The sequence below is a fragment of the Chenggangzhangella methanolivorans genome (assembly GCF_042648545.1).
GTDB lineage: Bacteria > Pseudomonadota > Alphaproteobacteria > Rhizobiales > Methylopilaceae > Methylopila > Methylopila methanolivorans.
Window position 1 is genome coordinate 101,991 of record NZ_JBHRXS010000016.1, and the last position, 92,276, is coordinate 194,266.

91 protein-coding genes and 2 pseudogenes are annotated in these 92,276 nt (G+C 68.7%); 55 read left to right on the top strand and 38 right to left on the bottom strand.

Features of this window, described 5'->3' with window-relative positions:
* Nucleotides 1-206, bottom strand: a pseudogene (locus tag ACFOWB_RS22435) (uracil-DNA glycosylase); the annotation flags it as partial.
* A 269-nt stretch (nucleotides 207-475) separates the two neighbouring features.
* Between ACFOWB_RS22435 and ACFOWB_RS22440 the strand changes: the two are divergent.
* From ACFOWB_RS22440 to ACFOWB_RS22460, 5 genes are all read left to right on the top strand, one after another.
* Nucleotides 476-2,548 carry a hypothetical protein gene (locus ACFOWB_RS22440; protein ID WP_378149487.1) on the top strand — a complete coding sequence of 691 codons (2,073 nt, stop codon included), beginning with the start codon at nucleotides 476-478 and terminating at the stop codon, nucleotides 2,546-2,548.
* A 53-nt stretch (nucleotides 2,549-2,601) separates the two neighbouring features.
* Nucleotides 2,602-2,994, top strand: a complete 393-nt coding sequence (locus tag ACFOWB_RS22445) for a hypothetical protein (protein WP_261404572.1) — start codon at nucleotides 2,602-2,604, stop codon at nucleotides 2,992-2,994.
* A 133-nt stretch (nucleotides 2,995-3,127) separates the two neighbouring features.
* The gene (locus ACFOWB_RS22450; RefSeq protein ID WP_261404573.1) at nucleotides 3,128-4,798 is read left to right on the top strand and encodes an electron transfer flavoprotein-ubiquinone oxidoreductase; all 1,671 of its coding nucleotides are present in this window, start codon (nucleotides 3,128-3,130) and stop codon (nucleotides 4,796-4,798) included.
* A gap of 142 nt (nucleotides 4,799-4,940) precedes the next feature.
* Nucleotides 4,941-6,308 (top strand): antiviral reverse transcriptase Drt5, encoded by a 1,368-nt coding sequence (gene drt5, locus ACFOWB_RS22455; protein ID WP_378149834.1) that lies wholly within the window; start codon nucleotides 4,941-4,943, stop codon nucleotides 6,306-6,308.
* 129 nt (nucleotides 6,309-6,437) lie between these two features.
* A complete protein-coding gene (locus ACFOWB_RS22460) occupies nucleotides 6,438-7,085 on the top strand; it encodes a hypothetical protein (RefSeq protein WP_261404575.1) in 648 nt (215 codons plus the stop codon).
* An 80-nt stretch (nucleotides 7,086-7,165) separates the two neighbouring features.
* Here the strand turns inward: ACFOWB_RS22460 and ACFOWB_RS22465 are convergent, their stop codons facing one another.
* Nucleotides 7,166-7,468 (bottom strand): hypothetical protein, encoded by a 303-nt coding sequence (locus tag ACFOWB_RS22465; protein ID WP_261404576.1) that lies wholly within the window; start codon nucleotides 7,466-7,468, stop codon nucleotides 7,166-7,168.
* A 297-nt stretch (nucleotides 7,469-7,765) separates the two neighbouring features.
* Here ACFOWB_RS22465 and ACFOWB_RS22470 point away from each other — a divergent pair, with 297 nt between their 5' ends.
* From ACFOWB_RS22470 to ACFOWB_RS22485, 4 genes are all read left to right on the top strand, one after another.
* The gene (locus ACFOWB_RS22470; protein ID WP_378149490.1) at nucleotides 7,766-8,245 is read left to right on the top strand and encodes a DUF3617 domain-containing protein; all 480 of its coding nucleotides are present in this window, start codon (nucleotides 7,766-7,768) and stop codon (nucleotides 8,243-8,245) included.
* Between the two features lie 119 nt (nucleotides 8,246-8,364).
* Nucleotides 8,365-9,597, top strand: a complete 1,233-nt coding sequence (locus ACFOWB_RS22475; protein ID WP_378149492.1) for a hypothetical protein — start codon at nucleotides 8,365-8,367, stop codon at nucleotides 9,595-9,597.
* A gap of 100 nt (nucleotides 9,598-9,697) precedes the next feature.
* Nucleotides 9,698-10,588 (top strand): hypothetical protein, encoded by an 891-nt coding sequence (locus ACFOWB_RS22480; protein ID WP_378149494.1) that lies wholly within the window; start codon nucleotides 9,698-9,700, stop codon nucleotides 10,586-10,588.
* A 200-nt stretch (nucleotides 10,589-10,788) separates the two neighbouring features.
* Nucleotides 10,789-11,214 carry a hypothetical protein gene (locus ACFOWB_RS22485; protein ID WP_378149496.1) on the top strand — a complete coding sequence of 142 codons (426 nt, stop codon included), beginning with the start codon at nucleotides 10,789-10,791 and terminating at the stop codon, nucleotides 11,212-11,214.
* A 3-nt stretch (nucleotides 11,215-11,217) separates the two neighbouring features.
* On the opposite strand, the gene proC is transcribed toward ACFOWB_RS22485, so the two are convergent.
* From proC to ACFOWB_RS22510, 5 genes are all read right to left on the bottom strand, one after another.
* A complete protein-coding gene (proC, locus tag ACFOWB_RS22490; RefSeq protein WP_378149498.1) occupies nucleotides 11,218-12,057 on the bottom strand; it encodes a pyrroline-5-carboxylate reductase in 840 nt (279 codons plus the stop codon).
* A gap of 30 nt (nucleotides 12,058-12,087) precedes the next feature.
* Nucleotides 12,088-12,588, bottom strand: a complete 501-nt coding sequence (locus tag ACFOWB_RS22495; protein WP_378149500.1) for a type III secretion system chaperone family protein — start codon at nucleotides 12,586-12,588, stop codon at nucleotides 12,088-12,090.
* Nucleotides 12,589-12,826: 238 nt separating this feature from the next.
* Entirely contained in the window at nucleotides 12,827-13,162 is a 336-nt protein-coding gene (locus ACFOWB_RS22500) for an accessory factor UbiK family protein (RefSeq protein ID WP_378149502.1), read from the bottom strand.
* Between the two features lie 120 nt (nucleotides 13,163-13,282).
* Complete coding sequence (locus tag ACFOWB_RS22505) at nucleotides 13,283-14,716, bottom strand: sensor histidine kinase (protein WP_378149504.1); 1,434 nt, start codon at nucleotides 14,714-14,716, stop codon at nucleotides 13,283-13,285.
* Between the two features lie 2 nt (nucleotides 14,717-14,718).
* The gene (locus ACFOWB_RS22510; RefSeq protein WP_378149506.1) at nucleotides 14,719-15,375 is read right to left on the bottom strand and encodes a response regulator transcription factor; all 657 of its coding nucleotides are present in this window, start codon (nucleotides 15,373-15,375) and stop codon (nucleotides 14,719-14,721) included.
* 198 nt (nucleotides 15,376-15,573) lie between these two features.
* On the opposite strand from ACFOWB_RS22510, the gene ACFOWB_RS22515 reads away from it, so the two are divergent.
* Nucleotides 15,574-16,002 (top strand): hypothetical protein, encoded by a 429-nt coding sequence (locus ACFOWB_RS22515; protein WP_261404584.1) that lies wholly within the window; start codon nucleotides 15,574-15,576, stop codon nucleotides 16,000-16,002.
* A gap of 52 nt (nucleotides 16,003-16,054) precedes the next feature.
* Here ACFOWB_RS22515 and maiA read toward each other — a convergent pair whose 3' ends face one another.
* On the bottom strand, nucleotides 16,055-16,720 hold the full coding sequence (maiA, locus tag ACFOWB_RS22520; RefSeq protein ID WP_261404585.1) for a maleylacetoacetate isomerase: 666 nt from the start codon (nucleotides 16,718-16,720) through the stop codon (nucleotides 16,055-16,057).
* A 195-nt stretch (nucleotides 16,721-16,915) separates the two neighbouring features.
* Here maiA and ACFOWB_RS22525 point away from each other — a divergent pair, with 195 nt between their 5' ends.
* From ACFOWB_RS22525 to ACFOWB_RS22545, 5 genes are all read left to right on the top strand, one after another.
* Nucleotides 16,916-17,146 carry a hypothetical protein gene (locus tag ACFOWB_RS22525; protein ID WP_261404586.1) on the top strand — a complete coding sequence of 77 codons (231 nt, stop codon included), beginning with the start codon at nucleotides 16,916-16,918 and terminating at the stop codon, nucleotides 17,144-17,146.
* Nucleotides 17,147-17,305: 159 nt separating this feature from the next.
* Nucleotides 17,306-18,130 (top strand): prolipoprotein diacylglyceryl transferase, encoded by an 825-nt coding sequence (lgt, locus tag ACFOWB_RS22530; protein ID WP_261404587.1) that lies wholly within the window; start codon nucleotides 17,306-17,308, stop codon nucleotides 18,128-18,130.
* Nucleotides 18,127-19,218 carry a class I SAM-dependent methyltransferase gene (locus ACFOWB_RS22535; protein ID WP_261404588.1) on the top strand — a complete coding sequence of 364 codons (1,092 nt, stop codon included), beginning with the start codon at nucleotides 18,127-18,129 and terminating at the stop codon, nucleotides 19,216-19,218. Before lgt ends, ACFOWB_RS22535 begins: the two co-directional genes overlap by 4 nt.
* An 11-nt stretch (nucleotides 19,219-19,229) precedes the next feature.
* Nucleotides 19,230-20,030, top strand: coding sequence for a peptidoglycan editing factor PgeF (gene pgeF / locus ACFOWB_RS22540; protein WP_261404589.1), 801 nt, complete (start codon nucleotides 19,230-19,232; stop codon nucleotides 20,028-20,030).
* Between the two features lie 255 nt (nucleotides 20,031-20,285).
* Nucleotides 20,286-21,218: a ribose-phosphate pyrophosphokinase gene (locus tag ACFOWB_RS22545; protein WP_261404590.1), complete on the top strand. Its 933-nt coding sequence runs from the start codon at nucleotides 20,286-20,288 to the stop codon at nucleotides 21,216-21,218.
* 7 nt (nucleotides 21,219-21,225) lie between these two features.
* On the opposite strand, the gene ACFOWB_RS22550 is transcribed toward ACFOWB_RS22545, so the two are convergent.
* Nucleotides 21,226-23,289 (bottom strand): putative bifunctional diguanylate cyclase/phosphodiesterase, encoded by a 2,064-nt coding sequence (locus ACFOWB_RS22550; protein WP_261404591.1) that lies wholly within the window; start codon nucleotides 23,287-23,289, stop codon nucleotides 21,226-21,228.
* Between the two features lie 271 nt (nucleotides 23,290-23,560).
* On the opposite strand from ACFOWB_RS22550, the gene ACFOWB_RS22555 reads away from it, so the two are divergent.
* Nucleotides 23,561-24,799 carry a glutamate carboxypeptidase gene (locus tag ACFOWB_RS22555; RefSeq protein WP_378149511.1) on the top strand — a complete coding sequence of 413 codons (1,239 nt, stop codon included), beginning with the start codon at nucleotides 23,561-23,563 and terminating at the stop codon, nucleotides 24,797-24,799.
* 6 nt (nucleotides 24,800-24,805) lie between these two features.
* Here ACFOWB_RS22555 and ACFOWB_RS22560 read toward each other — a convergent pair.
* Nucleotides 24,806-25,713 (bottom strand): annotated as a pseudogene (locus ACFOWB_RS22560) (LysR family transcriptional regulator).
* Nucleotides 25,714-25,807: 94 nt separating this feature from the next.
* Between ACFOWB_RS22560 and ACFOWB_RS22565 the strand changes: the two are divergent.
* The 8 genes from ACFOWB_RS22565 (at nucleotide 25,808) to ACFOWB_RS22600 (ending at nucleotide 31,146) form a co-directional block, all read left to right on the top strand.
* Nucleotides 25,808-26,680 (top strand): aldo/keto reductase family oxidoreductase, encoded by an 873-nt coding sequence (locus ACFOWB_RS22565; protein WP_261404593.1) that lies wholly within the window; start codon nucleotides 25,808-25,810, stop codon nucleotides 26,678-26,680.
* Between the two features lie 145 nt (nucleotides 26,681-26,825).
* Nucleotides 26,826-27,548, top strand: a complete 723-nt coding sequence (locus ACFOWB_RS22570) for a 50S ribosomal protein L25/general stress protein Ctc (protein WP_261404594.1) — start codon at nucleotides 26,826-26,828, stop codon at nucleotides 27,546-27,548.
* A 27-nt stretch (nucleotides 27,549-27,575) separates the two neighbouring features.
* Nucleotides 27,576-28,184, top strand: coding sequence for an aminoacyl-tRNA hydrolase (gene pth / locus ACFOWB_RS22575; protein ID WP_261404595.1), 609 nt, complete (start codon nucleotides 27,576-27,578; stop codon nucleotides 28,182-28,184).
* Between the two features lie 43 nt (nucleotides 28,185-28,227).
* On the top strand, nucleotides 28,228-28,527 hold the full coding sequence (locus ACFOWB_RS22580; RefSeq protein WP_261404596.1) for a hypothetical protein: 300 nt from the start codon (nucleotides 28,228-28,230) through the stop codon (nucleotides 28,525-28,527).
* Nucleotides 28,460-28,900 (top strand): PIN domain-containing protein, encoded by a 441-nt coding sequence (locus ACFOWB_RS22585; protein ID WP_378149515.1) that lies wholly within the window; start codon nucleotides 28,460-28,462, stop codon nucleotides 28,898-28,900. Before ACFOWB_RS22580 ends, ACFOWB_RS22585 begins: the two co-directional genes overlap by 68 nt.
* A 14-nt stretch (nucleotides 28,901-28,914) precedes the next feature.
* On the top strand, nucleotides 28,915-30,012 hold the full coding sequence (ychF, locus tag ACFOWB_RS22590) for a redox-regulated ATPase YchF (protein ID WP_261404599.1): 1,098 nt from the start codon (nucleotides 28,915-28,917) through the stop codon (nucleotides 30,010-30,012).
* Between the two features lie 199 nt (nucleotides 30,013-30,211).
* Nucleotides 30,212-30,670 (top strand): MaoC family dehydratase, encoded by a 459-nt coding sequence (locus ACFOWB_RS22595; protein ID WP_378149517.1) that lies wholly within the window; start codon nucleotides 30,212-30,214, stop codon nucleotides 30,668-30,670.
* The gene (locus ACFOWB_RS22600; RefSeq protein WP_378149520.1) at nucleotides 30,670-31,146 is read left to right on the top strand and encodes a MaoC family dehydratase; all 477 of its coding nucleotides are present in this window, start codon (nucleotides 30,670-30,672) and stop codon (nucleotides 31,144-31,146) included. Before ACFOWB_RS22595 ends, ACFOWB_RS22600 begins: the two co-directional genes overlap by 1 nt.
* 7 nt (nucleotides 31,147-31,153) lie before the next feature.
* Here ACFOWB_RS22600 and ACFOWB_RS22605 read toward each other — a convergent pair whose 3' ends face one another.
* From ACFOWB_RS22605 to petA, 4 genes are all read right to left on the bottom strand, one after another.
* Complete coding sequence (locus tag ACFOWB_RS22605; RefSeq protein ID WP_378149522.1) at nucleotides 31,154-32,041, bottom strand: S-methyl-5'-thioadenosine phosphorylase; 888 nt, start codon at nucleotides 32,039-32,041, stop codon at nucleotides 31,154-31,156.
* A 100-nt stretch (nucleotides 32,042-32,141) separates the two neighbouring features.
* A complete protein-coding gene (locus ACFOWB_RS22610) occupies nucleotides 32,142-33,008 on the bottom strand; it encodes a cytochrome c1 (RefSeq protein WP_378149525.1) in 867 nt (288 codons plus the stop codon).
* Nucleotides 33,005-34,291, bottom strand: coding sequence for a cytochrome b (locus ACFOWB_RS22615; RefSeq protein ID WP_378149527.1), 1,287 nt, complete (start codon nucleotides 34,289-34,291; stop codon nucleotides 33,005-33,007). Before ACFOWB_RS22615 ends, ACFOWB_RS22610 begins: the two co-directional genes overlap by 4 nt.
* A 46-nt stretch (nucleotides 34,292-34,337) precedes the next feature.
* Nucleotides 34,338-34,901, bottom strand: a complete 564-nt coding sequence (gene petA, locus ACFOWB_RS22620) for a ubiquinol-cytochrome c reductase iron-sulfur subunit (RefSeq protein ID WP_378149529.1) — start codon at nucleotides 34,899-34,901, stop codon at nucleotides 34,338-34,340.
* A gap of 205 nt (nucleotides 34,902-35,106) precedes the next feature.
* Between petA and ACFOWB_RS22625 the strand changes: the two genes are divergently transcribed.
* Genes ACFOWB_RS22625 through ACFOWB_RS22635 form a run of 3 tightly spaced genes read left to right on the top strand, consistent with a single transcriptional unit; the run spans nucleotide 35,107 to nucleotide 37,089 of the window.
* The gene (locus tag ACFOWB_RS22625) at nucleotides 35,107-35,580 is read left to right on the top strand and encodes a tRNA (cytidine(34)-2'-O)-methyltransferase (RefSeq protein WP_378149836.1); all 474 of its coding nucleotides are present in this window, start codon (nucleotides 35,107-35,109) and stop codon (nucleotides 35,578-35,580) included.
* A 32-nt stretch (nucleotides 35,581-35,612) separates the two neighbouring features.
* The gene (gene hemF, locus ACFOWB_RS22630; protein ID WP_378149531.1) at nucleotides 35,613-36,491 is read left to right on the top strand and encodes an oxygen-dependent coproporphyrinogen oxidase; all 879 of its coding nucleotides are present in this window, start codon (nucleotides 35,613-35,615) and stop codon (nucleotides 36,489-36,491) included.
* A gap of 10 nt (nucleotides 36,492-36,501) precedes the next feature.
* Nucleotides 36,502-37,089, top strand: coding sequence for a glutathione S-transferase family protein (locus ACFOWB_RS22635; RefSeq protein ID WP_378149533.1), 588 nt, complete (start codon nucleotides 36,502-36,504; stop codon nucleotides 37,087-37,089).
* 12 nt (nucleotides 37,090-37,101) lie between these two features.
* Here ACFOWB_RS22635 and ACFOWB_RS22640 read toward each other — a convergent pair whose 3' ends face one another.
* From ACFOWB_RS22640 to ACFOWB_RS22655, 4 genes are read right to left on the bottom strand one after another with little or no spacing between them, the layout of a single operon-like run.
* On the bottom strand, nucleotides 37,102-38,352 hold the full coding sequence (locus tag ACFOWB_RS22640) for a CCA tRNA nucleotidyltransferase (protein ID WP_378149535.1): 1,251 nt from the start codon (nucleotides 38,350-38,352) through the stop codon (nucleotides 37,102-37,104).
* Nucleotides 38,349-38,624 (bottom strand): DUF6111 family protein, encoded by a 276-nt coding sequence (locus ACFOWB_RS22645; RefSeq protein ID WP_261404603.1) that lies wholly within the window; start codon nucleotides 38,622-38,624, stop codon nucleotides 38,349-38,351. Before ACFOWB_RS22645 ends, ACFOWB_RS22640 begins: the two co-directional genes overlap by 4 nt.
* On the bottom strand, nucleotides 38,621-39,250 hold the full coding sequence (locus ACFOWB_RS22650) for an NUDIX hydrolase (protein WP_378149538.1): 630 nt from the start codon (nucleotides 39,248-39,250) through the stop codon (nucleotides 38,621-38,623). The genes ACFOWB_RS22645 and ACFOWB_RS22650 overlap by 4 nt, the downstream gene beginning before the upstream one ends.
* Nucleotides 39,247-39,783 (bottom strand): DUF1285 domain-containing protein, encoded by a 537-nt coding sequence (locus ACFOWB_RS22655; RefSeq protein ID WP_261405677.1) that lies wholly within the window; start codon nucleotides 39,781-39,783, stop codon nucleotides 39,247-39,249. Before ACFOWB_RS22655 ends, ACFOWB_RS22650 begins: the two co-directional genes overlap by 4 nt.
* Before the next feature lie 270 nt (nucleotides 39,784-40,053).
* Here ACFOWB_RS22655 and ACFOWB_RS22660 point away from each other — a divergent pair, with 270 nt between their 5' ends.
* The 6 genes from ACFOWB_RS22660 (at nucleotide 40,054) to ACFOWB_RS22685 (ending at nucleotide 48,212) form a co-directional block, all read left to right on the top strand.
* Nucleotides 40,054-41,058: an AAA family ATPase gene (locus ACFOWB_RS22660; RefSeq protein ID WP_378149540.1), complete on the top strand. Its 1,005-nt coding sequence runs from the start codon at nucleotides 40,054-40,056 to the stop codon at nucleotides 41,056-41,058.
* 5 nt (nucleotides 41,059-41,063) lie between these two features.
* Nucleotides 41,064-41,975, top strand: coding sequence for a DUF58 domain-containing protein (locus tag ACFOWB_RS22665; RefSeq protein ID WP_378149542.1), 912 nt, complete (start codon nucleotides 41,064-41,066; stop codon nucleotides 41,973-41,975).
* Entirely contained in the window at nucleotides 41,972-44,851 is a 2,880-nt protein-coding gene (locus ACFOWB_RS22670) for a DUF4159 domain-containing protein (RefSeq protein ID WP_378149544.1), read from the top strand. Before ACFOWB_RS22665 ends, ACFOWB_RS22670 begins: the two co-directional genes overlap by 4 nt.
* Nucleotides 44,851-46,926, top strand: coding sequence for a hypothetical protein (locus ACFOWB_RS22675; RefSeq protein WP_378149546.1), 2,076 nt, complete (start codon nucleotides 44,851-44,853; stop codon nucleotides 46,924-46,926). Before ACFOWB_RS22670 ends, ACFOWB_RS22675 begins: the two co-directional genes overlap by 1 nt.
* Nucleotides 46,927-47,162: 236 nt before the next feature.
* Nucleotides 47,163-47,837 carry a MarC family protein gene (locus tag ACFOWB_RS22680; protein ID WP_261404604.1) on the top strand — a complete coding sequence of 225 codons (675 nt, stop codon included), beginning with the start codon at nucleotides 47,163-47,165 and terminating at the stop codon, nucleotides 47,835-47,837.
* Nucleotides 47,838-47,885: 48 nt separating this feature from the next.
* Complete coding sequence (locus ACFOWB_RS22685; RefSeq protein WP_261404605.1) at nucleotides 47,886-48,212, top strand: hypothetical protein; 327 nt, start codon at nucleotides 47,886-47,888, stop codon at nucleotides 48,210-48,212.
* Nucleotides 48,213-48,216: 4 nt separating this feature from the next.
* Here ACFOWB_RS22685 and ACFOWB_RS22690 read toward each other — a convergent pair whose 3' ends face one another.
* The gene (locus ACFOWB_RS22690; RefSeq protein WP_261404606.1) at nucleotides 48,217-48,717 is read right to left on the bottom strand and encodes a GNAT family N-acetyltransferase; all 501 of its coding nucleotides are present in this window, start codon (nucleotides 48,715-48,717) and stop codon (nucleotides 48,217-48,219) included.
* 237 nt (nucleotides 48,718-48,954) lie between these two features.
* Nucleotides 48,955-49,317, bottom strand: coding sequence for a tudor domain-containing protein (locus ACFOWB_RS22695; RefSeq protein ID WP_261404607.1), 363 nt, complete (start codon nucleotides 49,315-49,317; stop codon nucleotides 48,955-48,957).
* A gap of 168 nt (nucleotides 49,318-49,485) precedes the next feature.
* Between ACFOWB_RS22695 and ACFOWB_RS22700 the strand changes: the two genes are divergently transcribed.
* On the top strand, nucleotides 49,486-50,466 hold the full coding sequence (locus tag ACFOWB_RS22700; protein ID WP_378149550.1) for a glutathione S-transferase family protein: 981 nt from the start codon (nucleotides 49,486-49,488) through the stop codon (nucleotides 50,464-50,466).
* Nucleotides 50,467-50,603: 137 nt separating this feature from the next.
* Here the strand turns inward: ACFOWB_RS22700 and ACFOWB_RS22705 are convergent, their stop codons facing one another.
* Nucleotides 50,604-51,062, bottom strand: coding sequence for an NUDIX domain-containing protein (locus ACFOWB_RS22705; protein WP_261404608.1), 459 nt, complete (start codon nucleotides 51,060-51,062; stop codon nucleotides 50,604-50,606).
* 99 nt (nucleotides 51,063-51,161) lie between these two features.
* Between ACFOWB_RS22705 and ACFOWB_RS22710 the strand changes: the two genes are divergently transcribed.
* Nucleotides 51,162-52,043, top strand: coding sequence for a metallophosphoesterase family protein (locus tag ACFOWB_RS22710; protein ID WP_378149553.1), 882 nt, complete (start codon nucleotides 51,162-51,164; stop codon nucleotides 52,041-52,043).
* Nucleotides 52,044-52,188: 145 nt separating this feature from the next.
* Here ACFOWB_RS22710 and ACFOWB_RS22715 read toward each other — a convergent pair whose 3' ends face one another.
* From ACFOWB_RS22715 to ACFOWB_RS22740, 6 genes are all read right to left on the bottom strand, one after another.
* Nucleotides 52,189-52,857, bottom strand: coding sequence for a hypothetical protein (locus ACFOWB_RS22715; RefSeq protein ID WP_378149555.1), 669 nt, complete (start codon nucleotides 52,855-52,857; stop codon nucleotides 52,189-52,191).
* Nucleotides 52,858-52,900: 43 nt separating this feature from the next.
* On the bottom strand, nucleotides 52,901-56,443 hold the full coding sequence (pyc, locus tag ACFOWB_RS22720; protein WP_378149557.1) for a pyruvate carboxylase: 3,543 nt from the start codon (nucleotides 56,441-56,443) through the stop codon (nucleotides 52,901-52,903).
* Nucleotides 56,444-56,627: 184 nt separating this feature from the next.
* The gene (locus ACFOWB_RS22725; protein WP_261404609.1) at nucleotides 56,628-57,215 is read right to left on the bottom strand and encodes an SCO family protein; all 588 of its coding nucleotides are present in this window, start codon (nucleotides 57,213-57,215) and stop codon (nucleotides 56,628-56,630) included.
* Entirely contained in the window at nucleotides 57,215-59,125 is a 1,911-nt protein-coding gene (locus ACFOWB_RS22730) for an RICIN domain-containing protein (RefSeq protein ID WP_378149559.1), read from the bottom strand. Before ACFOWB_RS22730 ends, ACFOWB_RS22725 begins: the two co-directional genes overlap by 1 nt.
* Before the next feature lie 122 nt (nucleotides 59,126-59,247).
* Complete coding sequence (locus ACFOWB_RS22735; protein ID WP_378149561.1) at nucleotides 59,248-60,525, bottom strand: OpgC family protein; 1,278 nt, start codon at nucleotides 60,523-60,525, stop codon at nucleotides 59,248-59,250.
* 90 nt (nucleotides 60,526-60,615) lie between these two features.
* Complete coding sequence (locus ACFOWB_RS22740) at nucleotides 60,616-62,007, bottom strand: MFS transporter (RefSeq protein WP_378149838.1); 1,392 nt, start codon at nucleotides 62,005-62,007, stop codon at nucleotides 60,616-60,618.
* 266 nt (nucleotides 62,008-62,273) lie between these two features.
* Between ACFOWB_RS22740 and ACFOWB_RS22745 the strand changes: the two genes are divergently transcribed.
* Complete coding sequence (locus ACFOWB_RS22745; RefSeq protein WP_261404613.1) at nucleotides 62,274-63,782, top strand: hypothetical protein; 1,509 nt, start codon at nucleotides 62,274-62,276, stop codon at nucleotides 63,780-63,782.
* Between the two features lie 77 nt (nucleotides 63,783-63,859).
* Here ACFOWB_RS22745 and galE read toward each other — a convergent pair whose 3' ends face one another.
* Together galE and ACFOWB_RS22755 are read right to left on the bottom strand one after the other, a co-directional pair.
* The gene (gene galE / locus ACFOWB_RS22750) at nucleotides 63,860-64,852 is read right to left on the bottom strand and encodes a UDP-glucose 4-epimerase GalE (protein WP_261404614.1); all 993 of its coding nucleotides are present in this window, start codon (nucleotides 64,850-64,852) and stop codon (nucleotides 63,860-63,862) included.
* An 82-nt stretch (nucleotides 64,853-64,934) separates the two neighbouring features.
* Entirely contained in the window at nucleotides 64,935-65,663 is a 729-nt protein-coding gene (locus ACFOWB_RS22755; protein WP_261404615.1) for a Crp/Fnr family transcriptional regulator, read from the bottom strand.
* A gap of 121 nt (nucleotides 65,664-65,784) precedes the next feature.
* Here ACFOWB_RS22755 and ACFOWB_RS22760 point away from each other — a divergent pair, with 121 nt between their 5' ends.
* The 9 genes from ACFOWB_RS22760 (at nucleotide 65,785) to ACFOWB_RS22800 (ending at nucleotide 73,569) form a co-directional block, all read left to right on the top strand.
* Nucleotides 65,785-66,426 carry a hypothetical protein gene (locus ACFOWB_RS22760; RefSeq protein WP_261404616.1) on the top strand — a complete coding sequence of 214 codons (642 nt, stop codon included), beginning with the start codon at nucleotides 65,785-65,787 and terminating at the stop codon, nucleotides 66,424-66,426.
* Between the two features lie 111 nt (nucleotides 66,427-66,537).
* On the top strand, nucleotides 66,538-67,335 hold the full coding sequence (locus ACFOWB_RS22765; protein WP_261404617.1) for a response regulator: 798 nt from the start codon (nucleotides 66,538-66,540) through the stop codon (nucleotides 67,333-67,335).
* 121 nt (nucleotides 67,336-67,456) lie between these two features.
* On the top strand, nucleotides 67,457-68,023 hold the full coding sequence (locus tag ACFOWB_RS22770) for a Dps family protein (RefSeq protein WP_378149565.1): 567 nt from the start codon (nucleotides 67,457-67,459) through the stop codon (nucleotides 68,021-68,023).
* A gap of 123 nt (nucleotides 68,024-68,146) precedes the next feature.
* On the top strand, nucleotides 68,147-68,380 hold the full coding sequence (locus ACFOWB_RS22775) for a hypothetical protein (RefSeq protein WP_261404619.1): 234 nt from the start codon (nucleotides 68,147-68,149) through the stop codon (nucleotides 68,378-68,380).
* Nucleotides 68,381-68,572: 192 nt separating this feature from the next.
* Nucleotides 68,573-68,770 carry a NepR family anti-sigma factor gene (locus ACFOWB_RS22780; RefSeq protein WP_261404620.1) on the top strand — a complete coding sequence of 66 codons (198 nt, stop codon included), beginning with the start codon at nucleotides 68,573-68,575 and terminating at the stop codon, nucleotides 68,768-68,770.
* Nucleotides 68,767-69,330, top strand: coding sequence for a sigma-70 family RNA polymerase sigma factor (locus tag ACFOWB_RS22785; RefSeq protein WP_261404621.1), 564 nt, complete (start codon nucleotides 68,767-68,769; stop codon nucleotides 69,328-69,330). Before ACFOWB_RS22780 ends, ACFOWB_RS22785 begins: the two co-directional genes overlap by 4 nt.
* Nucleotides 69,331-69,348: 18 nt before the next feature.
* The gene (locus tag ACFOWB_RS22790) at nucleotides 69,349-70,716 is read left to right on the top strand and encodes a sensor histidine kinase (protein ID WP_261404622.1); all 1,368 of its coding nucleotides are present in this window, start codon (nucleotides 69,349-69,351) and stop codon (nucleotides 70,714-70,716) included.
* 73 nt (nucleotides 70,717-70,789) lie between these two features.
* Nucleotides 70,790-72,604: an ABC-F family ATP-binding cassette domain-containing protein gene (locus ACFOWB_RS22795; RefSeq protein WP_378149568.1), complete on the top strand. Its 1,815-nt coding sequence runs from the start codon at nucleotides 70,790-70,792 to the stop codon at nucleotides 72,602-72,604.
* Nucleotides 72,605-72,765: 161 nt separating this feature from the next.
* Complete coding sequence (locus ACFOWB_RS22800) at nucleotides 72,766-73,569, top strand: TrmH family RNA methyltransferase (protein WP_261405679.1); 804 nt, start codon at nucleotides 72,766-72,768, stop codon at nucleotides 73,567-73,569.
* Nucleotides 73,570-73,636: 67 nt separating this feature from the next.
* Here ACFOWB_RS22800 and ACFOWB_RS22805 read toward each other — a convergent pair whose 3' ends face one another.
* Both ACFOWB_RS22805 and ACFOWB_RS22810 read right to left on the bottom strand, forming a co-directional pair.
* Complete coding sequence (locus tag ACFOWB_RS22805; RefSeq protein ID WP_261404623.1) at nucleotides 73,637-74,419, bottom strand: S1 family peptidase; 783 nt, start codon at nucleotides 74,417-74,419, stop codon at nucleotides 73,637-73,639.
* A 150-nt stretch (nucleotides 74,420-74,569) separates the two neighbouring features.
* Nucleotides 74,570-75,331, bottom strand: a complete 762-nt coding sequence (locus ACFOWB_RS22810; protein WP_261404624.1) for a S1 family peptidase — start codon at nucleotides 75,329-75,331, stop codon at nucleotides 74,570-74,572.
* A gap of 225 nt (nucleotides 75,332-75,556) precedes the next feature.
* On the opposite strand from ACFOWB_RS22810, the gene tolQ reads away from it, so the two are divergent.
* The 4 genes from tolQ (at nucleotide 75,557) to tolB (ending at nucleotide 79,438) form a co-directional block, all read left to right on the top strand.
* Nucleotides 75,557-76,234, top strand: a complete 678-nt coding sequence (tolQ, locus tag ACFOWB_RS22815) for a protein TolQ (protein WP_261404625.1) — start codon at nucleotides 75,557-75,559, stop codon at nucleotides 76,232-76,234.
* Nucleotides 76,235-76,238: 4 nt separating this feature from the next.
* Complete coding sequence (gene tolR / locus ACFOWB_RS22820; protein WP_378149571.1) at nucleotides 76,239-76,688, top strand: protein TolR; 450 nt, start codon at nucleotides 76,239-76,241, stop codon at nucleotides 76,686-76,688.
* Nucleotides 76,689-76,692: 4 nt separating this feature from the next.
* Entirely contained in the window at nucleotides 76,693-77,952 is a 1,260-nt protein-coding gene (tolA, locus tag ACFOWB_RS22825) for a cell envelope integrity protein TolA (protein ID WP_378149574.1), read from the top strand.
* A gap of 232 nt (nucleotides 77,953-78,184) precedes the next feature.
* Entirely contained in the window at nucleotides 78,185-79,438 is a 1,254-nt protein-coding gene (gene tolB / locus ACFOWB_RS22830; RefSeq protein WP_378149841.1) for a Tol-Pal system beta propeller repeat protein TolB, read from the top strand.
* Between the two features lie 202 nt (nucleotides 79,439-79,640).
* Here the strand turns inward: tolB and ACFOWB_RS22835 are convergent, their stop codons facing one another.
* Nucleotides 79,641-80,027 (bottom strand): DUF1801 domain-containing protein, encoded by a 387-nt coding sequence (locus ACFOWB_RS22835; RefSeq protein ID WP_378149576.1) that lies wholly within the window; start codon nucleotides 80,025-80,027, stop codon nucleotides 79,641-79,643.
* A 25-nt stretch (nucleotides 80,028-80,052) separates the two neighbouring features.
* Entirely contained in the window at nucleotides 80,053-80,334 is a 282-nt protein-coding gene (locus tag ACFOWB_RS22840) for a hypothetical protein (protein WP_261404626.1), read from the bottom strand.
* A gap of 228 nt (nucleotides 80,335-80,562) precedes the next feature.
* On the opposite strand from ACFOWB_RS22840, the gene pal reads away from it, so the two are divergent.
* The 6 genes from pal (at nucleotide 80,563) to ACFOWB_RS22870 (ending at nucleotide 87,331) form a co-directional block, all read left to right on the top strand.
* Entirely contained in the window at nucleotides 80,563-81,069 is a 507-nt protein-coding gene (pal, locus tag ACFOWB_RS22845; RefSeq protein ID WP_261404627.1) for a peptidoglycan-associated lipoprotein Pal, read from the top strand.
* 124 nt (nucleotides 81,070-81,193) lie between these two features.
* Nucleotides 81,194-82,279, top strand: coding sequence for a tol-pal system protein YbgF (gene ybgF / locus ACFOWB_RS22850; protein ID WP_378149579.1), 1,086 nt, complete (start codon nucleotides 81,194-81,196; stop codon nucleotides 82,277-82,279).
* A 28-nt stretch (nucleotides 82,280-82,307) separates the two neighbouring features.
* Nucleotides 82,308-83,378, top strand: a complete 1,071-nt coding sequence (tilS, locus tag ACFOWB_RS22855; protein WP_261404629.1) for a tRNA lysidine(34) synthetase TilS — start codon at nucleotides 82,308-82,310, stop codon at nucleotides 83,376-83,378.
* 124 nt (nucleotides 83,379-83,502) lie between these two features.
* Complete coding sequence (locus ACFOWB_RS22860; protein WP_261404630.1) at nucleotides 83,503-84,021, top strand: copper chaperone PCu(A)C; 519 nt, start codon at nucleotides 83,503-83,505, stop codon at nucleotides 84,019-84,021.
* 55 nt (nucleotides 84,022-84,076) lie between these two features.
* Nucleotides 84,077-85,909 carry a DNA helicase RecQ gene (recQ, locus tag ACFOWB_RS22865; RefSeq protein WP_261404631.1) on the top strand — a complete coding sequence of 611 codons (1,833 nt, stop codon included), beginning with the start codon at nucleotides 84,077-84,079 and terminating at the stop codon, nucleotides 85,907-85,909.
* A 96-nt stretch (nucleotides 85,910-86,005) separates the two neighbouring features.
* Nucleotides 86,006-87,331: a calcium-binding protein gene (locus ACFOWB_RS22870; RefSeq protein ID WP_261404632.1), complete on the top strand. Its 1,326-nt coding sequence runs from the start codon at nucleotides 86,006-86,008 to the stop codon at nucleotides 87,329-87,331.
* A 30-nt stretch (nucleotides 87,332-87,361) separates the two neighbouring features.
* Here the strand turns inward: ACFOWB_RS22870 and ybgC are convergent, their stop codons facing one another.
* The 5 genes from ybgC to ACFOWB_RS22895 all read right to left on the bottom strand — a co-directional run bounded on the left by ybgC (nucleotide 87,362) and on the right by ACFOWB_RS22895 (nucleotide 91,582).
* Nucleotides 87,362-87,802 carry a tol-pal system-associated acyl-CoA thioesterase gene (gene ybgC, locus ACFOWB_RS22875; protein ID WP_261404633.1) on the bottom strand — a complete coding sequence of 147 codons (441 nt, stop codon included), beginning with the start codon at nucleotides 87,800-87,802 and terminating at the stop codon, nucleotides 87,362-87,364.
* Entirely contained in the window at nucleotides 87,799-88,842 is a 1,044-nt protein-coding gene (ruvB, locus tag ACFOWB_RS22880; protein ID WP_261404634.1) for a Holliday junction branch migration DNA helicase RuvB, read from the bottom strand. The genes ybgC and ruvB overlap by 4 nt, the downstream gene beginning before the upstream one ends.
* 85 nt (nucleotides 88,843-88,927) lie before the next feature.
* Nucleotides 88,928-89,551 (bottom strand): Holliday junction branch migration protein RuvA, encoded by a 624-nt coding sequence (gene ruvA, locus ACFOWB_RS22885; RefSeq protein WP_261404635.1) that lies wholly within the window; start codon nucleotides 89,549-89,551, stop codon nucleotides 88,928-88,930.
* 199 nt (nucleotides 89,552-89,750) lie between these two features.
* A complete protein-coding gene (gene ruvC / locus ACFOWB_RS22890) occupies nucleotides 89,751-90,269 on the bottom strand; it encodes a crossover junction endodeoxyribonuclease RuvC (RefSeq protein WP_261404636.1) in 519 nt (172 codons plus the stop codon).
* A 65-nt stretch (nucleotides 90,270-90,334) separates the two neighbouring features.
* On the bottom strand, nucleotides 90,335-91,582 hold the full coding sequence (locus tag ACFOWB_RS22895) for an Hsp70 family protein (RefSeq protein ID WP_378149586.1): 1,248 nt from the start codon (nucleotides 91,580-91,582) through the stop codon (nucleotides 90,335-90,337).
* Between the last annotated feature and the right edge of the window lie 694 nt (nucleotides 91,583-92,276).

Here is a 92,276-nt window from a genome sequence, read left to right on the forward strand (position 1 = left end):
GCCAGCAGCGCTGCGGGGGACGCGGGCGGCCGCCGATCGGCCGCGCGGTCGAGCTCGGGCGCGCGCGCCGGACGCGCCGCGGCGGCGCGGGCCGCGGTCTCGGCGTAGCGGTCCTGCGGGTCGTCCTCGAGCGCGACGTCGACGCCCATGGCGATGTGCCATTCGAGCAGCGCGCGGGCTTCGTCTGTGGAAAGCGAAGGCGGCATGGCGACGAGCTTATCGCGTCGCGGGTCTTAAGTCGCGGCGCCCGAGCCGCGCGGGATGAAAAGCCGCGCAGGATGACGGATCGGACGCGAGGTAACGCATAGCCGTTCGACTTTCGCGCATAGGTATTCGTACCAAGATGCGCGCCGCTCTCCTCCCAAGATAGCAATCTCTGATCTCACACACGCAGGGAGTCGCCGGATCTGTTCGCAAGTCGGGACGGCTTCGGCGTTCCGATCTGCCGGCGACCGGGACTTCGGGGAGCAAGCAGATGACGGCGTTCAGACTGTCCATCGCGATGGCGGCGCTTGCGGCGCTCGCAGGCGCGGCCTCGGCCCAAACGCCCGGAACCATCCCGGCCGAGCCTCTCCGGATCGCGCCCGAGCCCCCTCGCCCGGCCTATCTCGACGACACGCCGACCGGCCTCAAGACCTTCTACCGCGCCTACGGCAAGTATCAGCTCTCCGTCGACGCCGCAGGCAAGGCCGCGACCGTCAAGAACAAGATCAACGTCAACAAGCCGTCCTCCAACGCCCGCGTGGAGAAGGCCTATCTGATGTCGGCGACCTACAACTACGCGCGCCTCGCCAACGGCAGCGTCCAGATCGAGGGCCGCAACGTCACCTGGTTCGCCACCCAGCTCAACGACGCGCCGGGCTATCCGGGCTTCTTCCAGTCCGGCCTTGCTGACGTCACCAGCATCGTGAAGGCGAAGATCGATGCGGCGCCGGCCGGCAAGATCACGCTCGCGCTCAAGGAGAAGCTGTTCGAGTCGCAATCGAGCGGCATCGACGGCGAGACGCTGGTGGTGGTGTTCAGCACCCCGAGCGATCCCAAGCCGCGCACCATCGCGCTGCTGTTCGGCGGCCAGCGGGTCGGCGGCGACACCTACGAGATCATCCTCGACCGCCCGATCAATCCGGCATCGTCGGGCGCGCGCGCCGAGATGGGGCTCGGCATCTCGTACTCCTACCAGCTCTCCGGCGTGCAGCAGTACAGCACGATCGAGGTCAACGGACAGCGCGTGACGAGCGCCGCGGGCGGGCAGGACGACGGATCCCCCGGCAACGTGTCGAACGGCGGCCTCATCACCGCCGGCGGCCTCGGCGACAAGCCGAAGAACCCGGGCTCGCCCTTCTCCGGGCCGAGCAAGCCCCGCAGCGACGACGAGCGCTATTCGCTGCTGCCCTTCATCAGCCGCACCGACACGCGCATCCGCGTCGACACCGTCAATCCGTCGGGCGACGACAACATCTTCTTCGCCTGGTTCGACCTGTCGACAGACGCCGCCATCGACGGCGACGAGGACGGCGACGGCCTGATGGACAGTTGGGAGACCAATGGCTACGACCACGACGGCGACGGCCGCATCGACGTCGACCTGCCGGCGCTCGGCGCGGACCCGAAGCGCAAGGACCTGTTCATCGCCTACGCCTGGATGACGGCCGGCCCCAGCGAACGCCTCTCGCACGAGCCGAGCCAGGCCGTGCTCGACGAGGTCAGCGCCGCCTTCGACCGCGCGCCTGTGCCGAACCCCAACGGCCGAAACGGCGTCAAGGTGCACTGGAAGAACACCGGCAGCGTCGCCCATGACGACGACCTCAACCCGGTCTGGGACGAGTTCGACGCCCTGATGGCGCCCAAGCTCACCGCCGCCCAGCGCAAGATCTACCGGCGCATGCTGAACGGCCACGCCTACAGCAACGGCGGCTCGAGCGGCCTCGCCCGCGGCATCCCGGCGAGCGACTTCATCGAGACGCTCGGGCGGTTCTCCTCCAACCCCGGCACCTTCGCGCAGCGCGCCGGCACCATCATGCACGAGCTCGGCCACACGCTCGGCCTGCGCCACGGCGGCGTCGACCACGAGAACTACAAGCCCAACCACCTGTCGGTGATGAGCTATCTCAACCAGTTCGACTGGGTGCTGAAGGACGGCGGGCCGCTGCTCGACTACGACCGCTTCAGCTTCTCCGACCTCAACGAGGGCGCGCTGAACGAGGGCGCGGGCCTCGACGCCACGGCGGGCGACGTCGCGCTGTCGGGCTACGGCGTGCGCTGGGTCCGCAGCGGCTTCATTCGCCAGAAGAACAACGCGGCGGGCTCGAACGTCGACTGGAACATCAACGGCTCGATCGAGAACCCCATCTCGGCCGACATCAACAACACCGGCACGGTCTCGACGCTGCGCGGCGGCTTCGTGGAATGGTCGAACCTCATCTTCGCCGCCGGCAGCGTGGGCGCCGGCGCCGACCCGCGCGCGAGCTTCCTCGCCGACCCGCAGACCGACCTCAAGGAAATGACCGAAGAGGACTATCTGCAGATGAAGAGCAAGCGCGGCAAGTGACGCCAAACCGCTCCGGGGGCGCCGGCCGACCGGCCGCCCCCGGAGCCCCCTACATGAGAACAGCCGCGCTCGTCCTCTTCTGCGCGGCGCTCGCGGGCCCGGCCAGGGCCGAGGGCCTCTCGGCCGGCGGCATGACCGCCGACCAGCACGAGCGCCAGACGCCCCAGCCGCCGCGCGACCTCGTCGCGGCTCGCCTTGGCGACGGTTCGGTCGAGATCCGCTGGCGCCCGCCCCCTCCCCCGCCCGGCGGCCCGCTGATGTATGAGCGGTCGTTCTCCGCCTACCGGGTCTACCGGCTCGACGGCGGCGGCGGCCGGCGCCTCGTCGCCGAGACGCGCGAGCTCCGCGCGGTCGACCCGGCGCCGCCCGCGGGCGCGAGCTATGTCGTCGTGACGCTGCAGCCATCAGGGCGCGAGGGCGCCCGCCCCGACGCCGTCGCGCCCTGACGGCGAGGCGCGTCCAGCGTCCGGCGTCCGCCGATCGGCCAACTCGCTTCGAGGCAATTTATCGCTAGTTTACGCCCTTCGCGGATGCGAACGGTTCCAGACCGCGCGAAAACGCCCAAGCTTGAGCACAGACATGACCGACGCCGAGACGACGCCCGAAGCCCTGCCCGAACGCGAAGGCATGGACTACGACGTCGTGGTGGTGGGGGCCGGCCCCGCGGGCCTTGCGGCCGCCATCCGCCTCAAGCAGCTCGACGAGACCCTGACCGTCGTGGTGCTGGAGAAGGGCTCGGAGGTCGGCGCGCATATTCTCTCGGGCGCGGTCATCGACCCCAAGGGCCTCGACGCCCTCATCCCGGACTGGCGCGAGGAGGCGGACTTCACGCGCACCGAGGTGAAGGACGACGTCTTCCTCTACCTCACAGAACAGGGCTCGATCCGCCTGCCGAATTTCGGCATGCCCAAGCTCATGTCGAACCACGGGGCCTATGTGGTCTCGTTGGGCGACGTCTGCCGCTGGCTCGGCGCCAAGGCCGAGGCGCTCGGCGTCGAGATCTATCCGGGCTTCGCCGCGAACGAAATCCTCTACGGCGAGGCCGGCGAGGTCGTCGGCGTCGCGACCGGCGACATGGGCGTGAACCGCGACGGGACGCCCGGCCCCAACTTCACCCGCGGCATGGAGCTTCGCGGAAAGTATGTCGTGTTCGGCGAGGGCGCGCGCGGGCAGCTCACCAAGCAGCTCATCGAAAAGTTTTCGCTCGCCGAGGGCCGCGACCCCCAGAAGTTCGGCATCGGCCTGAAGGAGCTCTGGCAGGTCGCGCCCGAAAAGCACCAGCCGGGCCGCGTCCAGCACAGCTTCGGCTGGCCGCTCGACGACAAGACCGGCGGCGGCTCGTTCCTCTACCACTTCGGCGACAATCTGGTGGCGGTCGGCTTCGTGCTGCACCTCAACTACCAGAACCCCTGGCTCTCGCCCTTCGACGAGTTCCAGCGCTTCAAGACGCATCCGGCGATCCGCGGCGTGTTCGAGGGCGGAAAGCGTCTCTCCTACGGCGCGCGCGCCATCACCGAGGGCGGGTTCCAGTCGGTGCCGAAGCTCGTCTTCCCGGGCGGGGCGCTCGTCGGCTGCGGCGCGGGCTTCATCAACGTGCCGCGCATCAAGGGCAGCCACAACGCGGTGCTGACCGGCAAGCTCGCGGCCGAGCACATCGTCGAGGCGCTCAAAGCCGGCCGGGCCGGCGACGAGCTTTCGTCCTACGACGCCGCCTGGCGCGACGGCGCGGTCGGCGCGGATCTTCGCCCCGTGCGCAACGTCAAGCCGCTGTGGTCGCGCTACGGCACGCGGCTCGGCGTCATGCTGGGCGGACTGTCGATGTGGGCCGAGCAGTTCGGGATCTCGCTGTTCGGCACGCTCAGCCACGACAAGCCGGATTACAAGGCGACGAAGCCCGCCAAGGACTTCCAGAAGATCGCCTATCCCAAGCCCGACGGCGTGCTGACGTTCGACAAGCTCTCTTCGGTGTTCCTGTCCAACACCAACCACGAGGAGCACCAGCCCGTGCATCTTCGGGTCAAGGATATGGGGCTCCAGAAGTCATCCGAGCACGACGTCTTCGGCGGCCTCTCGGCGCGCTACTGCCCGGCGGGCGTCTATGAGTGGCTGGAGGACGGCCCGGAGCCGAAGTACCAGATCAACGCGCAGAACTGCGTGCATTGCAAGACCTGCGACATCAAGGACCCGAACCAGAACATCGTCTGGGTCGCGCCCGAGGGCGGCGGCGGGCCGAATTACTCAGGGATGTGATAACTTGCGAAGATCCACGTAGCTGAGAGATTTCATGACTGATTTCAAATCATTCTATGCAGACGATCATCACCGCACGCTGTTTCCGATGCAGTGTAATCGCTTTTTGCTAGAGAACGGGCAAGATTAAATTTCTCAATTTATTGATAAATGCGTTGACCAGTCGATTCCTGAAGTTTCATTTCTACCACAGACCAGGGTTTATGCAGGAAAACCAAATCTACATTTAAGAAGAACTGTCAAACTTGATCCGGTTGCGGAATTTTTTATTTATAAGATAGTTTACAATAATAGATCGCGATTTCGCCAACCTCATACTAAGAATCGAAAACATTTTGGTTATCGTTTTTCAGAGGGAACTCCAATAAATCCATCTCAATCATACGCAGGCTTCAAGGGCGCAATCGCTGATAACGTAAAAAAGTACAAGCATTACATTGCATGCGACGTCGCTTCGTTCTTTAATTCTATTTATCATCATGATATCGTTTCATGGATGGCCGACATAGGTGCTGAAGAAAAAGATTTTATGTCATTGGGGCAATTTCTTCGCGAGATTAACTCGGGCCGCTCGATCGATTGCCTTCCTCAAGGTCTTTACCCTACGAAAATGATTGGAAATGATTTTCTGAGATTTATAGACAACTTTCATGGCTTAAAATCAGAAGTAATGATACGATTTATGGACGATATGTACCTATTTGATGATAACGAAAAGAATATTACTTCAGACTTTTTGTTAATTCAGAAACTTCTTGGCGACAAAGGACTCTCTTTAAACCCGAATAAGACGTTTAGGGCTGGAGATCACGGTGACTTTTCAGCCGAAGTCGACGAAGTAAAGCGAGCGCTTTTAAGGCGACGCAGAAATATTGTTACGATCGGTTACGACGAGAACGAAAACGAAATCACTAAAGAGCAAAAAATAAATCTGAAACTATCGAATGATGAATTGAACTATATACTTGAACTTCTGAAAAAGGAAAATCTTGAAGAGGAAGACGTGGAACTTGTGCTTACTATCATGGGTGAGTACCCGAAAGAAGTAGCGCCACGTTTAGGCGACATGATCGTTAATTTTCCTCATCTAATAAAAAGCATTTATGGATTCTGCAAGTTCATAGAAAACAAAGATGAACTTGCTGATATCATATTAAATTTGTTGTCTCAAGAAAACAATCTTCAAGAATTTCAGCTATTCTGGGTTGGCTGGATTATCGAGTCACACCTTATTAATACTAAAAATGCCGCTAGAATAATTGATCTAACTTTTAATCATCGCAACGCAAGCGTCATATCAAGGTCAAAAATACTTGAGATTGGCGATGCACGGTACGGTCTAAGCGAACTGCGAGCGCAATATTTAGGTGCCGGACAGTCCGATTGGCTATCTTGGTCATCTGCTGTCGGAAGTCGAACTCTTTCAGCGATATCCAGAAATCACAGACTCACATACTTCGGAAAATCTTCACAAATGAATCAGTTAATATATAGTGTTTTGACAAAATGAACGAGTTATTCGAATTTTTCTCACGTAGGGTCACGTTACCCCTCAGTATGAATACTTACATTACTTGACTCGCATCTCTTCGAAGCGCCTGATCGACGGACAGAACACAAGACGACATCGGGGGCTCGCATGGCCCGCGTCGCGTTCGAAGCCGGTCCAGCGCTTGGGACTCCTCGGCTCTCCGTCGGGCGGCGCTGGGCGCTGACGCTGGCGGCGACCGCCGCCTCGACCTATGCGCTCGACGCCGTCGCGACCGCGGCGGGCGCGGGGCTCGCCGCCTCGAGGGTCCTGGCCGCGGCCGGGATCGGGCCGCTCCTCGCTTTGCTCGCGGCGAGCTATGTGGTCTGGGCGCTCGGCCTGCGGGTCGCCATCGCGGCCAACTGGACGCTTCTGGAGACCACCGGCGCAAGCTCCAACGCGCTCTCCAAGGCCGCCTACGACGTCGCGCAGGCGAGATCGCGAAACCTCCTCCTGCGCCGGCGCGCGGCGGCCGCGGGCTATGTGGCGATGGAGGTCGCCAAGGAGGCGCCCTACTACGCCGGCGCCTTCGGCGCGGCGCTCGTCGTCGAGGAGCTGACCGCGCGGGACGCGCTCGCCTTCCTCATCGGCTCTAATTTCGGCGCGGCGGCCTATGAATGCGCGCTCGGCCAGACGATCCGGCGGTTTCTGCCGGCGGGCGCGGACGGGCTTTTGCCGTCGAAGCCGAGGTCCGCGCTGGCGGACGAGATCGCCGCCACGACGCGGCGCGCCGACGAGAGGACGGTCGCGTCGTCATGAAAAAAGCCCCGACCGATGCGGTCGAGGCCCTTCTTCAGGTCAGGTCCGGCGAAGCGTCGACGAAGCCTACTTGCGGCGGCTTATTTGCCGGAGCCCGTCGTGGGGGTCTCGCTGTGGCCGCGCAGATCCTTGGCCTGCTCTTTCGATGTGCCGGCCGAGGTCGGCGTGCCGCTGTCCATCTTGGACGACGACGAGCCCTTGTTCTCCATGCCCATCTGGCCGGTCGAGCCCTTCTGCTCCATGCCGGACTTCGGACCGGAGCCGGTCTCGGACCCCATGGTGGCGTTGTTCTCCTTGCCCGTCGCCTGCGCGGACGCGTAGGTGGTCGGGGCGATGAGAGCCGCAGTCGCGAGGCCGGCGGCGATAATGGTCTTGATGGTCATGTCGTTCCTCCATATTGCTTCCGCGCGCCAAATTTTTATCTGGCGTTTATCCGCGAATTTATGTCGTGATATTTCAACGCGACTTGGATACGCCTTGCGCGAAATCTCATCACCATTACGGTTCGGATCGGGATTACGTTTCATCACACTCAAAAATATATTTTTTATCATTCATGCAACCAACCATGACCATGTCGGATCACGCCGGCTGGGGCCGCCTCGGTCTCCCGAGGTTGCGCTCGAAAAACCCGCCGCCTATGACGGCCTCGTGATCATTTGAACAGTTTGGAGCGTCGCATGCGCAGTCTCGCTTTCGCCGCCTGTCTGACTGTCGCGTCTCCGGCGCTCGCCGCCGAGACCCTGCCGCCCCGCGCGCCGGGCCTGTGGGAATCCAAGACCACCTCGGCCGACGGGGTCACCACCGCAAAGCAGTGCGTCGGCGAGGGCACGGACGCGGCCGCCGTCGCGGCGATGGGCGGCAACCGGCAGTGCTCGAAGAACGCCGTGACGAAGACCGCGGACGGCTGGACGAGCGAGACCGAATGCAAGATCGGCGAGATCACCGCGACGTCGCGCGGCAGCTTCACGGGCGACTTCAAGCGCCAGGTCCGCACCGAGCTCGAGACCACGCTGACGGGCGTGCCCGGACAGTCCGGGCCGACGCCGCGCAAGACCGTGATCGAGGCCCGGCGCCTCGGCGACTGCGAGCCGGGGCAGGCGCCGGGCGACATCATCCTCTCCGACGGCAAGGTGGTGAAGACGCCCGGCGCGAAGTGAGCCGCGGGCGGGGCCGCCCGAAGCGCGCCGGTTGCCCGGCGGGCCGCCGCCCCGTAAGGTTTTTCGCCTCCGGGCCTGCGGCCGGAGCCTGACGGAACATCGCCTGTGGGAGGGCTTGAGTGCACCGGTCCGGCGCGCGAGCTGCGATCGCTCCGCTGGCGGCTTCGCCCGCGCGGCTGTCGCTCGCCGGCGCGGCCGTGGTGCTCGCCGTCTTCCTCATCCAGTACACGAGCGGCGTCTCGCCCTGGGGCCATTTCGCGCCCGTCGAACTCTCCAGCAACATCGTGGCGCTGGCGGGCCTCGTCTGGACGCTGATCGAGCTGCGCGCCCATTGGGGCGAGCGGCGGCTGCGCGCCGCATGGGCCGCGGCGACGATCGCCATGGCGATGCTCGCCGTCGACGGCGACCTCGACGCCGTCCTTCCGATCGAGCGCTGGGGGCCGGCGAACTGGGCCGTCACCGAGATGGGGCTGTCGATCGTCACCTGGCTCGTCGCCGCCGGACTGCTGTTCTGGGCCGCGCGGCGGTTTTCGGCCCGCGGGATCGCGACGCCCGCGCTCGGGCTCGGGCTCGGCCTGCAGGCGATCGCCCAATATGCCGGCTGGCTGTCGGTGAGCCAGCCGCAGACGCCGACCGGCGCCGAGGTGCTCGAATATCTGAACGACATCGGAGAGCTTGCGGCGACGCTCGCCTATCTGGTGGCGCTGCTGGTCGCGGAGTTTTCGCCGGCGCCGGCGCGCGGCGCGGCGGAGGCCGCGGGGTCGGCCGCGCAAACCTCCGCGCCGAGCGCCGCGCGGGCGGCGGCCGCGCTCGGCCACCGACGGGCGGGCGCGGAGATCGTGTCGTTTCTCGCAAGGCGTTCGGATTCCAGGCGATTCGCCGCCGCGGGGATCGCGTTTCCGCCGGTCTATCGCGTCGCCGGCTTTTCCTGGCGCGAGCGGCCGGGAGAGGCGCCCTGGCGCGCGCCGCATTTGGCCTATGTGTTTGGCGACGCGGATCTTTCCGGCGTCGAGGAGGCCGAGCGGGCGCCGTTCGCACGGCCCGATCCGGCGCTGGACGACGGCTGGGTGGTGGTCCGCCGCCACGCCAGCCACGCCGCCGCCGCCGGATATCTGGCCGCGTCGGCCGAGCTTTCGGACGAGAACTCGCCGCCCGCGATGGTCCAGACCGGCGACGGCGTCTTCACGATCGCGCGACGCGCGGCCCGTCCCGGAGCGCCGAAGTCCTTGCTGATCTACGCTTCCGACGGTCCCGACGGCGCGCCCTGGGCGCTCGTGGTCGCGCCGGACGGGGCGGAGTTGCCGGCCGATACGTTTCTGGGCGCGCACGGCGAGGAGGCGTGGGTCGACTAGCCCCGCCACCCCGGGGCCTTGCGGCCAGACTGTTGCGAAACCACTACAAATCGCCATTGATGCGGCCGTCGGCCGAACGAACAACGCCAGAGGAACGAAGATGACGAGACCGCTCTCGGTTCTTCAGAACGCGACCCGGGCCGACGTGCGCTCGGATCCGTTTCCGCATATCGTCCTGAAAAACGCGCTGCCGGAGGCGCTCTACGACGAGTTGGCCGCAAGCTTTCCGAGCGCCAAGGCGCTCGGCGTCGACACGAGGCAAAACAACAAGCGCTGGAACTATTTCGCCTACAAGGTCACCAAGAACGGAAGCCTGCCGAAGATCTGGCGCGATTTCATCGCCTATCACGCGTCGCAGGCGTTTTATGACGAGATTGTCGATCTGTTCTACGAGGACATCGCCGCGCTCTATCCCGGCCGGTTCGGCGACAAGGCGCAGATGCGCGGCATGCGCGCCGGAACCCGCAAGCTGGTCGACTTCTCGAGCGCCGACGTCCTGATGGACGCCATGATCAGCGGCAACACCCCCGTCACGACCGCCGGCTCGGTGCGGACGAGCCATGTCGACCTCGGCGACAAGCTTTATTCGGGCCTGTTCTACATGCGCCCCGACGACTACGACGCGGTCGGCGGCGACCTGACGATCTCGCGTTTCGCCGACGCCGCGCTGACCGACGTCGAGCGCCATGCGCTGTTTGACGACGCCTATGTCGAGGACCGGCATCTCGAGCATGTCGCCACGGTGCCCTACGCCAAGAACACCGTGGTGCTGTTCATCAACTCGCTGAAGTCGGTGCACGGCGTGACGGTTCGGCAGCCAAGCGACAAGAGCCGGCTGTTCATGAACCTCGTCGGCCAGGTCGACCCGCCGCTCTATTTGCTGCATCAGGACGGGCGGCCGGCCGAATATGTCCCTGACGGCTATGTGTCCCCGCGCGCCAAGGGCGACGGCCTGATCATGGCGCTCATCCGGCGCCTGCGCGCGGCCTGAAGGCGAATTCGGCCCTTTTGGCAGCGCGCCTTCGACCAAAGACTCAGGCCGGTTGCGAAATTCGACGGCGGCGAGACCTTGGTCTCGCCGTGTTTTGCGAAAGATGATGGCTTGGGCGACGTTTGCGGACGCGGCCGGGCTCGACGCCGGGCCGCTCTCCCGTCTGCGAACACGGAGTCAGGAGCCTCGATCGTCGCGAGATGAGCATCCGTGTGTCTGTCCTCGCCGCCGCGGTGCTCGCCGCGACGCCTGCGCTCGCCATCGACCTGCCGCCCCGCAAACCCGGGCTCTGGGAGACCCGCGCGGTCATCAAGGGCCGTTACAAGGTCATCCGCCGCTGCTTCCGCCAGGGAGAACGGTCGGCCTTCGTCGACACCGTCGGCATCGACGCCTGCACGCGTTCGACCCAGAAGCCGCTTCTGCTCGAGGGCTACCTGATGCAGGCCGAATGCCGCACGCGCGGCTATGTGCTTCGCGGAAAGCTTCAGATCGCGGGGGATTTTTCCGGCGACCTGAAGGGCATGGTGCGTACGACGGTCGAGCGTGAAGACGGCTCGACCGCGCCCCTGCGCTACATGATGCCGTTCACGAGCGTGCGCCTCGGCGAGTGCGGAACCGAAGGCTGATCCTCAGCCCGCGAGCTCTTTCGCCCGTCTGGTCGCGGCCAGCACCGCGCGCTCGACCAGCGGTTCGAGCCCGTCGTCGGCCATCAGCACGCCGAGCGCCGCGGCCGTCGTTCCGTTCGGCGACGTGACGTTGCGGCGAAGAATTGCGGGCGGCTCGCTCGACTGGCGCATCAGCTCGCCCGCCCCTTCGACGGTCTTGCGCGCGAGCGTCTCGGCGACGTCGGCCGGCAGTCCGGCGGCGACGCCGGCCTTGGCCATCGCCTCGACGAGCAGGAACACGTAAGCGGGCCCGGAACCCGACACGCCGGTGACGGCGTCGATCAGCGCTTCCTCCGAAACCCAGACGACGTCGCCGGCCGCCTCGAGCAGTTTTTGAGCGACCGCCCGCTGGCGCTCGGAGACGGTCTCATCCGCGAACGCTCCGGTGATCCCCCGACCGACGGCCGCCGGCGTGTTGGGCATGGCGCGGACGATCGCCGCCTCCGCCGAGAACGCCGCCGACAACGTCTTCAGCGTCGTGCCGGCCATGATCGAGACCACGACGGTGGAAGGGCCTGCGAAGGCCGCGGCGACCGGCAGGGCGCCCTCGGCGATCTGCGGCTTCACCGCGACGAGGATCGCGGCGGGATTGGAAAGGTCGCCTGCCTGCGGGCCGACGGTGACGCCGAGCCCTTTTAGCCTGTCGAGCGACGCGTCAGGCAGCGCCGGATCGACGACGAAGACGGTCTTGGGATCGAGCCCTCGGTTCAGCCAGCCTTCGAGGAGCGCGGAGCCCATCTTGCCGGCGCCGATCAGAAGAACCGGGCCGCCCGGATCGAGCGGCCCGGAATAATGCGCGTTCATGAGGATGCTTTCACAGGGAAGACTGAACCGTCACGCCTGCCCCACGGTTTCGAAGGCCACCACCTCCATGGCCTCCTTTGCGCCCTTGCCCGCCCAGACGACGAACTGGAACGCCTGATAGTGGCGTTCGCAGGCCTCGAGAGCGGCCTCGAGCAGCGCTTCGCACTGCGCGGCGCTCGCCTCGGCGCCCCCGGCGAGCAGAAGCGTATGGCGGTAGGCCACCACGCCTTCGTCGCTCCAGAGATCGAAATGTCCGAGCCAAAGCTGCTCGTTGACCAGCGTCAGAAGATAGTGAACCTCCGGTTTGCGGCGATCGGGAACTTTGAGGTCGAAGGCGCAGGCGAGATGCAGGGACTCCAGTTCGCCCATCCACGTCAGCGAGACGTGGTAGTCGGACCATGATCCGTCGACCGAGATCGTGATCTCGTCGTCGCCCGTCCGGTCAAAGGACCAGTCGTTCAACGTCGCGATGCGTTCGATCATGTCGACAGGATGGGCCTGGCGATCGGCGTCCACGTCGATGAGAGCCATGTGAGCTCCTCCCCGGGTGAGGCCCGACTGACGGGCGTGGGAACGACGTTACGCGTGACGGACGGGCAACGGCTGCCCGCCAACCGCAGCCTGCAATCCATCCGGACCTTTCGGTCCGCACGATTCGGGCCGCCTGATACAGTATATGGCCCGTCTTTTCGCGCTGCACACGACAGATTGCAACGGATCGCCCCGGCGTGGGGATCTGTTGCCCCAAAGCCTCTTGATGATCGGCCGATCAATCGCCGACGGCGCCGTCGGGCCCCTTGGGCGCGCCGTCGGGCGCAGGCTCTGGAACCGGCTCGCCCAGCGGCTCGTCGCGGGTCGCGCCGAGCTTGGCCTCGAGCGCCGCGATCTTCTCGGCGAGGCGCTCGTTCTCCTCGCGCGCCTTCACCGCCATCGCCTTGACGGCCTCGAACTCGTCGCGGCGCACCACTTCGAGCTCCGAAAGAACGCGGGCGGCCTGCGACCGGACCGCCGTCTCCACCTCGCGGCGCACGCCGGCGGCCGCCCCTGCAGCGTCGGTCATCAGCCGGCCGAGTTCGTCGAACACGCGTCCGCGGGCTTCGGTCATGGGCGTCGGTCTCCGGCTCGGGTCTCGGCGGGCGCCTGATTGCAAGCGCGCCGCGTCTTCGACAGATGGCCCGGCCCGCGCTGCGGCGCAAGACGGCGGCGCGCTCGGAGCAGCCCGGGCTCAGCCGGAGGCGCGGCCCTCGCCGGCGACGCGCCAGTCTCCTCTGGAAGACGCCGCTTCCTTGCGCGGCTCCTCCGCTCGAGCGCCGCCGGGCGTCGCGATCTGGAACGACACCACCCCGTTGGTCGCGGCCCGGTCGATCCAGAGACAAGAGCCGTAGGCCGCGAGAATGTCCTGCACGATGACGAGGCCGAGGCCGGCCGAACTTTCGCGGTCTCCCGCCGTCAGGCTCGAAGGCGAGGCGTTCGCCCCAAAGCCCGGTCCGTCGTCCTGGACGGCGATCCGCGCGGCGCCGCCCAAATCCTCGCAGCGCACCGTGACGCTTCCGGCCGCCCATTTGCGGGCGTTGTCGAGCAGATTGCCGAGGATCTCGCCGAAATCGTCCGGATCCATCTTCAGCATCAGCGAGGGCGGCGCGTCGCACCGCCATTCGAGCTCTTCTCCGCGCGGCATGCGGCTCATCACCCGCACCAGCCGCTCGGCTGTCCTGGACGCGTCGACATTGGCGCCGAGAGCCGTCGCGGCCCCGTTGGCGCGCGCCCGGGCGAGCTCGCGCTCGACATGGGTCTGGATCGCGGTCGTCTGCTCCTTGATGCGCCTCGCGACGTCGACGCTTCCTTCAGCCTCCAGGCTGCGGTGCTCCGCCGCCAGGATCGCGAGCGGCGTCTTGAGGCCGTGCGCCAGCGCGCCCGCCCGCTCGCGCGCCTTTCGGACGAGATGTTCCTGGCCTTCGAGCAGCCGGTTGAGATCGTCGGCGAGCGGCGCGACCTCAGCGGGGACGGCCCCGCGAAACCGCGACTGACGGCCTTCCCGGATCTCGCCGAGCTCGCGCCGCAGCCGGTCGAGCGGCTGAAGGATCACCCGGAACTGCAGGCCCGCGGCGGCGAGCAGCACCAGCGAGATCAGCGCAAGCACCACCACCATGTCCCACACGAAGGCGCGGCGCGCGTCCGCGACCTGGGCGTGGTCGAGCGCGACGGCGAGCATCAGCCGACGCTGCGCCTTCGGAGGCCCGACCGACAGCGGGCGTTCGACCACGTAAAGCTCGCTTCCGTCCGCGCCGTCGACCTCGAACCATTTTCCCGCGGCGCGTTCGGGGCCGGCCTCCGACAGATCGAGCGGCCGCCCGCCGAGCGACGGCGACAGCAGTTCCGGCTCGTCCTTGTCCATGAGCTGCCAGTAGGCGCCGCTGCCGCGCGCGTCGTAGCGGGCGTCGCGCGCCGGGATCACGAGCCGCGGCTCGCCGTCGTCGTCAAGCGCGACGTCGCGGGCGAGCTCGGCCCAGCGCAGGTCGAGGTCCCGGCCGATCAGCTCGAGCACGTGCTTTTCGAACACCACAATGAGCGAGGCGCCGGCGACCGCGAGCGTGCCGAGCACGCAGGCGACCGCGAGCAGCAGCATGCGGCCGCGCAGGCTCTTGGCGAAGGCCGTCATGCTCAGCCCCCCACCACGTAGCCCTGGCCGCGTCGGGTCGCGATCGCCTCCGCGCCGACCTTGCGGCGCAGTCGGCCGATCAGGACCTCGATGGCGTTGCTGTCAGGCTCGCGCTCGGCGCCGTAGACGTGCTCCATCAACTCCCCCTGCGAGACGACGCAGCCCTTGCGGTGGGCGAGATAGTTGATGGCGCGGAACTCGAGGCTCGAAAGCTCGACTGAGCGGCCGTCGCGGCTCACGCTCAGCCGGCGGGTGTCGATCCGCAGGCCCGCGACCTCGATCACCGAACTCGCGACGCCCGCCGCCCGGCGCACCAGCGCCCCGACGCGCGCCACCAGCTCCTCGACCTGAAACGGCTTTGGAAGATAATCGTCGGCCCCGGCGTCGATGCCCTCGACCCTCTCCATCCACGCGCCGCGGGCGGTCAGGATCAGCACCGGGGTCAGGACGCCCTCGGCCCGCAGGCGCTTCAGCACGGTGAGGCCGTCGAGGCGCGGCAGGCCGAGGTCAAGCACAATGCAGCAATAGGCCTCGGTGCCCGCGCGGAACCAGCCGGTCTCGCCGTCCGAAACGACGTCGACGACATAGCTCGCGGCCGTCAGCGCCCGCGCGACGTCGTCGGCGATGGCTTTCTCGTCCTCGACGATCAGGATGCGCATTACGCTCGTTCCAAACGCCTTCGATCCGCGGGCGGCCCACGATCATGTCGATCGGAGACCTTATAATCCTGAAACTGACTCCAGGCTGACGGGCTCGGTCAGGATCGCGCCGGGCGCCATGCGGCAATGATCGCAGCGTCGGCCCGCACCACAAAGTCAGGCGCCGATCGGACAGAAGACATCAAGGGAGCCTCCGTCATGACAAGACATGTCGTCGCCGCGCTTGCGGCCCTCGCCGTCGTCTCCGCCACGATCGTTCCGGCCGCAGCCGCCAACGACCGCGTCCGTCGCAAGTGCGACGCCTCGGGCGACGGCGACATCTCGATGTCGGCGAAGTGGGAGAAGCGGGACAACCGCAAGAAGTTCAGTACCGAGTTCGAGGCGGCTCCGGGCGGCCGCTTCGCCGAAGGCGACCGGATCTCCATCGCGATCGACGGCGCCAATGTCGGTTCGGTCACTCTCGACACCGTGGTCGGCGGCGACGTCGTGGGCGACCTCAACTACGACACCAAGGCCGACAGCCCCGACGAACTGCCGTTCCCGAGCGACTTCCCCAAGCTGGGCAAGGGCGCGAAGGTCGAGGTCCGCTTCAAGGGCGCGGCCGTTCTGGCCTGCAAGCTTCGCTGATCGGCGCGAAGCGAAACGTCGACGGGTCCGCGGATGTCGCCGCGGACCGCCGTCAGCGGGTCGGCGCGCCGACCTGCCTGTAGGGATCGGCGTTGGCGAATTCCGGCATCTCGTTGAGCGCCGCCACGATCCTGTCGACGGTGGGCGTGTCCGCGACCTTGACGTCGAACACCTGCATCACGGCCGGGATGCTCGCGAGGCAAATGTCGGCGATCGTCACCTGGTCGCCATGGCAGAACGCGCCCGTCGCCGTCTCGGCGGAAAGCCGCGCCTCGATGGCCTGAAGGCCGGTCGTGAACCAGTGCGTCTGCCACGCCTTCCAGGCGGCGGCGTCGAAGCCCGCGCCGGTGAGATAGCGGCGCACGCGCGGCGTTATGAGCGGATGCGTGTCGACCGCCGCCATCGCCGCGATGGCGCGCGCCCGCGCCCGGCCGCGCGCGTCGGCGGGGAGCAGCGGCGGCTCTGGATGGGTCTCCTCGATATATTCGAGGATCGCGAGCGACTGGGTGAGCGGATCGCCCTCCCCGTCGATCATCGCCGGGATCGCGCCGAGCGGATTGATCCTCAGGAACTCGGGAGACCGATGCTCGCCGGCGTCGATGTCGACGATCTTCTCGTCCGCCTTGAGGCCCTTGAGCGCGAGCGCCACCCGCACTCGATAGGTCGCGGAGGTGCGCCAGTAGGCGAACAGGGTGAGAGGCCGATCCTGGGTGCTCATGCCGATCGTGATGCTCCTCGAACGGCGAAGCCGCAATCCGACCAAAGGTCGCTCACGGCGCCGCGAGCGCCATGCGCGTTGCGTCCGCCAGCCATGCGACGACAACGGATGTCGTGCACACAAGCACGCATAAATCCCTCCGCGGACGATGGACGCTGCATTGACGCAACGCCCCTGTGACAAGGGAGAAAAGTCATGAAGTCCGTGATCACCGCCATCGGCGCGCTGTCTCTGGCCGTTTCGGCCGCTCACGCCGACCCGGTTCCCCCGACCTCGCCCGCTCAGGACCACCACGCTTCGGCCGCCCAGACCTACACGGTCGCGGCGACGGCGCATCGGGTCCGGCAGGACAAGTTCGAGCCGAACGACTGGGCGACCAACCGCGGCGCCGGCACGAGCCGCAGCAACGACGCGAACGACGGCTGAGCCGCCGTCCGTTTGAACGAAGAAGAAGCGCCGGAAGCGAGAGTTTCCGGCGCTTCTTCGCGTTTTGGGGCATTGGCGGTCGGCCCGCCGCGCTTGACGCCCTGCGCGGCCTCGCCCATGGCTCGCGCCCCGCATCTCATCAGCCGGCGACCCGCCTCCATGCCCGTTTTCGCGATTCCCTTCCCGATGATCGATCCGATCGCGATCGAGGTCGGGCCGATCGCCATCCGCTGGTATGCGCTCGCCTACATCGCAGGCTTCATCGGCGGCTGGTGGCTGGCGAAGCGCATCTGCGCCAAGGACGCCCTGTGGGGCGGCGCGCGCCATCCTGCCTCGCTCGACGTCGACGACCTGATCGTCTGGGTCGCCTTCGGGGTGATCCTCGGGGGGCGCCTCGGCTACGTGCTGCTGCCCTACGGCATCGAGCAGCTCAAGGCCGATCCGCTGGAGGCCTTCCGCGTCTGGGAAGGCGGCATGAGCTTTCACGGCGGGCTCGTGGGCGCTGCGATCGCCGTCTTGCTGTTCTCGCACTTCCAGAAGAAGCCGCTCTGGTCGACCTTCGACCTCGCTTGCGTGGTCGCGCCGATCGGATTGTTCTTCGGACGGATCGCGAATTTCGTGAACGGCGAACTGTACGGCCGCGTGGCCGACGTGCCCTGGGCCATGGTGTTCCCGCATGGCGGCCCGGAGCCGCGCCATCCAAGCCAGCTTTACCAGGCCACGCTCGAAGGCGTCGTCCTGTTCCTGCTGATGCTGATCGCGGTGCGCTTCGGTGGGCTGAAGCGGCCGGGGCTCGTCGCGGGGCTCTTCATCGCCGGCTACGGGGCCGCGCGCAGCTTCGGCGAGGTGTTCCGCCAGCCGGACGCGCAGCTCGGCTTCTACGCCCACGATCTCACCATGGGCATGATCTTGTCGCTGCCCATGATCCCGCTCGGTCTCGCGCTCGCGGTCTTCGCGGCGCGGCGGCGTCTCGCGCCGGAATGACGCCGCTCGGGCGAGAGATCGCCGAGACGATCGCGGCCGAGGGCCCGATGCCGGTGGATCGCTACATGGCGCTCTGCCTGTCGCATCCGGCCTATGGCTATTACGCGACCCGCGACCCGTTCGGCCGCGGCGGCGACTTCGTGACCGCGCCCGAGATCAGCCAGATGTTCGGCGAGTTGATCGGCCTCTGGGCCGCCGAGGTCTGGCGCCAGATGGGCGCGCCGGGTCGGTTCGCGCTGATCGAGCTTGGACCGGGACGCGGCACGCTGATGGCCGACATGCTGCGCGCCGCGAAGGCGGCGCCGGGATTTCTCGAGGCGGCCGAGATCGTGCTCGTCGAGACCAGCCCCGCGCTGCGGGAGGTTCAGGCGAAGGCGCTCTCGGGGCGCACGACACGATGGGTCCAGACCGTCGACGACGCGCTTGGACAAACGGCCCTTCCCGCCATCGTCGTCTCGAACGAGTTCTTCGACGCGCTGCCGATCCGCCAGTTCGTGCGAACCGGCGCCGGCTGGCGCGAGCGGCTTGTGGGCCTTAACGGCGAAGGACGCCTCGCCTTCGGCCTGTCGCCGGCGCCCGCGGACCTTCCGCTGCCGGATGCGCCGGAAGGCTCCGTCCGCGAGATCTGCCCGCAGGCGCTCGACGTCATGACCGCCGTCGCGATCCATCTCGCCCGCCATGGCGGTTCGATGCTCGCGATCGACTACGGATACGCCGCGGGCTTCGGCGACACGCTGCAGGCCATGAAGGCCCACGCCTTCGCCGATCCTTTCGCGACGCCGGGCGAGGCCGACCTCACCGCGCATGTGGATTTCGGCGCGCTTGCCGCGGCCGCGCGCGCGGCAGGCGCGGCCCCGATGCGCCTGATCGATCAGTCGGACCTCATGGAGCGGCTCGGCCTCGGACTTCGGGCGGAGGCGCTGTCGCGGGCCTCGCCGACCGGACGCGAGCAGATCTTCGCGGCCGCCCGGCGATTGACCGACCGGAGCCCGCGCGGCATGGGCGCCCTGTTCAAGGCGTTCGCCGTCTGCGATCCAAGGCTCGGCGCGCCGCCGGCCTTCGAGCCGATTCTGAACGCCGAAACCTGAGGAGCGAAGCCATGGACGCAGCGACCTCTTCCACCGTCACGGTTCCGACCGTGACCTCGCCCGCGCTGTCGGCGCTTCCCGGGATTTCGCACGCCTTCTTCACCCGCCTCGGCGGGGTCTCGACCGGCATCTACGCCGGCCTCAATGGCGGGCTCGGCTCGAACGACGATCCGGAAGCCGTGAGGGAGAACCGCGCCCGCATGACCGCGACGCTCGGCGTCGCGCCCGGACGGCTCGCCGTGCCCTGGCAGGTGCATTCGGCCGAGGCGGTCGTGACCGACGGCCCGTGGGCGCGGGAGAAGAGCCCGCATGTCGACGGCGTCGCGACCGTGACGCCGGGCCTCGCCGTTGCGGTCACGATCGCCGATTGCTGCCCGATCCTGTTCGCCGATCCCAAGGCGCGCGTGGTGGCGGCCGCCCATTCCGGCTGGAAGGGCGCGATCGGCGGGGTGCTCGAAGCGACGCTCCTGCGCATGGAGGAGCTCGGCGCGAACCGCGCCGACGTCGTGGCGGCGCTCGGACCCTGCATCCGCCAGAAATCCTATGAGGTCGGGCCGGAGTTCGCCGGCCGTTTCACCGCCGAGGACGCCGCCAACGCGCGCTTCTTCGAGCCCTCCGCGCGCCCCGGGCACGCGATGTTCGAGCTCGGCGGCTATGTGGTCGAGCGGCTGCGCAACGCCGGGGTCGGCCATGTGGACGACCTCGGCATCGACACCTATTCGGACGAGGAGCGCTTCTTCTCGTTCCGCCGCACCACCCATCGCGGCGAGCCGGACTACGGCCGCATGATCGCTGCGATCGCGCTCGTCTGAACGGCGCGCGCAAAACCCGCTTCGCTGCGTCGGCTCAGACCGATGCGCTGATCTGCGGGTCCACAAGAATCCCCATACGACAGAAAGACGACATCACGCTTTCGCCGGAGCCCAATTCACCGGGGACAGATGCGGCTTGGCCGCGCGCATCGCTCACGGCGTGTTGAGGCTCCTTTGAATCGCTGTTAAGAGCCGTGCCGCTTCCCGGCGCGGGACCTCTTCCCGCGTCTCGCGCCGAAGTCACGGGAATTGCGCATGAAGGTCGTCGCCGGCAACTCCAACCGCGCGCTCGCAGAGGCCATCGCGGCCTATCTCGCGACGCCGCTGACGCGCTGCAACGTGCGGCGTTTCGCCGACATGGAGGTGTTCGTCGAGATCCTCGAGAACGTCCGCGGCGAGGACGTGTTCGTGGTGCAGTCGACCTCGTTCCCGGCGAACGACCATCTGATGGAGCTGCTCATCATCATCGACGCGCTGCGCCGCTCCTCGGCGCGCCGCATCACGGCGGTGATGCCCTATTTCGGCTATGCGCGTCAGGATCGCCGCTCCTCCGGCCGCACGCCGATCTCGGCGAAGCTCGTCGCCAACATGATCACGCAGGCAGGCGCCGACCGCGTTCTCACCCTCGATCTCCACGCCGGGCAGATCCAGGGCTTCTTCGACATCCCGACCGACAACCTGTTCGCCGCCCCCGTCATCGTGCGCGACATCAAGGACCGGCTGCCGCTCGACAACGTCATGGTGGTGTCGCCCGACGTCGGCGGCGTGGTGCGGGCGCGGGCGATCGCCAAGCGCATCGACGCCCAGCTCGCGATCGTCGACAAGCGCCGCGAGCGGCCGGGCGAGTCCGAGGTCATGAACGTCATCGGCGACGTCGAGGGCCGCTCCTGCATCCTCGTGGACGACATCGTGGATTCGGGCGGCACGCTGGTGAACGCCGCCGACGCGCTGATCGCCAAGGGCGCCAAGGACGTCTACGCCTATCTCACCCACGGCGTGCTCTCGGGCGGCGCGGTGGCGCGCATCACCGCAAGCCGGATCAGGGAGATGGTCGTCACCGACTCGATCCAGCCGACCGAGGCGGTGCGGGTGGCCAAGAACATCCGCGTGCTCTCGATCGCCACGCTGATCGGCGAGGCGATCGCCCGCACCTCGTCCGAAGAGAGCGTCTCGAGCCTCTTCGACTGAGGCCCCCTCAGGCCGCGACGGCGGCCTTCCGCGCGGGCTCCCGAGCCTCCACGCCGAGCATGCGGGCGGCTTCGTGCGCCGGCTTCGGCGGGCTGAACAGGAAGCCCTGCACCTGCTGGGCCCCTTCGGCCCGCACCGCCGCCAGCTGGTCGGCGGTCTCGACGCCCTCCACCAGCGTGGTGATGCCGAGGCTCGATCCGAGGCCGACCAGCGCGCGGATGATCGCCGCGCCGTCGGCCGAAGCGTCGGCGTTGCGCAGGAACGACTGGTCGATCTTGACCTTGTCGAACGGGAAGCGGCGCAGATAGCTCAGCGACGAATAGCCGGTTCCAAAGTCGTCCATCGCGATGCGGATGCCCATGCGGCGCAACAGATGGAGCGTCTCGAGATTGGCCTCCGTGTCGTCGAGCAGCACGCTTTCGGTGATCTCGAGCTCGAGACGGTCGGCCCGCAGACCGCTCGTGGCGAGCGCCAGCAGGACGGACTGCGCGAAGCTCTGGCGGCGCAGCTGGACCGCCGAGACGTTGACCGCCACGCTGACGTCGCCGGGCCAGGTCGCGGCGTCGCGGCAAGCCTGGTTCAGGATCCATTCGCCGAGCGGGACGATGAGCCCGGTTTCTTCGGCGATCGGGATGAAGGTCGCGGGGCTGATCGGCCCCTTGGTGGGATGACGCCAGCGCGCAAGCGCCTCGAACCCCTTGATGGCGTCGTCCCCAAGCTCGACGAGCGGCTGATAGTGCAGCTCGAAGTCGCCGTTGCGCAGCGCCTCGCGCAGATCCCGCTCGAGCTCGATTCGCTGCTGCGCGTTCTCGTCCATGACGAGGGTGAACACGCTCGCGACCCCGCGGCCGAGCGACTTGGCGTGATAGAGCGCCATGTCGGCGTTCTTCAGCAGTCGTTCGACGTCGTCGCCCGCCTCATCCGACAGCGCGACGCCGATGCTGACGCCGATCTGGACCGGGATGCCGCCGAGGTCGTAAGGCGCGCTCACGATCGAGATCAGCCGATGGGCGAGCGTGACGGCGGCGTTTTCGTCCTTCACCCGATGCAGCACCGAGAACTCGTCGCCGCCGAGCCGCACCACAAGGTCGACGTCCCGCACGTTGGTCCGCAGCCTGTCGGCGATGGCGCGAAGCAGCGCGTCGCCGACCGAATGGCCGTGGGCGTCATTGACCGCCTTGAAGCGGTCGAGGTCGAGGCACAGCACCGACAGCCGCCCGCCTGCGCCGTCACGGCTGAGCGTTCCGCCGACTTCGCGAAGAGCGACGCGGTTGGGAAGGTCGGTGAGGGCGTCATGCCTCGCCATGTGCGCGATGCGGGCCTCGGTGCGACGCCGCTCGGTGACGTCCTCGAAGGTCGCGACCCAGCCGCCGCCGTCCATCGGGCGATGGCTGACCGCGATCACGCGGCCGTCGGCGAGTTCGCGATGCACCGGCGCCGCGTGGTCAAGCGCGAGCGAGGTTCGGGTGCCCTCGCACAGCTTGTCGACGGTGAGGCCCTTCTGGTAGCGGCCGAGCGTGACGAGCTCCTCGACGATCTCGCGCTGGGTCATTCCGACGCGAAGGATGTCGCGCTTCAGGCCGAACATGTCGCAATAGCGGTTGTTGACGACGACCAGCCGGGCGTCGGCGTCGAACATGCACAGGCCCTGGCTCATGTTCTCGAGCGCGGCGTCGAAGCGCCGGACCTGCTCGGCGAGCGCGTCGCGCGCTTCATGCTGGGACGTGACGTCGGAGCCGACGCCGCGGTAACCGGCGAACGCGCCGTCCTCGTCGTAGATCGGCGCGCCGCTCAGCTCGAACCAGCGCTTGCCTCCGTCGGGATGGCGATAGGGAAACACGAAGTCTCGGATCTCGCGGCGGTCGGCGATCGCGGCGTGATAGTCGTCCCAGATCGCGCGCTCTTCGGCGGTGCGGGCCCACGCGGCGCGCTCCCGACCGAGAAGGTCGGCCTGCGGCCGCCCAGAAATCGCTTCCGAGTTGTCCGACAGGAAGGTCACGCGGCGCTCGGCGTCGATCTCCCAGAACCAGTCCGACGTCAGGCGAAGGAAGTCGTTTATATGGCGATCCATGGCCCACACCCGGACGAGCGACGACAGACGATAGAACGAGGCGTATGAAGATCCAGTAAAGACGGTAACATTGGGTTGATCGCGCGAAATCTTAACGGATATTTACTTAAATTGATATGTATACACGAGATTTGCACTACAAATAGCCAGAGCTGATGCGCAGTTTTAGGGCTTCCGCTTAAAACGTAGGCGAAGTCAGGCGATGGGCGGATCGCCCGACGGGTCGGAATGGAGAGCCCGCGCGCTAGGTCTCCGGCAAGGAGGACCGGATATGCTCGCCATGCGTTTCATCATTCGACCGCCGCTCGTCGCCGCTCTTTGCGCCGCCCTGCTTGGGCCGGCGGCGGCGGAGCCCGACAAGGCGCTGCTCGACAAGGCGGAAGCTATGAAGGGCCCGACGCTTTCGCTCTTGAAGACGCTCGTCGACCAGGACTCCGGAAGTACGGACGAGGCGGGCCTCTCGGCCGTCGCGGCGGTCGTCGCCGACGAGCTGAAGGAGCTCGGGGCCAAGGTCGAAGCGCACAGGGCCGCAGCGCCCGGGAAGGCCGAGAACCTCGTCGCGACCGTCGAGGGAACCGGCAAGGCCCGCATCCTGCTCATGGCGCACATGGACACGGTGTTCCGCGAGGGCGACGCCGCCAAGCGGCCGTTCCGGATCGAGAACGGACGGCTCTACGGACCGGGCGTCGTCGACGACAAGGGCGGGATCGCGCTCGGGATCTCGGCCCTCAAGATCCTCAACGAAATCGGTTTCAAGGACTTCGCGAGCCTCACGCTGCTGCTGAACTCGAGCGAGGAGATCGGATCGCCGGGCTCCCGGGCGCTGATCGAGGAGACCGCGAAAGCCCATGACGTGGCGCTGAACCTCGAGCCAGGCCGCCCGGCCGACGGGCTGGTGACGTTCCGCAAGGGCTCGGGCAGGGCTTACGTCACGGTGAAGGGCAAGAGCGCCCATGCGGGCGTCGCGCCGGAGAGCGGCCGCAACGCTGCGGCCGAACTCGCTCACCAGGTGCTGCAGCTCGGCGGGCTCGGCGACAAGGACAAGGGCACGAGCTTCAACTTCACTGTTCTGAAGGCCGGCACGGCCTCCAACATCATTCCCGAGGACGCGGAGGCGATAGCGGACGTGCGCGTGCGGACGGCCGACGAGTTCGACCGCGTGGAGAAGGACCTCAAGGAGAAGTCGCAGGAAAAAGCGGTACCTGACTCCACTGTCAGGGTGCGGCTCGAGCGCAATTTCCCGCCGATGCCGAAGAACGACCGGACCGACGCCCTCGCCGAAAAGGCGCAGGCGATCTACGGCGAACTCGGCCGAAAGCTCACGCTTGAAGGTTCGGGCGGGGCCGCGGACTCCAGCATCGCGGCGGGCGCCGGCGTGCCGGCGATCGACGGGCTCGGGATCGTGGGCGGCGAGATCCACACCCCGAACGAGTATGGCGAAGAGGCGAGCGTCGCGCCGCGGCTCTATCTGCTCACCCGCCTCATCATGGAGACCGCGAAGGCGAAGTGACGAGCCTTACGCCCACACGCCTTCGGCCTTCACGAAGTCCACAAAGGCCCTGAGCGGGGCCGGCATGAGGCGGCGGCCGGAATAATAGAGAAACGGTCCTGGAAAGCGCTCCCACCAGGGCCCCAGCACCGGCACGAGAGCGCCCGACGCCAGGTGCGGACGTAGCCAGTCCTCGAAGAGCAGAACGACGCCGGAACCGGCGACCGCCATATCGACCGCGAGATCGACCGCGGTTCCGGCCTGCACGATGAGCTGGCCCGGAGGATCGATAGAGACGGTCTCGCCGTCGCGCTCGAATTCCCACGCCATCGGCGCGCGGTTCGGGAAGCGGACGCGCAGGCACTCGTGAGCAAGCAGGTCGCGCGGATGTTCTGGCCGACCATTCCGGTCGAGATAGGACGGCGCGGCCGCCGCAGCGTAGCGCTGCGTCCTCGGCCCGATCGGCGTCGCGATCATGTCCTGCTCGAGCCGCTCGCCGTAGCGGATCCCAGCGTCGCAGCCCGAAGCCGGCAGGTCGACATAGGCGTCCTCGGCGACGATCTCGACCTTGATCTCCGGATAGGCGGCGAGAAACCGCGGCAGGATCTTGGGCAGCACCAGCCGCGCGGCGCTAACCGCCACGTTGAGCTTGAGCGTGCCCGCGGGCCGGTCGCCGGAGCCGCCCGCCACGTCGAGCGCAGCCCCGATCTCCGCCAAGGCGGGGCCGGTCTGGGCGAGCAGCCGCGCGCCGGCCTCCGTCGGGGCGACGCTGCGGGTCGTACGATGGAGAAGCGAACTCCGAGCCTCGCCTCGAGCCTCCGCACCGCCTCGCTGAGCGCCGAGGCGCTTTGGCCGCTCGCGCGCGCGCCGTCGCGGAAGCCGCCGGCGCGCGCGACGGTCACGAACGCGCTCAGGTCAGACAGATCAACCTTCATTGTACGAAAATCAGCACAGGCCGTGCAGATCGTCCATCGTTATCGAACAGCCGGCCGGGCGCTAAGTCTGTCTCATGGAAACAGGAGGCTGATCATGGCCGCACTTGAAAAATCCGGCTCTTACGCGCTCGGCGACCGCACGGTGAAACGCCTGGGCTACGGCGCGATGCAGCTCGCTGGCCCCGGTGTCTATGGCCCGCCCAAGGACCACGGCGGAGCTCTCGCGGTGTTGCGCGCCGCCGTCGCGGCCGGCGTCGACCACATCGACACCAGCGACTTCTACGGCCCGCACGTCACCAACCGCCTGATCGCCGAAGCGCTCGCGCCCTATCCGGACGGTCTCGTGATCGTCACCAAGGTCGGCGCCAAGCGGGGCGAGGACAAATCCTGGAACCCGGCGTTCGCGCCCGACCAGCTCGAAGCGGCGGTGCACGACAACCTGCGCAATCTGAAGGTCGATCAGCTCGACGTCGTGAACCTCCGCGTCATGATCGACGTCCATGGCCCCGCCGAGGGCTCGATCGAAGCCCCGTTCGCCGTGCTCGCCGATCTGCGGCGCCGCGGCCTCATCCGGCATCTTGGCCTCAGCAACGTGACGTCCGCGCAGGTGGCGGAGGCGCGCAAGATCGCGCCCGTGGTCTGCGTGCAGAACCAGTACAATCTCGCCCATCGCGGCGACGACGCGCTGGTCGACGAGCTCGCGCGCGAAAACATCGCCTATGTGCCGTTCTTCCCGCTCGGCGGGTTCTCCCCGCTCCAGTCTTCGACGCTGTCCGGCGTCGCCGAAACGCTCGGAGCGACGCCCATGCAGGCGGCGCTCGCCTGGCTGCTGCGGCGCTCGGCCAACATCCTGCTGATCCCGGGCACGTCCTCGACCACGCATCTTGCGGAGAATCTTGCGGCGGCGGATCTCGAACTGCCGGCCGACGCGGCGGCTGAACTCGACGGCGTGGCGGACGCCTCCTGAGCGCCCCCGCGCGTTGCGCCCTCCGGCGCTTTCGGCTATACGCGCGCCAGCGCGGACGTCCCACACCCCTGGAGGGGTTCGGCCGCGCGGCAGTCGGAGAGGCCGCCCGCCCCGGGCGGCCGTTTTAGTTTCGGAGAACGATCCAATGTCCGCTCCCAAGGCCCTGAAGGCCGAGACGCGCGAGAAGGCCGGCAAGGGGGCCGCCCGCGCTCTCCGTCGTGAAGGTAAGATCCCCGCCGTCATCTACGGCGGCAAGAAGCCCCCTGTGTCCATCGTCCTCGACGGCCACATGATGTTCAAGCTGCTGCACGCCGGCGGCTTCAAGACCACGGTGTTCGAGATCGACACCGGCAAGGGCAAGGAGCGGGTCGTCCCGCGCGACTACCAGCGCGACGTCGTCAAGGACACGCTGATCCACGTCGACTTTTTCCGCGTCACCGCCTCCTCGGTGATCGAGGTCGAGGTGCCGGTGCACTTCCTCAACGAAGACAAGGCTCCGGGCCTGGTCCGCGGCGGCGTGCTCAACACGGTGCTTCACACCGTCAAGGTGAAGGCCGGCGTCGACCACCTCCCCGAGGCGATCGAGGTCGACCTCAAGGGTCTCGAGATCGGCGACATCGTGCACGGCTCGTCGGTGAAGCTGCCGAAGGGCGTCGAGTTCGTCGAGGAGAACCTCGAGGAATACACGATCGCCACCATCGCCGCCCCGACCGTCGTGGCCGAGGAGCAGGCTGAAGAGCAGGCCGAGATCGAGGCCGAGAAGGCCGCCGAGGAAGCCGGCGAGACCACCGAGGAAGAGGCCGCCGAGGGCGAAGCGTCCGAGGGCGGCGAGGCCGAGGCTTCGGACGAGAAGAAGTCCGAGGACTAATCCTCTTCCCTGCGGGAGCCTTCGCCAATGCTGCTCCTGGTCGGCCTCGGAAATCCGGGGCCGAAATACGAGAAGAACCGGCACAATATCGGCTTCATGGCCGTTGACCGGATCGCGTCGCGCCACGGATTTTCGCCGTGGCGCGCGCGCTTTCAAGGCGTGACAGCCGAAGGCTCGATCGCCGGCGTGAAGACGCTGCTGCTGCTGCCCGGCACCTATATGAACGAAAGCGGCCGCTCGGTCGCCGAGGCCGCGCGCTTCTTCAAGATCGAGCTTCCCGACATCGTCGCGTTCCACGACGAGCTCGACCTCCCTCCCGCCAAGATGCGCGTGAAGACCGGCGGCGGAAACGCCGGCCACAACGGGCTGCGCTCGATCACCGCTCACATGGGCAACGACTATCGCCGCGTGCGGCTCGGCATCGGCCATCCCGGCCGCGACGCCGTTCTGCATTACGTGCTGAACGACTTCGGCAAGGGCGAGATGGTCTGGGTCGGGGAGCTGAACGACGCCATCGCCGACGCCGCGGAGCTGTTGGCCAAGCGCGAAGACAACAGCTTTCAGAACAAGGTGCACCTGCGGATGGACGCCGCAGGGTTCGGCGAGCCGAAGAAGCCGGGCGACGGGAAGCCTTGACCCGGGGACACGAAGACACGAACTTCGTGTCCTGGAGGGTTCCATGAAGAACGTGACGATCACCATGGACGAAGACGTGCTCGGCTGGGTGCGGGTCGAAGCGGCCAAGCGCGGCGAGAGCGTCTCGCGCTTCATCGCCGGCATCGTTCGTGAAAAGCGCCAATCCCCTGCCATCTCCCAGTTGGAGAGCCTCGAGCGCTTCCTCGCGCAGCCCACTCGCGACGAGCCTCTCGCCGATCCCACCCCGACATCGCGCCGCGACGAGATCTACGACGATGCGCTGCTTCATCGATTCCAACGTGCTGGTCTATCTCCGCGACACGAGGGATTTGGCGAAGACTGAGCGCGCGGCCGAGTGGACGCGGTTTGCAGCGTCGCGCGAGGCGATCGTGATCAGCCCTCAGGTGATCAATGAGTTCACGTCGGTTCTCACCCGCAAGCTGAAGCTCTATACGATCCCCGAAATGGAACCGCTGGTCCTCGAGTTGCGGCGATGGTGTTCCGCGCCATTGACGGTCGACACCTCGCTTCTCGCTTTCGACGTCCATAAGCAGTTCGGCTTCGCCTGGTGGGACAGCCTGATCGTCGCCTCGGCGCTTCAGTCGGATTGCGATGTGCTGCTCTCGGAAGATATGAGCCATCGGCGACGCATCGGTCCGCTCCGCATCCTCGACCCGTTTCTCGTCCGGCCGGACGAGGCGCTTTCACCAAACTGATCGGTTTCTCTCCCATGGGCTTCAAATGCGGCATCGTCGGCCTGCCGAACGTCGGCAAGTCGACCCTCTTCAACGCGCTGACGCAGACGGCCGCGGCGCAGGCGGCCAACTATCCGTTCTGCACCATCGAGCCGAATGTCGGCGAGGTGGCGGTGCCGGACCCGCGGCTCGAGGCGCTCGCCAAGATCGCAAGCTCCAAGGAGATCATCCCGACGCGCCTCACCTTCGTGGACATCGCAGGCCTGGTGCGCGGCGCCTCCAAGGGCGAAGGCCTCGGCAACCAGTTCCTGGCGCATATCCGCGAAGTCGACGCGATCGCCTATGTGCTGCGCTGCTTCGAGGACGACGACATCACCCATGTCGAGGGCAAGATCGACCCGCTCTCCGACTATGAGACGGTCGAGACCGAGCTGATGATCGCCGACCTCGAGAGCCTCGAGAAGCGCGTCGTCGCGCTCGAAAAGCGCGCCCGCGGGGCCGACAAGGAAGCCAAGGAGCAGCTCGAGCTGGTCAACCGCGTGCTGCCGCTGCTGCGCGACGGCAAGCCGGCCCGCGCCGCGAAGGTTTCGGACGACGAGCGCCCGGCGTTCGACGCGCTGAACCTCTTGACCTCCAAGCCCATCCTCTTCGTCGCCAATGTCGACGAGGCTTCGGCCGCCGGCGGCAACGAGTTCTCGGCCAAGGTGGAGCAACAGGCGAAGACCGAGGGTGCGGTCACCGTGGTCATCTCCGCCAAGATCGAGAGCGAGATCGCGACGCTGCCGACCGAAGAGCGCACCGAGTATCTCGAGGCGCTCGGCCTCGAGGAGACCGGCCTCGACCGCCTGATCAACGCGGGCTACCAGCTGCTCGGCCTCGTGACCTACTTCACGGTCGGCCCCAAGGAAGCGCGCGCCTGGACCATCGAGAGGGGCACCAAGGCCCCGGGCGCCGCGGGCGTGATCCACTCGGATTTCGAAAAGGGCTTCATCCGCGCCGAGACCATCGCGTACCCGGACTATGTGGCGCTGAAGGGCGAAGCGGGCGCGAAGGAGGCCGGAAAATTCCGCCTCGAAGGCAAGGACTACGTGGTCGCGGACGGCGACGTGCTCCACTTCCGCTTCGCGAACTGAGGGCTGAGTTTCCTCAGTCGTCATCCTCGGGCTTGGCCCGAGGATCCATTGTCGGGGCGGAAACGAACTGCGTGCTTCGAGACGCGCCTTCGGCGCTCCTCAGCATGAGGAAGGTCTGAGCTTCTAAACTCCCCTCATGCTGAGGAGGCGGCGTCAGCCGCCGTCTCGAAGCACGCAATCGACTGATGAAGGCGAGCCCGTGAGCGACCCGAACATCTTCTTCGAGGACTTCCTCCCCGGCGACGTCGCCGACTATGGCGACTGGACCGTCGACCGCGACGACATGGTCGAGTTCGCGCGCGAGTTCGATCCGCAGCCGATGCATCTCTCCGAGGAAGCCGCCCGCGGCTCGATGCTGGGCGAGCTCATCGGCTCCGGCTGGTACACCGCCGCCCTCCTCATGCGGATGAACTGCGACGCGTTTCTTCTGGACGCCGCTTCGCTCGGCTCGCCGGGCGCCGACAGTCTTGAATGGCGCGCGCCGGTCAAGGCCGGCGACCAACTGTCGGTGCGCCGGAAAGTTCTGACCGCGCGCGGCGTGCCGGGGCGTTCCGAGGCGGGGCTGGTGAAGTTCGAATTCGAGGTGCGGAACCAGAACGGCGTCGTGGTCATGCGGCAGGTGAGCACGAAGCTCATCGGCCGGCGGAGGGCGCCCTGATGCATCTTGAGGATTACGAGGTCGGCAAGAAAGTCGAGATCGGCCACTGGACGTTTGCGGCGGAAGACATCATCCGCTTCGCCGAAAAATACGACCCGCAGCGCTTCCATCTGTCCGAGGAGGCGGGCCGCGCGGGGCCGTTCAAGGGGCTCGCCGCCTCGGGCTGGCACAGCTGCGCGATCTGGATGAAGCTGATGATCGCATTCCAGGTGCGCATGGCCAAGGAGCGCATGGCCGCGGGCCTCCCCGTCGGCCGCGCCGGCCCCTCGCCCGGCTTCACGGACCTCAAGTGGCGCCATCCCGTGATGGCGGGCGACACGCTGACCTATTTCGCCGAGGCGCTGGAGGCGCGGCCGAGCGCCTCACGGCCCGGATGGGGATTGGTGAAGGCGCTGAACACGGCGGTGAACCAGCGCGGCGAGGAAGCCCTGCGGTTCACCAGCACGGTGTTCGTCGAGACGCGGCCCCAAGGCTGACGCGCCGTTAGTCAAGCACGCGCCCTGCGATCGCGTCGAGCTTCGCCAGAAGCGCCGGGTCGCGATGCTCCAGCGCCGTCACCAGCGCGAAGTCGAGCGCGCGGTCCGAGCCGAGCGGACACGGTTCCGGCTCCGCCGGGAACTCGGCCGCGAGCCGCGCCAGAAGCCTCCGCGCCCTGTCGCCGTTCGCACGCATCACCTCTAGGATCTCGGCGACGCCGACCCCGCTCTCATGCGGGCGCCAGGCGTCGTAGTCGGTGACCATGGCGATGGTCGCATAGGGCAGCTCCGCTTCCCGGGCGAGCTTGGCCTCGGGCATGTTGGTCATCCCGACCACCGAAGCGCCCATCGCCTTGTAGGCGACCGACTCCGCGCGCGTCGAAAACTGCGGACCCTCCATGCAGACATAGGATCCGCCCACGATATGCGGGATCTCCTCCGCGGCCGCCGCGCGGGCGATGCGCGCGACGAGATTGGGAGCGACCGGATCGGAAAAGGAGACGTGAGCCACGCATCCTGCGCCGAAGAACGAGGTTTCCCGGCGGAACGTGCGGTCGATGAACTGATCGACCAGCACGAAGGTCCCGGGCGGCAGCTCTTCCTTGTAGGAGCCGCAGGCCGAGACCGAGATCAGGTCGGTGACGCCCGCCCGCTTCAGCACGTCGATGTTGGCTCGGTAGTTGATGTCGGAGGGCGCGAAGCGGTGGCCCGCGCCATGGCGCGGAAGGAACACGACGCGGGTTTCGCCGATCACGCCTTCGATCGGCTTCGCCGAAGGCTCGCCCCACGGGCTCGACAGATCGAGCTCGCGGACATCGGTCAGCAGCGAAAGGTCGTAGATCCCCGAACCGCCGATGACGCCGAGCGTCGCGCGTCGTTTCTGAACTTCGGCCATGTGTCCTGCTCCCCCCGAAACGACGACGGCGGGCCCCGCGAAGAGCCCGCCGCCTGCGATATCAGACCGGACGCCGAAGCGTCAGGCCGTCATGGCTATCTCACGCGGTCCGCGACTTCAGACCGCCCCAGACGCTCTTCTTCGTGAAATAGAGCAGCGCGCCGAAGACGATGAGGAAGAACATCACCTTGAAGCCCATCTGCTTGCGATCGAGCATGTGGGGCTCTGCCGCCCACACCATGAAGGCCGCGACGTCCTTGCCGTACTGATCGACCGTCGTGGGCGTGCCGTCGGTGTATTCGACCTGACCGGCCTGGATCGGCGGAGCCATCGCGATCCAGTGGCCCGGGAAGTAGGTGTTGTAGTGGAGGCCCGGCTTCGGCGGCTTCTCGCCGTGCTCCGGCTCCTTGTAGCCGGCGAGCAGCGCGTGGATGTAGTCCGGACCCTGCTCCTGGAACTGGGTGAAGATGTCGAACACGAAGGTCGGGAAGCCGCGTTCGTAGGTGCGGGCCTTGGCGAGCGTGGAGAAGTCCGGCGGATAGGCGCCGCCGTTCGAGGCGCGCGCCGCCTGCTCGTTCGGGAACGGGCTCGGGAAATAATCCGAGAGCTTGCCCGGGCGGTCGACGAAGTCGCCGCTGTCGTTCGGGCCGTCCTTGATCTGGTACTCGGCCGCGATCGTCTCGGCCTGGCCTTCGGTGAAGCCGAGGCCGCCCTCCTGCGCGAGGTTGCGGAACGCGACCATCGACATCGCGTGGCAGCTTGCGCAGACCTCGCGGTAGATCTTGAAGCCGCGCTGCAGCTGCGCCTGGTCGTACTTTCCGAACGGCCCGGAGAACGACCACTGCTGCCGCGGTGGGTGAACCTGCTCGGCGGCCGACGCGGGAGCAACGACCGCGAAGGTCGCGGCGGCGATCGAGACCGCCGCCAGGGCCGCCCGGACCGGGCGGGCGAAGGTCAGGCGGATCATCGTTGGGCCTCCCGGGCTGCTGCGAGATTGGCGAGCGCCGAATGGCCGCCCCTCTTCTCCTCGTCGGCGAGCACGTCGTCCGCGATCGAGGCCGGCAGCGGCTTCGGCGTCTCGAGCATGCCGAGCAGCGGCAGGATGATCAGGAAGTGGGCGAAGTAGTAGAAGGTCGCGATCTGCGAGATCGTGACGTACCAGCCCTCCGGCGGCTTCGAGCCGAGCCAGCCGAGCAGCACGCAGACGCCCACGAAGACCCAGAAGAACTGCTTGAACAGCGGCCGGTACTTGCCCGAGCGGACCTTCGAGGTGTCGAGCCAGGGCAGCACGAACAGCACCGCGATCGCGCCGAACATGCAGAGCACGCCGCCGAGCTTGGACGGGATGGCGCGCAGGATCGCGTAGAACGGCAGGAAGTACCATTCCGGCACGATGTGCGACGGCGTCACCAGGCTGTTGGCCTTGATGTAATTGTCGGCGTGGCCGAGGTAGTTCGGCGTGTAGAACACGAACCACGAGAAGAAGATCAGGAAGCACACCATCGCGAAGCCGTCCTTCAGCGTGGCGTAGGGCGTGAACGGCACGGTGTCGCGGCGGATATCCTTGATGTCGACGCCCGCAGGATTGTTCTGGCCGACATGATGCAGCGCCCAGATATGGAGTCCGACGACGCCCACGATCACGAAGGGCAGCAGATAGTGCAGCGAGAAGAAGCGCTGCAGCGTCGCGTTGTCGACCGCGAAGCCGCCCCAGAGCCACGTCACCAGCGTCTCGCCGACCACGGGAATGGCGGAGAACAGGTTGGTGATGACGGTCGCGCCCCAGAACGACATCTGACCCCAGGGCAGCACGTAGCCCATGAAGGCGGTGGCCATCATCAGCAGGAAGATCAGAACGCCGAGGATCCAGAGGATCTCGCGGGGCGCCTTGTAGGAGCCGTAATACATGCCGCGGAAGATGTGGATGTAGACCGCGATGAAGAACATCGACGCGCCGTTGGCGTGCAGATAGCGCAGCAGCCAACCGTAGTTGACGTCGCGCATGATCTTCTCGACCGACTCGAAGGCGAGCGAGGCGTGCGGCGTGTAGTGCATCACGAGCACGACGCCAGTCAGGATCTGGGCGACCAGCATGAAGGTCAGGATGCCGCCGAAGGTCCAGAGGTAGTTCAGGTTCCGCGGCACCGGATAAGCGACGGCGCTCGAATGGATCAGGCCGACGATCGGCAGCCTGTCCTCGAACCACTTCGCGACGCCCGGCTTAGGCTCGTAGGTCGAATGTCCCTGCATGGTGGTCGTTCACCCCTCCCGGCGCGCCTTGCGGCGGCCGTCTCCCTCAGCCGATCTTGATTTTTGTGTCGCCTTCGAAGGCGTATGGCGGGATCGCGAGGTTTTCCGGCGCCGGGCCCCGGCGGATGCGGCCGGCGGCGTCGTAGTGCGATCCGTGGCAGGGGCAGAGCCAGCCGCCGAAATCGCCGGAATTCGCGAGCGGCACGCAACCGAGATGCGTGCACACGCCCGTCACGATCAGCCAGTTCTCCTTGCCCTTCGCGCCGCGATTGGCGTCGGAGGCGTCCGCGTCGGACGGAAGGTTGGCGTTGCGGGCGTTCTTGTCGGGCAGGTCGCCGAGCGGCGTCTTGGACGCTTCCTCGATCTGCTGCTTGGTCCGGTTCCAGATGAAGACCGGCTTGCCGCGCCACTTCACGCTGACCACCTGGCCTTCGGCGATCTGCGAGAGATCGACGTCGGTGGAGGCGAGCGCAAGCGAGGCGGCGTCCGGGTTCATCTGGTCGATGAACGGCCAGGCCAGGAAGGCCGCGCCCCAGACGGCGGTGGCCCCGGTGGCGAGATACAGAAAATCGCGGCGGTTCGGCTGTTCGGCGTGCTCGGTGGTCGTCACTGGGGTCTCCGCCGCTACCTACGTTGCTGGCCGAAACCGGATCGTGGACCCTTTCGGCTGGTCCCAGGAGCGGCCCGATTGGAATGGCTCTCAAGACGAGTGGCTATCTGACACGGGTGGACATTTCGTCCAAGCCCGGATGGCCGATCATGACACCTTGTCGCAGCCAAATGGCTATCGACGCACAGAAAAGGCTTTTTTCCCAATGCGGCTCGCCCTCCTCCAGCCCGACATCCCGCAGAACGCCGGGACGATGCTGCGGATGGCGGCCTGCCTCGGAGTCGATGTCGACATCGTCGAACCGGCGGGTTTTCCCGTTTCGGACCGCGCCTTCCGCCGGGCGGGGCTCGATTATCTCGATCATGTGAACATCCGCCGCCATGCGTCCTTCACGGCGTTCGAGGAAATCCGCCGCGCGGAGGGCCGACGGCTCGCGCTCCTGACGACGAAGGCCGAGACCTCTCATCTTTCAGCGGATTTTCGGCCCGGCGACGTTCTGATGGTCGGCCGGGAATCGTCCGGCGCGCCGGATTGCGTGCATGAGGCCGCCGATCTGCGGATCGCGATCCCGATGCGGCCGGACCTGCGCTCTCTCAACGTCGCGGTCGCCGCCGCGATCGTCCTCGGCGAGGCGCTTCGCCGGACGGACGGCTTTCCACCGTTTGCGAAGACGCCCTAAAAAGCGCGACCGCAAAGGACGCGAAGACGCCAATGCCCCTTCCCGACGACATCGACGCCCGCAAGACGCAGGCCCGCGCCTGGTTCGAGACCTTGCGCGACCGGATCCATCAGAGCCTCGAGGCGATCGAGGACGAGGCCGGCGGCGAGGCCCCCGCCGGACGCTTCGAGCGCACGCCCTGGTCGCGCGCCGACCACACCGGCGCGGACGGCGGCGGAGGCGTGATGGGCATGATGAAGGGACGCGTGTTCGAAAAGGTCGGCGTGCACGTCTCCACCGTCTTCGGCGAATTCGCGCCCGAGTTCCGCAAGGACATTCCCGGGGCCACGGAAGCGCCGGACTTCTGGGCGTCGGGCATCTCGCTGATCGCCCACCCCTGGAGCCCGCACGTTCCGACCGTGCACATGAACACGCGGTTCGTCGTGACCTCGAAAGCCTGGTTCGGCGGCGGCGGCGACCTCACCCCCGTGCTCGACCGCAGGCGCACGCAGGACGACCCGGACACGGTCGCGTTCCATGCGGCCTACAGGCAGGCCTGCGAAGGCCATGCGGTCGCCGACTATCCGAAGTTCAAGCAGTGGTGCGACGACTACTTCTTCCTCAAGCACCGCAACGAGCCGCGCGGCGTCGGCGGCATCTTCTACGACTGGCTCGACTCAAACGATTTCGACGCCGACTTCGCCTTCACGAGATCGGTCGGCGAGGCCTTCCTGAAGGCCTATCCGGACATCGTGCGGGCGAACCTGTCGACGCCCTGGACCGAGGCCGACCGGGCCGAGCAGCTCGTGCGCCGCGGTCGCTATGTCGAGTTCAACCTGCTGCACGACCGCGGCACGATCTTCGGCCTCAAGACCGGCGGCAACGTCGCCTCGATCCTGTCGTCGCTGCCGCCGCACGCGGCGTGGCCGTGAGAAGGCTCCGATGCTGACGATCTACGGCGACCCGATTTCGGGCAACTGCATGAAGGTGCGCTGGGTCGCCGAGCTCCTCGGCGTTCCGTTCGAGTGGCGCGACGTCGACGTCGTCGAGGGCGAGGCCCGGACACCGGCGTTTCTCGCGCTCAATCCGGCTGGAAAAGTCCCGTTCGTCGTTCTCGCCGACGGGCGGTCGCTGTCGGAGTCGAACGCCATCATCCTCCACCTCGCCGACGGCTCGGCGCTCGTCCCGACCGACGCCTTCGAGCGCGCCGTGATGCTGCAGTGGCTGTTCTGGGAGCAGTACAGCCACGAGCCCTATGTCGCCGTGCGCCGCTTCCAGATCCGCTATCTCGGCAAGACGCCCGAAGAGCTCGATCCGCGTCTGCTGGAGCGCGGCGAGGCCGCCTTCGCGCTGATGGAGCGGCGGCTCGGCGAAAGCGCGTTCATGGCCTGCGCCGCGCCGACGCTCGCCGACGTCTCGCTGCTCGCCTACACGCGGCTCGCCCATGAGGGCGGCTTCGATCTCGCGCCGTTCCCTCGCCTCAGGGACTGGATCGCACGCGCCGAGGCCGCGCTCGGCGTCTCGGCCTGACCCAGGCGGCTTTTAGCCTTCTTCGGAAGACGGTCCCGGCTCTGCGCTGCGCTCCGGCCGGGATGACGCCTGTTCGATCAGCGCCTCGATCTCGGCGCGTCCTGTCGGAAACCCCGCCTCGACCCACGCCTCCTCGGCGTGCTTGAGCGCGCGGCCGAGCGCCCGGCCTTCAAGCCCGAGCGCCTTGAAATCGTCGGCGGCGATCGGAAATTTCGGCGCGCGCCAGCGGTCGGACAGCGCGATCGCGGCGTTCCAGTCGCCGCCTCCTAAAGCAGTGAGCCGCGCGCGGTCTCGATAGGCTTGCGGTCCGAGCCGGTAGAGCGCGCGTTTGGCCGCAGGCTCGTCTGCAGGATCGAGCCGGGGCGTCATGTCGCCGATCGCCTCCAGGCGCCGGCTCTCCGCATTCGACAGCCGCAGGCGCTCCTTGAGCCTCAAGGCGTCTTCGCTGACGAACTGAGACAGCGCCGCGAGCCGAAGCAGAGCGTCGGGCGCTTCGCGGTCGGCATCAACGAAACGGGCGAAATGCGCGGTCCGCGGAACTCCGCCGACCAGCGGCGTCAACAGCCCCGCGCCCGCCATCTCGGCGACCGTCTCGGATGCGCCACGCGCCGCCAAAAGCTTCAGCAGCTCCGCCCTCACCCGCTCGGCGGAGAGCAGGCTCAGGCCGTCGCGCTCGGCGATCGCGGCCGCGAGCCCCTCGGCGTCGGGCGGCCCTTCGGCGAAGCGGGCGTGAAACCGAAAGAACCGCAAGGTGCGCAGATAATCCTCGCGGATGCGCTGGCGCGCGTCGCCGATGAAGCGCACGCGCCGGGCGGCGAGATCCGCGAGCCCTCCGACATGGTCGTGCACCACGCCGTCGCGCGACAGGAAAAGGCCGTTGATCGTGAGATCGCGGCGCGCCGCGTCCTCGGCCCAGTCGCGCGTGAAGGCGACGGTCGCGCGGCGTCCGTCGGTCTCGACGTCGCGGCGCAACGTCGTGACCTCGAACGGCTTGCCGGAGATCACGACGGTGACGGTACCGTGCTCGAGCCCGGTCGGAACGACCTTCCATCCGGCGGCCATGGCGCGCCGCGTCGTCTCTTCCGGAAGCGCCGTGGCGGCGACGTCGACGTCGCCGAGTTCAATCCCGAGCAACGCGTCGCGCACCGCGCCGCCGTTGACCCGCGCCTCCTCGCCTTCGGCGTCGAGGACTGCGAGGAGATCGCGAAGCGGCGGTTCGCGAAGCCAGTCGGCGCCGTCGAGCCGGGCGACGGCCGCCGTCATTTCTTGTCGGGCTCGATGATCTTGCCCGGCACGAACACGCCGTTCTCCATATGCGCCGGCACGTAGAGCGAACGCGTCGAGCCGCCTGTCGTGAGGGCGAGCAACGCGAGGCTCCCGAGCGTGATGGCGACGGCCGCCGCGACGAGCCATGCGAGCGGCACCCCGCGCCAGTGCTCGGGCGCGCGCCAGCCGCGCTTAGTGAAATGCAGCCACAGCGCATAGGCGACGAAGGGCGACAGCGCGAGAAGAAGCTGGAACGCGATGCGGCTCATGGGCCGTAGAGCCTTTCATAGAGGTTCTTCAGCATGCCCGCGGTCACGCCCCAGATGTTCCGGTCGCCCCAGGGCATGTGGTTGATCTCCCGCAGGCCGCCCTGCCACTCCCGCATCTCGACCCGATGGTTCTCGGGTCGCATGAGGAAGTCGAGCGGAACCTCGAACGCGTCCTCGACCTCGCCGGGCGCCAGCGTCATCCCGTAGCCCGGCGCGATCTCCGCCACCACGCCCACGATCCCGAATCCCGAATTCGTGACGTAGAGGTCGAGATAGCCGAGCGGCGTGACGAAGGCCGGGTCCAGTCCGATCTCCTCGTTCGCCTCGCGCAGGGCGGTCGCAAGCGGCGAGGCGTCCTGCGGCTCGCGCTTGCCGCCGGGAAAGGCGACCTGACCGGGGTGGACAGGCAGATGCTTGGCGCGCTGCGTAAAGAGCAGCTGCGGCTCCTGCCGCGCCACCACGCCGATCAGCACGGCGGCGGCGCGCGGAATCCGGTCCGGCGCGAGCAGCGCGAATTCGCCGATCGGAACCGTATCGGGATCGTCGGGATCGGGCGGCGCGCCGAGCAGCCTTTCGGAGGCGCGCGCGCGGAAATCAGCGAGCGACAAGGCTTCGGCGAGCGTCATGCCGATGCGCCGGCCATCGGAAAGAACGCGCCGCCGGCCCAGACGCCCAAGGCTCCGTCCTTCTCCTCGGCGAGATCCACGAGGTCGTAGACCGCCGAGCGCGCGAGCAGCGCCCAGAGATCGTGGCGCACGCGGACATAGGGGCGGAACCCGCCGCCGGCGTCCTCCTCGAACCGAAGCTCGTGGTCCGGCCCGGCGTCGACGGTCTCGTCGACATTCGTGCGAAAGCGGATCCGGCGGCCGGCGCCCTCCCCCTCGCTCGCCATCTCGACGGCGACGAACGGCGCGTCCTCGACCGTGATGGAGAGCTTTTCGGCGGGAGTCACCAGCACGAAGCCGTCCGGATCCTTGCGCAGCACGGTCGAGAACAGCTTGACGAGCGCCGGCCGGCCGATCGGGGAGCCGTTGTAGTCCCAGGTTCCGTCTGCGTGAACGACGATGTCGATCTCGCCGCAATGCGCCGGATTCCATTTGTGCACCGGCGCCGGTCCGCGCGTGCATGCGGCCCGAGCGGCCTCCGCAAGCGCCTGCATACGCTGTGATCCGACGGCGATTTCGTCCGAAGTCACGATCTCTCGACGCTCCTGGCGCTTCGGGCTCGCCGGCCCAACTGTCTGGCCCAAGCCTTGCTCCCGCCGCTTTCGGCGGATCGGGTTGAACTTAAGGCCTGATCGGGCCGTGGATAAGGGCCGGGCGCCGGCCGCCCGTTAACGGCTCCGCATTCGCGGGGCTTGCAAAGCGGGCGAGACGGTCGTCCGATGAGCGTGCGACGCGCAGGCTGACCGCGAAGGAGACTCGCCTTGATGCAACAGGCCGAAGCCGCGACCGACCTCGACGCCGCGATCGTCCGAAACGCCGAGGCCATCGGCGGACATGTGGCGGCGGCGCGCGCGGCGATCGGCGAGATCATCTTCGGCCAGGACAAGGTCGTGGACCATGCGCTGCTCACGGTGCTCTGCGGCGGCCACGCGCTGCTGGTCGGCGTCCCGGGCCTCGCCAAGACCAAGCTCGTCGACACCATGGGCGTGGTTCTCGGCCTCGACGCCCGGCGCGTCCAGTTCACCCCCGACCTCATGCCCTCCGACATTCTCGGCTCCGAGGTCCTGGAGGAGGATCCGACCGGCAAGCGCTCGTTCCGCTTCGTGCGCGGTCCGGTGTTCGCCCAGCTTCTGATGGCCGACGAGATCAACCGCGCGAGCCCGCGCACCCAGTCGGCGCTGCTGCAGGCGATGCAGGAATATCACGTCACGGTCGCGGGCCAGCGCCACGACCTGCCGCGCCCCTTCCATGTGCTCGCGACCCAGAACCCGCTCGAGCAGGAGGGCACCTATCCGCTGCCCGAGGCGCAGCTCGACCGCTTCCTCCTGCAGATCGACGTCGACTATCCCGACCGCGACGCCGAACGCCGCATCCTGCTCGCGACGACGGGAGCGGACGAGGTCAAGGCGCGCCCCGCCCTCTCCTCCGACGACCTGATGAGCGCGCAGCGCCTCGTCAGGCGCCTGCCCGTGGGAGAAAGCGTCGTCGAGGCGATCCTCGACCTCGTGCGCTCCGCGCGGCCCGAGACCGCCGACAAGACGATCGCCGAAAAGATCGCCTGGGGCCCCGGCCCGCGCGCCAGCCAGTCGATGATGCTCGCGGTGCGCGCCCGCGCGCTGCTCGACGGACGGTTCGCGCCCTCGATCGACGACGTCGCGGCGCTGGCCGAGCCGATCCTGAAGCACCGCATGGCGCTGACCTTCTCCGCGCGTTCGTCGGGCGACACGCTGTCGGGCGTCATCGCCCGGCTCGTCGAGCGGCTCGGCTGACGCGAATGGCGGTCCGCGCCGGGCTCGTCGACCCCTCGGAAGCCGCGATCACGATGCGGCACGAGGAGGCGGCGCTCGGCCTCGCCTCCGCCCTGCCGCGCCTTCTGGTCGCGGCGCGGCGCGCCTCCGCCACCGTGGTGCACGGCCTCCACGGCCGCAGGCGCTCCGGCGTGGGCGAGAACTTCTGGCAGTTCCGCCGCTTCAACGAAGGCGACGTGCCCGGCCGCATCGACTGGCGCCGTTCGGCGCGCGACGAGCATCTCTACATCCGCGAGCAGGAGTGGGAGGCCGCCCACACGGTCTGGCTCTGGATCGACCGCTCGCGCAGCATGGCGTTTCGATCGAGCCTGTCCGACGTCACCAAGCTCGAGCGCGCCGTCGTGCTCGGCCTGGCGGTCGCCGACCTTCTGGTGCGCGGGGGAGAGCGCGTCGGGCTCCTGGGCCTCACGCGCCCGACCGCGAGCCGCCTCGCGATCGAGAAGCTCGCCGAAGCGCTGGTCCACGCCGAGGACGACGCCAACCATCTGCCGCCGCCCGCCGCTCCGATCGCGCGGCTCGCCGAGGCGGTGCTGATCGGCGACCTGCTTGCGCCGGAGGAGGAGATCGCCGCCACCGTCGCCGCCCTCGCCGGACGCGGGGGACGGGGGCACATGGTCATGATCGTGGATCCCGTCGAAGAGACCTTCCCCTTTTCCGGCCGCACCGAATTTCTCGACCCCGACGCCTCGGTGAAGCTCGTGGCCGGCCGCGCGGAGGAGTGGCGGGCGGGCTACGAGGCGCGCCTCGCGCGCCACCGCGCGGCGCTCGCCGACATCGCGCGCCGCCGCGGCTGGACGCTGACGATCCACCGCACCGACCGTCCGGCCACCGAGCCGTTGCTCGCCCTCCACGCCCGCCTCGGCGAGGCCGAACGATGAGCGCGCTCCCGCTGGCCTTCCTCGCGCCCTGGATGCTGACGGCGCTGATCGCGCTGCCGGCGCTCTGGCTGCTGCTGCGCCTCACGCCGCCGCGCCCGCGCACCGTCGACTTCCCGCCGCTTCGCCTGCTGCTCGACGTCGTGGCCAAGCGCGAGACCCCGGCCCGCACGCCATGGTGGCTGCTGCTGCTGCGCCTCGGGCTCGCCGCGCTGCTGATCTTCGCGCTGGCGAAGCCGATCCTGAACCCGCCGCCGGCCGCGAGCTCCGGCTCGGGGCCGCTGCTGCTCGTCGTCGACAATGGCTGGGCGGCGGCGTCCGAATGGGACGCCCGCCTCGCCGCGGCCGAAGGCGCGCTCCAGTCGGCGGGCGATCAGGGACGCCCCGTCGCGCTGCTCGCGACCGCCGAGCCGCCGCGCGAGATCGGCCTCGGAACCGCGGAGGCCGCAATCGAGCGGCTCCGGGTGCTGTCGCCCGAACCCTTCGTCGCCGACCGCCGCCAGCTTCTGCCCGCCGTGGAGGCGTTCCTGAAAGCGCATGCGACCGCGGACGCGGTCTGGATCTCCGACGGGTTGGCGGGCGGCGAGGCCCGCGCCTTCGCCGAGGGCCTGAGGGCGGCGCTCGGGGGCCGCCCGCTCTCGGTCCGGATTGATCCGACGGGCTCGGCCCGGGCGCTCGCGGCGGCCGAGAACACGCCGGGCGCGATGACCGTCAAGGCGCTGCGGGCCGAAGCCTCCGGCGCGGAGCCGCTGCGCGTGCGCGCTTCCGACCTGCGGGGCCGTCCGCTCGCCGAGGTCGACGCGGCCTTCGCGGTCGGCGCGCGGGACGCGACCGCGTCGTTCCAGCTCCCGGTGGAGCTCCGGAACGACATCGCGCGGCTCGAACTCGTCGGCGCCAAGACCGCCGGCGCCGTCCAGCTGCTCGACCAGCGCTCGAAGCGTCGGTCGATCGGCCTCGTCACCGGCGCGACCGCCGACGTCGCCCAGCCGCTGCTCTCGCCGGTCTACTACGTCAACCGCGCGCTCAAGCCTTTCGCGGACGTGCGAGAGGCGCAGGGCCAGGGGCCGAGCCAGGCCGTCGAGCAGTTCGTGGCGGACAAGCTGCCGGTCATCCTGCTCGCCGACGTCGGCGCGCTGACGCGCGAGGCGCAGGACGCGTTGACGCGCTGGGTCCGGGGCGGCGGCGTGCTGATCCGCTTCGCAGGTCCGCGCCTTGCGGCGGCGCCGCAGGACGAGCTCTCGCCCGTGCGCCTTCGCCAGGGCGGCCGCATTCTCGGCGGCGCGCTCGCCTGGGAGACGCCGCAGCCGCTTTCTTCCTACGCAGCCGACAGTCCGTTCGCGCCGCTCGTTCCGCCGAAGGACGTCACCGTCACCCGTCAAGTGCTCGCCGAGCCCGACGCCGACCTGCCGGACCGGGTGTGGGCGACGCTCGGCGACGGCACGCCGCTCGTCACCGCCGTAAAGCAGGACCGGGGGCTCAGCGTGCTCTTTCATGTGACCGCGGACACGCGCTGGTCGAACCTGCCGCTTTCTGGCGCGTTCGTGGACATGCTGCGCCGGATCGTCGACCTTGCGGGTTCGAACCCGCCCCCCGCCAAGCCCGAAGGCGCGGCCGCGGGACAACCGGCCGCCGGCGAGGCCGCGCAGGCGCCTGCGCCGCGCGCCCAGACCCTGCCCCCGACGCGCACGCTCGACGGCTTCGGCGCCTTCCGCAGTCCACCCGCCACCGCCAAGCCGGTCTCGGTCGACGGCCGCGCCGCCGCGACGCGCGACAACCCTCCGGGCTTCTACGGGCCCGTCGACGCGGGAATCGCGGTCAATCTGCTGCCCCCCGACGCCGCCCTCGCTCGGCTCGACCTCTCGGGTCTCGACGCCGGCGTCGCGCCCGTGGTCGCCGTCGAGCCGACGCCTGTCGCGCCTTGGCTGTTCACCGCCGCGGCGCTGCTCGCGATCCTCGACAGCCTCGTTGTCTTCCTGCTGGCCGGCGGCCTCGCGCTCATCGGCCGGACGCCCCGCGGCGCGGCCAAGGCCGGGGCCGCCGTCGTCCTGCTCGCGGCCTGCGGCCTCGCTCTGGCGGCCGGTCCCGCGCTGGCTCAGACAGCCGCCGAGCGGCCGCCGGCGGCGACGAAGAAGCAGCCGATCGACGAACGTTTCGCGCTCGAGGCGACGCTCTCCACGCGCCTCGCCTATGTGGCGACCGGAGACCGCGACGTCGACCGCGTCTCGAAGGCAGGCCTTGAAGGCCTCACCCAGACGCTCGCCGAACGCACGGCGCTCGAGCCCGGGACGCCGATGGCGGTCGATCCGGCCAAGGACGAGCTCTCCTTCTTCCCGCTGATCTACTGGCCCGTCACCGACCGCGCGGCGCAGCTCTCCCCTGAGACGCTTGCGCGCGTCGACGCCTACATGAAGCAGGGCGGCACGATCCTGTTCGACACCCGCGACGCGCTGACCGCCGGAACCGGCGGCCCGCAGAACGAGGCGCTCCGCCGCCTGCTCGACGGGCTCGACGTGCCGGCGCTGGAGAAGGCCCCGAAGGAGCACGTCCTGACCAAGGCTTTCTATCTGCTCGACGATTTCCCCGGCCGCTATTCCGGAAGCCCGCTCTGGGTCGAGGCGCTGCCGCCGGCCGACGAAGGCGAGGACCGACCGGCGCGCGCCGGCGACGGCGTCTCGCCGGTGCTCATCTCTTCCGCGGACTTCGCCGGCGCATGGGCGGTCGGGGCCGACGGCATGCCGCTGTTCCCGACCTCTTCCGACGAACGCCAGCGCGAGATGGCCTACCGCGTCGGAATCAACATCGTGATGTACACGCTGACCGGCAACTACAAGGCTGATCAGGTCCACGTTCCTGCGCTGCTCGAGAGGCTCGGGCAGTGATGAGCATCGACGTCGACTTCGCCCCGCTCATCCCCCTGCCCGCGCTTCTGGCCCTCGCCTTCGCCGGGATCGTGGTGGCGGGCCTCTGCATCTTCGGCAAGACCCGCGGCGCATGGCTTCGCGCCGGCGCGATCGCGTGTCTGCTGATCGCGCTCGCCAACCCGTCCTTCACCCGCGAGGACCGCGAGACGCTGACCAACGTGCTGCCCGTGGTGGTGGATCGCTCCGGCAGCCAGTCGCTCGACGGCCGCAACCGCCAGACCGACGAGGCGCGCCGGCAGCTCGAGGCGCGGCTCTCCGGCCTCAAGGACACCGAGGTTCGCTGGATCGAGGCGGGCCAGGACGGCTCGGCGAGCGACGGCACCGAGCTCTTCGCCGCGCTTCGCAACGGCCTCGCGGACGTGCCGCCCGAGCGCGTCGCCGGCGCCCTGTTCGTCACAGACGGCGTGGTCCACGACGTTCCCGGCGCGGCGCGCGACCTCGGGTTTTCGGCTCCGATCCACGCTTTGATCACCGGGCGCCCCGACGAGCGCGACCGGCGCGTCGCTCTGACGCTCAGCCCCCGTTTCGGCATCGTCGGCCAGACCCAGCGCATCGGCTTCCGCATCGAGGAGGTCGGCGACGGCCTTGGCCGCCCGGTTCCCGTCACGATCCGCCGCGACGGCGAGATCATCGACCGCGTCGAGGCGCTGCCGGGCCAGACCACGACGATCGAGGCTCCGGTCGCCCATCCCGGCGTCAACTTCATCGAAATCGAGGCGGAGGACGCCGGGCGCGAGATCACCACCGTCAACAACCGCGCGGTCGTGCCGATCGACGGCGTGCGCGAGAAGCTGCGGGTGCTGCTGGTCTCGGGCGAGCCGCATGCGGGCGAGCGCACCTGGCGCAACCTTCTCAAGGCCGACGCCTCGGTCGACCTCGTGCATTTCACCATTCTCCGTCCGCCGGAAAAACAGGACGGCACGCCGATCAACGAGCTCTCGCTCATCGCCTTCCCGACCCGCGAGCTGTTCTCCCAGAAGATCGACGAGTTCGACCTCATCATCTTCGACCGCTACGCCCGTCAGGGCATCCTGCCGATCGTCTATTTCGACAACATCGCGCGCTATGTGCGCGACGGCGGCGCGGTTCTGGTCGCGGGCGGCCCGGATTACTCGGAGCCGGGCTCGCTCTACGAGACTCCGCTCTCCGCGGTGCTCCCGGCAGAGCCCATGGGCGGCGTGGTGGAGCGCCAGTTCAAGGCGGCGCTCTCCGAGGTCGGCCGCAAGCATCCGGTGACGCGGGGGCTTCCGGGCTCCGAGCAAAACCCGCCCAGCTGGGCGCCCTGGTTCCGCATGGTCGACTCGCGCCTTCGCGAAGGCGATGCGGTGCTGCAGGGGCCGGAGGAGCGTCCGCTGCTCGTGCTCGCCCGCGAGGAGAAGGGCCGCGTCGCCCTGCTGCTGTCCGACCACGCCTGGCTCTGGGCCCGTGGCTTCGACGGCGGCGGCCCGCATGTCGACCTGCTGCGCCGGCTGTCGCACTGGCTCATGAAGGAGCCGGACCTCGAGGAAGAGGCGCTGCGCGCGAAAGCGACTGGCAGGACCGTCACCTTCGAACGCCAGACCCTGAAGGACGAGGCCGCGCCCGTGACGGTGACGCTGCCGAACGGCCAGTCGCGCGAGATCGCGCTTGCGCAGGAGGAGCCCGGCCTCTGGCGCGCGACCTTCGAGACGCCCGAACTCGGCCTCCATCGCGTGACCGACGGCACGTTCTCGACGCTCGTGAACGTCGGCCCGCCGAACCCGCGCGAATTCACCGAAGTCGCGAGCACCGAGCGCCGGCTCGGCCCGCTTGCGTCGCAGACCGGCGGTTCGACCCGCCGGCTGGAGCCCGAGCCCGGCGCCGCGATCGACGTGCCGCGGATCGTGCCAGTCTCGGCCGGCGCGCGCGCCTCGGGAGCCGACTGGATCGGCGTCCGGCAGGCGGAGGCGAGCGTCGTCCGCGGCATCGGCATCCTGCCGATCTTCGCCGGGATCCTCGGCCTCATCCTGCTGCTCGGCGCCTTCGCCGCCACTTGGGCGCGCGAGGGGCGCTGAGGACGGTCGTCCCATAATTCGGGCTCGAACCTCGCCGTCATGCGCGGCCGAGCCGGACATCCACGGCTTCTTCGCAAGGCGCCGCACGAGCCGAAGTCTTGGATACCCGCGCGAAGGCGGAGGGCATGACGAAAGGTCATGAGAGAAGGCGGCGGCGTAGCGCCTTCCGCTCGAGAGGGGGTGGCGTTTCGCCCCCAAACCGTGGATATGCGGAGCGTTGACCCGGGGAACACGCGATGGGCTTCGCGCTCGACGTCTCGCAGCACTTTCTGCTCGCCGCCGCGGCGTTCTTCTCGATCATCAACCCGATCGGGGGCGCGCTGATCTTCGCGCAGGTGACCGCCGACCGGACCCATGAAGAGCGCAAGGCGCTCGCGCGCCGCATCGGATTCTACGCCGAGGGCGTGCTGCTCTGTTCGCTCTGGGTCGGGGCGTCGGTGCTCGCCTTCTTCGGCATCACTATCGCGGCGCTGAAGATCGCCGGCGGCCTCGTGGTGGCGGCTTCGGCCTGGCGCATGCTCACCGCGCCGGAAGCCCACGAAGACCGCAAGCAGAGCCAGGCGGACGACGCGATCGGCCAGCCCGACATCGCCTTTTATCCGCTGACAATGCCGCTCACGACGGGCCCGGGCACCATCGCGGTCGCGATCGCGCTCGGCGCGAACCGTCCGGCCGAGGGTGCGGCCTTCGCGGCTTTCGCCATCGGGGCGTCGCTCGCGGCGATCGCGAACGCGATCGCGATCTGGCTCGCTTACAGCTGGGCCGACTGGATCACGGGGCTTCTCGGCCCGGGCGGCGTGCGGGTCATCGGCCGGCTCGCGGCCTTCATCCTGCTCTGCGTCGGCGTGCAGATCACGCTGAACGGCGTCCTCGACGTCTTCCGGATGGCCGGAATCGGCTCGTCGGCTTGATTCGCACGGGCGATGTCCGATTAAACGACGGGAACCCGAGGAGTTTCCATGTCGTTCGCCCGCATGCGCGTCGCCCTGAACGCGCTCATATGCGCTCTGCTGCTCGCGACCCCCGGCCCGCTCGGCCTCACGACGCCGGCGTTCGCCCAAACGCCCGGCTACGGACACGCGCGCGGCTCGGCGCTTCCGCCAACGGCTCAGGAGAAGGAGGAATCCTGCGGCCGCGGCAAGGCCACGACCGACTTCGGCTGGCGGGTCGTCGGGTTCGGCGTCGACACGCTCAAATATCTGATCGGGCTTTTCATCATCCCGATCGGCCTGTTCCTCGTCGTCGTCGGCTGGCTGCTGCAGATGGTCGAGGCGGTGGTCTGCTGAGGCCTCAGAACGCTTTCCAGGCCCGCCCGCCGACGGTTTCGGCGGCGCCGGCCGCGAGCTCGCGCCACAGCATGCGGGCGGGATCGACCGGGCCCGGCATCGTCACCCGCCCCTCGGGGATCCGCGCGAACCCCATGCGCGCGTAATAGGGCTCGTCGCCGACCAGCATCACGAGCCGATGGCCGGCGGCGGCCGCAGCCTCGAGCGAGGCGTGGATCAGCGCGCGCCCTATGCCCCGGTTCATGAAGGCGGGATCGACGACGAGAGGTCCCAACAACTGGACGGAGGCCCCGCCGATGGTGATCGGCGTCATCCGGTTGGAGCCGACGAGCAGCGTGCCGACCTGGGCCGTAAAGGACAGCTGCGGATCGAAGGCCACGCCCTCGCGCAACCGATAGGCCGAGCGCGCATAGCGGCCGGGGCCGAAGGCGCGCTCCTGAAGACGTTCGATCGCAGGCCCGTCGGCGGGCTGCTCGTGCAGGATGGTCAGCGGAAGGGAGGTCATGTCGGCGCTCGCACGCGGATCTCGTTCGGTCCGGCCGTCCGAGCGCCCGGCGGGCGTGCGGTCAGCCGCGCGTATTCGGCACCTGAAGGCGCCGCGCGGAGCGTCGTCGGAGAAGGAGCGGCGTGACGTCGTGCATGACGGCCGGGCGCATATCATGCGGCGACCCGGAACGCCAGCGGGACCGGCGAGAACGGACGAGCCGCGCGCCGCTCGACGGCGCGCGGCCACGACAGGACGTCAGTTCGAGCGGCAGCTGCCGGTCTTCGTGGTCTCCTTGTCGCCGTCGTCATAGGCGATGCTGAGCCGTTCTCCCGAAAGCGCCGTGATCCTCCCGCGGTACCAGCCCTGGCCCTTCCAGTTGCACTCGACCTTCGAGCCGACCCGCCAGTCGTAGTCGCGGACCTGGTTCGACGGGCGCGTCTCGCGCGTGCCGTCATCGTAGGCCACGGTCACCTTTCCGCCGGACACGCTCTCCACCACGCCCGGAAACCAGTGTTCGCCGCCCTTCCACTGGGCCAGCACCCAATCCCCCTTCGAGAACGCGGCGGCGGGCGATGACGCCGCCAGACCAAGAGCGATCCCTGCAATCAGACCACGCATGTCGATTTTCCCCGATGGCGCGTGAGCGCGCCGCCGCAATCACGTGAAAATGCGTGAACGGGAGTCAATCGAGATCATCGGCGGAGGGGGAGCGGTCCGAGTGACTTTTTCGCGACGCGCCCTCGCATGCGAGCGCCCTATGTCGGCCCTGCACAGGGAGAGTTGAGCATGGGTCTGCTGGTCGACGGCAAGTGGCAGGACAAGTGGTACGACACGTCGAAATCCGGCGGCCGCTTCGAACGGCAGGCCTCGCAGTTCCGCAACTGGGTGACGTCCGACGGCGCCGCGGGCCTGAGCGGGGAGGCCGGCTTCAAGGCCGAGGCCGGGCGGTACGCGCTCTATGTCTCGCTCGCCTGCCCCTGGGCGCACCGCACGCTGATCTTCCGGAAGCTGAAGGGGCTCGAGAACCTCATCGACGTCTTCGTCGTCGACCCGCGCATGGGCGCGGAAGGCTGGACGTTCGGCGACTTTCCCGGCGCCTCGGCGCAGGGTGAGCATGGCGAGGCGCGGCTCTACGAGCTCTATCTCAGGGCCGCCCCCGACGCGACGACGCGCGTGACGGTGCCCGTGCTCTGGGATCGCGAGCGCAAGACGATCGTTTCGAACGAGAGCGCCGAGATCATCCGCATGTTCAACAGCGCCTTCGACGCGCTGACGGGGAACGATCGCGACCTCTACCCCGAGCCCCTGCGGGCCGGGATCGACGCGCTGAACGATCGCGTCTACGAGCGGGTCAACAACGGCGTCTATCGCGCGGGCTTCGCCACGAGCCAGGAAGCCTATGAGGAGGCCTTCGACGCGCTGTTCTCCGAACTCGACGCGCTCGACGAACGGCTGGCGGGCCAGCGCTATCTGATGGGTTCGGCTCTCACCGAGGCGGACGTGCGCCTCTTCACGACGCTCGCGCGCTTCGACGCCGTCTATGTCGGGCATTTCAAGTGCAACAAGCGCCGGATCGCCGACTACGCGAACCTCTCGGGCTATCTGCGCGACCTGTTCCAGGCCGCCGGCTTCGGAGAGACGGTCGACCTGGCGCATATCAAGACGCACTATTACTGGTCGCACACGACCATCAATCCGACGCGGGTGATCCCTAAGGGACCGAAGCTGGATTTTTCCGCGCCGCACGGACGGCAGGGTCTGGGGTAAGCGCCCCCGCTCTTGTCCCGGACTCGATCCGGGACCCAGAACCGAGACGGTTCAAGGAAGGAACGGCGCGCGGTTCGCAACTTTCGGAAACGGCGTCGGCTCTGGGTCCCGGATCGATTCCGGGACAAGACGAGTCCTCACCACCGCCCGTCGCTCTCCGCCTCGCCGTAAAGCTCCGCGAGCCGTCGGCGCGTCGCGGGCGTCGTGTCAGCCGGCAAAGCGTCGAGCGAAAACCAGCCCCGCTCGGCGATCTCGCGATTGGGCGCGGGCTCTGGCCCTCGCTCGAAACGATCGACCCGGAACAGCGCCACATGGTCCCGACCGCCGAACGCAGGGTTGAAGTAGAGCCCGGCGAGAACGAGCCGCTCCGCCCGAAGCCCCGTCTCTTCGATCAATTCCCGCGCAGCCGACGTCGCGGCCGTCTCTCCCACCTCGACGCCGCCGCCCGGCAGATGCCAGCCCGGCGCATAGCCGTGTCGGACGAGCATGACCCTGCCCTCCCCGTCGCGCGCCGCGACACGCACGCCGAGCGTCATGCCGCGCCGCGCGCGGCCCCAGCGGGCGACGACCGCGCGCACGAGCTTCGACTTGAACATGTTTGGGTCATCTCCCGCTCATCCCGCCGCGCAGGATATCATCGCGCCGGCGTGGAAAAGGCGTGGCGGGCGTGGCCGATCCCCCTATAACGGCGCGCGATGACCGTCATCGCCCACTTCTCCGATCCGCATCTCGGTCCGCTGCCGAGCTTTTCGCCCATCGACCTGCTGTCGAAGCGGGGTCTCGGCGCCATCAACTATCTGCGCCGGCGAAGGCGCTGGCACGACATGCGGGTGCTCGACCTGCTGGTCGCCGACGTCGTCGACGAGGCGCCGGACGCGGTCGCCGTCACGGGCGACCTCACCAATCTTGGCCTCGAGGGCGAGTTCCTGCCGGCGGCGCTGTTCCTCGGCCGGCTCGGCCCGCCCGAGAAGGTCGCGGCGATTCCCGGAAACCACGACGCCTATGTGCGCAACGTCGCGGGCGCGCCCGCGCGGGTGTGGGGCGCGCATATGTCGGGCGACGACGGGCGCGTGGGCTTTCCTTACGTGCGTCGCCACGGGCTCGTCGCCTTGATCGGGCTGTCGTCGGCGGTGCCCACCTATCCGCTCGCGGCCACCGGCGAGGTCGGCGCGATCCAGCGCGACGCGCTCGGTCCCCTGCTCAGGAGCCTGAAGGACGAGGGTTTTTTCCGCATCGTGCTGGTGCATCACCCGGTGGCGGAGGACGGCACGCCCTGGCTGCGGCGCCTGCGCGACGCCGCGGAGCTGCGCGAGATCATCGCCCGCGAAGGCGCCGAGCTCGTGCTGCACGGCCACAACCACGAGCCCGCGAGGGCCGCGATTCCGGGGCCCGACGGCGAGGTGCCGGTGATCGCGGTGCCGTCCTGCTCCACCGGATTGCTCAGCCACGAGCCGCTTGCGGCCTACAACCTCTACCAGGTCTCGGGCGAGGCCGGCCGCTGGGAGTGCGAATGCGTCACCCGCGGCTTCACCCGCGAGGGCGACATCAAGGAAACGGACCGGTTCAAGGTGGCGTGAGGCGCCCCTTGTCCCGGACTTGATCCGGGACCCAGAACCGACAGCGTCAGGAAATGGCTGCGAACGGCGGCGTCCTCTTTTGAGGCCCTGTCGGTTCTGGGTCCCGGATCAAGTCCGGGACAAGGGCGGCGGCGTTTCCCGCGCGCTACAGCGGCAGCATTCCCTTCGCGGACGCGATGATCAGCGCGCCGACCGCAAGCGCCCCGATCCCTGCTCCGAGACCGAACGCGAACAGGAACGCCACGACCCCGAGCAGGCGGCGGCGGCCGGACGGCGGCGCGGCGGTTTGCGCGGCGGATGCGGCGGCTTGTGTCTCGGCGGGCGCGGATGCCGTCATCGTGCGGGCGACCTCGATCGGTTGAGTTTCTTGGACTGCGCGCTCGTCGTCGACGAGCAGGCGCTCGCGTTCGACGAGGCGGCGGGCGACATAGGCCGTCACCGCCTCGACGATCGGCTCGACCTCGGCGCTTTCGGCGAGGCAGATCCGGCCGCGGCGTCCGTCCCGCATCACCCGATAAGTGCGCCGGTCGCGCCCCATCTCGACGAACGTCACCATGTCGACGAAGAGCCGCGGACGTTCGCCGGGCGCGAGCCCGACGTCGAAGATGTCGACGTCCTCGGGCGCGGCCGCAAACACCGGCTCGAGCGCCTCTTGAAGGATCTCCAGTCGCGCGATCTCGGCCTGGCGCAAGTCCATCACCACGTCGGTCTGCTCGGCGGCTTCGACGCGGGCGCGGCGGAGCGCGGCCTGAAGCGCGGACGAGGCCGCGCTCCTGGCGTCGGGCGGCCCATCCTCGCTCGGCGTGTCCAGCATCCCGGAAATCTAGCCGGTCTGAAGGCGTTCCGGGAGTCCGGCGTCACGCCTCTTCGACGATCGCCAGCAGGTCCTTCGCGTCGACCGGCGTGCCGGGCGAGACCAGCACCTCCTTGGCCACGCCGCCGCGCTCGGCGTGGAGCGCGGTCTCCATCTTCATCGCCTCGATCGAGCAGATGACGTCGCCCTGCGCGACGCTCTGCCCCTGCTTGACCGCGACGGTGGAGATGACGCCCGGCATGGGAGCCGCGACATGGGCGGGATTGCCTTCCTCGGCCTTCCGACGCGCCTCGCGCACGTTCGCGGCGGAGCGGTTCGGCACCTTGACGATGCGCGGCTGGCCGTTGAGCTCGAAGAAGACCTTCACCTGGCCCTCCTCGTCGGTCTCGCCGACGCCCAGGCACCGGATCACAAGCGTCTTTCCGCGCTCGATCTCGACCGAGATCTCCTCGCCTGAGGGGAGGCCGTAGAAGAAGGTCGGCGTCGGCAGACAAGAGACCGGGCCGTATTTCTTCTCCGCGAGCGCGAAGTCGACGAACACCTTCGGGTACATGAGGTACGAGGCGAGTTCGGCGTCGGAGATTTTCCGGTCGACCTTGCCCTCGGCCTCCGCGCGCACGGCGTCGAAGTCGGCCGGCGGCATCAGTTCGCCGGCGCGCACCGTGAGGGGCTTTTCGCCCTTCAGCACCTTCTTCTGGATCTTCTCCGGAAAGCCTCCGGGCGGCTGGCTGAGCTCGCCCTTCATCAGCTGCACGACGCTTTCGGGGAACGACACCTCGACGTCCGGGTTCTCGACGTCCTCTCGCGTCAGGCCCGCCGAGACCATCACCAGCGCCATGTCGCCCACCACCTTGGAGGTCGGCGTCACCTTCACAACGTCGCCGAACATGTCGTTGACGTCGCGATAGGTCTTGGCGACCTCCGACCAGCGGTTCTCGAGACCCATGGAGCGGGCCTGCTCCTTGAGGTTCGTGAACTGCCCGCCGGGCATCTCGTGCAGATAGACTTCCGATGCCGGCGCCAGCAGGTTGCTCTCGAAGGCCGCGTATTGCGCCCGCGCCGCCTCCCAGTAGAGCGAGATCGCCCGGATCGCCTCCATGTCGAGGCCGGTGTCGCGCTCGCCGCCTTTGAGCGTCGCCACCAGCGAGCCGATGCAGGGCTGCGAGGTCATGCCTGAAAGCGCGTCCATGGCGCTGTCGACGGCGTCGGCGCCCGCCTCGATCGCGACCAGCAGCGTCGCGGCCGAAAGGCCCGATGTGTCGTGCGTGTGGAGGTGCAGGGGCAGCGAGACCTCTTCGCGCAGCGCCTTGATCAGGATCCCGGCGGCCGAGGGCTTCAGCAGTCCGCCCATGTCCTTCACGCACAGAACATGCGCGCCGGCCCTCTCGAGCTCCTTGGCGAGCGTCACATAGTATTTGAGGTCGTATTTGGGACGGCTCGCATCCAGCAGGTCCGCCGTGTAGCAGATCGAGCCCTCGCAGAGTTTCCCGACCTCGTTCACCGCGTCGATCGTGACGCGCATGTTCTCGATCCAGTTGAGGCAGTCGAACACGCGGAAGACGTCCATCCCCTCCCGCGCCGACTGCTCGATGAACCGCTTCACGACATTGTCCGGATAGTTCGCGTAGCCGACGCCGTTCGAGCCGCGCACGAGGCACTGCAGCAGCAGGTTCGGCGCGCCCTCGCGGATCTTGGCGAGGCGCTCCCACGGGTCTTCGGTCAGGAAGCGCATCGCGACGTCGAAGGTCGCGCCGCCCCAGCATTCGAGGCTTAAGAGCTGCGGCATGCCCGAGGCGTAGGAGCCGGCGACCGCCGCGATGTCGGCGGTGCGCATGCGCGTCGCGAGCAGCGACTGATGCGCGTCGCGCATGGTGGTGTCGGTGATGAGGACGCGCTTCTGGTCGCGCATCCATTCGCCGAACTTCTTCGGCCCCAGCTTCTCAAACAGCTGGCGGGAGCCGGGCGGCACTTCGCCCGCCCCGCGGCCGACCTTGGCCGGAAGCTCGCTGCCGCCGGTGGGCGCGCCCGCGCCGAGATCGATCGGCGCGCCCTTGGCCTCGGCGAAGAGCGGCGGCACGGGCTTCGGCGCGCCGGACTTGGGCTTGGCGCGGTCCTTGGTTTCGGGATGGCCGTTCACCGTGACGTCGGCGACGTAGGTGAGAAGCCGTGTCGCGCGGTCCTGCCGCTTCTCGAAGGCGAACAGTTCTTTCGTGTCGTCGATGAAGCGCGTGGTCACTTCGCCGGCGAGGAAGATCGGGTGTTCGACCACATTCTCGAGGAAGGCGAGGTTTGTCGCGACCCCGCGGATGCGGTATTCGCGGATCGCGCGGCTCATGCGCTTGGCGGCCTCTTCGGCCGTCGGCGCCCAGGCGGTGACCTTTTCGAGCAGCGGATCGTAGAAGCGCGTGATGACCGCGCCCGAATAGGCGGTGCCGCCGTCGACGCGGATGCCAAAGCCCATGGCGCCGCGATAGGCCGAGATGCGGCCATAGTCCGGGATGAAGTTGTCTTCCGGGTTTTCGGTCGTGATGCGGCACTGGAGAGCGTGGCCGTTGAGCGCAAGCTCGGCCTGCACCGGCACGCCGCTTTCGGGCGTCCCGATGGCTGCGCCTTCCAGCACCTTGATCTGAGCCTTCACGATATCCACGCCGGTGACCACCTCGGTCACCGTGTGCTCGACCTGGATACGCGGATTGACCTCGATGAAGTAGAAGGCGCCCGTATCGGCGTCCATCAGGTACTCGACCGTGCCCGCGCCGACATAGTCGGTGGCCTTCGCGATCCGGAGCGCGCTGGCGCAGAGCTCCTCGCGGGTCTTCTCGTCGAGGTAAGGGGCCGGCGCGCGCTCCACGACCTTCTGGTGGCGGCGCTGCACCGAGCAGTCGCGCTCGAACAGGTGCACGGCGTTTCCGTGCCGGTCGCCGAGGATCTGCACCTCGACGTGGCGGGCCTTCTCGACCAGCTTCTCGAGATAGACGTCGTCCTTGCCGAAGGCGGACTTAGCCTCGCGCTTGGCGTTCTTCACTTCCTGGGGAAGCTTGTCGAGGTCGCGGATCACCCGCATGCCGCGCCCGCCGCCGCCCCATGAGGCCTTCAGCATCACGGGCAGGCCGATCTCCTGCGCCAGCCGCTTGATCTCGGCGTCGTCGTCGGGGAGCGGGTCAGTCGCGGGCATCACCGGCACGTCGACGCTGATCGCGAGGTTGCGGGCCGCCACCTTGTTGCCGAGCGCCTTCATGGTGGCCGGGCTCGGGCCGATGAAGGTGATGCCGGCCTCCGCGCAGGCCTCGGCGAATTCCGGGCTTTCCGACAGGAAGCCGTAGCCCGGATGGATCGCGTCGACGCCGGCGTCGGTGGCGACGCGGATCACCTCGGGGATCGAGAGATAGGCTTCGAGCGGCCCCATGCCGCGGCCGACCTGATAGGCCTCGTCGGACTTGAAGCGGTGAAGCGAAAGCTTGTCCTCCTCCGCGTAGATCGCGACCGTCCGGATCCCGAGCTCGGCGGCCGCGCGAAACACGCGGATCGCGATCTCGGAGCGGTTTGCGACGAGGAGCTTCGTGATCTTGGCCGGGACGACGGTCATGGAGCGCTCGCGATGGCTGGGACGGCGGACGCCGGCGCCGAAAACGCCGACGATCCGGCCAGTCTTCGCAATTGCGAAGAGACTCGCAAGTCCAGTGATACGCCCCTGGTCGAGTCTTATACAAGACTTGATGCAGGGGCGGGCTCAGCCAGACATTTTTCGGAAGGGCAGGCCCTTTCGGCCGTCAGCGGGCGGCGGCTTCCATGCGCTTGGCCATCGTCTCGGACGTCTCGCTGAACGCCACGCGATCCGCGATCACGCCGTTCGAGTCCACGAGGAAGAGCGCCGCGGTGTGCTCCATCGTGTAGCCGCCGCCGGGAAAGTCTCGGCGCGTCGCCGCCGCCCCGAAGGCGCGCGTCGCCTGCGCGATCGCGCCGCGGTCTCCGGTCAGGCCGACGATCCGGCGGTCGAAGGGCTCGAGATAGGCCTTCACGGCGTCCGGCGTGTCGCGCGCCTCGTCGACGGCGACGAAATAGACGCGGTAGCCGGCGCCGAGGCGCGTCGCCGTTTCGAGCGCCGTGGTGACCTCGGCGAGCGCCGTCGGGCAGACGTCCGGGCAATGGGTGAAGCCGAACATGAGCGCGTAGGGCGCGCCGTCGAGTTCGATCGAGTCGAGCGTGGTTCCGTCCGTGCGGGCGAGCTCGAAGGCGCCCGGCGTGGTCATCGCCGCGCCGCCCGCAGGCGCGCCCTCGGCCTGCAGGACGAGCAGAGCGAGCGCCGCCGTCGCGACCGCCGCATAGAGCGCGAAGCGCAGCGCGGCCTTCGTCCGCATCACTTCATCCTCACGACCTTGGCGACGCTCGGCACGCCGGCGGCGTCGATCGCGAACAGCATCCAGTCGCCGGCGATCAGGGTTCCGCGATCGTCCGGCAGCTTGAGGGCGTAGGTCAATCCCTCGACGCTCGCGATCGGCAGCGCGAGCCTGCGCTGGTCGTTGTTGACCGTGTGGGTCACCGCCGAGAGCCGCACGATGGCGAAGGAGGCGACCGGACGGTCGGTCGTCACCGAGATCGTATCGCCGAGCGCGCCCTTGGACGGCGCCTTGGCGATCGCCGGCCGGGCGGCCTCCCTGCCGTCGGCGTCGAGCAGATAGGGCGGCGTCAGGATCTCGGCGTCGGCGTGGTTGGCCCAGCAGCCTTCGCCGCACAGGCCCCCGCCGCCGACCCACACGCGCCCGTCGCGCATCAGCGTCGCGACGCTGTGGTAGTTCCGGGGCACGCTCATCGGCGCGAGCCGCCGAAACTCGCCGGTCTCCGGGGTCCAGATCTCCGGGATCATCACCGAGCGCTCGTCGGAGAACGCCTTGGCGTAGGCCTGGCCGCCGACGATCAGCACCTGCCCCGTCGGCAGCGCGACGCCGTTTGCGAAGGAGCGCGGAAACGCCATGGGCCGCTGCTTCGTCACCTTGACCGGCTTCGAGGGCCCCTTCGAGAAGTCGATGAGATAAGCGCCTTCCTTGGCCTTGGCGTCGGTGTAGGCCGGAGCGCCGCCGACCTTCAGCAGCTTGCCGACGTCGAAATAGACGACGTTCCCGTTCTGCGAATAGGCGTCGTCGGCCCGCAGGCCGGCGCTCTTCATCGATCCGTCGCCGCCGGTCGTGAGCCAGAACATCTCGGCGCCGGGGCCGGCGTGGAACACCTTGCCGCCCGCGATCCCGAACAGCCACATCTGATTGTCGCCGTAGAACAGGCCGCGCGGGTCGGGCCCGGCCATCTTCTCCGCGACGATGTTGGGCAGCGTGCGCCAGCCGCCCTCGACCGACCAGACCTCGCCGATCTTGCCGCCGACGCCCCCGCTCCAGGAGCCGCCGACGGTGAGCACGTCGCCGTTCGACAGCACCGTGTCGCCCTGATAGCCGCGCGGCACGTTCATGGCCGCGCCTTGCGTCCACTTGTTGGTCGCCGGGTCGTAGATCGAGGTCTTGGCGCTCGACGAGCCGCCGTTCACGAGGATGCGGCCGTCCGGCAAGGTCGCGGTGCCGGGGCAGAACATGTCGTGGCCGGTGTTCGACACCAGCCGCTCGCTCGCCTTTCCGGTGTCGGGATCGTAGAGCGTCGTGAAGGTCTTGCCCTGGTCCTGGCTCGAATAGTTGAAGCGGTCATAGGCCGACCAGGCGAGGATCTTGCCGTTGCGCAGCGTCGCGGCGGCCACCGGGATGATCGGGAGGTCGATCTTGGCCGACCACTTCGAGGGCGCGGCCGGCGGCGACAGCGTCCAGTCCTGGCTGGGCGCAGAGGCGCAGGCCTGCTGGACCAGCGCGCCGCCCTCGTCGATCGAACTCCCGTCGACGTCGAGGCACTTGCCTGAATGGCTCGCCTTCAGCCGATGCCAGTCGCCGTCGGCGACCGTCGCCCAGATCTGCTTCGACTTCCCCGAACAGGTGGCCTGAACGACGCCCGCGCCGTTCTTTTTCGATCCGCCCGAGACCTCGAGGCAGAGGCCGCTCGCGCGGTTGACGATCGCGTAGCCGCCGGCGGCCGACTGGAGCGCCCACTGCTGAGCGGTCTGGTCGAGGCACGCGCCCTGCGCGACCGGGGCGTCGGCCGCGGCGCCCGCGACCCCCATGCACATGCCGCTGTTCCGGTTGACAGCGAGGCCGGTCGGGGCCTGAGCGTTCGCGGCGACAGGGCAGAACGCCGCCGCGAGGGCCGCGGCTCCGGCGAGCAGGATCTCGACGCGCATTTCGTCCTCGAAGGCGCTCTCTTACGGAGCCCCAGCCTGCGGCGGCCGTGTCGAAGACTTCGTTTATGAGGGCGGCGAAATCGTCGATTAAACTTAATCGAGCGGAAATTCGGCCAAGAGCCTCATGGCGCGGCCGCGGTCGCGGGCTTGGCGCTTTCGGGACCGTCCTCGATCCTGACCGGCGCTCGCTTGGGCTCCGGAGCCGCCGAAGGCGCGCTCGGCGGCGCGCTTTTCTTCGTCTTGGTCGCCTTTCCGAGGGCGTCGGCCACGAAGGCGAGCCCCACCAGCACCCCCGCCATGCCGAGCGCGTAGACGATCTGAACCGGGATCGACCGGCCGAACCAGTCGAACACGCCGTGGCTCATCGCGGCGAAGACCGTCGAGATCACGAACAGCGGCAGGCTGCGCCGCCCGATCAGGATCATGGCCCGCCCGAACCGCGTCGCGCCGAGCCCGCTTTCGCGGCGCACGAGCCAGCAGGCGATGAGCGCGAGCGACAGGAAGTGGACGAGCCGGATCGGCGAGGCGTTGGCCTTGTCGGCGACGTCGGTGAGGATCCGGAGCGGGCGCCAGTCCAGCAGGCCGAGCGTCGCCCACGGGGCGGCCGCGATGAAGCCCACGATCACGATGGTGACGGCGAGCGCGAGCGTCGCGGGCGCGGCGACGACGCGCTTCAGCCACGGCTCGTCGCGCGCGAGGCAGGCGCAGAACCCCGCTAGGAACACGGCCTGCCAGGCGAAGGGATTGAAGGTCCAGAGCCGCGTGTCGGGATAGGACGAAAGCGTCGCCCCGGTGAAGAAGGCGAACAGCCAGACGACGACCGCAAAGCCTGCATAGAGCTTCCAGTTTCCGCGGAACACGGGAAACAGCAGGCCGAGCAGCAGCGTCAGCAGGATGTAGAGCGGCAGGATGTCGAGCAGCGGCGGCAGATAGGCGAGCGTCGCAAGCTTCGTGATCACGGTCTCGGTCGCGATGAAGAACGGCCGGATGAAGAGATCCCGCTCCATCACGCTCGAGCCCGCATAGGTGCGGTAGGCCGAGGCCAGCGTCGCGATCACCACGAAGGCGGTGATGTGATGGATGTAGAGCGTGAAGGCGCGTGTCACGGCATAGGGCGCGGCCATGAAGGGGCGCCTCAGGAACTTCGACAGGAACATCCCGCACATGGCGAAGCCCGACAGGAACACGAAGAGCTCGGCGGAATCCGACAGGCCGTAATATTTCGTCGTGAACCAGCTCATGACGTTGTCGACGGAGTGGTTCCAGAAGATGAAGACGATGGCGAGCCCGCGCCAGAAGTCGATGCGCCAGTCGCGCGAGGGCGCGGTGGCGGTCACGCCCGAGGCGTATTCGCCCTCGCCGTCGTCGGCGCGCGTCTTGGAGGACGGGGCGTCGGTCATCGGTCCTCCTTGGTTCTGCCCGGGGCCTAAGCGGCCTCAGACCGCCGCCGAAGCCAAAGTTGCGCGCGATCGATAAAAGTCGAGCGGCTCTCAGCGCGCCTTAGACAAAGGCGCCGCGACATCCTCGAGCGATTTGCCCTCGGCGTCGACGCCGTAAAACAGCGCGGCCGTGCCCGCGACGATCATCAGGACGGCGGCGCCGACATATCCCCAGAAGATCGGCCAGGGCTGCCCGCCGCCGATCAGCACGCCGAAGAGATAGGGGGCCGCCACCCCGCCGACGCCGGTGCCGATGGCGTAGAAGGCGGCGATCGCGAGCGCGCGCACCTCGAGCGGAAACACTTCGCTCGCGGTGAGATAGGCCGAGCTCGCGGCGGCGGAGGCGAAGAAGAAGATGACGCACCACGCGATCGTCTCGGTGGTGGCGTCGAGCGCGCCGATCGCGAAGAAATATCCGGTGATCGCGAGCAGGACGCCCGAGACGAGGTAGGTCGAGAAGATCATCTTCCGTCGCCCGACCGTGTCGAACAGGGGACCGAGCACGATCGGCCCGATCACGTTGCCGATCGCGAAGGGGACGAGATAGAGCCCGACATGCTGCTCGGAGACGCCGTGGAACTTGGTGAGGATCAGGCCGTAGCTGAAGAAGATCGCGTTGTAGAGGAAGGCCTGCGCGATCATCAGCAGCAGCACGAGCGCCGAACGGCCGCGATAGTCGGTGAGCATCGAAGCGAAGATCGGCCCTAGCCCGAAGGTCTTTTGCGGGTGGATCGCGATGCGTCCTGAAGCCGGCGGCAGCTTATCGCCGGTCTCGGCCTCGACCCTGCGCTCGATCTCGGCCGTCACGCGCTCGCCCTCCTCCACCCGGTCGTGGCAGGCGAGCCATCGGGGGCTTTCGGGCACGAAGCGACGGGTGAACAGGATCAGCAGCCCGAGCCCCGCGCCAATCGCGAAGCCGATGCGCCAGCCGAGATCGAGCGCGAACCAGGACGGATCGAGCAGGATCACCGAGGCGAACGAGCCGACCGCGGCCCCGGCCCAGAAGCTGCCGTTGACGATGAGCGCCACGCGGCCGCGCAGCCGCGCCGGCACGAGCTCGTCGATCGCCGAGTTGATGGCCGCGTATTCGCCGCCGATGCCGATCCCGGTGATCACCCGGAACAGAGCGAGGCTCCAGAAATCCCAGGCGAAGGCCGACAGCGCGACGCCGGCGACGTAAATCGCGAGCGTGGTGAAGAAGATGAGCTTCCGGCCGTAGCGGTCAGTCAGCCAGCCGAAGCCGAGCGCCCCCAGAACGGCCCCGACGAGATAGGCCGAGGCGAGCGCCCCGATGTCGGCGGGGCTGAGGCCGAGCGAGCCCGGATCCTGCAGCCGCGGCCCGAGCGCGCCGACGATCGTCACCTCGAGCCCGTCGAGCGCCCAGGTGACGCCGAGCGCGATCACGACGAGCCAATGGAAGCGCGACCACGGCAGCCGGTCCATCCGCGCCGGAATGTCGATCTCGACCGTGCGCTGCGGTGTGGGCGATGCGTTCAATGCGTCCCTCGATCCGGCGGGCCGACCATCTCGGCCGACGGCCCGCCTCCTTCCTTTTAGGTCGGAGCGCCGCCGGGTCGAGGACCGGACGCGCGCCCAAGCGATCCTTCGACAACCTTCGGACCGGGTCTCGTCGTCCGGTCGCGCGGGGTGTATCGTCCGCCGATGCGACCGACGCGGGAGACGTCGACGCAAGGGGGCCTGGTAAGCACATGAAGCGCCTCGTTCGAACGCTTGCGGGCGCGCTGGCGCTCATGGCCATCCATGCGCTCAGCCCGACCGGCGCATCCCCGGCGGCCGCGCAGCCGGCGCCCTCCGGCGACAGCTTCCAGGGCATCCTGACGACCGTCTGGGGCGACCCGCACCGCAACTCGGGAGCGGCCGGCGCGATCGCGTTCTCGCTGGTCTATCCGGACGGAACCCGGGTCCCGCTCGACATCGGGCCGGGCCTGCAGAACGAGGCGATCCGGCTCACCGGCAAGCGGGTGACGGTTCGCGGCGGGGCAAGCGGCGCGCCCGGGTCCCAGCGCATCGGCGCGACCGGCCTCGACGTCTCGGGGATCGAACCTCAGGCCGAGGCGATCGGCGAGCGCAAGGTCCTGTTCATCCTTCTGAAGTTCAAGGGCGACCCGCAGACCTCCCATCCGGTCAAGTACTTCACGAAGCTGACCAACCCGCTGAAGCCCTCCAAGGGCGTGCCGGCGACCATCAACGGCTTCTTCGACAAGGCGTCGTACGGCAAGCTGAAGTGGTCAGGAAAGATCGCGGGCGGCAAGTGGTATACCCTGCCGAAGGCGCGGACCGATTATGCGGATTGCGGCGCGAGTTCCGCCTGTTTCGCTTCCCATCTCAACGAACTCGGCGACGACGCGCTCGCGCTCGTGCGCAACGACGTCGACGTCAACGACTTCGACAACATCAACTTCGTCTTCAACAACGACCTCGACTGCTGCGCCTGGGGCGGCGGCTACAGCAACGGCGCGCGGTTCTGGGGCGCGACCTGGGAGCCGCCGTGGGGCCAGGAGGCCAGCACCTACGTCCACGAGATGGGCCACAGCCTCGGCCTGCCCCATTCCGGCTGGCGCTACTTCGCCTATGACAGCGGGCATGACGAGATGAGCGCCGGCAGCCGCGCCGCCACGATCCAGTGCGGCTCCTACGACTCGGTCAATTTCGGCGGCCCGAACACGCCGATCTTCTGCAACGAGCCGGGCGGCGGGTACATCATGGCCCACCAGGACCATCTCGGCTGGATCCCTGCAGCGCGAAAGGCGGTCGTCAGCGCCAAGGGAACGAAGACGTTCTCGATCGAGGCCAATGCGCTTCCGCTTGGCGGCAAGCTCAAGCTGGTGGTGGTGTGCCTTGCGGGCGAGCCGTGCGCGTCGAGCCAGTCCAACGGGCGGTTCCTCACCATCGAGGTGAAGACCCGGACCGCCAAGTTCGACGGCGGCGTGCCGAGCGAAGGCGTGGTGATCCACAACGTCCAGATGGACCGCGCGCCGGTGTCCGGGGCTTGCTACTTCAACGACCAGAGCGGCTGGGCGATGCCCTATGACGCGGTTCCGGGGGACTGGAACGCCTCGTCATGCAGCGGCGAGGGCCTCGTGAACCTCGCTTATGCGCCGGGCAAGACGTTCAACGACGCGGCGCTTGGCGTGAAGGTCGAAGTGCTGAGCCGGAAGGGCGACGTCTACAAGGTGCGCGTCACCAAATCGAAGTGACGCGCGCTCCCTGAGACAGAAAACGCCCGATCGTCCGGTCGGGCGTTTTTCGTTTCCGAAACCGGATCGCGCGCCGCTCAGCGCGCCGCGGTCTTCTCCGCGAGACGCTTCTCCCAGGCCAGCGCGTGCGCCACGATCGTGTCGAGGTCGGCGTGGTCGGGCGTCCAGCCCAGCACGCTGCGGGCCTTGGCGGGATTGGCGACGAGCGAGGCGGGGTCGCCGGCGCGCCGCGCCGCGGCCTCGACCGGGAAATCGATCCCGGAGACCCGCTTCACCGACTGGATGACCTCCTTCACCGAGGCCCCGGTCCCATAGCCGCAGTTTGCGACCAGGCTCTCGCCGCCCTTGGCGAGATGATCGAGCGCCAGGACGTGGGCCTTGGCGAGGTCGCTGACATGGATGTAGTCGCGCACGCAGGTTCCGTCGCGCGTCGGATAGTCCTCGCCGAACATCTGCAGCTTGTCGCGCTGCCCGACGGCGGCCTGCGACGCGACCTTGATGAGATGGGTGGCGCGCGCGCTCGACTGGCCGGCGCGGCCCTTGGGATCGGCGCCTGCGACGTTGAAATAGCGCAGCGCCGCGAAGCCGAGCCCATAGGCGGCCGAGGCGTCGGCGAGCATCCGCTCGGTCATGAGCTTCGAGGCGCCGTAGGGCGACACCGGATCGAGCGGCGCGCTCTCCGAGAGCGGCTCGGCCGAGGCCTCGCCGTAGACGGCCGCCGTCGACGAGAACACGAAGCGCTTCACGCCGCCTGCGACCGCCGCCGCGATGAGCGCGCGCGAGCGCACGGTGTTGTTGAGGTAATAGCCGAGCGGGTCGGTCACCGAGTCCGGCACCACGATAGAGCCTGCGAAATGCACGATCGCCTCGACGCCGTTCTCCGCGAGGATGCGGCCGACGAGCGCCTCGTCGCCGACGCAGCCCTCGTAGAACGGAACGCCCTCGGGCACGGCGGAGCGCATGCCCGTCGACAGGTCGTCGAGCACCACGACCGGGCGTCCGGCGTCGACGAGCGCGAGCACCATGTGCGAGCCGATGTAGCCGGCGCCTCCGGTGACCAATACGCTCATCTACGACCTCTCGTCGGGGCGAAGGGCGGGATGCGCCTCCTAAGCGCCGATCATTGGGCCGCGGGCGCGGCCGTCAAGCCCGTCAGATGATCGGACGGGGAACGAATTCCTCTTCGAAGTGCTGCGCGAAGCGGCTGAGCCCGCGCAGATTGCGCACCACGAGGCGCCCGCCCGAAATCGAGAACAGGCCGTCGGCCCTCAGGCGCGCCAGCGTCTTGTTGGTGTGCACGAGCGAGAGCCCGAGAGCGTCGGCGATGTGCTGCTGGGTGAGCGGCAGCTCGAACGAGCCGTCGACCACGAGACCGAGCGGCTCCGCGCGCTTGTAGAGCGAGCAGATGAGAGCCACGATCCGTTCGGCGGCCCCGCGGCGCCCGACATTGAGCAGATTTTCGTCGACGATCGCTTCCGAACGCGCGCCGAGCCACGTCACCTCATAGGCGACTTCCGGCACCCGCTCGAAGAGCCGCGCGAGCCTGCGGCGGGGAATGACGCACAGCTGGATGTCGGTCAGAGCGATCGCGCCATAGACCGACTTGCCGAACATCGTGCCCTGCAGGCCGAGAAGATCGCCCGGCAGCGAGAAGCTCAGGATCTGGCGCCGGCCGTCGCTCAGCTCCTTGTAGCGAAACGCCCATCCCGAAAACAGCGTGTAGAGTTCGGAGTCCGCCTGCTCGGGATGGATGAACTCGACGCCGGCCTCGACGGTCATGTGCTCGCTCTTGAGCGAGTCGATCAGCGCGACTTCCTCGTCGGACTTCTGGATGAAGGCCGGCTGGCGCCGGAGGACGCACTGGGTGCAGCGGACGTGCATTTCAGTCTCGCGATCCGGAAACGTGGGCCAGAGGCCTTCGGCGACATTTCCGACAGTTTGCTGCGCCCCGCTATGTCAAACCACATAGGTCGACCGCCCGATAGGCGATAAATCCCAATCCATGGACAGCGATCCGACCAAGCCGGCCGTGGCGGCCGACCGTGAGCAGACAGAGGCCGCGGCCGTGCGGCACCTGTTCCGGAACCAGATCCAGGCCATGACCAGCCTCGTCGGCCTGTTCGGCCGCAAGCTGCCCCCCGGCGAAGGACGCGATGCCTTCATGGACCTGCGCGCCCGCTTCGAGGCCGCGACCTTCGGTCCGGCCGACGACGCCCTTCCGGACCAGGACGGCCGCTTCGAGATCGACCTCGCCGAAGTGGCGCGCCGCGTCGCCGGCCATCTCGACCCGAATTTCCGGCACAGGCTCGCGATCGCCGGCTCGCTGATCTTGGCGGACCCCAAGCGGGCCTCGGCGCTCGCCCAGATCCTCGCCGAACTGGTCGTCGATCTCTTCCGCAACGGCTTCGCGGACGGGCGGACCGGCGCGGCCGAAATCGTGATCTCGGGCGCGGCCGACGGCTCTCTCATGATGCGCGCGGTCCAGACGGCGCCGGCCGACGCTTCCCCGCGCCGCGACCGGTCGGATCTCGGCGCTGCCATCGCCGACAGCCTCGCGCGCAGTCTCGGCGGATCGATCGCGCGGGCCGCCGACGGACCGTTGTCGAGCGAGGTCACGATCCCCGCGGAACGCGCCAGCCGTTGACTTCCTCGCCCGAGACTTGCTCATTGCACGCCGAGCGCCATCTTGCGCCGGACCTTCGCCCGACAGCGCGCGATCGCCCTTTCTGAGTTCAGACCGCCGGACACCGTCTTCATGGCTCTCGCCGACACGATCGCACCGCATCTTCCCTTCCTGCGCCGCTACGCCCGCGCGCTCACCGGCCGACAGGACAGCGGCGACGCCTATGTGGCGGCGGTGCTGAAGGCGCTGATCGCAGATCCCACGATCTTCCCGACCGACGCCGACCCCCGCGTCGGGCTCTACGGCATCTTCTCACGCATCTGGTCCTCGGTCGCGCTCAACGTCGAGACCGGCCTCGAAGCCGCGCAGTCGGAGCGCACCATCGAGGCGCTGACGCCGCGCTCGCGGCAGGTCTTCCTGCTGGTCTCGGTCGAAGGCTTCACCCCGGCCGAGGCCGGCCGCATCCTCGGCCTGTCCGAGAGCGAGGTGACGCAGGCGATCGACGACGCGGGCCGCGAGATCGCCGAGCAGGTCGCGACCGACGTCCTCATCATCGAGGACGAGCCGATCATCGCGATGGATCTCGCCAAGCTCGTCGAGGGTCTCGGCCACCGCGTGGTCGGCACGGCGCGCACCCATGCCGAAGCCGTGGCGCTCGCCGAGAAGCACCGGCCCGGCCTCGTGCTCGCCGACATCCAGCTCGCCGACGGCTCCTCGGGGCTCGAGGCCGTGCAGGAGATGCTGCCGAACCTCGAGGTTCCGGTGATCTTCATCACCGCCTATCCCGAGCGCCTGCTCTCGGGCGAGCGGCCCGAGCCTGTGTTCCTGGTGACCAAGCCGTTCCAGACGTCGACCGTGAAGGCGATCGTCAGCCAGGCGCTGTTCTTCGGGGCGAGGGCCAGGGCCGGGGACGTCCGCGCCCGCGGCTGACCCGGCGTTCGCCTAAGGCGGCGCGACCACGCGTTCAGCCCGCGCGCATCCGTACAAACACGTATCCGTCGACTCCGCTGCAACTTTTGGCGCAGAGCGACGTTGTCGGGATCGAAGCTCCATGAGGAGCGGCGAGCGGACCAACCGCTCGTACACGATGTCGATGACGGGTTTGTGCATGTCGAAAGCCGCCGCTGCTCTGAGCGCCTCCCCGCGCGTCGTTAAGCTGTCCACCGGCCTCAAGGACGCGGACCGCAAGCTCGTCGCGGAGATGCTGAGTGATGTGACGGTGCAGACCTACCGGACGCTGCTGCGTTCGCAGGTGGTGCACTGGAACGTCGTGGGTCCGCTGTTCCAGCCGATCCATGAACTGACCGAGCAGCATTATTCCGAACTCTTCGCCGCGATCGACACGCTGGCCGAGCGCATCCGCGCGCTGGGCTATCCGGTGCCGACCGGCAAGGCTGCGGCGGGCCTCGACAAGGCCTTGTCTATCGGCGGGCGCATGAGCGCGCTTGCGATGGTCGAGGAGCTGATCGAGGACCACGAGGCCCTGACGAGGCTGATCCGCGAAGCCGCGGGCGAGGCCGAGGAGCTCGAGGATTTCGTCACGCATGACCTTCTGACCGAACGCCTCGCCTTCCACGAGAAGGCGGTGTGGATGCTGAAGGCGATCGCGGCCGACTGACGTCGGCCGGGGGCATTTTCAAACAAGGAGCGGAAAATGGCGTATGTCGGCCACAGTCCCGTTCGTGAGTTCCAGTCTCTTCGCAACGCGTCCGCCGCGGCGACGTCGTACGGACCCACTTTCGTGAAGTCCGCGCTTCTCGCGCTCGCAGCCGCGGTCGCCATCCTAGCGCTGTCGGAAGGCGGCGGATCGGCGACCGAAACGAGCGTGGCCAAGGCCGATCGCATCGCGGCGCCTCGGGCCGCCGCGACGAGCGCCGCGGGCGTCACCGTCGACGCCCAGGCCCGCACCACCACGATCGAGCGGGGCGCGACCGCGCCGCTCAGCCCGGACTCGCCGTTCCTCGGCGGGCGATGACGTCAAACGAATGTCGCAAAACTTCTTCCTGCGACGATCTGTCCTTTACGGTTTGGACGCCCAATAACGTTAGCGGTGCGTCAACCGGCGCGCGCGATGTTTAAGAGCGCGATCTTCGTCGGGCGAACTGGTGTGAATTGAATGGGGTCGCGGCTCGTCGACGGGCGACGATGCCGTGGAAAAGGGTTCTGAATGACGCAGCGTAAGGGCGACGCCTCCCAGCTCGACACGGATGTGCAGGCGCATATCGGCCGCCAATTGCGCGCCGGTTACGTCGACATTCTGAACCAGCCGGTTCCGGACAGGTTTCTCGAGCTCCTCGCCGAGCTTGACCGCCGGCAGGATCCCGGCGACCGCGACGAGGACGTTCGGCAGAACCGCTCACGATGACAGCCGCCCCGCAGTCGCCGCGGGACGAGTTGCTCGTCCATATTCCAAGCCTGCGCGCCTTCGCCGTCTCGCTGTCCGGTCAGATCGACCGGGCCGACGATCTCGTGCAGGAGACGCTCGTCAAAGCCTGGCGCAACCTCGGAAGCTTCACCGAGGGCACGAACATGCGCGCCTGGCTCTTCACGATCCTGCGCAACGTCTACATCTCCGACATCCGCCGGCGCCGCCGCGAGGTGCAGGACACCGACGGCGTGTTCGCCGAGGGGGTCGCCGTGGCCCCCGCGCAGAACGGCCATATGGATCTCGCGGACTTCCGCAACGCGCTGACCGAGCTTCCCGAGGAGCAGCGCGAGGCGCTGATCCTCATCGGCGCGGCGGAGTTCTCGTATGAAGAGGCCGCCGAGATCGCCGGCTGCGCCGTCGGCACGGTGAAGAGCCGCGTGAACCGCGCGCGGAACGCGCTCGCCAAGCGCCTCAACCTCGACGTCGGCGAGATCGGCCTCGATCCGGAGCTCCGCGCGGCGCTCGGGGGAATGCCCGCGAGGTCCGGGAGCGGCTGAGGCCGCCCCGGAGCCGCCATGGCCTTCTCCGCCTTCAAGACGCTCCGCGGTCGCATCGCGCTGCTGCTGGTGGCCGCCAATCTTCCGGTGATGGCGCTCGCGGTCGCGATCGGCGTCAACCAGTCGAAGATGTCGGATCTCGCCGACCGCGACCGTCTCGTCCAGGCCGCTTCGCTGGTCGCCGCGCGCGCGATGAACGTCGGCGACGCCACGATCGCCGGGGCCGCGCGCGATTCCGTGTTCCGCGACCGCAGCTCGCGGTCGGAGATCGCGGCCGCGATCGTGCGTCCGGACGGCGCGGTGCTGGCGCAGGACGTCGAGGTCGCGCCCTTTGGCGAAAAGTGGCTGCCGCAGGACGGGCTTCCCACCACCTCGATCAACCGCGACGGACGCATCCTGAAGGCGCGCGGCGCCGACGGCCGCGCCTATCGCTACGCGGTGGCGCCGGTGAAGTCCGGCGACGCGCTCGCGATCGTGGCCTCGCCCTTCGATCTCCTCGCCCGTTCGAAGACCCAGTGGCTGCTGCTCGCCCTCGCTTTGCCGGCCCTGATGATCCTGCTCTGCGTCGGCCTCGTGCTGTTCGGCATCGAGCGGTTCGTGCTGCGCTGGATCCGCGCGTTGCGGGCTGCGGCCGCGGCGTCCGACGGCGGGGCGCTGCAGCCCTCGACGGGGGCGCTGAAAGGCGCGCCGGACGAGTTGATGGAGCTCGGCGACGCGCTCGGCGCGATGTCCTCGCGCGTCGAGGAGCGCTCGCGCGCGCTGACCTCGGCGGTCGAGGAGCGCGACAAGCTGCTGCGCGAGCTGCATCACCGCGTGAAGAACAATTTCCAGATGATCGCGAGCCTGCTGGCGCTCCAGCGGCAGGAGGCGCCCGAGACGCTGAGCGCGATCTTGCGCCCGCCCGAGGACCGCGTGCGCGCCATGGCCGCGGCCTACAAGGTCTCCTATTCGTCCGGGGAGATCGGCCATGTCGACGTCGCGGCGCTCGTGCGCGACGTCGCGAGCCAGGCGCGGCAGGCCGGCGGATCTCGCCATTTCGAGGTTTCGGCCCAGTTCGGAAAGGACGCCGGCGAGATCGATCTCGACCGCGCGGTTTCGCTCGCGCTGCTCGTGATGGAGCTGCTGACCGCCGCCGCCAGCGCCACCCAAGCCGCGACCGTCGTCGGCGCGAAAGGCGAGAACGGCAAGCTCCCGCTGGTGATCTCCGGGCCGTCCGCGGGGTGGCTTCCCGAAACCGGCCTCTCGCAGCGGCTGATCCGCGCCTATGCCGATCAGCTCGGGACTTCGGTCGACGAGCTCGAGGACGGCTCGGTGCGCATCTTCGCGCCGCTCGCCTCCGACAAGCCGACGATCGGCATGAACCCGCGCGGCGCGAAAGTCGGGTAAGCCCGCCGTCGACGCCACGGGCGCGCAGCATCCCGCTTGCCGCTGGGCGCCTGGCCGCATTACATCCGCGGCCATGGCTCCTCCCCCTCTGCTGCTCCTCAAAGACATCCGCCTGACCTTCGGCGGCCGCCCGCTGCTCGACGGGGCCGAGATCTCGGTCTCGCCCGGCGAACGGCTGGGGCTCGTCGGCCGCAACGGCTCGGGCAAGTCGACGCTGCTCAAGATCGCCGCCGGCGCGATCGAGCCGGACGACGGCACGCGCTTCCTGCAGCCGGGCTCGACCATCCGCTACCTCGCGCAGGAGCCAGACTTCTCGGGCTTCTCGACCGCGCTTTCCTATGTCGAGGCGGGGCTCGCGCCCGGCGACGACTCCCATCGCGGCGTCTATCTGCTCGACTCGCTCGGCGTGGCGGCGGACCGCGACCCCACGAAGCTTTCGGGCGGCGAGGCCCGCCGCGTCGCGCTCGCCCGCACGCTCGCGCCCGAGCCCGACGTGCTGCTGCTCGACGAGCCCACCAACCATCTCGACCTCCCCGCCATCGAATGGCTGGAGGAGGAGCTGCGCGCGTCTCGCTCGGCGCTGGTGCTGATCAGCCACGACCGGCGCTTCCTCGAGACGCTGACGCGGGCGACGCTGTGGCTCGACCGCGGCCGCACGCGAAAGCTCGGCCAGGGCTTCGCCGCCTTCGAGGCCTGGCGCGACGACACGCTCGCGCAGGAGGAGGTCGAGCGGCACAAGCTCGACCGCCGCATCGAGATGGAGAAGGACTGGCTGCGCTACGGCGTCACCGGCCGGCGCAAGCGCAACATGGGCCGCATGCGCCGCCTCGACGACATGCGCGAGGAGCGCCGCACCGCCGTCAAGGCGACGGGGACAGTGACGCTCACCACCACCGAGGCCCAGAGCTCCGGCGCGCTGGTGGTCGAGGCGATCTCGGTCTCGAAGGCCTATGGCGACCGGCCGATCGTCAAGGAGTTCTCGACCCGCATCGCCCGCGGCAACCGCATCGGGCTCGTCGGCGCCAACGGCGCCGGCAAGACGACGCTGATCAACCTGCTGACCGGCGCGCTTGAGCCCGACCAGGGCAAGGTCAAGATCGGCGCGAGCGTCGAGATCGCGTCGATCGACCAGCGCCGCGCGAGCCTCGACCCGAACATGAGCCTCAAGGACGCGCTGACGGGCGGCGGCGGCGACACGGTGGACGTGGGCGGCGGCACGAAGCACGTCGTGAGCTACATGAAGGACTTTCTGTTCGGCCCCGAGCAGGCCGGCTCGCCCGTCCATGCGCTGTCGGGCGGCGAGCGCGGCCGCCTGCTGCTGGCGCGCGCGTTGGCGAAGCCCGCCAACCTCCTGGTGCTCGACGAGCCCACCAACGATCTCGACCTCGAGACGCTCGACCTCCTTCAGGAGATGATCGCCGACCATCCCGGCACCGTAATCCTCGTCAGCCATGATCGCGACTTCCTCGACCGCACCGTGGAGGCGGTGATCGTCTCGGAGGGCGAGGGACGCTGGGTGGAGTACGCCGGCGGCTATTCGGACATGGTCTCCCAGCGCGGCCGGGGGGTCGACGCCAAGCAGGCGGCGAGCGCGGCCGCGAAAAAGGAGCGCGACGACGCGCCGAAGCAGGCCGCGGCCCCGCAGGCGAAGAAAAAGCTGTCGTTCAAGGATCAGCACGCGCTCGACACGCTGCCCGGCGTGATCGCGAAGCTGGAGACGGAAATCGCGAAACTCGAAAAGACGCTCGCGGACCCCGCGCTCTATTCGCGCGACCCGAAGGCGTTCGAGACCGCGACCGCGACGCTCGGGGCCAAGGCCAAGGAGCGATCCGAGGCCGAGGACCGCTGGCTGGAGCTCGAAATGATGCGCGAGGAGCTCGCCGGATGAGGCGGGACGCCCGCCCTTCCCCTCTCGCGCTTGCGGGAGAGAGTAAGGGAGAGGGTCAGTCCTTGACCCTGCCTGCTCTCGACGCCCCCTCATCCTCACCTTCTCCCGCAAGCGGGAGAAGGGCGCATCGACGTCGCGCCACTTCAGGCTGAGACATCGCCCTGCCCGCCCCCCTTCCCATCCACGACCCCGACGATCCGCGCATCGCGCCTTACCGCGCCGTCCGCGAGCGCGACGTCGTGGGGCGCGGCGAGCGTTTCGTCGGCGAAGGCGAGGTTGTGCTGCGCCTGCTGCTCGCGCCGGACTGCCGGCATGAGGTCGAGAGCGTGTTGGTGTCCGAGCGGCGCATCGAGGGGCTTGGCGACCTGCTGGCGCCGCTTCCGCCCGAAACGCCGCTCTATGTCGCCGACCAGGCGGTGATGGACGCCGTCGTCGGCTTCCACATCCACCGCGGCGTGCTGGCGATCGGCCGCCGCGCGCCGGCGCTGGGCGCCGCGGAGCTTCTGGCGAGCCTGCCCGAACGCGCGCTGGTCGTGGCGCTTGTCGGCGTCTCGAACCACGACAATGTCGGCGCGATCTTCCGCAACGCGGCCGCCTTCGGGGCCGACGCCGTGCTGCTCGACGCATCGAGCTGCGATCCGCTCTACCGCAAGGCCATCCGCGTTTCGGTCGGCGCGAGCCTCATCACGCCCTTCGCCCGCGGCGGAACAGGCTCCGAAATGCTCGACGCGCTCGAGGCGGCGGGCTTCGAGACGCTGGCGCTCAGCCCTGCGGGCGCGGTGCGGCTCGGGGACGTGGAACGGGCTCCCCGCGCCGCGCTGATGCTCGGAGCCGAGGGTCCAGGGCTGCCCGAGAGCTTGATGGCGCGAGCCAAGACCGTGCGGATCGACATGGCGGCGGGCTTCGACAGCCTCAACGTCGCGACCACGGGCGCGGTCGCGCTCTATGCGCTGACGCGAGGGTGAGACGCCGCCGTCATACCGGGCCGAAGCCGGGCATGACGGAGAACTCGTCGGCTTAAATCAAGCCGGCTCAGCTTCTGCGGGCGCGCGACACCATCGTACGGAAGGAGCGCGACTCCGGATCGAGCACGGCCATGAACACGGTCGAGTTGCAGAGGTTCTTGCGCCGCACGATCGCGATCACGATGCCCCAGAGGCCGCCCGACGAGATCACCGGGCCGCCGCTGTCGCCGCGGCAGATCGAGCCGCCCGCGGCGCCGAGCGCCACCGCGGTCGGGCCCTTGGTGACGACCTCGGCCGAGACCCGCGCCATGCGCAGCTGCCCGCCCGAGGCCTCGTCGGCCGGCACCCGCAGGCCGGCGCCCGCCAGGATCGACTTCGCCTTGGCGGCCTCGACGGAGTTGCGCGACAGCGCGATCGGCTGGCGGTCCTTGGGGGCGGGCTCGGCGAGCCTGAGCACCGCAAGGTCGGCGCCCAGAAGCTCCGGGCTCGGGTTCTCGGCGGAGGCGCGGCCGGCGTAGTCGGGATGGAGCGCGCCGGAGGCCACCTGGATCGTGGCCGCGACCTTGTTCGACTTGTCGAAGAACTGCGCCACCACGAGGCTCGGGCCGCCGAGATCGGACAGGCAATGGCCGGCCGTCAGCACCAACTGGCGCTCGATCAGCACGCCGGTGCAGTTGCCGACCTGCGCCTTGTTGCGGCCCGACGGGGTGAGGCTCGTGATGAACACGGTCGCGCGGGTCAGTCGGTCGCCGGCGCGCGCGGGCGATCCCCCCGAAAGCGCCATGGCGGGGCTCGCGACGGTGACGACAAGGCTCAGAGCGGCGAGGAGCCGCCAGGCGGACAAACGCATACCGGAATCCCGTACGAGGCCGCGGCGACGCGCGGCGACCCATCCTGTTACGGCCACCTTGGCACGTCCCTCCGGCGCGGCGCGAACACGAATTGGCGCTCCGGCCATACGGGCGCCGTCCTGTGTCCGTCGCGCGACAACGAGCCGTCGTCAGGGACGACCGACCGCCGCGCGCATGGCGCGAAAGCCCTCATGGTCGGGATCGACGGGGGTGATCGCGATCCGCGTCCCGCAGCCGCCCTTGGGCTTCAGAACGGCCGAGACCACGCCCCAGAGCGCCGGTGATCCGTCCGCCGCGACCGCGACCGCAGGTCCCCCGCTGTCGCCGCCGCACACCGTCTTCGAGGCGGTCGCGAACACCACATGGGCGCCCGATCCCGTCGAGGCGCGCACGGACGAAAGCGTCGCGCTCTTCATCACGCCGGACCGGCCGCCCGGCGCCGTCGCCCCCGCGCCCGAGATCGCGCCGCCGATGCTCCGCCCGAGAACGAGCGGACGCACGGCCGCGACCGGCTCGGCGAGACGGATCAGCGCCATGTCCGCGGCGATTTCGCGCTGGCGCGTCTCCGGGTCGCCGTCCTTGTCCTTCCAGCCGGGGACATGGCCCGGAAAGCGCGCGATCGCCCGGGCGAGCAGCGGCTTCGGAACGGGCTTGCCGTCACGATAGGCGAAGACCGCGACGCGGGCCGGACCCGCGGCTCCGTCGAGGCAGTGCCCGGAGGTCAGCACGAGGTCGGGCGCGATGAAGGCGCCGCTGCATTCAGCGACCCTGGCGCGGCCGTCGGCGGTAGGCTCGACCGCCTGCACCGAAACCGTCGAGGACACGGGCGAGCCCTCGGTTTGCGCGGCGGCGGGCGCGGAAATCAGCACCGCGAGAGCGAGGGCGGCGAGCGGGCGCAAAACGTCGCGCATCTGCAACAGAGAGCCTCCGGTAACGCTGTCTTAACCTTGACGAGCGATGAACGAGCCTAGCCCTGCGGGATCGGGTCGCAGTTTCAACACATTGACGCGCCAAAGGCGCGGACGCTCCGAGCCTCAAGGTCGATCGACGCGGCGGCCACGGTCCCTGAAGGACCGCGGCGCCCGGGTCGCGGCGCTTGCGGCCCCCGGCCGCGAGGACTGGAGACGACGAAGACGATGCCGACCCCCGACATGTCGCTGTGGGGCCTGTTCCTCCAGGCCGCTCTGATCGTCAAGCTTGTTATGCTCGGCCTGCTCGCCGCGTCCGTGTGGTGCTGGGCGATCGTGATCGACAAGCAGCTGCTGTTCTCGCGCAACAAGCGCAACATGGATAAGTTCGAGACCATCTTCTGGTCCGGCCAGAGCCTCGAGGACCTCTACCGCTCGCTGCTGAACCGTCCGAACTCCGGCATGGCGGCCCTGTTCGTGGCCGCGATGCGCGAATGGAAGCGCTCCTACGAGAGCGGCTCGCGCTCGGTCGCCGGCCTTCAGCAGCGCATCGACAAGGTTCTGGACGTCACCATCGCCCGCGAGGTCGAGCGGCTGGAGTCGAAGCTTCTCGTGCTCGCGACCGTCGGTTCGGCCGGCCCGTTCATCGGCCTCTTCGGCACGGTGTGGGGCATCATGACCTCGTTCCAGTCGATCGCGGCCTCGAAGAACACCTCGCTCGCGGTCGTGGCGCCCGGCATCGCGGAGGCGCTGTTCGCCACCGCCATCGGCCTGATCGCCGCCATTCCGGCGGTCATTTTCTACAACAAGTTCTCCAACCAGGTGACGCGCCAGGCGTCGCGGATGGAAGGCTTCGCCGACGAGTTCTCGGCGATCCTGTCCCGCCAGATCGACGAGCGGGGCTGATCCCATGGGCATGAGCGGAGGCGGAGGATCGGCAGGCGCCCACGGCGCGCGGCGGCGACGCCGCAGCCAGGTCATGGCCGAGATCAACATGACGCCGATGGTCGACGTCATGCTGGTGCTGCTCATCATCTTCATGGTGTCGGCGCCGCTGCTGACCGTCGGCGTGCCGGTCGACCTGCCGCAGACCTCGGCCAATCCTCTCAACGAAGAGAAGGAGCCGCTGACGATCTCGGTGAACACCCAGGGCGAAGTCTTCCTGCAGGAGACTCCCGTCACGGTCGAAGAGCTCGCGCCGCGCCTCATTGCAATCACGAATTCCGGCTACGACGAGCGCATCTACGTCCGGGGCGACCGCAACGTGAACTACGGCCAGGTGATGAAGGTGATGGGCACGCTCTCCGGAGCGGGCTTCAAGCGCGTCGCGCTCGTCACCGAGCTGGAGCAGGGGAGCTGACGCCGTGAAGGTGCGTCCCGGGCTCATCTTCTCCTCGACCGCTCACGCCGCGCTGCTCGCCTATGCGATCGTCGGCCTGAGCAGCGCGAAGCCGTTCGAGACCGGGCCGACAGAGGCGCTTCCGATCGAGATCCTGACCCCGCAGGAATTCGACGCCATGACCAAGGGCTCGAAGACCTCGACGAAGATCGACGCGCCGAAGCAGAAGGCCGAGACGGTCGAGGCCGCCGAGAGCGAGCCGGCGTCCGACGACCTCAAGATCGCCAAGGAAGACGTCAAGGCCCCGCCGCCTCCGCCGCAGCCCGAGGCGAGCGACGCGCCGCCGGTTCCCGATCCCGCCAAGGTCGCTGCCGAGAAAGCCGCCGAAAAGGCCAAGGCTGCGGAAGCCGAGAAGGCCGAAAAGGCGGAGAAGGCTGAAAAGGCCGCCAAGGCCGCGCAGGAGAAGGCCGTGGCCGAGAAGGCCGCCGCGGCCAAGGCCGCGCAGGAAAAGGCCGCCGCCGCCGAGAAGGCCGAGAAGCTCGCCCAGGCCGAGGCCGCGGAGCTGCGCGCCAAGGAAAAGGCCGAGGCCGAAAAGGCCGCGCAGGAAAAGGTCGCGGCCGAGAAGGCCGCCAAGGAGAAGGCCGAGGCGCAGGCCAAGGCCGACGCCGAGAAGGCGGCGAAGGAAAAGGCCGAGAAGCTCGCCAAGGCGGAGGCCGAAAAGGCCGCCAAGGCGAAGGCGGACGCCGAAAAACAGGCCAAGGCCGAGAAGGAGGCCAAGGAGAAGGCCGCCGCCGCCAAGGCCGCCGAGCGCAAGTTCGACCCGACCAAGATCGCGAGCTTGCTGGGCGACAAGCCGTCGTCGAGCGAGAGCGCCATGAAGGACGTCCGCGACCCGAGCCGCAAGGCGTCCTCGGCGCGCGAGGCCGCGCCCGAGACGACCGCCGGCACCAGCCGCGGCACGGCGACCAAGCTCTCGATGTCGGCCCGCACCGGCATCGACAACGCCGTGCGCGAGCAGGTCATGCAGTGCTGGAACCCGCCGGTCGGCGCCTCCAACGACGGAAGCCTTGCGGTCAAGGTCTCGTTCACGCTCAACTCCGACGGCACGCTCGCCGACGGGCCGACCGTCACCAACTCCTCGTCGAACCCCGCCTTCCGGGCGGCCGCAGGCGCCGCCACCCGCGCGGTGCAGCGCTGCGCGCCGCTCAAGCTGCCGGCCGAGGCCTACGACTACTGGCGGCAGGTCACCATCAACTTCGATCCGCGGGACATGATGGGCGGATGAGCCGGCTGGTTCGCGCCGTCATGCTCTCGCCGTCATGCCCGGCGATGCCGGAACTTCACGACGCAGAAGCCGCGGAGGCCCGCATGCGCGGGCCGGGCGGCTTCGGCGCTCAGTCCCTTCTAGCGCCGTCCCGCGCCGACACCGGAACCGCTCGATGACGACCCTCGCCGACCGCATGTTCAAGACCGCCGCGTGGATCGCCGCCCTCGCGGCGCTGGCCGCGGCCTTCGCGATGGTCGCGGCCCCGGCGCGCGCCCAGGTGTCGATCGACATCAACCAGGGCAACGTCCAGCCGCTGCCGATCGCGATCCCGGACTTCCTGGCCAACGGCTCGGACCCGCAGCTCGCGCGCGACATCGCCGGCGTCATCGCCGCCGACCTGAAGCGCTCTGGGCTCTTCGCGCCGATCGACCACAAGGCCTTCATCGAGAAGATCTCGTCCTTCGACGCGCCCCCGCGCTTCGGCGACTGGCGCATCATCAACGCGCAAGCGCTGGTGACCGGCCAGGTGGTCCGCCAGGGCGACGGCCGCGTCTCGACCCAGTTCCGGCTGTGGGACGTGTTCGCGGGCAACCAGCTCGAGGGCCAGCAGTTCCTCACCGACAAGAACTGGCGGCGCGTGGCGCATCTCATCGCCGACATGATCTACGAGCGCCTGACCGGCGAGAAGGGCTACTTCGACACCCGCGTGGTCTACGTCTCCGAGACCGGTCCGAAGGACAAGCGCGTGAAGCGCCTCGCCATCATGGACCAGGACGGCTTCAACAACCGCTTCATCACGGCCGGCGGCGAGCTGGTGCTGACCCCGCGCTTCAGCCCGACCAGCCAGGAAATCACCTACATGTCGTTCGGCAACGCGGACCCGCGGGTCTACCTGCTGAACCTCGAGACCGGCCAGCGCGAGCAGGTCGGCAATTTCCCCGGCATGACGTTCGCGCCGCGCTTCTCGCCCGACGGCCAGAAGGTCGCGATGAGCCTCGAGCAGGGCGGCAACTCGTCGATCTACGCGATGGACCTGCGCTCGCGCGCCACCACCAAGCTCACCGACTCCGGCGCGATCGACACTTCGCCGTCCTACTCGCCGGACGGGAACCAGATCGTGTTCGAGAGCGACCGCGGCGGCAACCAGCAGATCTACGTGATGTCGGCCGGCGGCGGCGGCGCGCAGCGCATCTCCTTCGGCCAGGGCCGCTACTCGACCCCGGTGTGGAGCCCGCGCGGCGACCTCATCGCCTTCACCAAGCAGTCCGGCGGCAAGTTCGCGATCGGCGTGATGCGTCCCGACGGATCGGGCGAGCGCGTCCTTACCGAGGGCTTCCACAACGAAGGCCCGACCTGGGCCCCGAACGGCCGCGTGCTGATGTTCTTCCGCGACCAGGGCGCGGGCCCGAAGATCTTCTCGATCGACGTCACCGGCCGCAACGAGCAGGCGATCCCGACGCAAGGATTCGCCTCCGACCCGGCCTGGTCGCCCCCGCTGAACTGAGCCCCGAACGCGTCATCCCGGACGGCCCATAAGGGCCGATCCGGGATCGTCTTCCGAGTTGGACGAACAAACCTCGTCATGCCCCGGCTTGTCCGGGGCATCCACGCTTCCGAAGCGCAGCGTTCTGTGACGAAGCGTGGATCCCCCGGACAAGCCGGGGGATGACGACTGAGGTCTTCCCTCTCGACTCGTCGCCCTTCGGCTACCGCTTCTTCGCCGCGTTGAGCTCGGCCGCCGCGTTCACCAGCGCCGCCAGCACGTCCTCGTCGATCGCCTCGCCCTCGCGGATGTCGATCGCGCGCCGCACATTTCCGTCAAGGCTCGCGTTAAACAGACCCGCCGGGTCATCGAGCGCCGCTCCCTTGGCGAAGGTCAGTTTCACGACCGCCTTGTAGGTCTCGCCGGTGCAGATGATCCCGCGGCACTCCCAGACCGGAACGCCCCGCCACTTCCACTCCTCGACGACGTCGGGCATCGCGCGCCGGATGACGGCGCGCACACGCGCCAGCGTCTCGCCGCGCCAATCGGCTAGGTCGGCGACCCTCTGGTCGATCAGTTGAGACGGAGTCGGTTCCACCGCTTCGCCCATTCTGCGCCTCCAATGGCTTCCGCCGTCAGCTTCCCACCAGCGTGTCCTTGAAGCGATCGGGAACGCTTTTCATCTGCTCGTCGAGATCCCAGTCGGTCGGCTTTTCTTTTGGTTGAAACCAGGTCGCGCCTTTGGCGAGCCATTCCGCACGGTACGCTTTCACGCCCTCAACCGTGCAGTCCTCGTAGCCAAACTCAACGCCGCAACAGGAGCAGATGTCGTACGTCGGCTCCGTGCCATCCGGCCCCCACGGCTCGTGTTGGTTGAAGCCGCAGACGCGGCAATGATTGAGCTCTTTCCGATCCATCCCTCCCCCCTGTGTCCTTCCGGACTCACCTGTGAGGAGTTCCCCTCCCCGCCCCATCGCGGCCACGTTCGCGCCGCCTTCGGCGGGCGTTTTCGAGCTCCGCGGTTCCACTGTCGCAAGGGCGAAATCAACCTTTGCTTAATCCTAACGGAACCTTCGGTTAACGGGGAGAATGCTATGGATTGCGCAACCGACAGCCACAAGGAGTCATCGGGTATGTTGCGTACCATGCGTATCGGCCGTAGCGCCAAGATCGCCGTCGCGCTGTGCGCGGCGCTCGCCCTCGGCGCGTGCGCCAAGAAGCCCGGCGAAGGAATGGACGGCGCGAACGGCTACGGCGCCGGCGGCGGCCGCGGAGGCCCTCCCGGAAGCCAGCAGGACTTCGTCGTGAACGTCGGCGACCGCGTGTTCTTCGAGACCGACTCGACCGAACTCACCTCGACGGCCCGCGCGACGCTCGACAAGCAGGCCTCGTGGCTCAGCCGCTATCCGCGCTACTCGATCCTCGTCGAAGGCCACGCCGACGAGCGCGGCACCCGCGAATACAACTTCGCGCTCGGCGCCCGCCGTTCGCAGGTGAGCCGCGACTACCTCGCGGCCCGCGGCGTCTCCTCGAGCCGCATGCGCACCACCTCCTACGGCAAGGAACGTCCGGTCGCGGTGTGCGACGACATCTCCTGCTGGTCGCAGAACCGCCGCGCGGTCACCGCGCTCTCGGGCGGCGCCGGCTCCTGACGAACTTCGGTCCCGGGACCCCGCGTCGCTTGACGCGCGGTCCCGGGACCGGCCCTAATTCGGCCGAAGTGAAAGCGTAACAGGCGAAAATCGCCTCGCTCACCGGCCGGGACCTCTTCCGAACATGTTCGATTCGACGCGCTCCAAGATCGCCAGGCGGCTCGCGCTCGGCGCCGCTTTCGCCTGCCTGACGGCCTCCGCCGCCGTGGCCCAGGCGGCCGGCGAGGGAGCGGCTCCAAACTGGCTCGAGCAGCGCGTGCAGGGGCTCGAGAAGGGCCTCGCCTTCTTCGGCGGCCGCGACGAGCGCCCCGCCGCGCCGAGCGTCGTGCAGCCGGCCCAGTCCTCGATGGCCGACATCGCCGTCCGTCTCGATCGGCTCGAGAACCAGATCCGGCAGCTCAACGGCCGCATCGAGGAGATGCAGTTCCAGACCCGCAAGAACGACGAGAACCTGCGCAAGATGCAGGGCGACGTGGATTTCCGCCTGCAGGATCTCGAAAGCGGCAAGGGCGGAGGCGGTGGCTCGTCGAAGCCTGCCCCGAACCGTCGCGGCGACGCCGGCGACTACGGCGGCTCCTCCGGGTCCTCGACCGCCTCGACGGGCCGCAACGACGGCCTCGGCGCGCCCCCCTCCAGCCTCGGGCAGACGCGCTCGAGCGGCGGATCGGGCGACGCCATCGGCGGCCTTCTCGACGACGACCCCAACGCCCCGATGAGCATCCGTCCGCCGGGCGTCGGCGGCGGCTCGCAGTCGGTCGGCGCGAGCGGCCTGCCGGACCGCAACGCCGGCGGAGACCGCATGGCCTCTCGCGATTCGGGCGGGATCACCGCGGGCTCCGGCTCGCCCAACGACCAGTTCGCGCTCGGCGTCGGCTTCGTGCAGCGGCGCGACTACGCCGAGGCCGAGGCGACGTTCCGCGACTTCCTGCGGTCGAACCCGAACGATCCGAAGGCCGCGGAAGCGCGCTACTGGCTCGGCGAGAGCCTCTATCAGCGCAAGAAGTATCCGGACGCGGTCGAGACCTTCCTCGGCATCTATCGCGACAACCCGCAGTCGGCGAAGGCGCCCGAAAGCATGCTGAAGCTCGGCATGGCGCTGAACGGCATGGGCGAGAAGGAGCAGGCCTGCGCGACGCTCGACGCGGCCGGCAAGAAATACACCCGGATCAAGGCCCAGTCCGACCGCGAGTACAAGCGGATCGCCTGCTGAGGTCCGAGGGCGAGAGGCGGTCAGGTCGATGAACGACGCGGCTCCGCCCTCGAAAGACCCCAAGCGACGCGCGTCCACCGCCCGCCGCGGCGTCAGGACCGCCGACCTTCCCCCGGCCGACCCGATCGGCGGCGTGGAGAGCGTCAAGCTGTTCGAGCGGGCGTTCGCAGGCCGCAAGTCGGCGCTGCTCGCCGTGTCGGGCGGCGCGGACTCCACGGCGCTCCTGGTCCTGGCCGGCGAATGGTTCCAGACGGGCGGCGCGCCCAAGATCGCGGTCGCGACCGTCGATCACGGCCTGCGCGAGGAGGCCCGCGCCGAGGCCGACGCCGTCGAGGCGCTCGCCGGACGCTTCGGGCTGCCGTTCGCGCGGCTCGACGGACGCACCGCGCCGCGCGACACCCGGATCGAGGAGACCGCGCGGGTCTCGCGCTACGGCGCGCTGCTGGCGCACGCGCGGTCCATCGGGGCGGATGCGGTCGCCACCGCCCATACGCTCGACGATCAGGCCGAGACGGTGCTGATGCGGCTGTCGGCTGGCAGCGGCCCGATGGGGCTCGCGGCCATGCGCCACGCCGTGCGGCGCGACGGGATCGAACTGCTGAGGCCGTTCCTCGTGGTGCCGAAGGCGCGGCTCGTCGCGACGCTGAAGGCGCGCAATCTCGGCTGGGCCGAAGACCCCATGAACGTCGACCCGCGCTTCGCCCGCGCGCGGCTGCGCTCGGCGCGCGGCGCGCTCGAACGCGAGGGCATGACCGCCGAGCGGCTCGGCGTGCTCGCGTTCCGGATGGCCCGGGTCAACGCCGCGATCGAGGCGGCGATCGATCAGGCGGCCGCGCTCCATGTCGCGCGCAAGAACGGCGTCTCCGTCATCGGGGCGAGCGCCGCCACGCTGCCGGACGAGATCAAGCTGCGCCTGCTCGGCCGCGTCATCGCCGAGATCGGCGGCGTGCGCGTCAAGCTCGAGCGGCTGGAGCGGCTCGCCGATCACATCGTCACCAAGTCGTCGGGAGCCAACACGCTCGCCGGGGCGCGCATCGCTTGGGATTCCGAGGGCGCCATCAAGGTCTCGTCCGCGCCGCCGCGCCGGGAGCGCCGTTAGGTCGCCCGCGGCTCCGCGGCCGCAAAGACCGTGGCGAAGCGCCTGGTCCCGTTCTAAGAAGGCTACCCGCAAAGCAGCGTCGGCCCGGTCGGCCGCGCCCGCCACAGCCGGAGTTCCGTTCCCAATGCCGAAGCTGCTTCCGCTGCGCCTCGCCGCGCCTTTCGCCGCTCTCCTCTTCGCGCTTTCCGCCGGGGCGGCGAGCGCGCACGAATACACGGTCGGCAAGCTGATGATCGGCCATCCCTGGTCGCGCGCCACCGTTCCGGGCGTGAAGGTCGCCGGCGGCTACTTCACCATCATGAACCACGGCGACAAGCCGGACCGCCTCGTCGCCGTGTCGGTTCCGTTCGCCGAACGCGCCGAGATGCACGAGAGCTCGGTCGAGGACGGCGTCGCGAAGATGCGTGAGATCGAGGGCGGCGTCGAAGTCAAGCCCGGCGAGACCGTATCGTTCGCGCCCGGCGGCAAGCACCTGATGTTCGTCGGCCTCAAGACGGCCCTGACCAAGGGCGAGAAGGTCAAGGGCGAGCTCACCTTCGAGACCGCCGGCAAGGTCGAGGTGGAGTTCGCGGTCGAGGCTCCCGGAGCCGCGCCGGCGCCGAAGTCCGGCGACATGAAGGGCATGGACCACTCGGGCCATTGAGCCCGGCGCCTGCTCGCGCCCGCGCGGAGAATCTCCTAGACCTCCGCGCGAGCCGATGACCGCGATGCCAAATCCCTTCGCCCTGCCGCCCGAGCTCGAAGCCGAGAAGTACCGGGTCCTCAAGACCGCTTTCGGCTTCGACGCGTTCCGCCCCGGCCAGGAGCCGGTGATCGACGCGCTGCTGTCGGGCCGCGACGTGCTCGCGGTGATGCCGACGGGGGCCGGAAAATCGCTCTGCTATCAGGCGCCGGCGCTGGTGATGGGCGGGCTCGCGGTGGTGGTCTCGCCGCTGATCGCGCTGATGGAGGATCAGGTCGCGGGGCTCCGGCTCGACGGGGTGCGGGCCGAGGCGATCCATTCGGGCCGTTCGCGCGAGGACAACGTCGCGTCGTGGCGGCGGGTGGCGTCCGGCGAGGCGCGGCTGCTCTACCTCGCGCCCGAGCGCCTGATGACCGAGCGCATGCTCGCCGCGCTCGGCAAGCTCCCGGTCTCGCTGGTCGCGATCGACGAGGCGCACTGCGTCTCGCAGTGGGGCCATTCGTTTCGCTCCGAATATCTCCTGCTCGGACAGGCGCGCGCCGCGCTGCCGAAGGCCCGGATGATCGCGCTGACCGCGACCGCCGACCAGTCGACCCGCGACGACATCCTGCAGAAGCTCTTCGAGGGCTCGGCCGAGACCTATGTGGCCGGCTTCGACCGGCCCAATATCCAGATCGCGGTCTCCGAGAAGCGCGACGCCATGACGGCGATCGAGCGCTATGTGGACGCCCGCAAGGGCCTCAGCGGCGTCGTCTACCGCATCTCGCGCAAGAAGGTGGAGGAGACCGCGGCCCGGCTGCAGGGCGCCGGCGTCAACGCGCTCGCCTATCACGCCGGAATGGAGGCCCAGGCCCGCGCCGCCGCGCAGGAGACGTTCCTGGCCGAGCGCGGGGTCGTCATGGTGGCGACGGTCGCGTTCGGCATGGGCATCGACAAGTCGGACGTGCGCTACGTCGTCCATGGCGACGCGCCCGGCAGCCTCGAGGCCTATTACCAGGAGATCGGTCGCGCCGGCCGCGACGGCGAGCCGGCCGAGGCCCTGATGCTTTACGGGCTCGAGGACATCCGCACGCGCCGCCGCTTCATCGACGAGCAGGACTCAGCGCCCGAGCGCAAGCGCGTGGAGAGCCGGCGGCTCGACGCGCTGGTGGGCTTTTGCGAGACGACCGCCTGCCGGCGACAGGCGCTGCTCGCCTATTTCGGCGAGACCAACCCGCCCTGCGGCAACTGCGACGTCTGCCTCGACCCGCCGGAGGTGATCGACGGCACGCAGGAGGCGCGGCTGCTGCTCGGCCTCGTGCGCGACACCGGGCAGCGCTTCGGCGCGGCCCACATCGTGGCGCTCGCGGTCGGCCACGAAAGCGAGACGGTGACGGCGCGCGGCCACGAGAAGCTCGCGGGCTTCGGCCGCGGGGCCGACCGGCCGGCGCAGGACTGGCGCGGGATCGTGCGCCAGCTCGTCGCCGTGCATGCGCTCGAGGTCGAGACCGGAGCCTATGGCGGGCTGGTCATGACCGCCAAGGGCGAGCGCGTTCTCGCGGGCGAAGAGCGCGTCTCGATCGCCAAGCCGAAGCCCAGGACGCGCGAGCGCCGCGGCCGCATGGTGGCGGAGGCCGCGCATCTCTCCGGCGCCGACGAAGAGCTGCTGACGAAGCTGAAGGCGTTGCGGCGCGAGCTCGCGGTGGCGCGCGCCGCGCCCGCCTACGTCATTTTCGCCGACAGCACCCTGATCGAGATGGCCTCGGCGCGGCCCCGCACCATGGACCAGCTCGCGCGCGTGAAGGGCGTCGGAGCGGCCAAGCTGGAAGCGTTCGGCGACGTGTTCTTGCGGGCGATCGCCGAGGCGTAACCCATTTCACCTACGTAGAACCCCGGATGGCGGAAGATCCTGCGGGCGAGGTATTCAGATGAATATCTGTTCCGCGCACGCTCAGAGCATCCGATCATGTCCGCCATTACGCTGGTCACCAAGAAGAGCTTTTCCTACGACGATTTCATGAACGACCTCCGGGGTGACGTGTTCTCGCCGACGACGGAGATCAAGTACTTCAAGGACAAGATCGTGATGACCGGCGAGAACGGCGTCTCGGTCGAGTTCTACGGCGACGACCTGCGTCCGAAGGACAATACGGGCCACATCACGAGCGGCGTGCTCAAGATCAACGGCGTCGTCGTCGCGGAGATCTCGGACGTCGACCTCGACATCTCGTCGAGCGAGTTCATCGCCGCGGTCGCCTTCGTGGGCAGCACGCTTCCGCTGCGCCTCGTGCTTGGGCTCAACTACGAGGGGCCCGACGACGAATTCACCTTCTTCGGCGGCAAGGGCAGCGACACGATCTCGGGCGAGAGCGACGCCGGCAACTTCCTGTTCGGCGGCGCCGGGCACGACGTGTTCCTCGCCCATGACGCCGAGACCTATTTCGACGGCGGACAGGGCTTCGACAAGGTGAACTACTACGCGGCCGGCGAAGGCGTGACGGTCAACCTCGCCGATCCGAGCAAGAACACGGGCATCGCGGAAGGACACACCTACTCGTCGATCGAGGACGTCACCGGCGGCTATTTCGACGACAAGCTCGTCGGAAACGAGGAGGCCAACGTTCTCGACGGCTCGCTCGGCGACGACACGCTCGTCGGCGGCGGCGGGCGCGACACGCTGAACGGCGGCGACGACGACAAAGGCTCCTTCGACTTCGCCTCCTTCGAGGGGATCCGCGAGACTGGCGGCATCGGCGTCTACGCGTCGCTCAAGGACGGGGTCGCGAACGCCGAAGGCGTCGTCGGCATCAAGCTCAAGAACATCGAGGGCCTGATCGGCTCCTCGTTCCGCGACCGGCTGATCGGCGACAACGGCGACAACATCCTCTACGGCGAGGACGGCTCCGACACGCTGCAGGGCGGCAAGGGCGCCGACACCCTGCGCGGCGACGAGGAGGCGTTCGGCTTCTCGGACGGCGACGAGTTCTACTACGCCAACGTCAAGGAAGGCGGCGACCTGATCCTCGACTACGACATCTACGACATGATCGGGATCAGCCGCAGCGGCTTCAAGCTCGCGGGCGACTACGCCGTCATCGACGGCGTGACCTTCATCAAGGGACCCGGCGCGAAGGCCGTCACCGACGAGGGCACGTTCCTGTTCAACACCAAGACCGGGAAACTGTTCTTCGACGCCGACGGGACGGGGTCGGGCAAGGCGAAGCTGATTGCCGAAATCCAGTTCGACAATCCGGACTCGATCGACGCCGGCGACTTCGTCCTGCGGTTCTGACCGCCGGCGGGCGAGCGGCCCGCCCGAGTTCTACTCCGTCCGCATCATCTCGCGCCGCATGCGATCGGGCATGCGGGCCGGGCGGCCGTCGCGCAGATAGGCGCATTGCGCGGTCGCCGCGACCAGCACGTCGTCGTCGCGCGTCACGGTCTGGCGCAGCACGAGCGAGGCCGCCTTCACGTCCTCGGCCGTCGTCGTCACCGCGATGACGTCGTCCATCATGGCCGGCCGCAGATAGTCGATCGTCATGCGGCGCACGACGAAGCCCTCGCGCTTTTCGTCCCAGAGCCGCCGGTGGTCGAACTCGATCGCCCGCAGGATCTCGGTGCGCGCGCGCTCCATGAAGCGCAGATAGCTCGCGTGATAGACGAAGCCGGAGAAATCCGTGTCCTCGTAATAGACCCGCAGCGTCAGGATGTGGCGCACGCCTTCCATCCGCCCGCCGAGGCCGTCGGTCACCTTTGCGATCACTCTGTCGGGCCCCCTTCCCCTTCGAAAAGAGGCATCTGGGCCGCGGCGGCCGGCGCCGCAAGGCCGAGATGGCGATAGGCGGTCTGCGTCAAAACGCGGCCCCTGGGCGTGCGCTGAAGAAAGCCCTGCTGCAGCAGGTAGGGCTCGATGATCTCCTCGATGGCGTCGCGCGGCTCCGAGAGCGCGGCCGCCATGGTCTCCACTCCGACCGGCCCGCCGCCATAGTGCTCGGCGATCGCGGTGAGATAGCGGCGGTCCATGGCGTCGAGACCGAGATCGTCGACGTCGAGCAGCCGGAGCGCCCGGTCGGCCGAGGCCGCCGTCACCTCCGGTTCGCCCGACACCGAGGCGAAGTCGCGCACGCGGCGCAGCAGGCGGCCGGCGATGCGCGGCGTGCCGCGCGCGCGCCGCGCGATCTCGCGCGCGCCCTCGCGCCGCATCGGAAGGCCAAGCACCCGGGCGCCGCGCGCGACGATCAGCTCGAGCTCGTCGACGTCGTAGAAATTGAGCCGCACCGGAATGCCGAAGCGATCACGGAGGGGCGTAGTGAGCAGCCCCGCGCGCGTCGTGGCGCCGACGAGGGTGAACTTCGACAGGTCGATCCGCACCGAGCGCGCCGCCGGGCCCTCGCCGATGATGAGGTCGAGCTGGAAGTCCTCCATGGCCGGATAGAGGATTTCCTCGACCGCCGGATTGAGCCGGTGGATCTCGTCGATGAAGAGCACGTCGCGCTCTTCGAGGTTCGTCAGCAGCGCCGCGAGGTCGCCGGCCTTGGCGATGACCGGACCCGAGGTCGCGCGAAATCCCACGCCGAGCTCGCGCGCGACGATCTGGGCGAGCGTGGTCTTGCCGAGGCCGGGGGGGCCGGCGAGCAGGACATGGTCGAGCGCCTCGCCGCGGGTCTTGGCGGCCTGGATGAACACCGAGAGGTTCTCGCGGGCTTGGCGTTGCCCCGTGAAGTCGGCGAGCGTCTGCGGACGGATCGAGGCGTCGAGCTCGTCGTCGCGACTGTCAGGGTCTCGGATGGGGCTCGTGGTCATCGGCCGAGGTGTCGCACGCGCGCCGGCGCGCGGCCATAGCCTGCGCGCAGGACCTCACCCCGCAAGCTGACGGCCGAACGCTCCCTCACCCCTTGGCGAGCTCCTTCAGGCCGGCGCGGATGAGGCGCTCGGTGGTGGCGTCGTCACCGAGCGACTGCTTCGCGGCCGCGACCGCCGCGCTCGCCTGCGGCGCGGCGTAGCCGAGATTGACGAGCGCCGAGACCGCGTCGCGCACCGGGGTCGCGGCGCCCCTCGCCTCGGCGACTTCGCCGGCGACGCGCGCCAGCCCCGGATCGACGTCGGCGAAGAGCGGCGCCTTGTCCTTGAGCTCGGCCGCGACGCGCGCCGCGACCTTTGGGCCGACGCCCGGCGCGCGCGAGATCGCGGCGACGTCGCGCAAGGCGATCGCGGTGGCGAGATCCGGCGCGTCGAGGGTCGACAACACGGCGAGCGCGACCTTCGTGCCGATGCCCGGCACGGTGTTGAGCAGTCGGAACCACTCGCGCTCGAGATCGGCCATGAAGCCGAACAGCTGGATGCGGTCCTCGCGCACATGGGTCTCGATCGAGAGCCGCGCGGTCTCGCCGGCCTTCGGCAGGCGCGAGAGCGTCTTGGTCGAGCAATAGACCACATAGCCGACGCCGCCGACGTCGAGGATGACCCAGTCAGGGCCGACCGAGTCGACGGTTCCGGTGAGCTTTCCGATCATGCTCGGGCGTTCCAGTGGAGGCGGCGACGTCTCCCCTCCCCCTTGCGGGGAGGGGCCGGGGATGGGGGTGGCTCCGAAAGAAGCGCCGACGGAGACGCAGCTCTACGCCCGGCGACGGAGGTCAATTCTGAACCACCCCCACCCTTACCCCCGCGAGGAGGAGGGAGGCGGAGACGACCCGATCTTGCGAAAACCGCCGTCACGCCGGAACCTTCAGGGCCGCGAGGCGGGCCGCGGCGCCGCGGTGCTGGGCGTGGCAGATCGCGACCGCGAGCGCGTCGGCGGCGTCCGGGCTCGTCACCAGCGCCTTCGGCAGCAGCACCGAGATCATCGCCTGGATCTGGCGCTTGTCGGCGTGGCCTGCGCCCACCACGGTCTTCTTGATAAGGTTCGGCGCGTACTCGGCGACGCCGAGCCCCGCGAGCGCCGGGACCAGCAGCGCCACCCCCCTGGCCTGCCCGAGCTTCAACGTCGAATGCGGGTTGGAGTTGACGAAGGTCTCCTCCACGGCGGCCTCGTGGGGGCCATGCGCTTCGAGCACCGCGACCAGCCCATGGTGAAGCTCGGCGAGGCGGGCGGCGAGCGAGGCGGTCTCGTCGGAACGCACGACGCCCGCCGCGACGAAGGAAAGGCGCGAGCCCTCGGCCGAAATCACCCCCCAGCCGGTGCGGCGGAGGCCGGGGTCGACGCCAAGGATGCGAATCGGCGCGGGGCTCATGACCGCGAGACTAGCGGCCAATCGTTATCAGAACACAAGCGGAACAGGATTGTCGTCGACAGGCCTCAGCCGTAGCGGCGCGCGGCCTCGATGGTGAGGCCGGTTCCGACCGCGCCGAAGATGTCGCCCTCGACCACGCGCGCGGCCGGAACCTCGCCGAGGATGGCGGCACGCACATGCGGCACGCGGGTCGAGCCGCCGGTGAGGAACACGGCGTCGATGCTCTCCGGCTTCAGTCCTGCGGCGGCGAGGCAGCGGCGGATGCGCTCCGCGATCTTCTCGCCGAGCGCCGCGGTGTGGCGCTCGAACGCCGCGCGGCGGATGGGGGCGACGAGGCCCTGTTCGGCGTAGCCGAGCGCGACTTCGGTCTCCTCGCCGTCCGACAGGCGGATCTTGGCGGCCTCGACGGCGGCCGCGAGCCCGTGGCCGCGCTCGTCCTCGACCACTCGGATCAGGCGGTCGATGAGCTCGGGCCTCGCCGCCTCGCGGCGCACCTCGCGGATCTGCCGCAGCGCGCGCCCGTCATAGAGGCGGTTGATGCTCGACCAGGTGGCGAGGTCGTGGAAATAGACCGAGGGCGCCTCGAGCTCGCGCCGCTTCATCGGCGAGCCCAGCCCCAGCAGCGGCATCACCGAGCCGAGTGATAGACGCCGGTCGAAGTCGACGCCGCCGACCCGCACGCCCTCATTGGCGAGGATGTCGCCCTTTCGGTCCTCGCGCCCGCTGCGGTCGGGACCGAGCCGGATGACGGAAAAGTCCGAGGTGCCGCCGCCGATGTCGGCGATGAGCGCAAGCTCCTCGCCGGAGACCTCGCGCTCGTAGTCGAGCGCGGCGGCCACCGGCTCGAACTGGAACGACACCTCGCGGAAGCCGACCGAAAGCGCGATCTCGCGCAACGTGTCCTCGGCGCGCTGGTCGGCCGCTTCGTCGCCGTCGACGAAATGCACGGGGCGGCCATGCGCGACCGCGTCGATCTCGCGGCCGGCCTCGGCTTCGGCCCGGCGTTTCACGATCGCCAGGTACCGGGCGATGACGTCGCGGAACTTCACGCGCTCGCGCCCGACCTGCGTCGCCTCGTCGATGAGCCCGGTGCCGAGCACGGACTTGAGGCTGCGCATCAGCCGGCCGGCCTCGCCGTCGAGATAGGCCGACATCGCGGCGCGCCCGACCTTGGCGGCCGCCGACGGCGCGAAGAAGATCGCGCTCGGGATCGTGCGCTCCTCGCCCTCGAGGCGGACAAGCGCGGGCCTGCCGCCCTCGACGACGCCGAGCGTGGTGTTGGACGTGCCGAAGTCGAGGCCGCAGGCGGTCATGGGCGTTGTCGCAGGCGCTTTGGAGGGCGGCTCTCCTACCGCGCCTTGGCCGCGTCCGTCCAGTCGTCGCGCGCTTTCTCCCGCGTCCGCGGAGCGCCCCGGTCGGGCGGCCGGCGCCCGAACCTTGACCCGTCATCCCGGGCTTGACCCGGGATCCAGACGCGGCGGCGGCGCAGGGCTGGAGCCGCGCGACGGTTCTGGATCCCGGCTCTTCGGCCGGGATGATGGCGGCAGATCGAGCGCCCTCTCTGCGTCCACGGAACGCGCCGGGCGGGCGGCCTGCGCCCGAACCCCGACCCGTCATCCCGGGCCTGACCCGGGATCCAGACCCGCCGGCGGCGAAGGACTGGAGCCGCGCGACGGTTCTGGATCCCGGCTCTTCGGCCGGGATGATGGCGGCAGATCGAGCGCCCTCTCTGCGTCCACGGAACGCCCCCGGGCGGGCGGCCTGCGCCCGAACCTCGGCCCGTCATCCCGGGCTTGACCCGGGATCCAGACGCGGCGGCGGCGCAGGGCTGGAGCCGCGCGACGGTTCTGGATCCCGGCTCTTCGGCCGGGATGACGGCGGTGGAAGGCGCGCCCTCTCTGCGTCCACGGAACACGGCGGGCGGGCGGCCTGCGCCCGAACCCCGACCCGTCATCCCGGGCCTGACCCGGGATCCAGACCCGCCGGCGGCGAAGGACTGGAGCCGCG

Bases quoted from the DNA above. Each gene is read 5' to 3' on its own strand.
- ACFOWB_RS22545 (WP_261404590.1), top strand. From the start codon at position 20,286: ATGAAGGTCGTCGCCGGCAACTCCAACCGCGCGCTCGCAGAGGCCATC.
- ACFOWB_RS22650 (WP_378149538.1), bottom strand. From the start codon at position 39,250: ATGACGCTCGCCGAAGCCTTGTCGCTCGCTGATTTCCGCGCGCGCGCC.
- ACFOWB_RS22535 (WP_261404588.1), top strand. From the start codon at position 18,127: ATGACGCCGCTCGGGCGAGAGATCGCCGAGACGATCGCGGCCGAGGGC.
- ACFOWB_RS22705 (WP_261404608.1), bottom strand. From the start codon at position 51,062: ATGTTCAAGTCGAAGCTCGTGCGCGCGGTCGTCGCCCGCTGGGGCCGC.
- ACFOWB_RS22770 (WP_378149565.1), top strand. From the start codon at position 67,457: ATGAGGAGCGGCGAGCGGACCAACCGCTCGTACACGATGTCGATGACG.
- pal (WP_261404627.1), top strand. From the start codon at position 80,563: ATGCGTATCGGCCGTAGCGCCAAGATCGCCGTCGCGCTGTGCGCGGCG.
- ybgF (WP_378149579.1), top strand. From the start codon at position 81,194: ATGTTCGATTCGACGCGCTCCAAGATCGCCAGGCGGCTCGCGCTCGGC.
- ACFOWB_RS22685 (WP_261404605.1), top strand. From the start codon at position 47,886: ATGTCGTTCGCCCGCATGCGCGTCGCCCTGAACGCGCTCATATGCGCT.
- ACFOWB_RS22810 (WP_261404624.1), bottom strand. From the start codon at position 75,331: ATGCGCGACGTTTTGCGCCCGCTCGCCGCCCTCGCTCTCGCGGTGCTG.
- ACFOWB_RS22445 (WP_261404572.1), top strand. From the start codon at position 2,602: ATGAGAACAGCCGCGCTCGTCCTCTTCTGCGCGGCGCTCGCGGGCCCG.
- ACFOWB_RS22465 (WP_261404576.1), bottom strand. From the start codon at position 7,468: ATGACCATCAAGACCATTATCGCCGCCGGCCTCGCGACTGCGGCTCTC.
- ACFOWB_RS22675 (WP_378149546.1), top strand. From the start codon at position 44,851: ATGAGCATCGACGTCGACTTCGCCCCGCTCATCCCCCTGCCCGCGCTT.
- maiA (WP_261404585.1), bottom strand. From the start codon at position 16,720: ATGAGCACCCAGGATCGGCCTCTCACCCTGTTCGCCTACTGGCGCACC.
- ACFOWB_RS22790 (WP_261404622.1), top strand. From the start codon at position 69,349: ATGGCCTTCTCCGCCTTCAAGACGCTCCGCGGTCGCATCGCGCTGCTG.
- ruvA (WP_261404635.1), bottom strand. From the start codon at position 89,551: ATGATCGGAAAGCTCACCGGAACCGTCGACTCGGTCGGCCCTGACTGG.
- ACFOWB_RS22570 (WP_261404594.1), top strand. From the start codon at position 26,826: ATGTCCGCTCCCAAGGCCCTGAAGGCCGAGACGCGCGAGAAGGCCGGC.
- ACFOWB_RS22725 (WP_261404609.1), bottom strand. From the start codon at position 57,215: ATGCGGACGAAGGCCGCGCTGCGCTTCGCGCTCTATGCGGCGGTCGCG.
- ACFOWB_RS22695 (WP_261404607.1), bottom strand. From the start codon at position 49,317: ATGCGTGGTCTGATTGCAGGGATCGCTCTTGGTCTGGCGGCGTCATCG.
- galE (WP_261404614.1), bottom strand. From the start codon at position 64,852: ATGAGCGTATTGGTCACCGGAGGCGCCGGCTACATCGGCTCGCACATG.
- ACFOWB_RS22480 (WP_378149494.1), top strand. From the start codon at position 9,698: ATGACGAGACCGCTCTCGGTTCTTCAGAACGCGACCCGGGCCGACGTG.
- ACFOWB_RS22665 (WP_378149542.1), top strand. From the start codon at position 41,064: ATGGCGGTCCGCGCCGGGCTCGTCGACCCCTCGGAAGCCGCGATCACG.
- ACFOWB_RS22680 (WP_261404604.1), top strand. From the start codon at position 47,163: ATGGGCTTCGCGCTCGACGTCTCGCAGCACTTTCTGCTCGCCGCCGCG.
- ACFOWB_RS22805 (WP_261404623.1), bottom strand. From the start codon at position 74,419: ATGCGTTTGTCCGCCTGGCGGCTCCTCGCCGCTCTGAGCCTTGTCGTC.
- ACFOWB_RS22765 (WP_261404617.1), top strand. From the start codon at position 66,538: ATGGCTCTCGCCGACACGATCGCACCGCATCTTCCCTTCCTGCGCCGC.
- ACFOWB_RS22460 (WP_261404575.1), top strand. From the start codon at position 6,438: ATGGCCCGCGTCGCGTTCGAAGCCGGTCCAGCGCTTGGGACTCCTCGG.
- ACFOWB_RS22495 (WP_378149500.1), bottom strand. From the start codon at position 12,588: ATGGCTCTCATCGACGTGGACGCCGATCGCCAGGCCCATCCTGTCGAC.
- ACFOWB_RS22500 (WP_378149502.1), bottom strand. From the start codon at position 13,162: ATGACCGAAGCCCGCGGACGCGTGTTCGACGAACTCGGCCGGCTGATG.
- ACFOWB_RS22715 (WP_378149555.1), bottom strand. From the start codon at position 52,857: ATGCTGGACACGCCGAGCGAGGATGGGCCGCCCGACGCCAGGAGCGCG.
- ACFOWB_RS22660 (WP_378149540.1), top strand. From the start codon at position 40,054: ATGCAACAGGCCGAAGCCGCGACCGACCTCGACGCCGCGATCGTCCGA.
- ACFOWB_RS22645 (WP_261404603.1), bottom strand. From the start codon at position 38,624: ATGAGCCGCATCGCGTTCCAGCTTCTTCTCGCGCTGTCGCCCTTCGTC.
- pyc (WP_378149557.1), bottom strand. From the start codon at position 56,443: ATGACCGTCGTCCCGGCCAAGATCACGAAGCTCCTCGTCGCAAACCGC.
- ACFOWB_RS22555 (WP_378149511.1), top strand. From the start codon at position 23,561: ATGCTCGCCATGCGTTTCATCATTCGACCGCCGCTCGTCGCCGCTCTT.
- ACFOWB_RS22635 (WP_378149533.1), top strand. From the start codon at position 36,502: ATGCTGACGATCTACGGCGACCCGATTTCGGGCAACTGCATGAAGGTG.
- ACFOWB_RS22840 (WP_261404626.1), bottom strand. From the start codon at position 80,334: ATGGATCGGAAAGAGCTCAATCATTGCCGCGTCTGCGGCTTCAACCAA.
- ACFOWB_RS22730 (WP_378149559.1), bottom strand. From the start codon at position 59,125: ATGCGCGTCGAGATCCTGCTCGCCGGAGCCGCGGCCCTCGCGGCGGCG.
- tolQ (WP_261404625.1), top strand. From the start codon at position 75,557: ATGCCGACCCCCGACATGTCGCTGTGGGGCCTGTTCCTCCAGGCCGCT.
- proC (WP_378149498.1), bottom strand. From the start codon at position 12,057: ATGAACGCGCATTATTCCGGGCCGCTCGATCCGGGCGGCCCGGTTCTT.
- ruvB (WP_261404634.1), bottom strand. From the start codon at position 88,842: ATGACCACGAGCCCCATCCGAGACCCTGACAGTCGCGACGACGAGCTC.
- tilS (WP_261404629.1), top strand. From the start codon at position 82,308: ATGAACGACGCGGCTCCGCCCTCGAAAGACCCCAAGCGACGCGCGTCC.
- ACFOWB_RS22755 (WP_261404615.1), bottom strand. From the start codon at position 65,663: ATGCACGTCCGCTGCACCCAGTGCGTCCTCCGGCGCCAGCCGGCCTTC.
- ACFOWB_RS22505 (WP_378149504.1), bottom strand. From the start codon at position 14,716: ATGACGGCCTTCGCCAAGAGCCTGCGCGGCCGCATGCTGCTGCTCGCG.
- ACFOWB_RS22585 (WP_378149515.1), top strand. From the start codon at position 28,460: ATGCGCTGCTTCATCGATTCCAACGTGCTGGTCTATCTCCGCGACACG.
- ACFOWB_RS22565 (WP_261404593.1), top strand. From the start codon at position 25,808: ATGGCCGCACTTGAAAAATCCGGCTCTTACGCGCTCGGCGACCGCACG.
- ACFOWB_RS22640 (WP_378149535.1), bottom strand. From the start codon at position 38,352: ATGACGGCGGCCGTCGCCCGGCTCGACGGCGCCGACTGGCTTCGCGAA.
- ACFOWB_RS22780 (WP_261404620.1), top strand. From the start codon at position 68,573: ATGACGCAGCGTAAGGGCGACGCCTCCCAGCTCGACACGGATGTGCAG.
- ACFOWB_RS22710 (WP_378149553.1), top strand. From the start codon at position 51,162: ATGACCGTCATCGCCCACTTCTCCGATCCGCATCTCGGTCCGCTGCCG.
- ACFOWB_RS22515 (WP_261404584.1), top strand. From the start codon at position 15,574: ATGACAAGACATGTCGTCGCCGCGCTTGCGGCCCTCGCCGTCGTCTCC.
- ACFOWB_RS22835 (WP_378149576.1), bottom strand. From the start codon at position 80,027: ATGGGCGAAGCGGTGGAACCGACTCCGTCTCAACTGATCGACCAGAGG.
- ACFOWB_RS22615 (WP_378149527.1), bottom strand. From the start codon at position 34,291: ATGCAGGGACATTCGACCTACGAGCCTAAGCCGGGCGTCGCGAAGTGG.
- ACFOWB_RS22870 (WP_261404632.1), top strand. From the start codon at position 86,006: ATGTCCGCCATTACGCTGGTCACCAAGAAGAGCTTTTCCTACGACGAT.
- ACFOWB_RS22525 (WP_261404586.1), top strand. From the start codon at position 16,916: ATGAAGTCCGTGATCACCGCCATCGGCGCGCTGTCTCTGGCCGTTTCG.
- ACFOWB_RS22600 (WP_378149520.1), top strand. From the start codon at position 30,670: ATGCATCTTGAGGATTACGAGGTCGGCAAGAAAGTCGAGATCGGCCAC.
- tolB (WP_378149841.1), top strand. From the start codon at position 78,185: ATGGTCGCGGCCCCGGCGCGCGCCCAGGTGTCGATCGACATCAACCAG.
- ACFOWB_RS22625 (WP_378149836.1), top strand. From the start codon at position 35,107: ATGCGGCTCGCCCTCCTCCAGCCCGACATCCCGCAGAACGCCGGGACG.
- ACFOWB_RS22745 (WP_261404613.1), top strand. From the start codon at position 62,274: ATGAAGCGCCTCGTTCGAACGCTTGCGGGCGCGCTGGCGCTCATGGCC.
- ACFOWB_RS22670 (WP_378149544.1), top strand. From the start codon at position 41,972: ATGAGCGCGCTCCCGCTGGCCTTCCTCGCGCCCTGGATGCTGACGGCG.
- hemF (WP_378149531.1), top strand. From the start codon at position 35,613: ATGCCCCTTCCCGACGACATCGACGCCCGCAAGACGCAGGCCCGCGCC.
- ACFOWB_RS22485 (WP_378149496.1), top strand. From the start codon at position 10,789: ATGAGCATCCGTGTGTCTGTCCTCGCCGCCGCGGTGCTCGCCGCGACG.
- ACFOWB_RS22605 (WP_378149522.1), bottom strand. From the start codon at position 32,041: ATGGCCGAAGTTCAGAAACGACGCGCGACGCTCGGCGTCATCGGCGGT.
- tolR (WP_378149571.1), top strand. From the start codon at position 76,239: ATGGGCATGAGCGGAGGCGGAGGATCGGCAGGCGCCCACGGCGCGCGG.
- ACFOWB_RS22655 (WP_261405677.1), bottom strand. From the start codon at position 39,783: ATGCAGGCGCTTGCGGAGGCCGCTCGGGCCGCATGCACGCGCGGACCG.
- ACFOWB_RS22610 (WP_378149525.1), bottom strand. From the start codon at position 33,008: ATGATCCGCCTGACCTTCGCCCGCCCGGTCCGGGCGGCCCTGGCGGCG.
- ACFOWB_RS22795 (WP_378149568.1), top strand. From the start codon at position 70,790: ATGGCTCCTCCCCCTCTGCTGCTCCTCAAAGACATCCGCCTGACCTTC.
- lgt (WP_261404587.1), top strand. From the start codon at position 17,306: ATGCCCGTTTTCGCGATTCCCTTCCCGATGATCGATCCGATCGCGATC.
- ACFOWB_RS22510 (WP_378149506.1), bottom strand. From the start codon at position 15,375: ATGCGCATCCTGATCGTCGAGGACGAGAAAGCCATCGCCGACGACGTC.
- ruvC (WP_261404636.1), bottom strand. From the start codon at position 90,269: ATGAGCCCCGCGCCGATTCGCATCCTTGGCGTCGACCCCGGCCTCCGC.
- ACFOWB_RS22450 (WP_261404573.1), top strand. From the start codon at position 3,128: ATGACCGACGCCGAGACGACGCCCGAAGCCCTGCCCGAACGCGAAGGC.
- ACFOWB_RS22550 (WP_261404591.1), bottom strand. From the start codon at position 23,289: ATGGATCGCCATATAAACGACTTCCTTCGCCTGACGTCGGACTGGTTC.
- ACFOWB_RS22895 (WP_378149586.1), bottom strand. From the start codon at position 91,582: ATGACCGCCTGCGGCCTCGACTTCGGCACGTCCAACACCACGCTCGGC.
- ACFOWB_RS22740 (WP_378149838.1), bottom strand. From the start codon at position 62,007: ATGGACCGGCTGCCGTGGTCGCGCTTCCATTGGCTCGTCGTGATCGCG.
- ACFOWB_RS22785 (WP_261404621.1), top strand. From the start codon at position 68,767: ATGACAGCCGCCCCGCAGTCGCCGCGGGACGAGTTGCTCGTCCATATT.
- ACFOWB_RS22760 (WP_261404616.1), top strand. From the start codon at position 65,785: ATGGACAGCGATCCGACCAAGCCGGCCGTGGCGGCCGACCGTGAGCAG.
- ACFOWB_RS22580 (WP_261404596.1), top strand. From the start codon at position 28,228: ATGAAGAACGTGACGATCACCATGGACGAAGACGTGCTCGGCTGGGTG.
- ACFOWB_RS22860 (WP_261404630.1), top strand. From the start codon at position 83,503: ATGCCGAAGCTGCTTCCGCTGCGCCTCGCCGCGCCTTTCGCCGCTCTC.
- pth (WP_261404595.1), top strand. From the start codon at position 27,576: ATGCTGCTCCTGGTCGGCCTCGGAAATCCGGGGCCGAAATACGAGAAG.
- ACFOWB_RS22440 (WP_378149487.1), top strand. From the start codon at position 476: ATGACGGCGTTCAGACTGTCCATCGCGATGGCGGCGCTTGCGGCGCTC.
- ACFOWB_RS22690 (WP_261404606.1), bottom strand. From the start codon at position 48,717: ATGACCTCCCTTCCGCTGACCATCCTGCACGAGCAGCCCGCCGACGGG.
- ACFOWB_RS22700 (WP_378149550.1), top strand. From the start codon at position 49,486: ATGGGTCTGCTGGTCGACGGCAAGTGGCAGGACAAGTGGTACGACACG.
- ACFOWB_RS22470 (WP_378149490.1), top strand. From the start codon at position 7,766: ATGCGCAGTCTCGCTTTCGCCGCCTGTCTGACTGTCGCGTCTCCGGCG.
- pgeF (WP_261404589.1), top strand. From the start codon at position 19,230: ATGGACGCAGCGACCTCTTCCACCGTCACGGTTCCGACCGTGACCTCG.
- ACFOWB_RS22735 (WP_378149561.1), bottom strand. From the start codon at position 60,525: ATGACCGACGCCCCGTCCTCCAAGACGCGCGCCGACGACGGCGAGGGC.
- recQ (WP_261404631.1), top strand. From the start codon at position 84,077: ATGACCGCGATGCCAAATCCCTTCGCCCTGCCGCCCGAGCTCGAAGCC.
- ychF (WP_261404599.1), top strand. From the start codon at position 28,915: ATGGGCTTCAAATGCGGCATCGTCGGCCTGCCGAACGTCGGCAAGTCG.